This is a genomic window from Parabacteroides sp. AM17-47 (genome assembly GCF_003434625.1).
GTDB classification, from domain to species: domain Bacteria; phylum Bacteroidota; class Bacteroidia; order Bacteroidales; family Tannerellaceae; genus Parabacteroides; species Parabacteroides distasonis.
Genome location: NZ_QTLI01000009.1, coordinates 57,672 through 173,014, shown reverse-complemented (window position 1 = coordinate 173,014; position 115,343 = coordinate 57,672). Strand labels below are relative to the sequence as shown.

At 46.7% G+C, this 115,343-nt stretch carries 90 protein-coding genes, 1 pseudogene and 1 riboswitch (2 of these 92 cut by a window edge); of the genes and pseudogenes, 25 read left to right on the top strand and 66 right to left on the bottom strand.

What is annotated here, in order from left to right:
- The 5 genes from DW205_RS09245 to DW205_RS09225 all read left to right on the top strand — a co-directional run.
- Positions 1–190 carry the end of a S24 family peptidase gene (locus DW205_RS09245; RefSeq protein WP_005862523.1) on the top strand. Its footprint begins 452 nt before the window's first position, so only the last 190 of its 642 coding nucleotides appear in the window; its start codon lies off the left edge, out of view; it ends in the stop codon at positions 188–190.
- A 78-nt stretch (positions 191–268) separates the two neighbouring features.
- Positions 269–793 (top strand): DUF4365 domain-containing protein, encoded by a 525-nt coding sequence (locus DW205_RS09240; RefSeq protein WP_005862525.1) that lies wholly within the window; start codon positions 269–271, stop codon positions 791–793.
- The gene (locus DW205_RS09235; protein ID WP_005862527.1) at positions 790–1,917 is read left to right on the top strand and encodes a hypothetical protein; all 1,128 of its coding nucleotides are present in this window, start codon (positions 790–792) and stop codon (positions 1,915–1,917) included. Before DW205_RS09240 ends, DW205_RS09235 begins: the two co-directional genes overlap by 4 nt.
- A 14-nt stretch (positions 1,918–1,931) precedes the next feature.
- Positions 1,932–2,369 carry a DUF3761 domain-containing protein gene (locus DW205_RS09230; RefSeq protein WP_005862528.1) on the top strand — a complete coding sequence of 146 codons (438 nt, stop codon included), beginning with the start codon at positions 1,932–1,934 and terminating at the stop codon, positions 2,367–2,369.
- Positions 2,370–2,409: 40 nt separating this feature from the next.
- A complete protein-coding gene (locus DW205_RS09225) occupies positions 2,410–2,607 on the top strand; it encodes a hypothetical protein (protein WP_005862530.1) in 198 nt (65 codons plus the stop codon).
- 69 nt (positions 2,608–2,676) lie between these two features.
- On the opposite strand, the gene DW205_RS09220 is transcribed toward DW205_RS09225, so the two are convergent.
- Positions 2,677–3,945 carry a site-specific integrase gene (locus DW205_RS09220; protein WP_005862533.1) on the bottom strand — a complete coding sequence of 423 codons (1,269 nt, stop codon included), beginning with the start codon at positions 3,943–3,945 and terminating at the stop codon, positions 2,677–2,679.
- Positions 3,946–4,430: 485 nt separating this feature from the next.
- On the opposite strand from DW205_RS09220, the gene DW205_RS22115 reads away from it, so the two are divergent.
- From DW205_RS22115 to DW205_RS09205, 3 genes are all read left to right on the top strand, one after another.
- Entirely contained in the window at positions 4,431–4,568 is a 138-nt protein-coding gene (locus DW205_RS22115) for a hypothetical protein (protein WP_008772202.1), read from the top strand.
- Between the two features lie 102 nt (positions 4,569–4,670).
- On the top strand, positions 4,671–7,907 hold the full coding sequence (locus DW205_RS09210; RefSeq protein WP_005862535.1) for an FAD-dependent oxidoreductase: 3,237 nt from the start codon (positions 4,671–4,673) through the stop codon (positions 7,905–7,907).
- 105 nt (positions 7,908–8,012) lie between these two features.
- A complete protein-coding gene (locus DW205_RS09205) occupies positions 8,013–9,101 on the top strand; it encodes a phage integrase SAM-like domain-containing protein (protein ID WP_005862537.1) in 1,089 nt (362 codons plus the stop codon).
- A gap of 69 nt (positions 9,102–9,170) precedes the next feature.
- On the opposite strand, the gene DW205_RS09200 is transcribed toward DW205_RS09205, so the two are convergent.
- The 18 genes from DW205_RS09200 to DW205_RS09115 all read right to left on the bottom strand — a co-directional run bounded on the left by DW205_RS09200 (position 9,171) and on the right by DW205_RS09115 (position 34,074).
- Positions 9,171–10,316 carry a DUF4906 domain-containing protein gene (locus DW205_RS09200; RefSeq protein WP_227793823.1) on the bottom strand — a complete coding sequence of 382 codons (1,146 nt, stop codon included), beginning with the start codon at positions 10,314–10,316 and terminating at the stop codon, positions 9,171–9,173.
- A gap of 73 nt (positions 10,317–10,389) precedes the next feature.
- A complete protein-coding gene (locus DW205_RS09195; protein ID WP_005862541.1) occupies positions 10,390–11,406 on the bottom strand; it encodes a fimbrillin family protein in 1,017 nt (338 codons plus the stop codon).
- 17 nt (positions 11,407–11,423) lie between these two features.
- Positions 11,424–12,377: a fimbrillin family protein gene (locus DW205_RS09190; RefSeq protein ID WP_005862543.1), complete on the bottom strand. Its 954-nt coding sequence runs from the start codon at positions 12,375–12,377 to the stop codon at positions 11,424–11,426.
- A gap of 30 nt (positions 12,378–12,407) precedes the next feature.
- Positions 12,408–13,283, bottom strand: a complete 876-nt coding sequence (locus DW205_RS09185) for a hypothetical protein (protein ID WP_227793824.1) — start codon at positions 13,281–13,283, stop codon at positions 12,408–12,410.
- 30 nt (positions 13,284–13,313) lie between these two features.
- A complete protein-coding gene (locus tag DW205_RS09180; protein ID WP_005862547.1) occupies positions 13,314–14,210 on the bottom strand; it encodes a fimbrillin family protein in 897 nt (298 codons plus the stop codon).
- A 21-nt stretch (positions 14,211–14,231) separates the two neighbouring features.
- Positions 14,232–15,371 carry a hypothetical protein gene (locus DW205_RS09175; protein ID WP_005862549.1) on the bottom strand — a complete coding sequence of 380 codons (1,140 nt, stop codon included), beginning with the start codon at positions 15,369–15,371 and terminating at the stop codon, positions 14,232–14,234.
- Between the two features lie 16 nt (positions 15,372–15,387).
- Positions 15,388–16,491, bottom strand: a complete 1,104-nt coding sequence (locus tag DW205_RS09170; protein WP_005862551.1) for a fimbrillin family protein — start codon at positions 16,489–16,491, stop codon at positions 15,388–15,390.
- Positions 16,492–16,649: 158 nt separating this feature from the next.
- Entirely contained in the window at positions 16,650–17,879 is a 1,230-nt protein-coding gene (locus DW205_RS09165) for a fimbrillin family protein (RefSeq protein ID WP_005862552.1), read from the bottom strand.
- A gap of 49 nt (positions 17,880–17,928) precedes the next feature.
- Positions 17,929–18,987 carry a fimbrillin family protein gene (locus DW205_RS09160; protein WP_005862555.1) on the bottom strand — a complete coding sequence of 353 codons (1,059 nt, stop codon included), beginning with the start codon at positions 18,985–18,987 and terminating at the stop codon, positions 17,929–17,931.
- Between the two features lie 22 nt (positions 18,988–19,009).
- Entirely contained in the window at positions 19,010–20,053 is a 1,044-nt protein-coding gene (locus DW205_RS09155; RefSeq protein ID WP_005862557.1) for a fimbrillin family protein, read from the bottom strand.
- A 52-nt stretch (positions 20,054–20,105) separates the two neighbouring features.
- Positions 20,106–21,794, bottom strand: coding sequence for a fimbrillin family protein (locus DW205_RS09150; protein ID WP_005862559.1), 1,689 nt, complete (start codon positions 21,792–21,794; stop codon positions 20,106–20,108).
- A 147-nt stretch (positions 21,795–21,941) separates the two neighbouring features.
- Complete coding sequence (locus tag DW205_RS09145) at positions 21,942–22,709, bottom strand: DNA-binding domain-containing protein (protein ID WP_005862562.1); 768 nt, start codon at positions 22,707–22,709, stop codon at positions 21,942–21,944.
- Between the two features lie 56 nt (positions 22,710–22,765).
- Positions 22,766–25,165 (bottom strand): DUF4906 domain-containing protein, encoded by a 2,400-nt coding sequence (locus DW205_RS09140; RefSeq protein WP_121963078.1) that lies wholly within the window; start codon positions 25,163–25,165, stop codon positions 22,766–22,768.
- A 592-nt stretch (positions 25,166–25,757) separates the two neighbouring features.
- On the bottom strand, positions 25,758–27,443 hold the full coding sequence (locus tag DW205_RS09135; protein WP_005862565.1) for an AAA family ATPase: 1,686 nt from the start codon (positions 27,441–27,443) through the stop codon (positions 25,758–25,760).
- A gap of 153 nt (positions 27,444–27,596) precedes the next feature.
- A complete protein-coding gene (locus DW205_RS09130) occupies positions 27,597–30,047 on the bottom strand; it encodes a DUF4906 domain-containing protein (RefSeq protein WP_227793826.1) in 2,451 nt (816 codons plus the stop codon).
- 801 nt (positions 30,048–30,848) lie between these two features.
- Positions 30,849–31,862 (bottom strand): ABC transporter ATP-binding protein, encoded by a 1,014-nt coding sequence (locus DW205_RS09125; protein ID WP_005862568.1) that lies wholly within the window; start codon positions 31,860–31,862, stop codon positions 30,849–30,851.
- A gap of 1 nt (position 31,863) precedes the next feature.
- Positions 31,864–32,901 carry an iron ABC transporter permease gene (locus DW205_RS09120; RefSeq protein ID WP_005862569.1) on the bottom strand — a complete coding sequence of 346 codons (1,038 nt, stop codon included), beginning with the start codon at positions 32,899–32,901 and terminating at the stop codon, positions 31,864–31,866.
- Between the two features lie 9 nt (positions 32,902–32,910).
- A complete protein-coding gene (locus DW205_RS09115) occupies positions 32,911–34,074 on the bottom strand; it encodes an ABC transporter substrate-binding protein (RefSeq protein ID WP_005862570.1) in 1,164 nt (387 codons plus the stop codon).
- A 62-nt stretch (positions 34,075–34,136) separates the two neighbouring features.
- A riboswitch (cobalamin riboswitch) is annotated at positions 34,137–34,336 on the bottom strand.
- 66 nt (positions 34,337–34,402) lie between these two features.
- Here DW205_RS09115 and DW205_RS09110 point away from each other — a divergent pair.
- Entirely contained in the window at positions 34,403–35,107 is a 705-nt protein-coding gene (locus DW205_RS09110; protein WP_005862571.1) for a precorrin-2 C(20)-methyltransferase, read from the top strand.
- 48 nt (positions 35,108–35,155) lie between these two features.
- Here DW205_RS09110 and DW205_RS09105 read toward each other — a convergent pair whose 3' ends face one another.
- Complete coding sequence (locus DW205_RS09105; RefSeq protein ID WP_005862572.1) at positions 35,156–35,668, bottom strand: hypothetical protein; 513 nt, start codon at positions 35,666–35,668, stop codon at positions 35,156–35,158.
- A 393-nt stretch (positions 35,669–36,061) separates the two neighbouring features.
- Here DW205_RS09105 and DW205_RS09100 point away from each other — a divergent pair, with 393 nt between their 5' ends.
- Positions 36,062–37,729, top strand: coding sequence for a formate--tetrahydrofolate ligase (locus tag DW205_RS09100; protein WP_005862573.1), 1,668 nt, complete (start codon positions 36,062–36,064; stop codon positions 37,727–37,729).
- Between the two features lie 98 nt (positions 37,730–37,827).
- On the opposite strand, the gene proS is transcribed toward DW205_RS09100, so the two are convergent.
- Entirely contained in the window at positions 37,828–39,309 is a 1,482-nt protein-coding gene (gene proS, locus DW205_RS09095; protein ID WP_005862574.1) for a proline--tRNA ligase, read from the bottom strand.
- Positions 39,310–39,417: 108 nt separating this feature from the next.
- Between proS and DW205_RS09090 the strand changes: the two genes are divergently transcribed.
- On the top strand, positions 39,418–40,521 hold the full coding sequence (locus DW205_RS09090; protein ID WP_005862575.1) for a Gfo/Idh/MocA family protein: 1,104 nt from the start codon (positions 39,418–39,420) through the stop codon (positions 40,519–40,521).
- Between the two features lie 4 nt (positions 40,522–40,525).
- Here the strand turns inward: DW205_RS09090 and DW205_RS09085 are convergent, their stop codons facing one another.
- From DW205_RS09085 to DW205_RS09075, 3 genes and pseudogenes are all read right to left on the bottom strand, one after another.
- Entirely contained in the window at positions 40,526–42,265 is a 1,740-nt protein-coding gene (locus DW205_RS09085) for a thiamine pyrophosphate-dependent enzyme (protein ID WP_005862577.1), read from the bottom strand.
- A gap of 73 nt (positions 42,266–42,338) precedes the next feature.
- A pseudogene (locus DW205_RS09080) lies at positions 42,339–42,461 on the bottom strand (cytochrome-c peroxidase); the annotation flags it as partial.
- Between the two features lie 162 nt (positions 42,462–42,623).
- Positions 42,624–43,028: an HsmA family protein gene (locus tag DW205_RS09075; RefSeq protein ID WP_005862579.1), complete on the bottom strand. Its 405-nt coding sequence runs from the start codon at positions 43,026–43,028 to the stop codon at positions 42,624–42,626.
- A 114-nt stretch (positions 43,029–43,142) separates the two neighbouring features.
- Between DW205_RS09075 and DW205_RS09070 the strand changes: the two genes are divergently transcribed.
- Both DW205_RS09070 and DW205_RS09065 read left to right on the top strand, forming a co-directional pair.
- On the top strand, positions 43,143–44,300 hold the full coding sequence (locus DW205_RS09070) for an MFS transporter (protein WP_005862581.1): 1,158 nt from the start codon (positions 43,143–43,145) through the stop codon (positions 44,298–44,300).
- A gap of 12 nt (positions 44,301–44,312) precedes the next feature.
- Positions 44,313–47,423, top strand: coding sequence for a glycoside hydrolase family 2 TIM barrel-domain containing protein (locus tag DW205_RS09065; protein ID WP_005862583.1), 3,111 nt, complete (start codon positions 44,313–44,315; stop codon positions 47,421–47,423).
- Between the two features lie 90 nt (positions 47,424–47,513).
- On the opposite strand, the gene DW205_RS09060 is transcribed toward DW205_RS09065, so the two are convergent.
- Genes DW205_RS09060 through DW205_RS09050 form a run of 3 tightly spaced genes read right to left on the bottom strand, consistent with a single transcriptional unit; the run spans position 47,514 to position 50,634 of the window.
- On the bottom strand, positions 47,514–48,680 hold the full coding sequence (locus tag DW205_RS09060) for a MalY/PatB family protein (protein WP_005862585.1): 1,167 nt from the start codon (positions 48,678–48,680) through the stop codon (positions 47,514–47,516).
- 5 nt (positions 48,681–48,685) lie between these two features.
- Positions 48,686–49,552, bottom strand: coding sequence for a DUF3737 family protein (locus DW205_RS09055; RefSeq protein ID WP_005862587.1), 867 nt, complete (start codon positions 49,550–49,552; stop codon positions 48,686–48,688).
- An 8-nt stretch (positions 49,553–49,560) separates the two neighbouring features.
- Positions 49,561–50,634, bottom strand: coding sequence for an alpha/beta hydrolase (locus DW205_RS09050; RefSeq protein ID WP_005862589.1), 1,074 nt, complete (start codon positions 50,632–50,634; stop codon positions 49,561–49,563).
- 232 nt (positions 50,635–50,866) lie between these two features.
- On the opposite strand from DW205_RS09050, the gene DW205_RS09045 reads away from it, so the two are divergent.
- Both DW205_RS09045 and DW205_RS09040 read left to right on the top strand, forming a co-directional pair.
- Positions 50,867–51,784, top strand: a complete 918-nt coding sequence (locus DW205_RS09045) for an AraC family transcriptional regulator (RefSeq protein WP_005857168.1) — start codon at positions 50,867–50,869, stop codon at positions 51,782–51,784.
- Positions 51,785–51,799: 15 nt separating this feature from the next.
- Positions 51,800–52,687, top strand: a complete 888-nt coding sequence (locus DW205_RS09040; RefSeq protein WP_005862591.1) for an AraC family transcriptional regulator — start codon at positions 51,800–51,802, stop codon at positions 52,685–52,687.
- Between the two features lie 41 nt (positions 52,688–52,728).
- Here DW205_RS09040 and DW205_RS09035 read toward each other — a convergent pair whose 3' ends face one another.
- Both DW205_RS09035 and DW205_RS09030 read right to left on the bottom strand, forming a co-directional pair.
- Positions 52,729–55,245 (bottom strand): glutaminase domain-containing protein, encoded by a 2,517-nt coding sequence (locus DW205_RS09035; RefSeq protein WP_005862593.1) that lies wholly within the window; start codon positions 55,243–55,245, stop codon positions 52,729–52,731.
- Between the two features lie 4 nt (positions 55,246–55,249).
- Entirely contained in the window at positions 55,250–55,933 is a 684-nt protein-coding gene (locus DW205_RS09030) for an SGNH/GDSL hydrolase family protein (protein ID WP_005862595.1), read from the bottom strand.
- 132 nt (positions 55,934–56,065) lie between these two features.
- Between DW205_RS09030 and DW205_RS09025 the strand changes: the two genes are divergently transcribed.
- Complete coding sequence (locus tag DW205_RS09025; RefSeq protein ID WP_005862597.1) at positions 56,066–57,250, top strand: dicarboxylate/amino acid:cation symporter; 1,185 nt, start codon at positions 56,066–56,068, stop codon at positions 57,248–57,250.
- A 75-nt stretch (positions 57,251–57,325) separates the two neighbouring features.
- On the opposite strand, the gene DW205_RS09020 is transcribed toward DW205_RS09025, so the two are convergent.
- Complete coding sequence (locus tag DW205_RS09020) at positions 57,326–58,159, bottom strand: helix-turn-helix domain-containing protein (protein WP_005862599.1); 834 nt, start codon at positions 58,157–58,159, stop codon at positions 57,326–57,328.
- A 150-nt stretch (positions 58,160–58,309) separates the two neighbouring features.
- Between DW205_RS09020 and DW205_RS09015 the strand changes: the two genes are divergently transcribed.
- From DW205_RS09015 to cysK, 4 genes are all read left to right on the top strand, one after another.
- A complete protein-coding gene (locus DW205_RS09015) occupies positions 58,310–59,419 on the top strand; it encodes an efflux RND transporter periplasmic adaptor subunit (RefSeq protein ID WP_008778380.1) in 1,110 nt (369 codons plus the stop codon).
- Between the two features lie 5 nt (positions 59,420–59,424).
- A complete protein-coding gene (locus DW205_RS09010; protein WP_005862602.1) occupies positions 59,425–62,628 on the top strand; it encodes an efflux RND transporter permease subunit in 3,204 nt (1,067 codons plus the stop codon).
- 31 nt (positions 62,629–62,659) lie between these two features.
- Positions 62,660–64,024 carry an efflux transporter outer membrane subunit gene (locus tag DW205_RS09005; RefSeq protein ID WP_034530513.1) on the top strand — a complete coding sequence of 455 codons (1,365 nt, stop codon included), beginning with the start codon at positions 62,660–62,662 and terminating at the stop codon, positions 64,022–64,024.
- Positions 64,025–64,193: 169 nt separating this feature from the next.
- A complete protein-coding gene (cysK, locus tag DW205_RS09000) occupies positions 64,194–65,141 on the top strand; it encodes a cysteine synthase A (protein WP_005862606.1) in 948 nt (315 codons plus the stop codon).
- A 130-nt stretch (positions 65,142–65,271) separates the two neighbouring features.
- Here the strand turns inward: cysK and hisB are convergent, their stop codons facing one another.
- The 9 genes from hisB to DW205_RS08960 form a co-directional block, all read right to left on the bottom strand.
- Positions 65,272–66,408 (bottom strand): bifunctional histidinol-phosphatase/imidazoleglycerol-phosphate dehydratase HisB, encoded by a 1,137-nt coding sequence (hisB, locus tag DW205_RS08995; RefSeq protein ID WP_005862608.1) that lies wholly within the window; start codon positions 66,406–66,408, stop codon positions 65,272–65,274.
- A complete protein-coding gene (hisC, locus tag DW205_RS08990; RefSeq protein WP_005862610.1) occupies positions 66,405–67,442 on the bottom strand; it encodes a histidinol-phosphate transaminase in 1,038 nt (345 codons plus the stop codon). Before hisC ends, hisB begins: the two co-directional genes overlap by 4 nt.
- Positions 67,439–68,719, bottom strand: a complete 1,281-nt coding sequence (gene hisD, locus DW205_RS08985) for a histidinol dehydrogenase (RefSeq protein ID WP_005862612.1) — start codon at positions 68,717–68,719, stop codon at positions 67,439–67,441. The genes hisC and hisD overlap by 4 nt, the downstream gene beginning before the upstream one ends.
- Position 68,720: 1 nt before the next feature.
- Complete coding sequence (gene hisG, locus DW205_RS08980) at positions 68,721–69,572, bottom strand: ATP phosphoribosyltransferase (RefSeq protein WP_005857196.1); 852 nt, start codon at positions 69,570–69,572, stop codon at positions 68,721–68,723.
- 243 nt (positions 69,573–69,815) lie between these two features.
- Complete coding sequence (locus tag DW205_RS22250) at positions 69,816–69,977, bottom strand: hypothetical protein (RefSeq protein ID WP_005862614.1); 162 nt, start codon at positions 69,975–69,977, stop codon at positions 69,816–69,818.
- Entirely contained in the window at positions 69,967–70,230 is a 264-nt protein-coding gene (locus tag DW205_RS08975; protein ID WP_005862616.1) for a hypothetical protein, read from the bottom strand. The genes DW205_RS22250 and DW205_RS08975 overlap by 11 nt, the downstream gene beginning before the upstream one ends.
- Positions 70,231–70,286: 56 nt before the next feature.
- Positions 70,287–72,815 (bottom strand): M1 family aminopeptidase, encoded by a 2,529-nt coding sequence (locus DW205_RS08970; RefSeq protein ID WP_005862618.1) that lies wholly within the window; start codon positions 72,813–72,815, stop codon positions 70,287–70,289.
- A 9-nt stretch (positions 72,816–72,824) separates the two neighbouring features.
- On the bottom strand, positions 72,825–73,280 hold the full coding sequence (locus tag DW205_RS08965) for a DUF4268 domain-containing protein (protein ID WP_005857205.1): 456 nt from the start codon (positions 73,278–73,280) through the stop codon (positions 72,825–72,827).
- Positions 73,280–76,129, bottom strand: a complete 2,850-nt coding sequence (locus DW205_RS08960; protein ID WP_005862620.1) for a pitrilysin family protein — start codon at positions 76,127–76,129, stop codon at positions 73,280–73,282. The genes DW205_RS08965 and DW205_RS08960 overlap by 1 nt, the downstream gene beginning before the upstream one ends.
- Before the next feature lie 142 nt (positions 76,130–76,271).
- On the opposite strand from DW205_RS08960, the gene DW205_RS08955 reads away from it, so the two are divergent.
- Both DW205_RS08955 and DW205_RS08950 read left to right on the top strand, forming a co-directional pair.
- Entirely contained in the window at positions 76,272–77,441 is a 1,170-nt protein-coding gene (locus tag DW205_RS08955; protein WP_005857209.1) for a mechanosensitive ion channel family protein, read from the top strand.
- A 69-nt stretch (positions 77,442–77,510) separates the two neighbouring features.
- Entirely contained in the window at positions 77,511–78,800 is a 1,290-nt protein-coding gene (locus DW205_RS08950) for a mechanosensitive ion channel family protein (RefSeq protein WP_005862622.1), read from the top strand.
- Between the two features lie 278 nt (positions 78,801–79,078).
- Here the strand turns inward: DW205_RS08950 and DW205_RS08945 are convergent, their stop codons facing one another.
- From DW205_RS08945 to DW205_RS08830, 24 genes are all read right to left on the bottom strand, one after another.
- On the bottom strand, positions 79,079–80,599 hold the full coding sequence (locus DW205_RS08945) for an MBOAT family protein (protein ID WP_005862624.1): 1,521 nt from the start codon (positions 80,597–80,599) through the stop codon (positions 79,079–79,081).
- Positions 80,600–80,608: 9 nt separating this feature from the next.
- Positions 80,609–81,940, bottom strand: a complete 1,332-nt coding sequence (locus tag DW205_RS08940) for a GDSL-type esterase/lipase family protein (protein WP_005862625.1) — start codon at positions 81,938–81,940, stop codon at positions 80,609–80,611.
- Entirely contained in the window at positions 81,912–83,360 is a 1,449-nt protein-coding gene (locus DW205_RS08935) for a hypothetical protein (RefSeq protein ID WP_005862627.1), read from the bottom strand. Before DW205_RS08935 ends, DW205_RS08940 begins: the two co-directional genes overlap by 29 nt.
- A 98-nt stretch (positions 83,361–83,458) precedes the next feature.
- The gene (locus tag DW205_RS08930) at positions 83,459–84,064 is read right to left on the bottom strand and encodes a rhomboid family intramembrane serine protease (RefSeq protein WP_005862629.1); all 606 of its coding nucleotides are present in this window, start codon (positions 84,062–84,064) and stop codon (positions 83,459–83,461) included.
- A gap of 72 nt (positions 84,065–84,136) precedes the next feature.
- Positions 84,137–84,847, bottom strand: coding sequence for a hypothetical protein (locus DW205_RS08925; protein ID WP_233523142.1), 711 nt, complete (start codon positions 84,845–84,847; stop codon positions 84,137–84,139).
- A gap of 173 nt (positions 84,848–85,020) precedes the next feature.
- On the bottom strand, positions 85,021–86,139 hold the full coding sequence (locus DW205_RS08920; protein WP_005862634.1) for a universal stress protein: 1,119 nt from the start codon (positions 86,137–86,139) through the stop codon (positions 85,021–85,023).
- A gap of 114 nt (positions 86,140–86,253) precedes the next feature.
- The gene (locus tag DW205_RS08915; protein ID WP_005862635.1) at positions 86,254–86,526 is read right to left on the bottom strand and encodes a hypothetical protein; all 273 of its coding nucleotides are present in this window, start codon (positions 86,524–86,526) and stop codon (positions 86,254–86,256) included.
- Between the two features lie 139 nt (positions 86,527–86,665).
- Positions 86,666–87,358, bottom strand: coding sequence for a phosphatase PAP2 family protein (locus tag DW205_RS08910; RefSeq protein WP_005862637.1), 693 nt, complete (start codon positions 87,356–87,358; stop codon positions 86,666–86,668).
- Between the two features lie 3 nt (positions 87,359–87,361).
- Positions 87,362–88,129 carry a tetratricopeptide repeat protein gene (locus DW205_RS08905; RefSeq protein WP_005862639.1) on the bottom strand — a complete coding sequence of 256 codons (768 nt, stop codon included), beginning with the start codon at positions 88,127–88,129 and terminating at the stop codon, positions 87,362–87,364.
- A gap of 4 nt (positions 88,130–88,133) precedes the next feature.
- On the bottom strand, positions 88,134–89,945 hold the full coding sequence (locus tag DW205_RS08900; protein ID WP_005862640.1) for a BatD family protein: 1,812 nt from the start codon (positions 89,943–89,945) through the stop codon (positions 88,134–88,136).
- Positions 89,946–89,977: 32 nt separating this feature from the next.
- The gene (locus DW205_RS08895) at positions 89,978–90,718 is read right to left on the bottom strand and encodes a tetratricopeptide repeat protein (protein ID WP_005862642.1); all 741 of its coding nucleotides are present in this window, start codon (positions 90,716–90,718) and stop codon (positions 89,978–89,980) included.
- A 12-nt stretch (positions 90,719–90,730) separates the two neighbouring features.
- Positions 90,731–91,750: a VWA domain-containing protein gene (locus DW205_RS08890; RefSeq protein ID WP_005857235.1), complete on the bottom strand. Its 1,020-nt coding sequence runs from the start codon at positions 91,748–91,750 to the stop codon at positions 90,731–90,733.
- A gap of 13 nt (positions 91,751–91,763) precedes the next feature.
- Positions 91,764–92,750, bottom strand: coding sequence for a VWA domain-containing protein (locus DW205_RS08885; protein WP_005862644.1), 987 nt, complete (start codon positions 92,748–92,750; stop codon positions 91,764–91,766).
- A 3-nt stretch (positions 92,751–92,753) separates the two neighbouring features.
- Entirely contained in the window at positions 92,754–93,728 is a 975-nt protein-coding gene (locus tag DW205_RS08880) for a hypothetical protein (RefSeq protein ID WP_005862646.1), read from the bottom strand.
- Positions 93,729–93,737: 9 nt separating this feature from the next.
- Positions 93,738–94,607, bottom strand: a complete 870-nt coding sequence (locus tag DW205_RS08875; protein WP_005857241.1) for a DUF58 domain-containing protein — start codon at positions 94,605–94,607, stop codon at positions 93,738–93,740.
- On the bottom strand, positions 94,608–95,603 hold the full coding sequence (locus tag DW205_RS08870) for a MoxR family ATPase (RefSeq protein WP_005857243.1): 996 nt from the start codon (positions 95,601–95,603) through the stop codon (positions 94,608–94,610).
- A 168-nt stretch (positions 95,604–95,771) separates the two neighbouring features.
- Positions 95,772–96,851: an HU family DNA-binding protein gene (locus DW205_RS08865; protein WP_005862649.1), complete on the bottom strand. Its 1,080-nt coding sequence runs from the start codon at positions 96,849–96,851 to the stop codon at positions 95,772–95,774.
- Complete coding sequence (locus DW205_RS08860; RefSeq protein WP_008778384.1) at positions 96,844–97,134, bottom strand: HU family DNA-binding protein; 291 nt, start codon at positions 97,132–97,134, stop codon at positions 96,844–96,846. Before DW205_RS08860 ends, DW205_RS08865 begins: the two co-directional genes overlap by 8 nt.
- A 77-nt stretch (positions 97,135–97,211) precedes the next feature.
- Positions 97,212–98,510: a 30S ribosomal protein S12 methylthiotransferase RimO gene (rimO, locus tag DW205_RS08855; RefSeq protein ID WP_005862651.1), complete on the bottom strand. Its 1,299-nt coding sequence runs from the start codon at positions 98,508–98,510 to the stop codon at positions 97,212–97,214.
- Positions 98,507–99,460: a signal recognition particle-docking protein FtsY gene (gene ftsY, locus DW205_RS08850; RefSeq protein WP_005857252.1), complete on the bottom strand. Its 954-nt coding sequence runs from the start codon at positions 99,458–99,460 to the stop codon at positions 98,507–98,509. Before ftsY ends, rimO begins: the two co-directional genes overlap by 4 nt.
- A 23-nt stretch (positions 99,461–99,483) precedes the next feature.
- Positions 99,484–99,825 (bottom strand): type II toxin-antitoxin system RelE/ParE family toxin, encoded by a 342-nt coding sequence (locus DW205_RS08845; RefSeq protein WP_005862653.1) that lies wholly within the window; start codon positions 99,823–99,825, stop codon positions 99,484–99,486.
- Positions 99,815–100,054 (bottom strand): hypothetical protein, encoded by a 240-nt coding sequence (locus DW205_RS08840; RefSeq protein ID WP_005857256.1) that lies wholly within the window; start codon positions 100,052–100,054, stop codon positions 99,815–99,817. Before DW205_RS08840 ends, DW205_RS08845 begins: the two co-directional genes overlap by 11 nt.
- A 20-nt stretch (positions 100,055–100,074) precedes the next feature.
- Positions 100,075–101,214 carry a carboxynorspermidine decarboxylase gene (gene nspC, locus DW205_RS08835; protein ID WP_005862655.1) on the bottom strand — a complete coding sequence of 380 codons (1,140 nt, stop codon included), beginning with the start codon at positions 101,212–101,214 and terminating at the stop codon, positions 100,075–100,077.
- Between the two features lie 413 nt (positions 101,215–101,627).
- Positions 101,628–103,967, bottom strand: a complete 2,340-nt coding sequence (locus DW205_RS08830; RefSeq protein WP_005862657.1) for an ATP-dependent helicase — start codon at positions 103,965–103,967, stop codon at positions 101,628–101,630.
- Positions 103,968–104,088: 121 nt separating this feature from the next.
- Here DW205_RS08830 and DW205_RS08825 point away from each other — a divergent pair, with 121 nt between their 5' ends.
- The gene (locus DW205_RS08825; protein ID WP_005862659.1) at positions 104,089–104,322 is read left to right on the top strand and encodes a hypothetical protein; all 234 of its coding nucleotides are present in this window, start codon (positions 104,089–104,091) and stop codon (positions 104,320–104,322) included.
- Positions 104,323–104,493: 171 nt separating this feature from the next.
- Here the strand turns inward: DW205_RS08825 and DW205_RS08820 are convergent, their stop codons facing one another.
- Positions 104,494–106,707 (bottom strand): outer membrane beta-barrel family protein, encoded by a 2,214-nt coding sequence (locus DW205_RS08820; protein ID WP_005862663.1) that lies wholly within the window; start codon positions 106,705–106,707, stop codon positions 104,494–104,496.
- 231 nt (positions 106,708–106,938) lie between these two features.
- On the opposite strand from DW205_RS08820, the gene DW205_RS08815 reads away from it, so the two are divergent.
- Both DW205_RS08815 and DW205_RS08810 read left to right on the top strand, forming a co-directional pair.
- The gene (locus DW205_RS08815) at positions 106,939–107,856 is read left to right on the top strand and encodes a helix-turn-helix domain-containing protein (protein WP_005862665.1); all 918 of its coding nucleotides are present in this window, start codon (positions 106,939–106,941) and stop codon (positions 107,854–107,856) included.
- 34 nt (positions 107,857–107,890) lie between these two features.
- Positions 107,891–109,204 carry a hypothetical protein gene (locus DW205_RS08810; RefSeq protein WP_227793829.1) on the top strand — a complete coding sequence of 438 codons (1,314 nt, stop codon included), beginning with the start codon at positions 107,891–107,893 and terminating at the stop codon, positions 109,202–109,204.
- Positions 109,205–109,425: 221 nt separating this feature from the next.
- On the opposite strand, the gene DW205_RS08805 is transcribed toward DW205_RS08810, so the two are convergent.
- The gene (locus DW205_RS08805; protein ID WP_005862667.1) at positions 109,426–109,797 is read right to left on the bottom strand and encodes an RNA-binding protein; all 372 of its coding nucleotides are present in this window, start codon (positions 109,795–109,797) and stop codon (positions 109,426–109,428) included.
- Positions 109,798–110,009: 212 nt separating this feature from the next.
- Positions 110,010–115,343 carry the 3' portion of an alpha-2-macroglobulin gene (locus tag DW205_RS08800; RefSeq protein ID WP_005862669.1) on the bottom strand. The gene runs 201 nt beyond the window's last position, so the window shows 5,334 of its 5,535 coding nt (coding positions 202–5,535); its start codon lies off the right edge, out of view; the stop codon is at positions 110,010–110,012.

The window sequence follows — 115,343 nt, the reverse complement described above, 5'->3', positions numbered from 1 at the left end:
ACTTGGAGAGGTATATGCTATCGTCACAACAAACGATATGCGTACTATTAAAAGATTAGGAGCTGGAAAAACAGATGACACTTACACTCTTGTTCCATCAAACAAGTCACCTGAATATTCTACACAACAACTTCCCGCAAGAATGATTAGAACAATATTCCAAGTACTAGGAGCCGTCAAAAGGTTTTAGCTATATTCTCTCTATCACAGGATTCTGTACAAACAAAAAAAGAAACACTATGTATTATTAACCTTATAATGTAAAATTATGCCAAACACACCACAGGAAAGCATGGAAGATGTAAGCATTGCTTACATGCAAGGATTATGTGCTTATAATGGCTATACTTTATCAATAGAAAGACGAGATAACGATGGTGTAGACATTACCATCAAATGCAAAGGGTATCCAAGTACAACGTCTGGATGCTTAAAGTATTCTCCAACTCTTGATATTCAGCTAAAATCCTCTTTCGCTAGATTCAAACAAAAAAGAAATGGAGATATTACTTTTATTTTAGAATCAAAGAATTATAATAATCTTGTAATCGGTGATAGGATGACTCCTATAATATTAGTAGTTTTGCATATGGATAGAGATCGAAAAAAATGGGTAAAACACTCAAGAGTTGCTCTTAAAATAACAAAATGTGCATATTGGGTGAATCTCAAAAACTGCCAGCCTACAAATAATGGCTCCAATATTACAATCGCTATACCAAAAGACAATATTTTATCTTGTGAGAATCTAAAAAAATTAATGATAAAAGTATCAAAGGAGGAAGAATTATGAAAGATTTGCATAAAGCAATAGACCTTATTTCTGCCGAAAGAATTCTTAAGGTTGTTTCCTTCTTGAAATGGGAGGAACTAAGTACTTTGATGAATGGTCGAGTTAGACAGTTCGTTTCTCCAGATGATGAATATACCGCATTGATTCCACTTTCAAATGAATTTTCTGATTATTATAAAGTAATTACAGACACATTACAATCTATAGCTTCATATGAAAACAGAAGCTTAGAATCATTGATAAACAGGATATTAAATCCTTCTTATGACATTCTAAAATGGCGCATAGCAGACAATTATACAAAAGAAGGTAAAATTCCTTTTTTTAAAATGACAGAAGCTATTGATAATATTAAAGATATATTAGCCATATCATGTCTCGACACCTTATCACCTTCTAAATTTCATGCAAAAGTTTATACTAATGATGTAAATGATAATATATCAAACTATTCATTTGGTCAAACAGAAATAGGTAGTTACATTCTTAATATTCTGTGTCCTTTAGGCAATTATCACTATGAGATTTTTGAACCTACTGAAGAAAATATTCCCTTAAACAGAAAAATTAATATAAAGCTGATTTCTTCTATATATAACATACAAGAAGACTTAAATGCAGACAATAAAAACAAGTTTGACGAAGAAGTTGATCAGGGAATATACAGTATCAATTTCTTAGATTCTTTGATGAGTATTTATGAAGATACTAAAGATACTGAAATGAATATTATAGTCGATTGGTGTAAAGATGTAAAATTTATTGATAATTTCTCATTAACAAAAGTAAAATTGGAACCAAAATACATAGAACAGGTATGTGATGTGGTAGAAAAATATCGACCAGCAAAACAAGAAAATACGCAAAAGATTTTTTATGGCAAAATTTCTAGCATCGGAAGTAACCCCAATGTTAATGAAAGAGAGCATGTTGAAGTTCAAGTTGCTGTTATTGGAGATGATAACAAAACAATGAACATAAAAGCGAAACTTAATTATCAACAATATTTTTCCATAGTAAATAGTGCTTTTGAAGAAGGATCAAATATAAGAATCACTGGCATATTCAGTTCTACAGGAAGAGCAAAAAAAATGGAGAATGCATCAATTGAAAAATTGGATTAATGAAATAAATATACATGAATAAACTCATAATTTTTCTAACTCAAATCATCTTGGCATTTACCTTAAATGCACAGGATATAACAAAATATACCACAACGAATCTAAATATGCGCTTTAGAGCTGATTCGTTGTCAAAGGTGCTAACAGTCATACCTAAAGGAACACCAATTACAATCGCTGAAGATTGCGATTGTAATTGGATACCCGTTGTATATAACGGTAAGATTGGATATGTTTCTACAAAATACTTATCCAAAGAAAAACCTTCTCTTAGTGCTCAAAGTGAAATAAAGTACTACACTAACTCAAAAGGAGAAAGAGTGCAATCACCTACTAAGTACAGTTCTGCTCCTGCTGGCGCAACAGCTTTATGCAGAGATGGGACATATAGCTTCAGTAGAAGTAGACGGGGAACATGTTCTCATCATGGAGGCGTTAAGAAATGGTTGTAGCAATTCAACGAATTAAAGAACAAGCTAAATATCTAAAATTATGATTGATTTTTTAACCATCGTGCTTCTTGTATTCGGAGTATTACAAATTGTCTTATTCTTCAAAATATGGGGGATGACAAATGATATTCGAGAGATGAGAAACAAATATCTCAAAGATGAAGATGAAAAAGTACTAGAAGAAGTAACTAACAACCCGTTGCCTAGAATCAGTAATGAGTCAAAAACGACAATGTGAAGCCGGACGATTACTCCCTGGCTAAATCACCAAATTCGCCCTAATTTGAAAATCAAATTAAGCCGGGCATCATTTCCCGGCTTTTTCTTTAAACACATGATCTACTACTTTATTAATAACATTATCCACCCTGCTAAAATCTAGCTTGACATAGGTATCCGTGATATCGTGCCCCGATTCATGGGTAAGGCAAAGCGCGATATCATCCATGCTAATATCGCATTCATTACGAGCGATCGTAGCGAATGAATGACGAGCCGCATAATAAGTCAGATTCGGCAAGGACAACTCTCTCCTTAACACGGAAATGCCTCTTCTCACGGCTTGATGGAATGCCGGCATATTCGAATACATCTTATAGAAGCAAAATCCCCTTATGCCATCCTTATCCCTATATTTCTCTATTATATCTGCGATTATCGGATGCATCATCAACGACAAAAACGGCTTGTCTTTTTTATGGGTACGTGTCTTTTTCCTCGTATACTCTACCCTGTCCCCAAACGGCCCACAATCATAGATATCCGCCAAGTTCATTCCCGCCAAGAAAAACGACATCAAAAAGAGATCCCTTGTCATTTCCGGAACTTCTTTGTCCGAATGATAGTCAAAGATTTTTCGGATAGTCTCTCTCTCAACCGCCCTCTTAGAAGTTGTTTCTATTCTGGGAGGGGAATACACCTTGAAAGGATCATTTTTTATAAGGATGTCTCCCACATTATAGTCGTTGTATTTTTTCTTTGCAGCGTTAAAGATAATAGAGAGAGCCCCCATGTAGGAATTGATACTATTTTCACTTAATCCGCATTTTTCTTTGTCGGCTTTCTTGCTCTTCCGATTAGTTGTCCGCAACCAATCCTCGTAATCCTTTAACAACTTATGGGTAAGCTTGCTTATAGGAAGAGACGGTTTCCCTGTTTTCTCTACCACATAATTCGTTAACGCATTTATTCTCGTGACATTATAAGCTTTCGTGGATTCATTCTTTATCTTATCCTTATACTCATTGGCGAACCGAAGAAAGTCAATCTCACTACCGGCATCCAATATCTTCAAGACATAATCCTTCACCTCCTTTGCCGTATCCATTTCAGAGATGATTTCTTCTTTCTCATTCAGGATAGCACGAATCTTCCTTACTTTATCATTTAGGCTGTCCTCGATAGAGCTATCCGTTACAGATCCAGAAGAGTGCCCTTTTCGGAAACGAACACATTCCGTATTAACCCCAGAAGGAATGTAAGCGGACAGGCTCTTATGTATTATCTGTATCTTGGGGTTGTATGTCCCATCGGATTTCTTATGATGCTTGAAGATTACCCATTGTACCGTAGCCATAATCGTGTAAAGTTTTTTGTAAAGTATTTGTAAAGTTGAATCCTTGTTTTGAGCAAACAAAGTTAGACAGAAACGATGTATAAAACAATACTAATACCCTTAAATACCTTTATCCATGCGGAAACAAATAAAAATCCGCATCCAGCTTCACAGCTACATGCGGACCAAACAAATAACAAACTCTACTTATATGAAAAAACAAATACTACTAACAAATTATTATACGATGACTACTATCAAGGTGACTTCTGAGTCATTTTATAGTATAACAGAAGATTGTTTGAAAAGGTTCACCAGTAATTTCTTTTAGGCTGAGAGTTTTTCTTTTTATCGACTGTTTGAATATAAAACATTTCAAGCTGCAAATTGTTTTACAAACAAAGATAAAAATGATGATTGATCGGTTTGAGGCATGATTAAGAAGTTACTTTCTATATTATTGTTTATGATAATGCTCTTTGCCTTCCGGATGAATGCGGAAGCGGATGAGGAACACTTTTCTAACGGTTCCTATCGTTAGCGCACTAGGATTAACATTAAATGAAAGCGCTTCCGACGCTATGGTTGGTGGAGCGGTTACCCAAAACGACAAATTTCAAGTAAAACACGGCGATTACTCCTAAATATTTAGGGATAATCGCTTTTTTATGAATAGATTTCAAGTAAAATTAGGACATTTATCCAATTATATCCGTAATTTTAGCCCAATTAAATCAATAGCAATTATGGAAAGAATCGTTAATCATCCTATTTTAACAATTCCACAAGAGGGAGAACACACTTTTTTATTCAATGGCAAACCCGTAACGGGAATGAAGGGTTTTACCATCGCCGCCGCCTTACATCAGGCCGGCTATCCAGTACACAGTCATAGCGTAAATGGCCGCAACCGTTCGTTGAATTGCGGTATCGGTAAATGTGGCGCCTGCGAAATGCTGGTAGACGGAGAAGTAAAGCGTATCTGTATTACGAAAGTAGACAATGTAAAGGAAGTATCGGAAATAACAGTACAGAATTATACGACAGATTCCCAAATAGAACCCAGAGAAGAACCGGTAGAGATCTATCGAACCGATGTGGCCATCATTGGTGCCGGCCCCGCTGGATTAGCTTGTAGGGAAACCTTAAAAGAGCTAGGCTTGAACAGCATCGTAATCGATAGCAATGATAAGATTGGCGGTCAATTCTTGATGCAAACCCATGCATTTTTCTTTTTCGAGAAAGAGCGGCGCTTTGGCGGTATGCGTGGTTTCGATATAGCGAAAACTTTAGCCGGAGACGACCACTCTGGTATTTTCTTACATTCTACGGTCTGGGATATCCTACAAAATAAGCGTATCGCCGTAAAAGACATGCTTAACCATAAAAATTTCTATGTAGAAGCTCAAGCCTTGATAGTCGCTACTGGTGCGGTTCCTTTTATGCCGACCTTCGAGAATGATGATGTGCCCGGAGTTTATACAGCGGCAGTCGTACAGAAAATGATGAACGCTGAATTCACGTTACTCGGCAAAAACATATTGACAGTAGGCGCCGGTAATATAGGTTACCTAACGTCTTACCAATTGATGCAAGCCGGAGCGAAAGTCAAGGCTATTTTAGAGGCGATGCCCCATGAAGGTGGATTTCCGGTACAAGCGAATCGAATTCGCCGCCTTGGCATACCTATTTATACCTCTCATATGCTTTTGAAAGCCATTCCAAACCAGGATCGGACAGGTATCACCGGCGCGGTTGTCTGCGAATGCGAGAACTTCAAGCCAATCCCGGGAACAGAGAAAGTGATTGATGGTATTGATGTTATTAATATATGTACAGGATTGATTCCCGACAACCAATTGCTAACCAAAGGCCAATATACATTTGGAAAACGTTGTGCCGGCGTAGGTGATGCCGTACGAATCGGAGAAGGTACTACCGCCGTACTAAGAGGAAAGCAAGCCGCTTATGAGATCGCCCAAGAGCTAGGCGTACGTTTCAACTACAACGATTACTTACAAATATCTAAGGAATACATCGACTCCCAGCAACATCCGATCCGCATCAAGGAAGAGTCCCCAAGGCCCACTCCCGAACGTCAAGCCCAACGCCCTTTCGTTCGTTTGGATTGCCTATACGGTTTCGCTTGTAACCCTTGCTCTTTCGCTTGTCCTCAAAAGGCGATCACCAAAAGCTCCACCAGCGTAACGCCCGAGATCGATTACGAAAAATGTACCGGCTGTATGCAATGCGTATCCCATTGTCCGGGGCTGGCTATTTTCGGCTACGATACCCGGAAGCAAAACTTATTCTTACCGGTAGAATACGAGGTAGAAGAAGGTGCCGAGGTGTGGCTCGTCGATGATAACGGGAAGAAACAAGGCGAAGGTATCATTGAGAAAGTATTAAAGAAGCCGACAAAAACAAACGTGGCCCGTGTGAAAGCGGCAGGAATGGAAAACGATGCCTTATTGAATATCACAGGATTCATCGTAAAAGAAAACTATCCGGAGGAAATCGACTTCAAGCAAGAGCCGGAGTGTGAGTCGGAGACCTATGTTTGCCATTGCGAGGACGTATCTTTGGACGAGCTACTTTCCGCCATTGGGGATCGTAAATATATCTCCGTCGACGAGGTAAAACATATCACCCGCCTAGGAATGGGGCCATGCCGGGGAAAACGCTGCATACCCCGCCTACGCATGAAACTAAGGGAAAAAGGTATCGAACTGGTAGGCGACGCTACCCCCCGTGCTCCCCTATCTACCCGCTTCGTCCTAGGGGAAATGTATCCGCAGCGTCAGATAGCGGATACCTATAAAGTAGATTCCGGAAAGCAGGTTCGTAAGACGGAAGTCTTAATCGCCGGCGGAGGTATAGGTGGTAGCGCATTATTCCGTTATTTTGCGGAAGCCGGTAAAAAGACCGCGCTTATTAATGCGGATCGAGGATCATCATGGCGTAATATCGGTGGTGGTCGTCCAGCGTTCTCGATCCCCGAATTAGCGGAGATCGCCCGTAATAACCAAACGATATTCGAGGAGACACAAAAAGAATACGATATCCATTACCGTGAGATACGCTATATCACGTTCGCCCACGACGAGGCTACCTACAATGATCTGGAACGTTCCTGCGGTTGGTCCAACGCTTATTTGATCGACAAGAAAGACTTCCAGAAAGAGGTGTCTCCCTACTTCAACACGAACCAAAACACCTATTTCGCCGCACAAATCTCCCAGCATTGTTGGCAAGCTACCCCGGGGCGTGTGATAGACTTTATACGAAACAAAGGCAAAGAGCGGCAAGGTGAGGTTTTGGAAGACACACACCTAGTGGAAGTACACAAAAACGGTGGAAAATATCACGTCTTATTATATACGCATGATAAGCGATACATCGAATACGAATGCGATCATTTCGTGAACGCCCTCGGTTATAGCGCCGAGCGTTTCGCCCGCATGCTAGGCCTTTACACCGGCCTCTATCCGGTCAAGCACCAAGCGTTGATTACCCATCGCCTACCGAATCTGGGTAAAGACGGGGATATCCTCGATATGTTGATAGACCGCCGGAAACGTAACGACTTCTCCGCTGTCTACGGTCAGCAATTCGCCGAGACCGGACAGATTATCGCTTGCGCCTCCCCCGCTGTCGACGCTAAAGCGGAGATCAGCAATTTTGATGAGTTGAAGTTTAATACCCGTCGTTTCATGGAGATCATCTCCGAGGTGTTCTGCGATTGGATTCCATCGTTAGCCACAGTACCCGTACAAGCCACATGGTCCGGTTATTATGTAGAGCCTCGCTACATTATCGATCCGGATAACGGACTATTCGTCGGTTTGCAAGGTCACGGCTTCATGCTCGCTCAATACTTGGCTAAACTATACGTAGATAAAGCGTTAGGCCGTACCGTTCCGGATTATATGGAGCGATTGAGGCTCGATGGAGACGGAATTAGTGAGAAAGCTTTCAAATAAACTATAAATAAAACAAAACCTCCTCTACCACAATTGGTAAGGGGAGGTTTTGATAAAACCAATCTTTTCTATTTTTGTTATTCTATATCCATAAATAGTAATCATATGAATATAGAAACAACAGACAACTCCCCTTTGCTACAGGAATGTATAGAAGAATTGATCAGTAGTAAAATCGATGAGGGGAAAGGAAGAACCGCTGGGAATTATCGAAGCGCATGGAATAAATTATCCACCTTTTTAGGTCCGAGAGTAACGGAGTTTACATTTGCCGACTTAACGACCGATTTTCTTCATCACTATCTTTTATGGTTGATGCAAGGGGAAGACGGGAAACAGGCTCCCTTGAAACCGGGTAGTTTGGACTTCTACATTCGTAATCTAAAGACAATGTACAACAAGATCGCTCAAGATAAACAAATGGATGTTCCGAGAGAAAGCCCGTTCTCCGGCCTGCAGATAAAGGTCCCACCCACCCGGAAAAGGGCTTTGCCAAGCCTCGACCTACAAAATCTGGCGACTCTTGAGCGGCCCAAGAACCCACACGCCTGTACGGCCCTTCACTTGGCTCTTTTCTTATTTTACGCTAGAGGTATGTGCTTCGTGGATGTCTTTAATTTGCGACACAGCAATATAAACGATGATTATATCCACTACGTACGTAGCAAGACTGGCGTAGCGATGCAAGTAAAGATCACCCCCGAGATGAAGAACATCATATTCTCTTATCGGCGTTTCAATAACCCGTGGATATTCCCTTTCTTACACGAGAAAATCAGCGGAGAGGGAGAAGTCACGGCCCAGTCCGCGCTTCGGAGAGTGAACCGCCACTTAAAGAAAATGGGAGAGCAATTACACTTCGAACAGCCATTCACTACCTATGTGATGCGGCATAGCTGGGCTTCCATGATGCTGGAGGCGAATTCGGAAATCGGCATTATCAGCCAATCCTTAGGACATATGTCCCTACGGACTACCGAGATCTATCTTGGCCGGATATCAGTATCTAAAATAGACAGGGCCTCCGATAATATGTTGAATAATTTGGTTCGCGGCTCTTCCTCCCGGCAAAGAAGTAAAAATAAGGTGATGGCTTTAAGAGACAATCCTCCTATACAAATAAAAGAGACAATCGGCAAGAAATGCAAGAAGCTCATTTCCTCGATTGCCTCTAAGTTATTCTCATTTATTTAAAATAGTTCATGCAGGAATGCCAAAGGGTAGATTCGTCAAGGCATTCCTGCACAGCCCTTAGAATGGATACTATTTCTCTTCACCAAAATTAACGGTATTCTCGACATTGTCCACATCATCAAAGACAGCCACGTTGCCGTTTGTGATCGTTACACGGAGGTCGGCACTATTAGGGCCGGCGATATTCACCGTCAGCTTATAATGATAATCCCGATAGATATTGTAATCGGTCACCAAGTCACCCCCAAGATAGAATTTATACTCTACATCGATCGGCGAAGAGTATGCTCCTCCACCCAAAGGATACTGATATTGCCCTCTTACCAATAGATAAGTGCATCCTTCCAAAGATCCGCCAGCCCCCGGTCCCATATCCTTCTTATTCTTCTCTTGCGCCGTGGTAGCTAAACCTGTACCCCGGATATTTTCCGCCATATAGAAAACTCCTTCTTTCTCGCCGAGTGTTATTCCTGATACAGGTATCTCCTCCGTATAGAAATTAGTAGATAAAGGACTTGAAATCGTTGGATATGTCGAGTCGTCATCATATAGCCGGGTTACTTTAGGTACATTTGACATAATAACTGGTTTCGTATCAATTAACTTAAAATTACCAGAGGCCACTGAAGAGTTCACGGTCACGGTCACTTTCGCGAACGCCCTGTACATACGGGATAATACGACCAACTTCATGTCAGCCTCTGAGCTAGAGGGATCCTTCGTATAGTCGGTCGGTCCCGAAGATAGTATATTAGTACCTGTTGGAGAGCCATCTGATGAATAAATAATACTTTTCGTTTTAGCCATCAATTCTGTTACAGAAAGGGACGTAGGGATACCACCTTCTTTTACAAATAACTTGGCGGTAACCTCCGTCGCATTCATATCCTCCGCATTTACGATGATATAAAACTCACTAGTCTCGTTCTTGAAACGCATATCATCCTTCATTAATTGAATCAATAACTGGTCATAGGTAGTGCTACTACTTCCCGGCACAGCCGTTATGCTATTCCTATCGGCAAAGACAGCTTTCAACAACTCGGTTCCATCCTTTTTAAACTGTAAAATCCATACGTTATATATATTAGTATCTCCCAATTTAAGAATTGTCGTTTCCGTTCCCGCTTTCGTCTCTACATCAATCGTACCCGGTACCCTTAACAGGAACTGGAAAGCACATTCCTCCCCTCCTTCGGATGTTGATGGTATCATTTCCTCATTACTACATGCCCCTAGCAGCAAGCATAGTATACAAAATAAACTTATTCTCATTTTCAGTTCCTCCTTATTCCCCTCCAACGGGATCCGTCACATTTTTTATTTCCGTGAATTCCAATATGCCCAATGTCAGTTCTGTTTCTTTAAAATCCCCAAAGAACTTCAAGGTAAATTCAAAGCTATAGGACATACCGGGCAAGAAAGTCTTACGAGCGGTAGCATTGAATACAAAATGACCGGGCACAGATCCACCATTTCCATTTTTATCATAATCTACCGTTAAATCAATTACAAACTGTAATTCCGACCCGCTTAAAGGCAATACGATTTTACGTGGATCTGAGGTATGAGGCAGGCCTACAGCTACGGAATTATTGAAAGAGCTAAAATCCACTCCGTTGTTTTCATTCGCAACTCCATCCGAATACCATGCATTATCCCCTAGCCGATAAGTTCTTGAATCAGATAAGTTTTTCATCGTTATAAAGTTTACACGCAAGCCTTTTACAGTAACAGGAGATACACTAGCCGCTTTTACCGACACCGCTACTTGCGAGCAAAGCCGCGTAAATGGATTCGTCAAGGTAACCGACATCGTGTTTTGTCCCGCTTTCTGGGGCTGGACAGTTATATTGTTCATGAACGTATACATAAAATCTTGTTCATTTTGCACGGTCACCAGATTTCCATCACCCAATTCCGGCGCATTCTCCTCATTGTAGGAAGTGAAATAAAGGTTATATACACCCCGATACAAAAATAGGGCCTTGCCCGATTGGGCGGTGACCTTGCCATCCGCACCCACCACATAAGTACCTTCCGCCGAAGGAGTACCGGTCTCACCAGTCTCAGTCTTAGCACCGATCTCACTCTCAGTCTTAGTCTCCACCTTGAAAGCATAAACTTTAATCAACGCTTTATCATTCAAGGCTGAAACGGCCGCAGCCTTGGTTACGTTCGCTTGATAAAGATCGAACTCCAAGGCAACCTTATCACCTTCCCCTTCTTCCCAAAAAGATTCCTTTTGGCAACCCACCAACGTGACCAAAAGCCATAGACTTACAAAACTTAATACATATCTCATATCTCCTCCCTTCTTATTTAAATACCCACACTCGTATTCTGATCCGTACTATTTTGCCAATCGTATACGGTTACGCCCTCGAATGTACCTTCCATCTTATCAATACGTATCTTATAGACATAATGATAACCCGCCAACCATTTCACCCCGCTTTCGGAAGAAATAGAGGCAGTCTCAAACTCACGTTCCACCCCGTCTACATCCACTGTCAAACGGAACGACAATACTTGCTCGGCAGCGTCCATCGGGGCTACGAGACAAGATATGTTCGGTTGCGTCAACGAGGTTTCCAATATTTTCGAACCGGTCAACTCTATCGAGGATGTCCCCGCTAGGCCATTCAGACGCCCTAGTTCCTCCCCTGTCCCGTTCAATCGCATGTCCGCCTTACCGATTTGCAGACGTCCGGTGTTACTACGTATATCTATTTTTTTCAGCGTTAAGATCTCATCGCTGGCATTCGCAGACTTATAGATATAGAAACTCACCTTTGTCAAAGCATGGAACAATTGAAGGCTGATTATCTTTGAGGTTTTGGAAGCCTGAACCGGCTTAGCATAAAGGTAATCGATCTGTTTACCATCGAATGTATCCGCATCCCGGACCGTGACCTCGACAGAGTACACGCCGGAGGAGGCTGTTACGTTAATGGCCTTACCTTCTTCTTCCGTAGGATAATAAGCATACACATCCGTAGCGGTACTACCCAGCAGTGGCGCGGATTCACATCCCCATGTTACTCCGGATTTGGAATACACCGGATTCACCCATGTATCACTGGAGTTCTTCAAATACAATTTCACGTTATCCACAGAGGTAGTCACTGCCTTCGTAACAGCGTCGTCAGCCAAAGAGACCGATCGCAGCTCAAGGGTGGAACCTGCCTCCACCTCCGGTATCCCGTCTGACTGGCAAGCTCCCAACAGGGAACAGAGGGCCAATCCCCAACCTAGATTATATAAATTTCTCATATTCTTCATTCTTTATAGATTTTAAATGGATCAAGTGGCGCTAACAGGATTGTCGGGAACCGTTGTCTCCTTAAACCCCATTACTTCCACGGAAGTCAATATCAATTCATCGGATGACGTGAAGTTATATACATAGTTCTTACTAGCCCCAAATGTGTATGCCGGCTGAGTAAATGTTTGTTGTGTAGCCTCTGGACTTGAAGCACCGTCAAGCGTACGGGAAACGCTTAGCTTGAAACTCATATTCGCTCCCGGTCTTAAGATACAGACGAAAGTATGCTTATCGCTAGCTACGGTATTATCCCCTGTATGCAACATCTCGATCGTTTCAGAAGAAGAGGCACCAGTCCGGATGCCATTGCCTGCCAAGGTAGCCGTCACATTCTTATATTTTGTAGTAGCACCCCCTGATGAGGCATAATTAATTGAGATCGTGATCTTCGCCGCTACCGGCATAAAGGTAAAGTTTACCTTGTTGCTACTCAAGGTAACGTTAGAGCCGCCTTTCGCTTCCAGTTTATTGCTTTGCCAGAAATTCTCATAGGATTTCTGGTCTTGCAGAATAAAGGTGAAAGCTGCCGGATATGAGGCCGAGAATGAAGAAGCCGTAGATGATCCGGAAACCGTCAACGAGCTTCCCGCCGTTTTCGGAATCCACCCGTTCGTGGCATCCTTTCGGTAAGTCACGGTCTGGCTCCCACCATTAATCTGTATCTCATCGTCCGTACTAAAGCTACTCTTATCATAGTTCGTAGCGTCGACGGCACGGGTAGACAGAGAAGAAACGATCTCCGCCGTCACCTCCAAGGGCTGTCCACCTTCCAGATCCACCTCTGAGGTACAGGCGGGGGCGAGCAATAGCAATAAGCCTCCGGACAGGTGGAGCATGGTTTGTCGTATATTCATAGTATAATGTATCATAATGCTATATAGTTGTTAAGTTAAATTTCCTCCAGCCATGATCTCATCCGTCCATTTGCCGATGGTACAACTTTCCGGGATCAGCATGTCGTTATGCAAGGTCAAATTATATGTATAGTGGTAACCGGTCCGCAAGGCACAACCCGTTAAGGTAGCCTTGTAGGTAACACCATCGCAAGTGAGAGAGACCGTTAGATCCGTAGCAGGGGTTCCCGCACTACCACCTACAGCCCTTAGGATACCACACCATTCATATTTCCGGGATGCATCGACCGGGTAAGGCCGATATAGCGTGATCGTCTGGTTCGTAGATACAGCCGTACGTATCCCCGCCGCCGCTACCAATACGGCATCATTGGCGATGGTAGTCTCACGGTTCACGGTAAACTTCAAGGTCAACTTCGAATTGACGTGCGTAAAGGGCTTGCCGCTCGACGTAAAGTCCAGCGTACCGTCGCTGGATGTGGCATCACCCGTTTTCAGCAGGTTACTGGCCAGATAAGCAGTGCTCGTGGTTTGAAACTGGTTGATGGCCGAGTAATCCGCCGGAAACTGCGCCGAATACGTAACGGCAGGCTCCAAGGTCACAGGCGAGGTTCCCACCACGGTCCATGCGGAAGTCCCGTCATACCGATAGCTGGCCGATTGGGGAGCCGCCGTCCCACTTGCCTTTTTTGTCCTTGTCACCTTTATCTGATCGCCGGAAAGGAAGGATGTCCTATCGAAACTATTATCCGAGCTAACCGCCTCGCCGCTTTTGGTAACAGGGCTGATCTCGGCAAGTACCGTCACCGGGATTCCCTCCGGAGCGGAAAGCCCCGTCTCTATCCCGTTCGTGCAACCGGAGAGAGCCAGCGCCATGTTTAAGGCTCCCATCCATGCTAAACTGAGGTTCATGTAATTCATAGTCATATTTTTCTTTTTATGCCGTAATTAATAGCCGCCGGGCTTAACGTCTCCCGTTCCTGCTGAACCGCTCTCCATCCAAGGGACGATATTGGCGTTCACCGTAATCGCTCGGTTGGATAAGGTTATTTGTATTTTGTGGGTATGTCCTCTTTTCCAAGTGATCTGACTTAAGTTGGCGGATAACGTCCGGTCATCCGTAGTGTCATCCCGCTTGCCGACCACTACCGTAAGGGTCATGTCAACCGATGCCAAAGGAGCCACCAACCCATAGCCTACCTCCACCGGAACACCCGCGGCACCGCAAAGTATGGCGGTGGTATTACTCGACACATCGTTTTTAGGGGTAAAAGTGAGTTCGGCTACCTTTGTTCCTCCACCAAGCGCTCCATCCGCGATCTGCATCGTTCCCGTGCCGGTAGTGAACGCATTGGGGGATGTCTTCAACGTTATCTTCTTCACGTAATCATAGGTCGTATTCACGGAACGTCCCGTGGCGGATTGCATCGTGAAGGAAAGGCGGGCCAACGCATGTTGCAGGTAGATTTCCGGCTGATAAGTACCGCTTGAGGGGGAACCGCCGGACGGCGTGGTATTGCTGGCCGTAATAGCGGTAACCTCTCCTACCGTGTTGCTGGCGGAACCGTACATATAATCGGTAGCGTCAGAATCCCATCCCTTGCCGCCATAGAAATTCTGGTGAACGGGAAGGGTGGTCGCTATAGTATGCGCCGTGTTAGTTGATGATTTTGTCAAGATGGCGTTCGCCGGGCTATAGGCATAGATCCGGGCCTTTACACTCGATAAATTCACAGTGGGATCGCCTACCCAATCGTTTCCGCCGCTACCTACCGACTGATAGGTGAAGGTGGAAAGGCCGGCATCCCCCGCCGTACCAACCCCGCCATAGGGAGTATAGCCGTCCTCTGCTTTAGTAACGAAAAGTTTTACCGCGTTAATCCTTCCCTCACCCTCCGTCGTGGAGGTTCCGCTTATGATGGAGCGGGTCTCGACACCGCTCATGTGGAATACGGGTTGTAAGAATGCCCCTGTCGTGTCTTCCGGCAAGGAGTCGTCGGAGGAGCAGCCGGATAAGAGCGCCAGTATCGCCAACAGGCCTACACCGAGGTGTAGCGGACGTGTGTTTTTGTAAATATCCTGTATCATAGGTCGTATAGTTTTTTTAGATAGTCGTACTTGTATTGTCGGATGATTCATTCGTCCACCCTACCACATTGAAGCCGTCCAGCTTAAGGCCGGTACCGTGGATGGAGATGGTGTATGTATATTTATTTCCGGCGGACCATTCGCCACCGTCGGTAATGGTGTCTAGTTTCATTTCCTTGCCATCTACTACGACGGTCAAGGTAGCGGCGGTAACATTTGCAGTGCCGGAGGGGAATGGTACGCCGTAATTGATGAACTCGATTCCGTCTGTGGTAGCGGCAACGGTTACGCCGCCATTTACCGTGTACTCGTACTTTACCGGTGTACCCGCCTTCGCTCCGGTTAGGTTGCCGAGGGCTCCGTCCTTTAGGCTCATGGTGGTGGTACCATTCGTTTGTAGTGTCGGGATGGGGCGACTATAGGTTATTTTTGTCAGGTTGCAAGGACCGGCGTAGTCCGTGTGTTTCTTGAACTTTAGGCTTACCAAGCAAAAGGCATGCTTAAGGCCTAGGTTTATCTTCTCGCCTTTTGAATCGGAGGCTCTGTGGCCGTTATCGGCTATGGGTTGAGTTGTTCCAAAGGTATTCGTGGAAGTGTTATAGGCTACACCATACATATAATCGTTACCGGGAACTGTGAAATCCAAGGAGGAGGCATTCGTTACCGTATTCGAATAGACTATGGCATTAGCCCGTACCGGGATGGTATAGACCGGGGAAGAGGCATTTCCGGCCGCGGTTATCGTGGTGGCATCCGTGACTGGATAGCAAGAGTAGACTATGGCTTGCTGGGTGCTTAGCCAGATCGTTTGATCCTTACCGTTTATCGTAGCGGGTTTTAAGGAACCCTCTTGGAGGGTGTATTGACCGTATGTACCTTGGGGGGATGTGCCGTAATGGTTTTCACTGGTCTCGTTATTTACGGCATATAAGCCGATGGCCTTTATATCGCCGGATGTGGCAGTGGCCTTGGTAAGGGCTACGCTGGCGATCTGCGGGGACAGGGCGACAGGGGTATCCGGATCAACCGGGGGTACGATGGGGTCTTCGCCATCCTCGCCGCCGCAGGCGAAAAGGGAAAGCGATACTGTTGTTAATAATAGGTATCTATACGGTTTCATATTTATCGTTGTTTATATTGTTCGTTTATTTGCCACCCGGTTTTATTATTACCACCCGGTCTGATTGTTACTACACAGATTTCGTGTTTTGTATTTCGTGTTTCGTGTTTTGTTGTAGAGACGGGGCGTGCCCCGTCTCTACAACCCTAGACTGTAAGTTAATTAACTTTCAAATCATCATTGCCGGTTACGGTGCCCCAAGCGGCTACGGTTACGGTGCCTATGGATAATTCCTTACCGCTAAGTTTTACGGTATAGATGTTTTCTTTCCCCTGCTCCCAAGTAACTCCTGTCGCATTATCAGCTAACGCTACCTCATAATCCGCTCCATCAATCGTAAAGATGGCTTTGGTATTATTTAGGGCTTGGTTAGTTATCGGCAAAGCCAAGATGCTGAATCGGTATGAAGCCCCTTTAGCTGCATTATCGTCTGATAAACCAGAGTCTCCTTTCTTTTTCAAGGTATAAGTAGCGCCAGTAGCAAACTCACGGATATAAGATCCCGTTGTCAAGGAACTATTATTAGCCAAGGTTCCCTTATCAATATTCATCGTAGCAAGAGGATTGCTATTACCGCTTACCTTTTGATTAGGTACATCCTTCAACTGTATCTTCGATAGCACACCTTTATTCTTATAAGTTCCATCATTGTAAATGCGGAAACTAACCAAAGTCAAGGCATGCTTCATGGTTAGATCAACAGAGGCATCTATAGAGGTTTCCTTTTTCGTGTTGCTCGCAGTTATCCAATTCGTCTCAGAGCTACCTTGGTCCGCCCACATATAATCGATTTCACCTTTCGCTGAATTAATCTTTGCCTTATTGGTATTTGTCGTTTCAGAGTTGTCTATTAATGTCGAGGGATAATCCCTATGCGCATCATCAGTCGTTCCAGCAAAGACCGTTACTGGGATTGTGGAGTTATCCGTAGCGGTATTATCAGATAATACTAGAGCTGTGGTTGTGGCTAACTCTTGATTTGTTCCGGGCTGATAAGCCGGATAATAAGCGTATATCTTTGCCACTTCGGAGGTCAGATATATTTTCTTATTCTCTCCACTTTTCCAGCCTGCGGTTCCTGTTGTCGAATAAGTATATAATGCGTAATTATTGCTTTTCGCATTCGTATAAGGATCTTCACCCGATACGACTGTCCCCTTTAAGCGTGCGTACACCGCCACGCTTTTCATGACATCATCTTTGCTAGCGTTAGCTTGGGTACCCGAATTTATCACGCTTTTCGTAAGCGTCACCCCCGCCGTAATCCCCAGCTCTACGGCATCCGGCTGGTTGGAAGGGAGGATGGAGGGGATATTGTCCTCGTTGCTACAGGCAGCCAAGAAGAAGGGAGAAAGAAAGAGTAGTTTATAGTTTATCAGTTTTCTCATGATTACTTTTTTTGATTCGTTCTATTAATTGTTCAATTCGTTTAGTCAGTCAGTGGATCAAGTCTAGGTTGCCATCGACATACGAGGGAGTCCATTCGGCTACCTCCACGGAGGAGATACCTAAAGAGGCATCGTAGATATCCAACGTGATCACGTGAGAGAAACCGGGCTTGAAATTATCCTCAGATATTTCATCACCCATCTTTACGGATACGTCGGTAAAGGTACCGATCGAAGTCTCGACCGTTATTTTTACATTGCCCGGATCGGGTGTAGGCGGCAGATACAAGCAGCCCAGATCGATGGGACCGACATTTGATGCCCCTACCGTGGCGTTGCCGGCAGGCTCAAGGATCACTTCCGAGGAACCGGAGAAGACAGCCTCGCCCGTAGCCAGCGGAACATTTACCGCCGTAGGTATGCTTTTCACGATAATCTTGTTCACCTTCACCTCCAGTCCTCCGGCATCATGCTTCTTTGCCTTGAATACCAGCTGGGTAAGCAGGTGGGCGTAATTCAATGAGCGATTCGCCTCGACCCCGGCGACGGTATTGCCCGTAAACCGGTTACCATCCCACTTATTACCCGCCAAGGGACCGGCGTACATCAAGTCCATATGCCCGTCAAGGGTATAGCTTACGGTACCCTCGGCGGCATCGTACGAGTTATCGCCCGCCACGGGAGATACGCCGACCAGATACACGTTCGCTCCCATGCGGGGATAATGGTGCTTACGAGAGGCATCCCATGAGATACTCCCGCCTACCGCCACATCAGCCGTCCGCTCTACCCATTCCTCGTAGAATACGGCATCGGCCCAACTTGTGGTCACGTCGGATACGGGGGTGGAGAAACGATCGGCAAGACTCGTATAGTCGGGAACACCTGTGATGGCGTCGAGACGGGTCACGCAAAAGAGGGTGGTCTTGAACGCCTCCGCCTCTCCCACTTCCGCTTTCGTGCTTATGGACGTGTCCGGGTACGTCGCCCGAAGCTCGATCGGAGGATCGGCGGAAGGTATCTCACCTCCCGTCGATCCATTGTCCGAGCAAGCGGCCAACGATCCCATGACTATCATCGACAATATGTATGTAGAGAGTTGTCTCATGATGGTTGAGGGATATTTGGGATTATTTCAAGTCAACGGTTCCGCCGTTACCCTGTTTCCATTCGTTGACAGTGGCTTTCACTTCCAGTGCCTTCACATTATCTCCTGTAGGTTTGTCTGGCTCGGTAATGTTCAACGTAACCGTATGGGCATAGCCTTCTTGGGCATTCAACTTTTCACCTGCATTCTTTGAGTCCATCACCGGGACATTCAAGAAGGTACGATCCGTACCGCCTACGTTGATCGTTACGTTCAGCTTGATATCGTTAGACGGAGCGACCATTACCGCCGGGCTAATCGTAGAAGCTGTCGTGGAAAGGGTGGTTGTCGTGATATTGGGAACAGAGAAATCGGAGGCAGTAGCCCAATTCACGTCACCATTTGTCAGGTTCACGGATTGGGGCAATTGCGTGCCCAAAACCTTGATGCTCTTGATGGATACGTCCTTTCCGGCCCATTCTCCTTTGTTATCAGCCACACTAGTGTAACTAGCGGCGAAAACCAATTGGGTGGTCTTGTGTGAAAACGTCAACTTACATCCATCCTGATTTGGTGACGCTGCAGTTCCGGCATCTTGATCCGCACCGATCGTCATGACATCCTGCAAGCCGTCCACCTTGCCGAAAACCACTTTTGAGGACTCGATTGTTCCGGAAGGAACGACCGCCGTAATATGGGAGTTTTTAGGACTCGCCTGCGCATTATCATAATACAAGGTGGGAGTCAAGGTAATATCCGTCTCTGTCCCAGCCGTAAATACAGCGCCGGCTACGTTGGCACGAGTTTTCAATTCCTTTGTAGCTCCATCGATCTCATTCTTGTAAACCGGATTAAAGCTACCCCAATCATGCTCGTGTCCGGAAGTCACGTCCACCATCACCACGATACCTTCCACCTGCGATCCGCTCGTGATCGGGGCTTTAGTCGTGATACCTTCCACGCTTTGTGTCAATTTGATCGCTACCGGAGCGTTCGCCGTACCCAAATCGGGAGTGATCACATCCTTGTCGTTCGAGCAGCTTGCCGCTAACAGGGCCACAGCCGCCATTGTCAAAATCTTTTTCATTTGTCTTGTAATTTTAAAGTATTAATAAAAAATATGAATTAAATAATCTTGTCTATAAATCGGCGTTGCCGCCATTGCCCGGTTTCCACGGGGTGACGGTTGCCGTTATCTTTACTTGGTACTCCTCGAAGGGATCCGGCTCCTTGGGTTCCTCGGGAGTATCGGGATCGTCCGGTTCCTCCGGATCAACGGGTATCTCAAGCGAGATCTCAATATCGTAAGCCCCTCCACTCTCGTTGCCCTCGCCACCGAACGAGACGGGGAGATCCTTGAAATCCTGCCCGGAGGCGGGATCACCTTCCGGCGCGAGCGTCATGTCAAGCGTCAAGGAGGCCTTGGGCTGCACCAGCACGAATCCGGGGAGCGTCACTACGCCATCCACCACGGGGATACCATTCCCGTCATCGGAAGAATAGATGATCACCGAGCTGGTCTCCCCGACCGGGACCACCTCTCCATCCGACAAGGACACCTTAGCTACCGAGGCTAGCCCGTTCAGCTTGACGGCATGTACGCTATACCCGTCCGGCGCTCCTTTGACACGTAGGCGGAAGCTGAGTTGCGTCAGCAGGTGCTTATGGATCAAGGACGTTTCCGTAGCGTCGAAACGGCGGGACAGGGAACCGCTCCGCTCATCGGTCAGCATCAAGTCTTCCTGCCCCGTCAGCTCGTACCGTACCTCGCCGTTCACGTGGGGGGCGGCGGGGTGATAGCTGCGGATGAAAAGCGCAGAGCCGTCCGTGGGATAGTAGCGCTCCGGGTCCAAGAGGATATCGCCCTCCGTGGCCGTCCCCGTCCAATGCTCCGTGTAATCGCCGGCGGAAGTGCCTACGGCGATGGATACGGGCGTGGAGTCGAAAACGTCCACGGCGGCACGGGTCTGGATGCCGGTGTAAAGGCGGATCGGGACGGCGGGGCTTACCTTCAAGGAGAGATCCAGCGTATCACGGCCCGAGGACATGGCCTCATGCAGGCTCGCGGTCAGGTTCTCCTTGTAGCTGAAACGCTCGCCGCCGGCGGTCTCGAACGAGAGCGTGCAGACGTTGCTCCGGTCCGAGCCGTCCAGCGTCACCGTACCCAAGATACCCGCCACGGCTTGGTAAACGCCCGCCACGCCCGCAGCCGAGGCACGGAAATCAAGGTCGAGCACACCCACTCCTGTCGCTATCCGGTCAGACAGGCGCACCGACGAGGCTATCCCGTCCAAACGGCCCTCCACCTTCGCCCCGCCGAAGCCTTTCCCCGCGTCGATGGTAAGGCGCAAGATCCGGCGGATATCCTTGGGGGTCGATGAGATCGCGGTCTCATCGCCATCGGTCACTTTAATCCCCGTCACGCTCTCCACGTAAAGAGGGCTATCCAGCGATACCAGCAGGCTGTCGCTTCCCGAGGGAAGGGCGGCGGCATAGGCTTTCCCCAGATTCTCCGTATCGCTCAACCGGACTTCGGCGGGGTTGGCGCCCGCGACCAGCAGTGCGTACTCCCCCACCACGAGCCGCTCGCTCCACGACCACGTAGACGGCGTTCCGGCGGGCTCTTCCTTCCCCGCCACGCTGGAACCATCCGCCTTATAAGCGAAAACGGCCAAGGGAGTATCGCCCGTATGTCGCACGGATACCCGCAACAATCCCTCGCCGGAACCGGGAACGGGTGGTTCCGGATCGTCCTTACCGCAAGCTCCCAAGACGAGGAAGCCGAGTAATAAAAAAGCTGTTTTTTTCGATAAATGTCTTAATCTCATATACTAGTTTATCTATAGTTTTTCCTTTCCCTCTGTACGGGCCGGTTCCCTGCCGTCGGGGAGGGTGTCTCCCTAGCGTTAGGGACAATGCCTCCCTAGTGTTAGGGATGATGTCTCCCCTGTGCTAGGGATGATGCCTCCCCCGGATCAAATCTCATCCGGGCTCTCGGAGTCGCCTCCCCCGGCGCCCACGGTGAGCGGCAGCTTGTACTCGATCGTGCGGGGAGACTTGAGCAAGGTGACGCCTTTCGAGAACTGCGTCACGATGCGCAGCCTGTACTTGCCGTCGGTCAAGGCCGGTACGCGGGCGATGATACGGCTGGGGTCGTTTTGCGTGAGGCGGCGGGTCACGGGCGTAACCTTCTCGCCGTCTTCCGACACGAAAAAGATACCTACCGAGCTGTCCGCCCCGTTAATACGGATACGGTCGCCCTCGATCAGTATGTCCTCGTTCGGGGTGATAGAGCCGTTGGACAATCCCGTGAAGGTATCGGTCACCATGCCGATGCGCCCTACCTCAGACTTGGCTCCGAGAACCTCCACGCCCACCTTGCTCAACGCGTCACGCATCTCGGCGGAGGGCACGATATCGAGCGTCAGCTTATGGATAGCGGGATCGAACTTCGCCGTCTCGCCTCCCCAAGGGCCCGTGATACGGGGCGTGTACTGGCACACCTCGGTGAGTAGGCTGTAGCCCATCATGAGGTGCTCCCGCACGATGCGGTCGCGTTGCTTGATGATAGAGAGCAAGGTGTCGTACTTGATCTCGGAACCTTCCTTGATGATGGCGTTGGCTATATTCTCGTTGTGCAGGGTGTCTTTTTGGGTCAATACCTCCGCGATGTAGTCGTTGTCGTCATCCTTGGTTAACAAATTCGGCCGAAGCCATACTTTCCAGTAATACTCGTTTGCCATGATTGGTTTGTTTTTAATTGTTAGTAATCCGTTTAATTATATGTTATGTCATGATCTTATTCTTGGATACAGCGGATGTTTTGGGCATCACGGTTATCTTTGCCGACGAACTTAAGTCCTCCTCCCCCTTCTACGATCCCACCGCTACGACTGGCGACAAATACGCTACTCATTTTGGCATTGGAGGCTGTAATAGCCAAGAAAGTCGTGTATCCCACATTATTTAATGTGGTCAAATCCGCCGGATAACCGGAGAATCGCAGGTACGTGCCGTTTGCCGTATTATCGTATTTCAAAAGGACTCCACCATTTTTTTCAGAATTAGATAGTATCGTATTCCAGTCAGAGGAATTACGGCTTATTAGTACTTGAAGTTCATTCTGTGTCGGAACCCGCCAACCGGCAGGACATGGATCATGCACGGTTTTGCTGTCACTCCAAGTGGGCCTGCCGTTCGCATCCGAACTGGGATTGGATGACCATTCCTGATTTTGGGGCTGCCCAAAAGCCTCGGGATGCTGATAGGCATGATGAACCGAGCTGAAATTAAGACCTGTCGGCATCACCCATGTGATTCCGTCCGCCTTATACCTGTTCAGGCAATGCTTGGGAGGTAGGGCGGCATTGATGGTGAATTTATATTGATTCGCTATTTTTTCCGCCGTATAGCTTCCGGGGAAAGGGTCTTTACGTGCCCTCTGGTAATGAAAACCGTTGGCACGCGACATATCGAGGATATCGGAGGGGACGGACACATAGCCATCGTAGGCGCCTAGGCAACGATCCATGATGGGCTTATATGAGGTCGCCCCGTTCTGCAATTTCAAGATGCGCTGGTTGTCCGGCAAGAGAATGGTAGCGTCGGTTGTTGCCGAGGGACTATAATCCGTTACCCACACATGCCAGCTCCAAAGGATATTGCCCGTTCCGTTCTCGCCATCGTAGGCGGCGATAAGGCCACTGCCTCCCGTGGTGTTCGGAGCGACACGGCAGTAGATACGGGCATCCGTGAGGCTGTCGCCGTTCTTTAGCTCCACGATGTTCGTGTGATCATCTTCGGCCGGTACCTGCGGGGCGTATTTGTTAACGACTCCCAGTGCGGGGTCGCCCAAGTCGCCATCCTCCAGCGTCTGCCACAATACTTTCACAGATTTTATCGGGGTGGAGAAGGTAGTGCCCGAAAGGCCGCACCAGTCTCGCAATATCGTATTGCCTCCGGCTACTCCCTTTATAGTGTAGTTGTATGGGTTGAAGCAGAACGCTCCACCCGGTTTTACCATAAAGCAGTTCGCTGTGGGGACTATGTTGTTGTTGTTCTGCGAGGCAGGGATTGGGTCGATGATGGTTATGCGACGGTCGTCAACTGGAAGCGTATTGTGCGACATCTCTACATTATATATATAGTTCGTGTTATCGTATAAGTCGAACTCCTTGCTGGTGCTGCCACCCAGATAGATGCGGTAGTTCAGTTTCTTCCGGCTATCCGTTTCGTTGCCGCCGTCGCTCTTGTGGCGAGAGATGAAGGTAGCGTAGGCGCTGCCCTTCGGGGCGTTCGCCTTCGTGCGGTAATAAGCGGAGGAGGCGTAGGCGCTCTCCCCGCGTACGACGGAGGGAATCCAGCAGGTATAGCTTCCCTCGTCCGAGACGCTTGCCACCTGTATGGTGGTATATTGATCCAACAGGGACGGGTAGGTATCGTCATTGACGGGTTTCAACAACCTGTAGTCTACGGGGATGGATTGCAGCAGGACTTGCTCTAGAGTATAGCCGGTTTTCTCCGATTCGTTTTTCCAAGACAGCGTCAGGCGGGTAGCCAAGCGGCGCAGGAGGATGCGGACATCCGTACCGTCAGGGCTTTGGATCTCGCCTGCCGAGGTTACGTTCACCTTAGGCAGGTGAAGGATATAGGGCATGGCCTTTATATCCCCCTCATTCTTGATCCCCTCGATCATGGATGCCGTGGCTGTCGTGCTTTGCACGGCGGAAAGGCTTTTCCCGCTAAGGGAACCCACCGTGTAGGCGGAACCGTTATATCCCCGGGCGATTATCACCAGCTGGCAATTGTCCAAAGCCTCCAGCGTGACCGTGAAGGAGGAACCAATCTCAACGGCGCTCGTATAACTCACTCCTTTGCCGGTTTTAAAATTACCGCCCGCATCGTATTGCCAGATCTCCAAGCCGTAAAGCTTATCCGGCTTGGCGGTGGCCAACGGGTCTTCTACGGCAGCCTTGGTCTTGGCAGAGGATTGCAGCCGCACATTGAGACCGGAGCCGGAACCAACGCCCTCCCCCGCTTTCGTACCGGACGTGCCGCCGGCAAGCGATGCGGCATCCACCTCGTCGGCGATACCCACGCAGAGCGATACCTCCACCGCCTTGCCCTCACCCGTAGATGGGCAGGGTGAATCGAGACGATTCTCACAACTTGACATTCCTAACATCGATACTATTGACATCATGATCAATACTGCTTTTTGTAATTTTACACCTATTTCCTCCATACCTGCACGTGCTTTTTCACTACTACATTTTACATTTTTTTACTTGAATCACGCTGTCTCTTTCTTACGCAGAAAGAGACAACAGGAGAATAAACGCTCCTATCCGCTGTTTTTCAAGCCCTTGGAAATGTTAATAGGACAAGGCATGTCACGCTTGACGGCTCGCTATTGTTTGTCTTTTTTAATTTTGACAAAAGATTTAAGCACTCACCTTGCCTTTATCAGCAATTTGAGCTACTTTTACGTCCGAAAACGGATATTTATCCGTCATTCTGAAAGTTGTCTCTTTCTGCGTAAGAAAGAGACAACTTTTTTTCTTTCATCTCTTCATTCTCAATATCTTCCATTTTATTTCCTTTTTTACATTTTCATGCATTTCGCTTTTTGTCTCTTTACAAATCACTACTCATTTAACATTTCGGACTTACTGTCCGGAAAGGCACGCACGAAACCGCACGATACCCGACGGGGGTACCGTGTAACTTCACGCATGCGACAACAATTATATCATCGCATGACGGGATTAATAAGGATAAGGAGTGTTATTTTACTCGGTGGTCTTCACCCACACACGTTTGCCATCGAACGTGATCGCCATTTTGAGAATGTCTCGCACCCCAGCCGCATGGAGCGTGGCGGCGTATTGCTTCTTCTCGATCTGCGCCAAGGCGGAATCAAGCACCTTGTCCACAGACTCGTCAAACATAGGGTCGTACACTTTCAACTCCATGATAAAACCCCTGCCACCAAGGTCACGGGGACGAAGAAGGATGTCGTAACGGCCCAAACCCGACTCACGGTTACTGCTCACCTCGTACGCGCCGTTGCTAACCAGCATTCCCAACAAGAACGCCTGATAGACCTTTTCCGGCTCACGGCCGTTCGTGTCGTAATAGGAGAGCGTATTCACGACGAAGTCATTCAATAGCCGCTGGAAGATATTCATCTCGTTCTCGTCCAAAGCCTGCAGCATCATCTCCAAGCGGTCGTTCTTCACGGGGCCGTCGTTGATCCAGCCCCGGATGATCGTAGAAAAAACCGTGGAAACCTCCGTGTTCGGCACCCCCAAGGTGTACGACATCAAGTGATCCGGGGTCATTCTCCCCTCCGACGCTTTCAGATAGCCGCTGAACAGCATGAAAGACCAGATGTTGGACGCGCTAGACAACAAGTCCGGGAAAGCCAGCTTGTCGTTGATCACGCTACACAGGCTACCGCCTTGGACAAGCGTCTCGATCCCCTTCCGTACTTGGGAGGGGCCCTCCGCTATCAAATGACGAAGCAACACGTCTGAGCCCGTGTTCACCCAGTAAGGGGCAAAGACACCACCTTTATTTATATAGTTCAATACAGACCATGGATTATAGACCACCTCATTCCCGAACAGGTAACCGTTATACCAGTGCTTGACCTCTGACTTCTGATCACCCAACGAGTATGAGTCGAGCAGCGTGTCGACATCCACTTGCGTGAAGCCAAACGCCGTACACATCGGACGATCCAGCAAGGTATCCACGTCGATATTGTTCAGCCCGCTAAAGATCGACTCCTTGCTTACACGGAGGATACCCGTGATTACACCGCGGAAGATAGACGTATTGTCCTTGAAAACCATCGACATAAAATTGCGCATGAAGACGATCATCCGATCATAAAAGCCCTTGTCGAAAGCCACATGAATGGGGGTGTCATACTCATCGAGCAATACCAGAGGGGGCATACCCCAATGAAGCGTCAACAGTTCGGATAGCAAGCTAATGGAACCCTCTAATTGCCCCCGGGAAGCCTTGCCCTCATAAAGTGCCATAAAGTCATCCAAGTAATTAGGCCGCATCTTGGGAGAATCGAGCAAGTAAGCATGGCGAGTAAACTCGTTTTTCAACTCATAGCCTATCCTGACCAACGTGTCCTCGAACGTATCCGCCTTGCAGTCCTTCAACGTCAACATGATCACAGGGTATTGACCTTGATGCTTATCGAAATCCTTCCACTCCCGGATACGCTTGCCGTCGAACAACGGGCGGAACACGTTACCATCCGTCTTCTCGAAGAAGTACCGCAGCATCGAAAGGTTCAGCGTCTTGCCGAAGCGACGCGGACGGGGCAACAACGTGATCAAAGCGCCTTCTTCTATTATCTGACGGATAAAATCGGTCTTATCCACATAGTAATAGCCCTCATCTATCATTTTCTTGTAATCGCTGATGCCGATCGGTAGTCTTCTCGTTTCCATAAGTATCCCTATTTTGAGTTGTGAATACAAATATAACAATTTATATGACAACAGCGATTATCACTTTTCCTTATTAATCTCATCATGTCAAAGAACGTTTCCCCAAGCGTTTACGGCAAGGCACGAGGGGGGGAGCCTTTATGGTTCGTCGTATCAATTCGCCCGTTCCTGGATGCAACGAAGAGGTATGGCCTCACGTAAATGTCCGGAAGTGGGCAAGGTTCCATATTTAGCAGTCAGATTATAATCCCTTCTGAAATGTTTAGCGCCAGCTTTGCTTGCAACGTCGTTTCGGCACCAAAGCAGCGTGTTCTCACCAATCCCAAGATACTGATCGCTTAAATACCAATAACCGGTATATCGGATATAGGTCGTCCTCCTCTGCTCTTTATCAAAATAGACAACGATACCCCCATCTGTCTTTTCGCCATTGTTTTGCATATTCATCAAATACAGGCTAGGACCTGTAGCGCTATGGTTGACATCATTGAATAAGGGATAATAGTTCTCCACTTTTGTCACCCGCCAGCCGGCCGGGCATGGGTCGTGAACGGTCTTCACCGAACTACCACCCCAAGCTTGTTTTACATCATTTAGATTCGTGATCCAGGAAAGATTATCAGCGTTATTGCCACTTGGCTTATAAATAGATGACGGGTCTTTATAGGCTTCCCTAAAAGTCGTGGCAGAAGGTACTATCTTACGTGAATAATAAGTAACACCATCCGGCCTATATAAATTCAATATATTTTTCACGGGTTTAGTCAAATCTATACGCTCTATTTTGGACACGTACTTTGTAGTATAACTACTGGGGAAAGGGTCCTTTCTACCCCATTGATAATGGAAACCATGTGCCTTCGACCTATCCTCCTCTTCCGCGGGTATCGTGGTATATCCGGCTAAAGCGCCCAGATTACGATCCATGATAGGATATTGATTCGGATGATTCCCATACGTATATTTTTGCTTACGTTTTGTCTCCGGCTCGTCTACCGAGGCATCCCCGGTAGCGTCCGGATGATAATCTGTCACCCATACGTGCCAACTCCAGAGAATATCGCCTTTGTCGTTTCTCGCCGCTATCAAGCCGCTACCTCCGGTCGTGTTAGGGGCGACACGGCAATAGATCCGTCCTTGCCCCTGGCCAGACAAGGGGTTCTTCGTTATATCCTGACCGTCGTCTCTCTTTATGTCCACAATATTCGTATGATCCTCTTCGGTATTTACGATACCCATTACCGGATCTCCCAAATCTCCGCTTTCCAAGGTCTGCCATAAAAGTTCCACGGAAGTGATACCCCCCTCCGTGTCAGCCCACCCTTTCAGTGTGGAATTCTCTTGATCCGCCGTCCCATCGACCGTATATTTATAGGGATCGAAACAAAAGGCGCCTCCCGGAACAATCATGAAACAGTTGGCCGTGGGAACCAAGTTATTGTTATTCTCGGAAGCCCCGATCGGATTCACGATGGTAATACGTTTGTCATCCACCGGAAGCTCCGAGTGTGACATCTTAATCCCGTAAACATAGTTCGTATTGTCGTACAGATTGAAATCATGACTTGAACTTCCTCCCAAATAGACACGGTAACTCAATTTTTTCTTGATATTCACAGGATCTTGTGATACCAGCGTAATGTAAACACTACCTTTCGGAGCGTTCACTTTCGTGCGATAATAGAGGGACGTGGCATTCGGGCTTTCGCCTCGTAGCACACTGGGGATCCAGCAAGTATAGCTGCCCGACTCCTCTACATCGGGAACCTGCAAGGTAGAGTATTGATCCAGTAAAGAGGGATATGTCGCCTTGTCCTCCGGATGACGCAATAATCGGTAATTGGCAGGTATGGATTGAAGCATAACTTGTTTCAAGACATATCCCGTGTTTTTCGAGACGTTTTCCCATGTGATCGTCAGCCGGGAAGCCAAACGGCGTAATAAGACGCGGATATCCTGTCCCTCCGGGTTCTGTATCCTATACGTCTCGCCCTCCTTCACTATACAGACATGAGGGAGAAGCAAGAGATAGGGCATCACTTTTATTTGATCCTTTGTCGTTATCGAGTTTATTACCGAAGAATCCAGCATCATGTCCTGAATATCCGACAGCCTCTTGCCCTTAAGGGACTCAATCGTGTTTTTCGAGCCATTATATCCACGGGCGACGATCAGCAATTGGCATTCGGTCTCGGGGGTTGACAGTGTCGCAAGATCTACCAAAGGCACGGTGAAGGATTCCCCTATGGATTTATTACCCAGGTTTTGCGTGCTGTTATTGATGCAATTTCCCGCCCGGTCGTATTGCCAGATCTCCAAACCATATAACTTATCGGGTTTGGCCGTAGCCAAGGGATCTTCAGGAACCGTTATAGCCTTCGTGCCCATGTTTTGACCGGAGAACAGACGCACATCAAAGCCAAAGCCTTCATTAGCCTCCGTGTGGATAGATCTCGTACTCAATGCCGCCGCATCTTCCCAGTCTGCCAATCCCACGCATAGCGATACCTCCACCGTCTTGCCCTCACCCGTAGACGGGCAGGGTGAATCGAGACGATCCTCACAACTTGACATTCCTAACACCCATACTATTGACATCATCATCAATACTGCTTTTTGTAATTTTACACCCATTTCCTCCATACCTGCACGTGCTTTTTCACTACTACATTTCACATTTTTTTGCTTGAATCACGTTGTCTCTTTCTTACGCAGAAAGAGACAACAGGAGGATAAACGCTCCTATCCGCTGTTTTTCAATCCCTTGGAAATGTTAATAGGACAAGGCACGTCACGCTTGACGGCTCGCTATTGTTTGTCTTTTTTAATTTTGATAAAAGATTTAAGCACTCTCCTTGCCTTTATCAGCAATTTGAGCTACTTTTACACCCGAAAACGGATATTTACCCGTCATTCTGAAAGTTGTCTCTTTCTGCGTAAGAAAGAGACATTTTTTTTCTCCCTACTTCTTTATTCTCAATCACTTCTATTTTTCGATTCATTTTACATTATCGTTTTTTTTACCGTTTGTCTCTTTACATCTCACTACTCATTTAACATTTAGGACTTACTGTCCGGAAAGGCACGCACGAGCTAGCACGATTCCCGACGGAAGAACCGTGTAAAGATCCATACATGCAAACTTCATATTGTTACATGACGTTGAATTAAATGTCTAATTGTTTCGATTTTGTCTATATTCATTAGGTGTAACCCCAACCATTTTCTTGAACCAACACCTGTACGTAGAAGTGACAGGAATGGTGGAATTAAAGTTGTATGTATCTTTCAAGCAATTACAGGAAAGCCGACGAAGCTAGCTTACTTTAAAACAATGGATTTGAATGGAAAAAATTCATAACTATGAATGAAGAAAAACATAGTTATGAATTGAAAATTTCATAGTTATGATTTTTCAGTATCAAAATAGGCAAGTAATTCTTCTATCGTTTGGGTGATATAGGTACTGCCGGAAGTCTCATGGATGATAAAGTAGGTGGTCTTTAAATCGCCAGTCTCAATCCAGATATTCGATTCCACTTCCCGATTCGCCAAAATTCCGTTTCGCTGGAGCGCTTTACGCACCATAGCGTATTTCTGGCCATGTCCAACGAGGCGGATCTGTCGGGAGAATTGATTATCTATACGGAATAACCCGGTATCCTTATCGAAAACAATCCCTTTCCGGGCGAAGAAATTGCTTAAATGACCACTCAATGCCAAATCCTCGGGGGTACCGGTAGAGATACCATTTGCTTTGTCCATTAACCATATCTTATCCGATATCTGGAGAGCCAGCTCCAAATCGTGAGTGGACATAAATATCGTCTTATTCGTTTTCCGGGTTAGATGATGGAGTAATTGCATAATCTCTACCTTGCTGGGAAAATCAAGGAATGCGGTAGGTTCATCCAAGTAAATAACCGGAGTCTCCTGAGCGAGCGCCTTAGCGATCATCACTTTCTGGCGTTCTCCATCCGATAAGGTATGGACCATGCGGGATGCTAGTTCCTCAATGCGGACAAGGGCGATGGATTCTTCCACGATCCGCTTATCATCCTTGCTCAACTTGCCCCAGAAGCCGGTATACGGGCTACGTCCCATCCCGACCAATTCCCGTACCAACATATTCCGGATCTCACATTTATCGGTCAGCACGACACCGATCGTGGTGCTCAATTCCTTATCGGAATAAGCATCTATATCTTTTCCTAGGACCAATATTTCCCCATCTAATTTAGGTTGGAAAGCCGATAACGTGCGCAATAAAGTAGACTTCCCCACCCCGTTAGCACCCAGCAAACAGGTTAATTCACCACTATAGATCGTAGAGTGTATACCTTTAGCTACCAGCTTTGTACTACTCTTAGAATGGTAACCGATCGAAAGTCCGTTAATATGAATCGTATCTTGTTTCATCTTACTCGTTCAATTCATTCTTTCGTTTTCTAAATAATACCGAGGCCACTACAGGAGCACCGACTAAAGCGGTTACCGAGTTGACAGGTAACGCTCCCTCGAACCCCGGCATACGGGCGATCAAATTACAGATCAACGCCAACGCCGCACCGGCGAATAAGACCGCAGGCATTAAAATCCGATGGTCGGAAGTTTGAAATATGGCCCGGCATAAATGCGGAACGGCTAGCCCCAAGAAGATAATAGGTCCGCAATAAGCCGTGACAATCGCCGTAAGGACCCCGGCCGAGGTGATAACCAACAAACGGGCCCGCTTGATATTAAGTCCCAAATTGCGTGCGTAGCTATCCCCAAGAAGCATCAAGTTCATGGTCTTGATAAGCAGGAACGAGAGAGGGATCAAGATTGTCATAAGAATCGCGAACAACGTCATCTGATTACCGGAAACACGGGCGAAACTACCCAATCCCCAAATCACGTATGCACGGATATCCTCCTCGACGCTAAAGAATTTAAGTACACCGATCACGGCGTTTGCCACGTAACCGATCATCACACCGATAATCAACAACGTGACATTTCCTTTTACCTTTTGGGAAACATACACGATCAGCGCCATCACGGATAAGGAACCGATCACGGCCGCTATCGATAAGGCGATCTCCCCCATAAAACCAAGTTTACTCAAGGCAACGCCCCCTAAACTACCGCTTAACAACACCACGAAAGCGACACCCATGCTCGCTCCCGAACTGATACCTAAGACCGAAGGTCCGGCCAATGGATTACGGAAAACGGTTTGCATCTGTAAGCCGCTGATGGATAAGCCAGCTCCCGCTACCAACGCTGTCAATGCCTGTGGTAGTCGAGATTTCCAGATAATATTCTGCCATGTAATAGGCTCATTTCCTGAATTCCAGATAATATGCCAAACCGATTGAAGAGGAATAGAGACTGACCCCAACACCAAATTCAAAAAGATTAGAACAAAAATAGCCGTGACAATCGCCAGCATCCATAGGGTATTTGAATGTCTCATCAGTGTTCCTTATTTAAGTCGAGAATAATAGACCGGCTCATGATCCGGTAATAAATCCGGATGAAAGATATGAAGCAAATCCGCTAGGACGATCTCCGGTTCTGTCGGCATACTCTCATAAAACGGCGTGTTCTTCATATTACAATAGATAATCCCTTTCTCCCGGAACGCACGGAAATCCGCATAACGAGGATCTTGCTCTTTCAATGCCTCATAGCTAAACGTTCCCGGGAAACTATTCACGATACGCCAGTAATCAGCATCGTCCGCTTGGTTATAGACCGTCTCGAAGTCTAATGTAACACCACCGGATCGCTCATCGTCTTTCAAGAAATAATCAGCGCCGGCATCCTTGAAAAGCTGTGCCAAGAAACTCTTTCCTCCTACGGCATACCAGTTTCCACCCCGTAACTCGCCACTAAAAACTATCGGACGTTTTTTAACATTGCCATCCGCCGTAAGTTCCTTTAATTCATTATACCTCTTCTCAATGGCGGCAAAACGCTCATTGCCCTCTTTCTCTACCCCTAACAACAAGCCTATGAACTTGATCCATTCAGCTTGTCCCAATGGCGTAGTCTCCTTATAACCCAAATGGGGAATCAAGGGGATACCCACGTCTTTCAGCGTCTCATAGCCTCCCCGCTTGAATGGCGATACAAGGATCAAATCAGGATTCATACTCATGATAACCTCGTTATCGAAATTTCCCTCTATACCGATCTTTGCGGTTTTACCTTCTTTCAGGCGTTCGTTCATCTCTTTATTGAACAAATGCCGTGTACTGGTAATCCCAACGACCTTATCCAAGGCACCCAATTTAATAAAATTCGATAATTGCAGGGAAGTCATACAGATAACGCTTCGGATAGGAAGCTCTATCACCGTATAATCAACAGGAATCCCCGTGGGTTTCGAACCTCTTTTTACGAACGCATAATGAAACGTGGTGCTTTCCTCGTTTTGAGGATCTTGGATATCAGCCAAGACATATTGATCCGCATAGGTAAGCTTGAATCCTTGGGCGTATAAAGGCTTAACCTGCTCTTGCGAGAATGCGGATTGCTCTACGGAAGCCGTCTTCCCTATTTCTCCTTTTTCACGGATACCTGAAGTACATGATAAAGTCAATACCGATAAAAGCAAGCATCCACTCGCTATAAACTTATTCATAATCCTTGTTTAATTGACAGTTGATCATTGACAGTTACTCTCGTCCTGCTCCACGGGACAGCAACATTTATTTATGAACCGGCAGGTCTTCTGACTTACTTCCATTCTGGACGCCTTCCCGATTACGAAACCAGTGGCCAAGGTATTGTCCGAATGTTTAGAAGTTCACAGCAGCGTGGTCTGTCCGGGATTCTCACCCGGTTCCCTTTTAATCCGCCTCCCAGAAAAAGAGATAAGCGGAGCCTATTACAGCGACAAAAGTAGTAAGAATATTTGTATACATCCGCAATTTTAAGGACTTTTGCGTTTCAAATAAAAACAAATACACATGAATCATCCTATTCACTTCGTCTCATTAGGTCCCGGTGATCCGGAATTAATTACGCTGAAAGGGCTTAATACATTACAAAAGGCTGATATTATCTATTGTCCTGCTACACAAGGCAAGCATGGAATCATATCTCGGGCGACGGATATATTGAAAGCTATTGAGGTAGACGAATCCTTGATCCATCCGTTTATTTTGCCAATGAGTAAGGAACGGACAGATGCGTTAAACGCTTATAACGAATTGTTTCTGGATGCCCAAGCTGAATATTTGAAAGGAAAACAAATCGTGATCGTCGCCGAGGGAGACGCTGGTTTTTATTCATCTATACAATATGTATACGATAAATTCGAGGAAGCAGGAATCCCGGTAGATCGAATCGCAGGAATTCCGGCATTTATAGCGGCAGGTGCTTTGGCCGGGATACATATCGTAAAACAAGAGGAGCAAATTAATGTAATCCCCGGGACTGCGTCGTTCGATGAACTTTCGGCAAAAATAGAAAATGGAATGATCATCGTCATCATGAAATTACCGGGTTGCCAAGAGGCTATTCATACTTGTATCCGGCAGTATGCGGATAAGGCGGTTTTTCATTATTTCGAGAATGTTGGAACAGGAAAAGAATATTATACTACTGATATCACCATTATACATTCCAAGGATTTCCCCTATTTCTCCCTACTGATTGTCCAACCTCGCTAAAAGAAGAAGGCTGCCCGGAGAGTAACCAAACCCGGACAGCCCATCTTATTACGCTACATGCAATATATGCTTAAGCTGATCGATATGGAAACGAAGTGTATCCATATAAGGTTTCACTGAATTATGGTACATGATCGCTTTTGCGTGCATATCTTCCAACTCGCTTACTTTACGGTTCGCCTCACGCATTTTACAAGCGTTGTAGCGAATACCCGATACATGTCCTTTGATATCCTCGATCGCTTGGTTTCCCCGGTTGAAGATAGACTCTGCTTCTTCCGGAGCGTATACCGTATAGGCTTGGGCAACGTCATCCAGTAATGCCTGTTGATAAGAGCCGGCTATCGGGAGCAATTGATGGATCGCATGATGACATAAAGAATGAACCTCGTTTTGAAGCTTCTTCAATTCTACTTCCCACTTTGATTCACATACTTCATCCAATTGTTTGACTTCCGCTACGACACAGCCGCTAAACAATTCCACTACCATCTTTTCCCATGCTTCTGCTACCCACGATTTAGTAGCAAATGTAACCTGACTAAATCTTACTGTTGACATAACCTTAAATTTACATATTATATTGCTAATGTTATTAATCTCTTATCTATTTCAATTTATCACACTCAAATCATTTTATCTTTCTTTTTATCGTTGCGACACCACAAAATTAATCAAATTATCATAGATGGATAATTTTAAAGACTATTTTATAATTCTTTAAGAGTGCGACAAGCAAAACGTATGATTTTTGCAAAGTTCACTTTACAAAAAGTTTAATTTCAAGCCTAACAGCTATCACAAAAAGCAAGATCATCGCCATCTTCGCACAAAAATATCAAAATAACACAATCTTATTATTCCATAAAGGGGGAAAACCTTGTTCCGTATCATTTTGTTATTATAATAAATTAGATTTACTTTGTTCAAACTATATAAACTTACATAAAGCACATGAAATCGGACATTGAGATAGCAAGAGAAACAGACTTGCGTAAAATTAAGGAAGTTGCGACAACGTTAGGTATCCCTCGTGAGGAAGTACAAAATTATGGCAGGTATATTGCCAAGGTTCCTATCCATTTGATCGATAAAAAGCAAATGGACCAGCATAATTTAATTTTAGTGACCGCTATCACTCCCACTAAAGCGGGAATCGGAAAGACTACGGTTTCGATCGGTCTGGCTTTAGGTCTGAATAAAATAGGGAAGAAAGCGGTGGTCGCTTTACGTGAGCCGTCTCTTGGCCCGTGTTTCGGCATGAAAGGTGGTGCTGCCGGAGGTGGATATGCCCAAGTGCTTCCTATGGAAAACATCAACTTGCATTTTACAGGGGATTTTCATGCGGTTACTTCCGCCCACAATATGATTACCGCTTTATTGGATAACTATATTTATCAGACTCGCAACACCTGCGAGGGATTGAAGGAGATCAAATGGAAACGGGTTCTTGACGTAAACGACCGTAGCTTACGTAACATCGTATCGGGTCTAGGAGGCTCGGCGAACGGTGTCCCTACCGAGACCGGATTTGACATCACTCCCGCTTCAGAGATCATGGCGATCCTTTGCTTGGCTACGGATATAGAGGATTTGAAACGACGTGTCGGAAATATTTTATTGGGTTATACAAACGAAGATAAGCCTTTCACGGTAAATGATCTTGGCATAGCCGGAGCTATTACCGTATTGCTAAAAGACGCATTACTGCCGAACCTAGTACAAACAACGGAGAATACTCCCGCATTTGTACATGGAGGTCCTTTCGCTAATATCGCCCATGGATGTAATTCCATATTGGCCACCCAAATGGCTCTTACTTATGGAGATTATGTGATTACGGAGGCTGGTTTCGGCGCTGATCTGGGCGCGGAGAAATTCTTTAATATCAAATGTAGAAAAGCGGGGCTTTCACCGAAACTGACAGTCATCGTAGCGACTGCCCAGAGCTTGAAACTTCATGGTGGCGTTCCTGAAAAAGAAATCAAGGAACCGAATATCGAAGGATTAAAGAACGGATTCGCTAACTTAGATAAACACATTGAGAATATGAAGAGCTTCGGACAGCAAGTAATCGTGACTTTCAACCGTTTCGCTACCGATACGGACGAGGAGATCGCTTTAGTGGCTGAGCATTGCAAGGAAAAAGGGGTTGGATTCGCCATGAATAACGTTTTCTCTGAAGGAGGTGAAGGGGGTACGGAACTTGCCCGCTTAGTGGTTGATACGATCGAAAATCATCCTTCCGCTCCTTTACAATATACATATGATCTGAATGATCCGATCCGTACGAAGGTACAAAAAGTGGCCCAGAAGATATACGGAGCCTCTTCGATTGTTTATACGACTTTGGCCGATAAAAAATTGCGTCAGATCGAAAGCTTGGGTATTTCCCATTATCCGATCTGTATCGCCAAGACTCAATATTCATTCTCTTCCGATCCGAAAGCTTATGGGGTCGCCAAGGATTTCGAACTAAAAGTACGAGATGTAATCATCAATAACGGAGCCGAGATGATCGTTGTCGTCATGGGCGAGATCATGCGTATGCCGGGGCTCCCTAAAGAGCCGCAAGCCCGAAAGATCGATATCGTGGATGGCATGATTGAGGGATTGAGTTAATAGACAGTAAAACAATTTAAATAAAAAAAGGTACGCCTCACACATTCAGTAAGGCGTACCTTTTTTATAACCACTCTCGCCCCGAAACCGGGGGGCGATCAATAAGCTCTGGCGAACAGTACCCGGCAAGCCGACGGTTTACCTGTCACCATACACTTACCCGGAGTCTTATCACCAGCTAAAGGAATACAGCGGATCGTAGCTTTCGTCTCGTTCTTGATCAATTCTTCTGTTTCCGGGGTTCCATCCCAGTGGGCCATGATGAAGACGCCATCCTCGATCTTCTCCTTAAATTCCTCATACGTATCTACGTTTATGATGTTAGCCTCACGGTGATCGTACGCTTTCTTGAAGATATTCGCTTGGATTTCCTCCAACAGATTCTTCACGTATTCCTCAATGCCATCACAAGTGATCGTCTCCTTCTCCAAAGTATCACGGCGCATTACTTCGATTGTATTATTCTCCAAATCACGACCACCCATAGCCAAACGCACGGGAACACCTTTTAACTCGTACTCAGCGAACTTCCAGCCCGGCTTCTTGTTATCAGCGTCATCATATTTCACGGAAATGCCTAACGCTTTCAATTTAGCCACGATACCAGCGACCTTCTCGCTGATCTGCGTCAATTGCTCAGCGCTACGGTAGATCGGTACGATCACAACCTGTATCGGAGCCAAATGTGGAGGCAATACCAAACCGTTATCATCAGAGTGAGACATAATCAACGCTCCGATCAAACGTGTGGAAACACCCCAAGAAGTAGCCCAAGCATAGTCGCTCTTACCGTTCTTGTCGATGAAAGTAACGTCGAAAGCCTTACCGAAGTTCTGCCCCAAGAAATGGGAAGTTCCCGCCTGCAAAGCTTTTCCATCCTGCATCATCGCCTCGATCGTATAGGTATCCAAAGCACCGGCGAAACGCTCGCTCTCAGACTTCACGCCCTTTATTACCGGCATTGCCATATAATTCTCTGCGAAGTTCGCATAAACGTCTTGCATCTTCTTAGCTTCTATCTCCGCTTCTTCACGAGTAGCGTGAGCGGTATGGCCTTCCTGCCACAAGAACTCAGCCGTACGAAGGAACAAGCGAGTACGCATCTCCCAGCGCATCACGTTCGCCCATTGGTTGCACAAGATAGGCAGGTCACGGTAAGACTGAATCCAGTTACGGTATGTATTCCATATAATGGTCTCCGAAGTCGGGCGAATGATCAATTCCTCTTCCAGTTTAGCTGCCGGATCTACGACAACCCCCGTACCGTCATGATTTGTCTTCAAACGATAGTGAGTAACCACGGCGCACTCCTTGGCGAACCCTTCTACGTGCTCAGCTTCTTTGCTTAAGAAAGACTTCGGGATCAGCAAGGGGAAATAAGCGTTCACATGACCGGTTTCCTTGAACATATCGTCTAGGATACGTTGCATCTTCTCCCAGATAGCGTATCCGTAAGGCTTGATCACCATACAACCACGCACGGCGGAATTCTCCGCCAAATCTGCCTTAATTACCAAATCTTGGTACCACTGCGAATAGTTTACACTTCTCGGTGTAAGTTCTTTCAGCTCTTTTGCCATTTCTTTATATTTCTAAATTATACTGTTTTCCTTAATCTGAATAAGTAATGGGTTGCAAAGGTAAGAAATAATCGTATATCTTTGTAAAAACTATATATAGATAATATCATGAATATACACAAGATCACACGTTACTTACTTATGTTATGTACATTTACGTTCTTAACTCTCACGGCGAAAGGGCAAGATGGAGAGCCTTTGCGACTGGCCGTGGCAGGGGTATCCCACGGACATCTATGGGAGGTGATAAGCCGTTTGGATAGAGGCGATTTCAAGATTGTAGGAGTCGCCGAGAAAGATGATTACTTACGGGAACATAACGGTCTGCGGGATAAGCTAGATCCAAACCTGTTCTATGCGGACCTTGGCGAGATGCTGGACAAGACCCATCCGGAGGCGGTCATCGTATACGAGCCGATCTACGACCATCTTCGTGTGGTAGAGGCTTGCGCGCCGAGAGGCATACATGTTATGGTAGAAAAACCATTGGCCGTAAATAACGAACATGCTACCCGAATGGCATCGCTCGCCCGTGAGAAAAATATCTTGTTGCTTACCAACTACGAGACTACGTGGTATAATACCAACCATGAGGCATTCCGCCTTATTGACAGCGGTGCTATCGGGAAGATCGATCGTATCAACGTATACGACGGGCATCAAGGTCCCTTCGAGATCAACTGCGGAAAAGAGTTCACGGACTGGTTAACCGACCCCGTGCTGAATGGCGGCGGGGCGGTTATCGATTTTGGATGTTACGGAGCCAACTTAGCCACCCGTCTCATGAAAGATGAAAAGCCCCTTAGCGTATACGCTGTACTACGGCAGAATAAACCGAATCTTTATCCCAAGGTAGACGATGACGCAACTATTATCGTGGAATATCCTTCCGCAACCGTCCAGATCATGGGATCATGGTGTTGGCCGATGGGTAGAAAAGATATGCATATCTATGGCGACAAAGGATATATTTACCAAGATACACCTAAGGAAATGCGAATTTATACCAACGGAAAGGAGCGCCAAGAAATAGCACCTTCCTTGAACGCTCCTTATAATGATTCCTTTTATTTCTTGAAAGCCGCCGTCCGTAAAGAGATTGACGTACCTCCCACGGACCTTTCCTCGTTGGAGAATAACCTAATGGTAGTACGGATATTGGACGCTGCCATTCAAAGCGCAAAATCTAAAGCGGTTATCCAGCTCTTTTGAGAGTTTAAAACACCTCTTTCCAATGTTTTAGATTCGTATCGATGGTATCCAAGACCTCCTTGCTTCGCCCCTCCATCATTAACTTATACATGGTTTGGGCAAAACCAAGCATTTGGGAGAACTCAATCTTGGGAGGCATCGCTAATGCGTTCGGATCGGTCATGATGTTAACCAAGGCCGGTCCGTCAGCGTTAAACACTTTCTGCAAGGTGGGGAATACATCGTCGGGGTTGATCACGTTGTAGCCCGCCATTCCCATTGAAAGGGCGACCCGGGCGAAATCCGGGTTCAGCATCGTGGTCTGCCAATCCGGCAGTCCGGCTACCTCCATCTCAAGTTTTACCATTCCTAGGGAACGGTTATTAAACACGATTAATTTAATCGGCAAATGGTATTGCACGATCGTAGCAAGGTCGCCCAACAACATTGAGATACCTCCATCACCACACAACGCCACGACTTGCCTGCCGGGATAAGCCAATGCCGCCCCTATCGCTTGCGGCATGGCGTTCGCCATCGAGCCATGATTGAATGATCCCAACATCTTCCGCATACCCGTAGCTTGCAAATAGCGGGCACCCCATACACAAGTCATACCCGTATCCACGGTAAATATGGCGTCGTCCGAGCTAAGCTCGTCTACGACCGAGATCACGTATTCTGGCTGTATCTTCTCTTCTTTCCCCCGGACAGTGGCGGCAGAACGGAGATTTTCCCGAACTTTCTCATATTTAGCCAACTGTTCCCGCAAGAAACTATCATCTTCTTTCTGGTGAATCAACGGAATCAACTCATCCAAAGTATCCTTCACATCGCCACAAAGCCCCATTTGTATCTTGGCACGACGCCCCAGACGATTCGGATTGATATCCACCTGTACGATCGTGTTGCTCTCTGGCATGAATGCCTCGTATGGAAAATCGGTTCCCAACAACACCAACACCTCTGCCTCGTGCATACTATAATAGCCGGAAGGCATGCCCAATAGACCGGTCATCCCCACCTCGTTCGGATTATCGTATTGGATCTCCATCTTACCCTTGAAAGAATAGGCTACCGGAGCATTCAGTAATTTAGCCAACTGCACCAATTCCGAATGGGCATCTTTCGCCCCTATTCCACAATAAAGTGTCACTTTCTTCGCATTATTCAACAAATCCGCTAATTCCCGGATTTCCTGTTCGGCGGGACAAACCCGTTGTCGCGTAGGAAAAGAAAAGGTAGAGGACAAACCCGCTGTAGCATTCTCTGCCGCCAAGTCACCGGGAAGTCCGATCACCCCGACCCCACGTGATGAGATCGCCGCTTGCATAGCGCCTTGAAGCATCCGGGGAAATTGTTCCGGTGTAGTGGCTACCTGATTATAATAGCTACAATCATCGAACAATTTGATCGTATTTGTCTCTTGGAAATATTCTGTACCAAACTCCCGGGAAGGGATCGTGGAAGCGATCGCCAAGACCGGGGCTCCGGATCGTTGGGCATCATACAGCCCATTAATTAAATGTACATGCCCGGGGCCACTACTACCTGCACAACAAGCCAACTCGCCTGTCAATTGAGCCTCCGCCGCAGCGGCATAAGCTCCCGTCTCCTCATGACGGACATGAATCCACCGCAATCTGCCGTTTTTCCGAACAGCCTCGTTTACCTCATTCAGGCTATCGCCTGTCACGGCGTATATACGTCGTACGCCTGCTTTTTCCAGCGTATCCACTAACTGGTCCGCAACTTTCTTCGCCATAGTTTAAACTCTTCTTTTTATTTTATTAAGAAAACTATCAAGGGCTGGAGAAAGTTTTTGGAAAGACTGATTTTTATTTGATGCAATCCGTCAATGTTCGTAAAAAAGCGACAATCGCAGTCTCCTCTTCCTGAGATAAACCTAAGTTCCCCAGTTCATCCTTATTTACGGTCTCGGGATATTCCGCCGGGGGAAATCCTCTACATCCCTTACATTATGAAGCTAAATAGACACTTCACGACCCCTTCCGAGGTGATACGGGCGTATTTATCGGCAAAACCTTTTTCCGGGATATGGCATATAGTAAACATATCACCAAATGTACGATTTATTTCTCAAAATATATGAGCGATGGCCTCTATTTATGGAGAGACATCCCCATGTAGATACCGATGCAATAAGGAATTAACCAGATGAACCACACAACAATGCTAAATCTATTGAAATGCTGCTTGGCTTTTAACGAACCTTTAAAGTAAGTCCAAATCGCCCAGATCGCATGGATTAGCATCAAGCAAATAGCGATAATTCCCGTTACGGTATGCGCCGTATCATGCAGATGGGTCAGCTGGGCGATATGCTCCATCAAACCCGTTCCAATAGCGTCCGCATAAAGTCCTAATACAAAAAAACAAAGATGCCACGCTTTTAACTGTCCTTGAAAACGCTCGCCCCAGACTCCGATCGTATAGCATATCAAGGCGGATGATATCACACAAATGGCCGTAATCAGTAAATGAATATCAAGTTGATTGAATACCATATTTTTCCTTTTTCAAAAAGAACAGAAGCTTCCTGAAAAAGTTTAGGCTATTGGCAAAGAATTCATACATTCGCGTGTCTAAATAAAAACGACAGGGCAATCCCGTTGAAAAATATGAAACAAAATATACTCGCTCTCTATCTGATCAAGTTATCCAAATGGTTCTCGCTCGTAATGCCTATCATTGTCCTTTTCTATGAGGATCATGGGTTAGGATTGCAAGACGTATTTATTTTGAAGAGTGTCTACTCGGTCGCCGCTGTCACTTTGGAGATTCCCTCGGGCTATCTGGCGGACGTATGGGGGCGTAAGAAATGCTTGATTCTAGGTTGTATACTTTTCTTTGGAGGGTACCTATGTTATTCTTTCACCTCCACTTTCACGGCATTTCTCTTCGCCGAGATTTTGTTGGGAACCGGGCAAACCTTGGTAAACGGAGCGGATTCGGCGCTGCTCTACGATACAACCGTACGATATAAAAAAGAAGAACTTTATTTGCGGTATGAGGGACGTATCACGATGATCGGTAATTTCGCCGAGGCCATCGCCGGGATATTCGGTGGATTGCTGGCCGCCTATTCCTTGCGATTGCCGTTTTACGCCCAAGCGTTTGTCGCCTTTATCGGCATTCCGGCAGCGTTCGCCTTGCAGGAATTCAATACTAAGAGTAAGGTGCAGAACCCGGTTTCCGAGATTCTCCGCATTTTGAAATATTCCTTGGTTACGAACCGTAGGCTATGCTATAACATCATGTTCTCCGGTATCATCGGAGCCGCTACATTAACGATGGCATGGTTCGTGCAGCCCGTATTGATGAAGTTGGAAACCCCGACCTCCTATTACGGTGTCATTTGGACCGTGCTCAATCTGACGGTGGGATTGTCCGCCCTCTATTCTGATCGGGTAGAGCGGTATTTCGGGATGCGTAAATCAAACACGTTTATACTACTTGTAATCATCGGTGGATATATATCGCTCGCTTATAACCTTACTTATTGGGGATTAGCGATCTTGTTCATTTTCTATATAGTCCGGGGCTTCGCCACACCGATTTTGAAAGGTTACATTAATCAAATGACCTTCTCGGAGATGCGGGCTACGGTCTTGTCGATCCGTAACTTTGTGATCCGCTTGATATTCGCTGCCATCGCCCCATTTATAGGTTGGCTAAATGATTTCTATTCTTTGCATGTCGCCCTGTTAGTTTCCGCCGGAATTATTGCCATACCCGGAATTTTATTCTTAGTTTTGCAATTCCGTAAAGCAGATTAAAAATATAATAGCATGAAAAGACAACTTATGACCGGACTGTTTGCCGCTTTGGCTTTCACAGCGGTAGCCCAGTCGAATGAGTGGCGAAATCCCGAGGTCAACGCCGTAAACCGTGCCCCGATGCACGCCAATTTCTTCGCCTACGAGACCGCCGAGGTGGCGGCGAAGGACGCCAAGGAACAATCCCAGAACTTCATGACCTTGAACGGTCCTTGGAAATTCTTTTGGGTAAAGAACGCTGACGCTCGTCCTACCGATTTCTGGCGGACCGATTACAACGACAAAGGATGGAACAATATGCCTGTGCCCGGTGTATGGGAACTGAACGGATATGGAGATCCTCTCTACGTAAACGTTGGTTACGCTTGGCGCGAGCAATTTAAGAACAACCCACCCGAGGTCCCTACCGTTAATAACCATGTGGGTTCCTACCGCCGTGAGATCATGGTTCCTGCCGGCTGGAACGGAAAAGAGATCATCGCCCATTTCGGCTCCGTTACCTCCAATATGTATTTGTGGGTAAACGGGAAGTACGTAGGCTATAGCGAAGATAGCAAGCTGGAAGCGGAGTTTAACTTAACTCCTTACTTGAAACCCGGACAAAAAAACCTGATCGCTTTCCAAGTATTCCGCTGGTGTGATGGCACTTATCTGGAAGACCAAGATTTCTTCCGTTACAGCGGTGTCGGACGTGATTGTTATTTATACGCCCGTAACCCAAAGCAACAGATCGCCGATATACGTGTGACTCCGGATCTGGACGCTCAATACCAAAATGGCTCGTTGGCTGTCAACCTGACCATGAAGGGTAAAGGTACGGTAGAGCTTGAACTATTGGATGCCCAGAATAAAGCTGTCGCTACCCAATCCTTGAACGCTTCCGGAAAGGTCAGCACGACGATAGAAGTCTCCTCTCCCCACAAATGGACCGCGGAGACTCCTTATCTATATACTTTACGGGCTACTTTAAAAGAGGGAGGCAAAACAATCGAAGTAATCCCTGTAAAAGTAGGTTTCCGTAAGATCGAATTAAAGAACGCCCAGATACTCGTGAATGGGCAACCAGTTCTTTTCAAGGGTGCCGACCGTCACGAGATGGATCCCGATGGCGGTTATGTCGTTTCACGCGAGCGCATGATACAGGACATACAGATCATGAAGAAATTCAACTTGAACGCCGTTCGTACCTGCCACTACCCGGATGATAACTTCTGGTACGATCTTTGCGATAAATACGGTATCTATGTCGTAGCCGAGGCCAATGTAGAGTCTCACGGAATGGGATACGGCGAGGAAACGTTAGCCAAGAACCCATCTTATAAGAAAGCGCATCTGGAACGTAACCAACGTAACGTCCAACGTGGTTTCAACCATCCGAGTATAATCTTCTGGTCCTTGGGTAACGAGGCGGGATACGGTCCTAACTTCGAGGCCGCTTACGATTGGATCAAAAACGAGGATCCCAGCCGTGCCGTACAATACGAGCAGGCCGGAAAGACCGGAAAGACAGATATCTTCTGCCCGATGTATTACAACTACGAGGATTGCGCTAAATACTGCGAGGACAACTCCATGCAAAAGCCTTTGATACAATGTGAGTACGCCCATGCCATGGGTAACTCTCAAGGTGGTTTCAAGGAATATTGGGATTTGATCCGTAAATACCCGAAATATCAAGGAGGCTTCATCTGGGACTTCGTGGATCAATCCGTACGCTGGACCGGCAAGAACGGGAAAATGATCTATGCTTATGGCGGCGATTTCAATAAGTTCGACGCTAGCGATAATAACTTCTGCGATAACGGCTTGATCAGCCCGGATCGTGTTCCGAACCCGCATATGTACGAGGTGGGGTATTATTACCAAGATATCTGGACAACCCCCGGCGATCTGTCGAAAGGTGAGATCAAGGTGTACAACGAGAATTTCTTCCGTGACCTTTCCGCTTATTATCTGGAATGGGAAATGCTGAAAGGTGGCAAGGTTGTTCGTAGCGGACGTGTCGATGACCTGAAAGTAGCTCCCCAGCAAACATCAACAATCCGATTGGATCTAGGCGAGACTTGCCAATGCACGGAATGGTTGCTGAATGTATCTTATAAACTGAAGAACCGTGAGGGTTTATTACCCGCCGGACATACCGTAGCCAAGGATCAGCTGACGTTGAATCCATACAAGGCTCCATCTATGGAATTGAAAAACGTGGAGACAACCAATATCGAAACCAAGGCTCCAGTCGTACAAGATAGCGATGCGAATTACCTGATCGTGGAAGGTTGTGGTTTCCGTACCGAGTTCAATCGAGAGAATGGTTATCTGATCAAATACGAGGTAAACGGCCAAGACATGATCAAGGAAGGAGAGGCTTTGACTCCTAACTTCTGGCGCGCGCCGACAGACAATGATTTCGGAGCTGGCCTACAGAAAAAGTACGCCGCATGGAAGAATCCGGAGATGAAGCTGACTTCTCTTAACCAACGGATGGAGAACAAGCAAGTGATCGTAGAGGCCGCTTACGATATGCCGACCGTATCCGCCAAGTTGAACTTGACGTACGTGATCAATAACAAGGGTGCGATCAAGGTTACCCAGAAAATGACAGCAGACAAGAATGCCAAGGTATCCCCCATGTTCCGCTTCGGTATGCAAATGCCGATGCCGAGATCATTCGAGAATATCGAATACTACGGCCGTGGTCCCGTGGAGAATTATATCGACCGCAAGGGTAACGCCGACTTGGCTATTTACCGCCAGACCGTAGATGAGCAATTCTATTCGTATATCCGTCCGCAAGAGAATGGAACGAAATCGGATATCCGCTGGTGGAAAATGCTGAACGAGGCTGGCAACGGTATCGAGGTTGTAGCCTCTGCCCCATTCTCCGCTTCCGCTTTACATTATACGATCGAGTCTTTGGATGACGGTGCCCGGAAGGATCAAAGACACTCTCCCGAAGTAGAGGAAGCTGACTTGACAAACCTTTGTCTCGATAAGGTGCAGATGGGATTGGGCTGTGTAAATAGCTGGGGAACTATCGCACTCCCGGAATATCAAATTCCTTACGGCGACTATGAGTTCACGTTCATTCTTACTCCGGTAAAACATAGCATCGAGATCGAGTAAAACGAATCTTTTATCTAGCGAGAGATATATGAAAGAAGGGGAAAGCAATTGTTGTTTTCCCCTTCTCTCGTTTTCTATCATCACTATTCTTTAACAGCCACTACCTACAAAATTCCTAAACCGTTCCAGTCCCTTTATCAGCGAGGAACGTGGACAAGCGATATTCCAACGCATGAAACCTTCGCCTTCTGCTCCATACATCGTTCCGGCATTGAGCCATAGCTTCGCTTTCTCGATCAGCAAGTGCTCCAATTCTTCCGATGATTTACCTAACTTACGGCAATCCATCCATACGAGATAAGTGCCTTCCAACAAGGTTATCGGGAAGTCCGGCAGATATTTCCCGCAAAAATCTTTCATGTATAAGTAATTCTGCCATAAATAATCGATCAGTTGCGACAGCCATTCCTCTCCCTCATTATAGGCCGCTATGGTAGCTATTACACCAAAAGGATTCACATCGCATACCTCGTTGATATTGATTGCCCGGTCTATCTTCCGACGTAGGTTCTCATCGGAACACACGATATTGGCGATCTGTAATCCAGCTATATTGAAAGCCTTGCTAGGTGACAGGCATGTCACGGAATGCCGTAGGAATTCTTCCGAGATAGATGCGAACGGCGTAAAAGTATATTCCGGAAATACGAGTTCGCAATGTATATCATCCGATACGACTGTTAAACCATTACGGATACATATCTCGCCGATATGACTTAATTCCTCACGTGTCCATACCCTTCCAGCGGGATTATGAGGATTACACAACAACATGACCTTTACCCTCGGATCAGCGGCTTTTCTCTCCAAATCCTCATAATCAATCGTGAATGTATCATGGGCATAAGACAAAGGGTTGCGGATAATCTCACATCCGTTATTGCGGATGGATGAGAAAAAACAGTTATAAACCGGAGTCTGCACCAGTACTTTATCACCCGGCTCGGTCAACACTTTGATAACGGCGGAAATAGCCGGAACAACACCGGAGGTATAAATCATCCATTCTTTCCGTATTTGCCATCCATGCCGACGTTCAAACCAACCTGTCACCGCTTCGTAATATGCATCCGGCACTTGGGTATAACCGAAAATACCATGTTCTACACGTTGCCGTAAAGCTTCGATAATAACGGGTGCCGTACGGAAATCCATATCGGCCACCCACATCGGTAGTACATCCGTGCCCACGGCACTATCCCATTTATAAGAGTTCGTACCGGTACGAGGCACTATTTCATCGAAGTTATATCTCATATTCTTTATGCGGAAAAGCAAGTACGTTCATTCCATAGCCTCAGTTGGCAATTACCCGGAGCCTTGATGTTCTCGTCGAGGATTACCTCACCATAACTTTCGGCGGTGATACTTCCCGTACGGGGATTCTTCACGCTACGGATCGAGCTGTTGATAGTCGCCTGCACGGAACTGTATTCAAAGGCTAGATCGCAATCATCTGCCATCGTACAGTTCTCCATCATAAGATCGTGGGCGTAACAAAGCGGCTGCGTACCCGAGATCTTGCAATTTACCAAACGCAGGTTCTTCGAGTGCCACCCCAAGTACTCGCCGTTAATCTCGGAATCGTATACGGTAACATTCTCCGTATTCCAGAAAGCGTCTTTCGAATTGATGACCGCATTACGGATTTCCACGTTCTTACAATACTGGAACGAGTAGTTTCCATTTTGAGCGTAGTTCCGGATTTTAATGTTCTCGCCGTGCATAAATAAATAATCAGCATGATCTATTTGCACATTTATCAATTCCACGTTCCGGCAATGCCAAAGGGTTTCTTGAGCATTGGGTAGTTGTACGTTTTCCAGTCTGATACCGTCCATCTCCCGAAACATCTTTGGGGCTTCCACCCGTGTATCCGTCATCACTAGATTTTGGGAGTACCATAACGCGGCACGTCCACCTTCGGTAAACAGGCTATTCTTGATGGTGAAGCCATCCACGTGCCAAAACGGATATTTACCCTCAAAACGACAGCCTACGGCTATGATATTGCTACACTCTTTCAATGCCGACTCCCCGGCATGAATAACGACATTGTCTAATTGTAAATCGTGAGAGGCGAACAAAGGGCGCTCACCACTAAATTCCATATTCTTTATCTGTTGCATAATGGATCTTATTTGAAGTTTTCTACAAAGAACCGTTCAATCTTATCGAAGGGAATGACATTCATCTGATCGTACAAATCCACATGATTCGCTCCGGGTATAATTAGCAATTCCTTGTTATCACCTTTCAGTTTCTTGAAAGCATCCTCGCTGAAGTAACGTGAATGCGCTTTCTCGCCATGAATAATCAATACGGCGCTACGAATCTCGTCACTATACGAGAGTATAGGCATATTGATGAAAGATAAAGCCGAGGTCTTGTTCCATCCGCCATTCGAGTTGAGCGAACGCTTGTGGTAACCACGCTTCGTCTTGTAATAAGCGTAGTAGTCTTTCAAGAATTGGGGCGCATCGTCGGGTAACGTATCGGGTAAGCCTCCCGCAAGGGCATATGAGCCGTACTTTGCGTCAGCGGTACGCTGTTCATTGAGTTGCTTGCGCAATTCATAACGTGCGTCGGTATCCATCGCATCAAAATAGCCATTAGCGTTCACACGGCTCATATCGTACATCGTAGAGGTAACGGTCGCTTTGATACGAGTATCGATAGCCGCCGCATTAAGAGCCATGCCTCCCCATCCGCAGATACCGAGGATACCGATATGTTCCGCATCCACATCATCACGTGTCGAAAGGAAATCGACGGCCGCACAGAAATCTTCCGTATTGATGTCGGGAGAAGCTACATAACGAGGCTCTCCGCCACTCTCGCCTGTATATGACGGATCGAAAGCGATCGTCAGAAATCCACGTTCCGCCAATTCCTGCGCATATAAACCCGAGGATTGTTCCTTCACGGCACCGAACGGACCGCTAATAGCGATAGCAGGCAATTTTCCATCCGCATGCTTGGGTTTGTACATATCGGCGGCAAGCGTAATGCCATAGCGATTACGAAAAGTAACTTTACTATGGCTCACCTTGTCACTCTGTGGGAATACTTTATCCCACTCCTTAGTTAGATTCAAATTCTTGTCCATTGTATGACCGGTATTAAATTGATTGTCTGTAGCGAACAGATTTCCCGTAGCGCAAAAGCATATGGCTATTGCCGTACATAATTCTCTTAATGACTTCTTCATGTCGTTCCTTGTTTATTTTTACGATGGCAAAGATAGAAGCTCAAATAGCATCCCTTTGTAGATAAATTACGGATGTCATGACCTCAATTACAGGTTTTGCGGAATCAGCCAGAAAACCTGTAAATACACATAATCCGTAACAATGGTTATATAATCCGTAATTAGGGTTATAACTATATATGAATTATCCTCTATTTTCGCATACAAAATTATTGATTAAATACGTACGGCTATGGATAAGATACTTAACTTAGATAGTGTAGACCTATATAACAAACTATATGGCCTCGAAACCCTAAATCCGCTTGTCAGTGTCATAGATTTGAATAAAGCGACGAGTAGTGTAGATCTCATCCGCTTCAATTACGGCATCTATGCGCTGTATCTAAAACTAGAGAAAGCCTGCGATATCAAATACGGACGCCAGACATACGATTACCAAGAAGGCACGATCGTTTGCTTCGCCCCCGGGCAAACAGCGGAAACAAACCCGACCACCGATAAAGTCCAAGTAAACGCACATGGTATTCTTTTTCATCCCGATTTACTGCGTGGAACGTCACTCGGAAAGAATATAAAGAAATATACGTTCTTTTCTTACGAGGTAAACGAGGCGTTGCATCTCTCGGAAGAAGAAAGATCTATCGTGATGGATTGCCTGAAGATCATCCGTATGGAACTGGAACATGGCGTGGATAAACATAGTAAAACCTTACTTGTAAACCATATCGAACTGCTGCTTAATTATTGTATGCGTTTTTATGAAAGGCAGTTCATCACCCGAGGCAAGACAAACCGGGATGTGCTGACACGTTTCGAAAACCTGTTGGATGAGTATTTCGAAAGTACACTCGCCGAACAGGACGGATTGCCTACGGTGAAATACTTTGCCGACAAGCTTTGCCTCTCATCGAACTATTTCGGTGACATGTTCAAGAAGGAAACCGGCAAATCACCGCAGGAATACATCCAAGAGAAAGTAATCGAGCTAGCCAAAGAACGTATCTCCGGCACGGCGGACACAGTCAGCCAAATCGCATATTCCCTCGGTTTCCAATATCCGCAGCACTTCTGTCGGCTATTCAAGAAACGGGTAGGGTACACGCCAAGTGAATACCGTGCGCAGATCGGTCTATCAACGAATCTATAGAAGGCGTTCAAGAAGATGTTAGATATTAAGACTGTATATGAATGTAACCGGTGCTTGGGATGCAAGACGCTGCACCCACAAGTAAACCTCATCAATCTAGAGAGCCCGAACCTAGAGCAAGAGGCCGTAAAGTTCGAGTTCTACGCGATCCTCTTGATAGAAGACTGTCCGGACGGTTGCTATTGTTGCGGACGTAAGTATTACGATTATTCCAACGCTACGATGGTGTTTCTTACACCCGGTGAGATTTTCCGCATGAGCGAGAATAATACGCTACCCAACAAAGGGTACCTTTTAGCGTTCCATCCCGACCTATTGTTCCACACGTCATTGGACAACCCTATTAAGAACTATACCTTCTTCGCTTATCACAAAGAAGAGGCTCTGCATCTCTCTCAACGTGAGACAGCCAAAGTTACGTGTTGTCTGGAAAACATCGAGGACGAGCTTCACCATGCCATCGATACGCACAGTGGTACCATTCTATCCCGCCACATTGAATTATTATTGGATTATTGTACACGCTATTATGAGCGACAGTTCATTACCCGGGAAAATAAGAACAAGGCTATCTTGGAGAAATTGGAAAGGCTCCTCGACGAGTATATCATTTCCGGTAAATTAGAGAACGGCCAGCTACCCACCGCCGAATATTGTACGGCAGAACTGGACCTTTCTGTCGCTTACTTCAACGACCTGTTAAGATTCGAGACCGGCAAAACACTGGAGGAATATTTTCAGTTCAAACGATTGAGCGTGGCTAAGACAATGCTACTGAAAAACGGTAATACTCCCGCTTTGGTAGCACGACAATTAGGTTATCCGAACGTACAGTATTTCAGCCTTATATTTAAGAAGATCACAGGCATCGCTCCCTGTGAATATCCATATGCGCAAAACTAAGAAACGGAAGGAATGACCTCCTTCCGTTTCTTAGAATGACATTATTTTCCTAGCTTCTTTTCCAGCATCTTCATAAAATATCCCCCGACAACCGAACGGGCTTGAAAACCTCGTTGCGTACCATCGGAAGTAAAATGCCAATCGCTTAGAGGAACACGTGAAGTCGTCTCGTTGGCGTAGTTCCAGACCGGAACCATCAGCGCATTGAAATCCTCCATCGATCCGGTCAAACAAGCGGACCATAAAATCCAGTCGGACTTCGTATAATCCTCCCGGTTATCCAACGGCAAACCATATTTATTTTGTTTTGTCTTGTAATAAGCCATTTCCGTAGCGGCAACCTCTTTTGGGAAGATATTCAAGCCCAGCAAGCGATCCCAGACCAGATTATATTTTTGGCTCCAAGTGCCCGGCTTATCGAAAGTCAGGCGGTAATGATCACCATCGTTCGCCATCTTCACCCACTTAGCGGCCATCTCACGGGCGGCTTCCGTATATTGCCTAGCGATATCCGTCTTGCCTAACATCTCCGCCAATTTCCCGTAGCCGGCAACTCCCATAATTGCCTTGATGGACAAATTCGTGTTATGGGCGAAATGCCCGGCGAAATCATCCGTACAAAGTTGGTTCTTCGGATCAAGGCCTTCCTTCAACAAGTAATTCGCCCATGTAGTCAAAACCTCCCAATGTTGGGCGGCATAATCGGCATTACCATCCACTACCGCTATGGCAGTCGCTAGCACAAGCATATTACCACTTTCTTCCACGGGCATATCGCCACCGTAGGTCTGACCGTTCGCAACGGGATATGTACCCACGTCGTGAGCCGGGAAAGGTTTCTTCCACAGTCCGCTCTCGCTATAATAGAAAATAGGGTTCATCATTCCTTTCAACAAATCCGTATTGTACACTAAGAATAAAGGAGCGGAAGGATACGTTATATCCACCGTTCCGATAGAACCGTTGCTGAAATTTTCTTTAGAGAGGAATAAGAGAGTCCCTTCTTTATCAGTCACCAATTTATGGGCGGCGATCGCCTGCCGATATGCGATAGCGCATAACTCGGCGTACTTCTTCCCTCCTACGGCGCTCGTCTTGCTCATCAAAGAAGAATCAAAGGAACCGCAACGTCTCATCAGATCCTCATAAGCAGCCTCCCCTTTCTCGAACGCCTGATGAATATCCACCTTTCCGTCGTGCTTCCAATAAGGCATCCGGTTGTCTTGGAAATACTGGATCGAATATAAATCATCGTAACCGATCATCAAATGTCCGGAGACGGTTTCCTTGGAGACCTTGCCGATCGGGTCCGTATAAGCGAGAACCGTCATTTGCTCGCGCATATCCGAAGAGATACTTTGCGATCCAGCCGGTAAATTACCAGTAGTCATGAAAGCTTTCTTCGTAGCATAATACTCGTCGATCGTTGCGGAGACTCCCGGTTTCTTTGGGATAGCCAAATAGAAATATCCCCAGTCAATCCGTACATCATCCCCGGTTTTCGCCAGAACCTCTTGATCGATTGTTCCTGTCTTTAGGTAAATTAAATTAGGGGTTTCCGTTTTCTCAAAAGTCACCTCTTGATCGATCGTATTCACGGCCCATTGCGGCGTGGCTTCCATATATAATTGCACGTCGTGATCTTTACCGTCGATGGAGCGGACTTGATAGGTTATATAATTAAACGGAGAAGTCATAGCCTCCAGATCATTCAGCAAGAAGGGAGCCGTGAAAATCAAGTCCAGACTTACATCACCGCACTCAAAGGTGTAGAATGTTTGCGTAGGCATCACGTTCACGGATTTCTGGATCGCTTTCTCATCGAACGTATCTCCTCGTTTCACCTTCCGCATGATTCCCATATCCACATAAGCGCCTCCCCCATTGTTCCGGCAATGAGCGGCCAACACGTTACCCGTAGGCTTCAAGCTTTCCGCCACCGCTTCCGGTATCTCTTTCAGCAAATCATAGTCCAGACCATTCCCTGCCACAGCGATTTGCTTTCCATTTAGATACACCTCGATATTATCATCGTGCGAATATTGGAGGTAGAGGGCATCCTTTCGCTCATCCGAAGGCCAGTCAAACGTACGACGTACCCAGATATCTCCTGTAGACCAAGGCGTGGAACAATTGGGATTATCTTCCGTTCCAAAAGCGGCTTTTCCCTGCTTCCAACCTTTCGGATCATAAGCCTCGGCGAACCAATCTCCGGCAGGCTGAGACATCGTATAATCGGCCTCCCATAGGCCATCCGAGGCCGTACCGATCACCGAGGTCACCTGTATATCGTCCATTCCCATGAAACGGAATGATTTACCATCTACCCGTATACTGCCCAGAAGCGGATAATCACGGCCGGTCCAATGCCGTACCGACTCATCATTCAATTGATCGGCAAACGACCATGCGCTTGTATAGGGATCGATCGTGACCAAAGGAACGGCAGGAGCACGTAAAGAGTTCTCTGCCGCCGCCGTATATACCTCGGAAACTTTCACTTGCGTACAACAAGATAAAGCCGTACAACAAGATAAAGCCAATAAATAGTTTCTCATCCGCTTACTTTACGGTTTTATGAATGGCCTCCAATACGATCTTCTCCATGATCTTATAACCTTCCAAGGTCGGATGCACACCATCTTTCGACAGGTTAGCAGGCAATCCGTTTCGCTCATCTTTCATGGCGGAATGATAATCCACGTATGTCAAACCATTCTTATCCGCATACTCCTTGATCCATTTATTGAGCTGGATAACCTTATCGGCCGGTTGCATGCCCGGTCTCCAAGGAAAGTCATAAGCCGGCAATACGGAGCAGAAAATCACCTTGATATGATTCGCCTTCGCCAATTCCGCCATGGAGACCAAGTTCCCAAACACGTTTTCCAAGGCGATCACACCATTATTGTGAGCGATATCATTGATTCCCGCCAAGATTACCACGGCTTTCGGCTTCAAATTAATAACGTCTTGGCGAAAACGCACTAACATCTCCGAGGTTGTCTGTCCGCTGATCCCACGGTCTACGAAGTTATTCCGGATAAAGAAAGTCGAATCCGCCGGCCACCATCCGTCTGTAATGGAGTTCCCCATAAATACCACGTTCGAAGGAACTTTCACGGTCTTGTTAGCCTTCGCATAACGACCAAACTGAGCCCAATCCCCTTTCTCGGTCTGGGCAAATAACGTAGTGGTAGCCAATAAACAGCCCGCTACTAGTAAAGCTTGTTTCATGTTTTTCATATTACTTGATTATAAAATACAAACCAACGATCTTGTTTTCATCAAACAAAAGTAATCAAAATTGTCCACCCACCCATTCACACAAGAAAATATCTTATATTTGCTGTCATTGAAAAATAAAAACATCCGAATATGCTGAAAAAGATTCTTTCCAACACGATCGTACGGTTGATACTGGCCGTCTTGATCGGACTTCTGGTTGGGCTTGTCGTAAACGAGCCTGTGTTAAAAGCGGTCATGATCATAAAACAAATTACGGGACAGATTATTTTCTTCTTGGTTCCGTTGATCATTCTAGGATTCGTGGCACCATCCATCGCCCGCTTAAAAAGCAACGCATCCAAAGTCTTATTATTCGCTTTTAGTATCGCATACCTGTCATCGGTTGGCGCCGCTACCTTTGGCGCCGTTGTCGGTTACGAGTTAATACCGCATTTGCATATTCAAACCGCCTCGGAAGATCTAAAAGACATCCCTCCCATGTTGTTTAATCTAGAGATTCCGCCAGTGATGAGCGTTATGTCGGCATTGGTATTGGCCGTGATGCTGGGACTTTCTACCGCATGGGTTAAATCCGAGGAGATGGAGAGGTTGCTGGAAGCATTCCAGAACATGGTGCTTAAATTGGTAGAACGGGTCTTGATGCCGGTGTTGCCGCTTTTCATCGCCGCGAATTTCTGTGTCCTCAGTTATGAGGGGGCGATTACGAAGCAGTTGCCTATCTTTTTATCCGTCCTGTTGATTGTCATCATTTGCCATTACATCTGGTTGACCTTACTGTATGTAGTCGCATCGATTTACTCCCGGAAAAATAGCTGGGGCGTATTGAAATACTACGGACCCGCTTATTTGACAGCCTTAGGCACCATGTCATCCGCCGCCACCTTGGGCACGGCCTTGACCTGCGCCAAGAAAAGCAAGATTTTGCGAGAGGAAGTAATTGACGTGACTGTCCCCCTGTTCGCGAACATCCATCTATGCGGCTCTATCTTGACGGAAGTGTTTTTCGTATTGACCGTCTCACAAATATTATATGGAAGTATGCCGGACTTCACGACGATGCTCGTATTTATCATCTTGCTTGGTTTCTTCGCGATCGGCGCTCCCGGCGTACCGGGCGGTACGGTGCTCGCCTCATTGGGCTTGATCATCGCTATTCTAGGTTTCGACGAGGCAGGAACGGCATTATTGCTTACGATATTCGCTTTGCAAGACAGCTTCGGTACGGCTTGCAACGTGACGGGAGATGGTGCCCTTACCCTAATTACTGATACGTTCGATCAAAGGCAAACGGAAAAGGCTTCCACGGCTTTATAAGAACAAACTTCCATGGTGTCTTTTTGTAGATATGGTTGATTCTTTAAGAGTCAACCATATCTACAAAAAGACATATCACTTCCTTTTCATTCGATACTCTATGGGTGACTCCCCGGTATGCTTCTTGAAATACCGTCCCAGATAGGATTGGCTGGGAAAGTTCAAGTGATTCGTTATCTCCTGCACGGTCATTTCCGTGGTACGCAACAACACCTTTGTCTCCAATATGATATGCCGGTCTATAATGGTCTTCGCCGACTCGCCCGTCACTTGCCGGGTGATAGTGGAGAGATAACGGGGAGAGATACAAAGCTCGTTCGCATAGAAAGAGACCTCTTTCTGGTCGAGATAATGGGCATGGATGCAATTGATGAACTTATGGAACAACTCCTCCCCACGGTTGCACCCATTTTGCTGGCGGCTCGAGAAGGAGTACCTTGTCTTATCATACATATTAAGGAAGAAGCATTGCAACTGGTTTTTCACGATCATATCACGGTACACGTTATCCCGATCCATGTAAATCAGCCAAAACAGCCGGATGATCACATTTATGGTCTCCTCCTGATCGGCGGGATGCGTATAGCAAGGATTATCTTTTATGAAGCGGAAAAAGGGCGGATCCAGCCGGAATACGGCCTCGTCGAACAAGACCTTCGAAAAGGATATATATTGTACCTTGAAATCCTCGCTACTCGCGTTCAACGTCAGGATCGTATCCGGTATCAATACGATCACCGTGTTGCGCCGGATATCCCATCGGCTCAAATCGACGGATATATTCGCCGTTCCTTTATAGCAAAATAAGATCATGCCATATCCGCTCTTGTAAGGACGATCCAATAACTCCCTCAAATCGGAATCGCCTATTATGAACGACTCTCCTCTCTCTATCTCAAATGGATTCATATGTCTACTATTTTGCCCGCGAATATAAGAGATCATTAGCATATAACGGATCATTCCATCTCAAAATGAACAATCATCGCCTCATTGTGGAAACAATGGTTCGCCGATAAGCGAGTAGCTTTGCATCCGAAAATATAGGTATTAGTTAAGATGAAAAAGCAAAATCGATTGATGAAGACTGCGATCGCCTTATGGTGTATCGTAGCTGTTGGGTGTAAACAAAGCCCTGTAATCCAACAAAGTTCAGGGTATGCGACAATGACCGTATCCACTTCGGAGAAAACTTTATCCAATAATTACTCGGCGAGTATACGAGGAAAACAGGATATTGATATTTATCCGCAAGTATCCGGTTTTATTACAAAGCTTTGCGTAGCAGAAGGCGAGAGCGTAAAAAAAGGACAAGTCTTATTTATTATTGATCAAGTTCCTTATCAAGCGGCCTTAAACACCGCCATTGCGAACGTAGAGGCCGCTAAGGCATCTGTAGCGACAGCGCAACTGACCTACGAGAGTAAACAAGAATTGTATAAGAACAAAGTAGTTTCCGAGTTCGACCTAAAGACCGCCTACAACACACTACTCTCGGCAAAAGCCCAATTAGCCCAAGCGGAGGCACAAGAGGTGAACGCCCGTAACAACCTTTCTTACACGGAAGTGAAAAGCCCCTCGAACGGCGTCATCGGAACCCTGCCTTATCGTGTAGGCGCATTAGTAAGCGCAAGCCTACCCAAACCGCTCACCACGGTATCGGACAATTCCGAAATGTATGTGTATTTCTCCATGACCGAGAACCAGCTACTGGCCTTGACCCGTCAATACGGCTCGAAAGACAAAGCCTTGGAGAATATGCCCGAGATCGAGCTTCAGTTGAACGATAAATCGCTTTATCCCCAAACGGGAAAGATCGAGACGATCAGCGGCGTTATCGATCAAAACACCGGAACGGTCAGCTTGCGTGCCGCATTCCCGAACGAGGAGCAATCATTGAATAGCGGAGGCTCCGGGAATGTGATCATTCCGGTTACATACGATAACTGCGTAGTAATTCCCCAAGCCGCCACGTTCGAAATCCAAGACCGGGTATTTGTCTTCAAGGTAGTAGACGGAAAGACGCAATCCGCTCCTGTAGAAGTTACCCGTGTGAACGGAGGACAAGAGTATATCGTAAACGCCGGATTGAATAGCGGCGACGTGATCGTAGCCGAAGGCGTAGGTTTATTGCGTGAAGGAACACCGATTGAAGTAAAACAAAATTAAGAACAATGAAAGTTAGCACATTTATAGAACGCCCCGTACTGTCCGCCGTGATTTCCATCACGATTATGGTAGCGGGTATCATCGGGCTTTTCACCTTGCCCGTAGAACAATATCCGGATATCGCCCCTCCTACCGTTATGGTCAGTACGACTTACTTCGGGGCGAATGCCGAGACCATGCAGAAGAGTGTCGTAGCCCCTTTGGAAGAGGCGATCAACGGCGTGGAAGATATGACCTACATGACCTCCACGGCTACCAACTCCGGTACCGCCACGATCACGATCTATTTCCAACAAGGAACCGATCCGGACATGGCCGCCGTAAACGTACAGAACCGTGTATCGAAAGCGACCGGGCAATTGCCGGCCGAGGTTACCCAAGTGGGTGTCACGACTTCCAAGCGCCAGACCAGTATGTTACAGATCTTCTCGCTCTATAGCCCGGACGGTTCTTATGACGAGAACTTCCTCAGTAATTACATCAGCATCAACCTAAAACCAGAGATACTCCGTATCTCCGGAGTCGGCGAGTTGATGGTTATGGGTGGCGATTACAGTATGCGTATCTGGATGAAGCCCGACGTTATGGCCCAATACAAATTGATCCCCTCGGACGTGACCTCCGTGTTGGCCGAGCAAAATATTGAGTCCGCCACGGGTTCTTTAGGCGAGAACTCGGACGAGACGTATCAGTACACCATGAAATATAGCGGACGCCTGCTTACTCCGGAGGAATTCGGCGATATCGTGATCCGCTCCACCGAGGATGGAGAGGTATTGAAGCTAAAAGAGATAGCGGACATTGAGTTAGGAAAGGAGAGTTATGCCTATATCGGACAAACAAACGGTAAGCCGGGTATCTCCTGTATGGTTTTCCAGACAGCCGGATCGAATGCCACGGAGGTGAATAATAAGATCGACGCTTTTCTTGAGGAAGCCTCGAAAGACTTCCCGAAAGGTATCGAGGTCGTAAAATTGATGAGTACGAATGATTTCTTGTACGCCTCGATCCATGAGGTTGTAAAAACCTTGATAGAGGCCATTATCCTCGTTATCCTTGTGGTATATGTCTTCTTGCAGGATATCCGTTCTACGCTGATTCCGTTGGTAGCGATCGTGGTTTCCTTGATCGGTACGTTCGCCTTTATGACGGTCGCCGGATTTAGCATTAACTTGATCACTTTATTCGCTTTGGTATTGGTGATCGGTACGGTGGTGGACGACGCGATCGTTGTCGTCGAGGCAGTCCAAGCTCGGTTCGACGTTGGATATAAGTCCTCTTATATGGCTAGTATGGATGCGATGAAAGGATTGACATCCGCCATCGTCTCTACTTCATTGGTATTTATGGGCGTGTTTATCCCGGTATCGTTTATGAGCGGTACATCCGGTACATTCTATACGCAGTTCGGTTTGACGATGGCAGCGGCCGTAGGTATCTCTACCGTTAATGCGTTAACGTTAAGCCCGGCGCTTTGCGCTATCTTATTGAAGCCTTACATCAACGAGGACGGCACCCAAAAGAATAACTTCGCCGCACGTTTCCGTAAGGCGTTCAACGCCGCATTCGATTCGGTCATCAAGAAATATAAGCACGGGGTGTTGTTCTTTATCAAGCGGAAATGGCTGGCTTGGTCTTTATTGGCATGCTCCATCGTATTACTTATCGTCTTGATGAACACGACAAAATCCAGCTTGGTGCCCGATGAGGATCAAGGTACGGTCTTTGTCAACGTAAGTACGGCCTCCGGAAGCTCCTTGGCTACGACTAACAAGATCATGACGAATATCGAGCAACGGATCAACCAGATTCCACAGCTTCAATCTTATTCCAAGGTTTCCGGTTATGGTTTGCTGGCCGGACAAGGTAGCTCTTTCGGTATGTTCATCTTGAAACTAAAACATTGGGATGAGCGCCCGGACAAGGAAGATAACGTACAAGCCGTGATCGGACAGGTATATGGCCGTACGGCAGATATCAAGGACGCTACGATTTTCGCCATCGCCCCGGCCATGATCCCCGGATATGGTATGGGTAACGCATTGGAAATGCATACGCAAGACAAGGCCGGTGGAGACTTAACGACCTTCTTTAACACGACCCAGCAATATCTCGCCGCCTTGCGTGAACGGCCCGAGATCGCTACGGCTTACTCTACCTTCGATATCAAGTACCCGCAATGGCGCGTGGATGTGGACGCGGCGAAATGCAAACGGGCCGGAATCACTCCGGATGCTGTTCTATCAACCCTTTCCGGTTATTACGGAGGGCAATATGTGTCGAATATCAACCGTTTCTCGAAGGTGTATAAGGTGATGATACAGTCCGATCCTAAATATCGTCTGGATGAGGCCTCCTTGAATAATACGTTCGTACGCATGTCGAACGGCGAGATGGCACCGCTTAGTCAGTTTATCACCTTGACCAAGGTATACGGTGCCGAATCTCTAGCCCGTTTCAACATGTATAATTCGATCGCCGTCAATGCCGTACCGGCCAATGGATATAGCTCCGGGGATGCTATCAAGGCGGTAAAAGAGACAGCGGCCACTTCGCTCCCGAAAGGGTATGGCTACGACTTCGGTAGTATCACCCGTGAGGAGAACCAGCAGAGTAATACGACCATTATCATCTTCGGTATCTGTATCTTGATGATTTATTTGATCCTAAGTGCCTTGTACGAGAGTTTCCTTGTTCCTTTCGCCGTGATTCTTTCCGTACCGATGGGTTTGATGGGTAGTTTCTTGTTCGCTAAGTTCATGGGATTGGAGAATAACATTTATCTGCAAACCGGTTTGATCATGTTGATCGGATTGTTGGCGAAGACCGCCATCTTATTGACAGAGTACGCTACCCAACGCCGCCTGTCCGGTATGAGCCTGACTTCAGCCGCTCTTAGCGCGGCAAAGGTTCGTCTGCGCCCGATCTTGATGACCGCTCTTACGATGATATTCGGTTTGCTGCCATTGATCGTTTCCAACGGCGTAGGCGCTAATGGAAACCGCTCGTTGGGAACCGGTGCCGTTGGCGGTATGTTGATCGGTACATTGGCTTTGTTATTTATCGTGCCTTGCTTATTCATCACGTTCCAATACCTGCAAGAGAAACTACGCCCGATCCAATTCGAGCGTTCCCTTGATTGGCAGGTGCAAGAAGAGGTAAAAGAGGCCGCCGAGGAAAGAAAAGAATATTTAGATAGCAAGAAATAATCTATCCAGATTGTGTATATATATAATGTATATGAAGAATAACATCATACTCCTTGCCGTAGCGACGCTAGCGTTGAATAGCTGCGGCATTTACAAGAAATACGAGCCTGTCGCCACCCTCCCGGAGAATCTATACCGGGAGGAGATAGCCCCGGCAGATACCTTCTCCATCGGGAATATCAGTTGGCGGGACCTGTTCACCGATCCGGCCTTGCAATCCTTGATCGAACGGGGATTAGCCAATAATACAGACCTACGGATCGCCCATCTAAAGGTACAAGAAGCTGAGGCGGCGTTAATGACCTCCCGCCTCTCCTACCTCCCGTCGCTCTCCCTAGATCCACAGGGCACGACAAGTAGCTTTGATAAGGCGAAAGCGTCGTGGACATACAACGTCCCGGTATCGGCCAGTTGGGAGGTCGATATCTTCGACCGGCTGACAAACGCCAAACGACAAGCGAAAGCCGCCTTGTCGCAAAGCCAAGCGTATAGCCAAGCCGTACAAACGCAACTGATCGCCAATATCGCCAACCTGTATTACACCTTATTGATGCTGGACCGGCAATACGAGATCACGACAGAAACCGCCGTGAAATGGCTAGAAAGCCTTCGTACCACCCAAGCATTAATGGCAGCCGGCATGACTACCGAGGCGGCCGTATCGCAAACCGAGGCTACTTGCTACTCCATCGAGACCTCTGTTAAAGATCTGGAACAGACCATCCGGGAGACCGAGAATACGCTTGCCGTCTTATTGGGAGAGACACCTCAGGATATTGAGCGAGGAAGGTTGGAAGACCAATCCTTAACCCCGGATCTGGCTATCGGTATCCCGGTACAGATGCTCTCGAACCGTCCAGATGTACGTAGCGCCGAGTACGCTTTGGCGCAAGCGTTCTACGGGACAGCCTCCGCACGCTCCAATTTTTATCCCTCGCTACGTCTTAGCGGCAGCGCGGGATGGACAAACAGCGCAGGTAGTTACATCGTAAATCCGGGTAAACTATTACTATCGGCGGTCGGCTCCCTCACGCAACCGCTATTTAACAAAGGAGCGAATATCGCCCAATTGAAAATAGCGAAAGCGCAGCAAGAAGAGGCCAAGCTCACTTTCCAACAAACCGTGCTCAACGCCGGAAAAGAGGTGAACGACGCACTTACCCAAGCCCAGACCGCAAAGGGAAAGATCGACTTGCGTACACACCAAATCGAATCGCTTGAAGATGCCGTCCGTAGCACCCAATTGCTGATGACGCATGGAAACACCACTTATTTGGAAGTGCTCACGGCACAGCAAACCCTGCTCAGCGCCCAGCTCTCCCAAGTAACGGATCGTTTTGACGAGCTTCAAGCCACCGTAAACCTCTACCAAGCCTTAGGAGGAGGCAGACATTAAAGATAGTCCTTTCAGACTTGTATATAATTATGATTGTAACCTCCTTTTGTGCGTGACGCATAGAAGGAGGTAAAAAAATACCCGGTTTATGGTATATGCCGTAAACAATCCATCCACTATCTTTGTCATATAAATAAAAGAATCCAGAAACAACAAAATTCATTTGTATATGGCAAGAATAGCAAGACAACTGACCGACCTTGTCGGCAACACTCCCCTGTTGGAGTTCTCTAATTTCAACGCGAGCAAGGGCCTTAAAGCCCAAGTAATCGGCAAGCTGGAATATTTCAACCCGGCTGGTAGCGTAAAAGACCGCATCGCCTTGGCGATGATCGAGGACGCCGAGGCTAAAGGCTTGTTGAAACCCGGCGCTACCATTATCGAACCGACCAGCGGTAATACCGGAGTCGGACTTGCTTTTGTCTCCGCCTCGAAAGGCTACAAATTAATCCTGACCATGCCGGATACCATGAGTGCCGAGCGTCGTAATTTATTGAAAGCGTTAGGTGCCCGGCTCGTCCTCACCCCCGGGGCGGAAGGCATGAAAGGAGCCATCGCCAAAGCGGAGGAACTGCGTGACGCGACTCCCGGTTCCATCATCCTACAACAATTCGAGAATCCCGCTAACCCGGCCGTACATATCCGTACGACCGCCGAAGAGATCTGGCGTGATACGGATGGTAAAGTCGATCTGTTTGTAGCCGGCGTAGGAACCGGAGGCACGGTCAGCGGTGTCGGTGCCGGATTGAAAGCTCACAACCCGAACGTACAAATCGTAGCGGTAGAGCCTAGCGATTCACCGGTACTTTCCGGAGGCAAGCCCGGCCCGCACAAGATACAGGGCATCGGAGCCGGCTTTATCCCCAAGACCTACAACGGGGAGGTAGTTGACAAGATCCTGCAAGTAACGAACGATGACGCTATCCGTACCAGCCGGGAACTGGCCGGGAAGGAAGGGTTGCTGGTAGGAATATCTTCCGGCGCCGCTGTATACGCCGCCGTGGAACTAGCTAAACTTCCGGAGAATGAGGGAAAAACGATCGTGGCGTTGCTTCCGGACACAGGAGAAAGGTATCTCTCCACGGTTCTATATGCTTTCGAGGAATATCCTCTATAGGCTTTTATCGGTTTATCTGATGTCATAGAATCTGAGTCGAAAACACTATAGTGTTTGTGGATAAACACAATAGTATTCAGACTAAAACACTACTGTATTCGTGCACAAATACAGTAGTGTTTTTTACAGATTACAAGAGCCCTTTCGTACTCGGTAGCTCAAACCGATAAATATCTCGTCGGATCGCCATCTTGATCGAGCGGGCCAAAGCCTTGAAGATACCTTCTATCTTATGATGCTCGTTCGTACCCTCGGCACGGATATTCAAATTCATGCGGGCAGCGTCGCTCAAGCTCTTGAAGAAATGGAGGAACATCTCCGTAGGCATATCCCCTACTTTCTCACGGTGGAACTCAGCGTCCCAAACCAACCAAGGACGGCCACCGAAATCCAGCGCCACGCTACACAAGCAATCGTCCATCGGAAGGCAATACCCATAACGCTCGATCCCTCGCTTATCACCCAGCGCTTTCAGCATCGCCTCGCCAAGGGCGATCGCCGTATCCTCTATCGTATGATGCTCGTCGACTTCCAGGTCGCCTTTTACCCGTACTGTCAGGTCCGTACCAGAATGCTTACCGATCTGGTCCAACATATGATCGAAGAAACCAAGCCCGGTAGAGATCGATGTCTTTCCGGTTCCATCCAGATTCCAGTCCACATAAATATCCGTCTCCTTCGTGGCACGCCGTACGACCGCACGACGCTCGCCGGCAAACAGATACTCGGTGATCTTATCCCAATCATCCGTGATATAGGCGGAAGACAATGAGGTAGCATAAGCCGCCAACTCACTCTCCGCTCCCTCCTCCGGGCGCAACCAGATACCTTTAGCGCCCAGATTATGGGCCAACTCCATATCCGTAAGGCGATCCCCGATCACGAAACTATTCTCCAGATCGTATTCACCTGTCATATATTTCGTAAGCATTCCTGTACGAGGCTTACGATTCGGGGAATTATCCTCGGGAAAGGAAGGATCGATCAATATATCATCAAACACGATCCCCTCGCCTTCCAGTGTTTTTAGGATCAAGTTATGGGCAGGCCAGAAAGTCTCCTCCGGGAAAGAGGGCGTACCCAGCCCGTCTTGGTTGGAGACCATCACGAACTCGAAATCCAACCGCTCGCGAATGAAATAGAGGTTACGCATCACCTTCGGGACAAACTCTAGTTTCTCCAAGCTATCCAATTGATAATCTACGGGCGGCTCTTTTACAAGCGTGCCGTCTCGATCGATAAACAACGCTCTTTTCCTCGTGCTCATAATTTCATGTTTTTCATCGCGTTCAATAAGCTATCATTCTCTTTCGGCGTACCGATCGTAATACGAAGGCAACCCCGGCATTTCTGCACGTTGCTACGGTTACGCACTACGATCCCTTTCTTCACGAGCCCATTATACATGGCATCCGCCTTGGCGACATTCACCAACAAGAAATTAGCGTCCGAAGGATATACTTGATAGGAGAAAGGAGGCTCGGACAGGATCTTCTCCAACCGGTTACGCTCCGTGAGGATCTCGTTCACTTGGTGCTTCATGGTCGCCTCGTCGCTCAAGAGCTCCAAAGCTTTCTCCTGCGTAAGCTGGTTGACGTTATACGGATATTTGATCTTATTCAAGACACCGATAATCTCCGGAGAGGCAAATGCCATACCCAAACGAATACCCGCCGCTCCCCACGCTTTCGACAAGGTTTGAAGAACGATCAGATTCGGGAACCCGGATAATTCCTTCAAGAAAGAGGGATAAGCGGAGAAGTCGATATAAGCCTCATCGATCACCACGATTCCTTCATAATTCTTCAATATCTTATAGATCGAGCCACGATCCAGGCTGTTGCCACTGGGGTTATTCGGGGAACATAGGAAGATCACTTTAGTCCACTCGTCCGCCGATTCCAACACTCGGTCAGCGTCCAAGTCGAAATTCTCGTCCAAAGAGACCTTGCGACATTCCACGTTATTTACATTCGCAGCCACCTCATACATACCATACGACGGCGAGATCGTCACCACACTATCCAACCCCGGCTCGCAAAAGGCACGGATCACCAGATCGATGGCCTCGTCGCTGCCATTGCCCAAGAAGATCGAGTTACGATCCACGCCTTTCAATACGGCCAGACGATCCTTCAATTTCCACTGCAAGGGATCGGGATAACGGTTATACGGCACATTCCACGGATTCTCATTCGCGTCCAGAAAAACGGAGGCATCCCCATGAAACTCATCACGTGCGGATGAATACGGTTTCAAATTCCAGACATTCGGTCTTACTAAATCTTTCAGGTCTTTCATATCGTGTTCAATCTAATTGTTACTGCGTTGCGGTGAGCATCCAGATGCTCGTTGGCCGCCATGGTTTGGATCGTGCTACCCAAGGCACGGATACCATCGGAAGAGATCTCTTGGAAAGTGATCTTCTTGATGAAGCTATCCAAGTTTACGCCGCTATATGCCTTGGCATAACCGTTGGTCGGCAAGGTATGATTCGTGCCGGAAGCATAATCGCCTGCGCTTTCCGGAGTATATGGACCCATAAAGACACTGCCAGCGTTCTCGATTCGCTCCGCGATAGCGGTGTAATCCGATGTTTGGATAATCAAGTGCTCGGGAGCGTATTGATTCGTGAAGTCCACGACTTCCCGCGAATCTTTCAATACGATGATACGGCTGTGCGCTAATGATTTCTCGGTAATCTCCTTTCGAGGCAAACGATCGAGTTGCTCTTGGATGGCACGGGCCACGGGTTCCACGATCATTTCCGAAGCGGTTACGAGGATCGCTTGGCTATCCACTCCATGCTCGGCCTGCGAGAGGAAATCGGCGGCGATAAAATCGGGATTCGCTGTCTCGTCCGCGATCACCTCTACCTCGGATGGTCCGGCGGGCATATCGATGGCGACTTCTTTTAGGCTTACTAATTGCTTCGCCGCCGTCACGTATTGATTACCGGGGCCAAAGATCTTATACACCTTGGGGACCGATTCCGTCCCATAGGCCATCGCCGCTATCGCTTGGATTCCTCCAGCCTTGAATATCTTACTTACACCCGCGACCTCCGCGGCAAACAGGATAGCGGGATGTACTTTCCCTTCCCGGTTCGGTGGCGTACATAATACGATCTCCTTGCATCCGGCGATACGTGCGGGCACTGCCAACATCAATACCGTGGAAAACAAAGGCGCCGTTCCGCCCGGAATATATAAACCGACTTTCTCGATCGCTACCGCTTTCTGCCAACAAGTGACTCCCGGGGTAGTCTCCACTTTCTTTCCCTCGAAACGTTGTGAGGCGTGGAACTTCTCGATATTCGCCTTTGCCGTACGAATCGCCTGTTTCAAGTCCTCAGCGACCAAGGCATCCGCTTCCCGCATCTCCTCTTCCGAGACTTGAAGGGAAGAAAGGAGCACTTTATCAAACTTTTCCTCATACGCTTTTACGGCAGTGTCACCCTGCTCGCGTACCTCGTCCAATACCGTACGGACCGTATCGAACAAGGTGGTTACATCTAATGCGGGACGTTTGATTAGTGAGCTCCATTCCTCACGTCCGGGATATTTTATAATCTCCATATTATACAATCATTTTCTCGATCGGAAGCACTAAGATACCTTCAGCCCCCAATGATTTTAGTTTACCAATAATTTCCCAGAAATGCTTCTCGGCGATCACGGATTGAACAGAGACCCATTCATCGTTTGCCAAAGGCGTTATGGTCGGGCTCTTCATACCGGGAAGCACCTCGATAATCTCATCCAGCTTTTCTTTCGGAGCGTTCAGCAACACGTACTTCTTGCCCTCGGCGACTTGAATCGCCTCGAAGCGGAATAGAAGCTCATCCAATATCTCCAGTTTCTCTTTGGATAGATTATTGTTAGCGATCAATAAAGCCTCACAAGGAAGGACTACCTCCACTTCTCTCAATTGATTGCTTACCAAAGTGCTACCGGAGCTTACGATATCAAAGATAGCGTCCGCCAAACCAATGCCCGGGGCGATTTCCACAGAGCCGCTGATTACATGAATATCCGCCTTCACGCCTCTCTCCTCTAAGAAAGACCGTAGGATCACGGGATAGGAAGTAGCGATCGTTTTTCCCTCAAACCATTCAGCTCCCTTATATTCCTCATCTTTGGGGATAGCTAAGGATAGACGGCACTTACTAAAGCCCAGACGCTTGATCAATTTCGCCTCTTGCCCTTTCTCCACGTACTCGTTCTCTCCGACAATACCAATATCCGCCACACCGTTAGCTACAGACTGAGGAATATCATCATCACGAAGGAATAATACCTCTACCGGAAAACCTTTTGCCGATAATAACAGAATGCGTTTGCCCCTGTTTAGTTTAATACCCGCTTCTTCAAGCAACATCATGGTCTCGTCGTACAGACGGCCCTTCGATTGTACCGCGATTCTCAACATAACTATATCTTATTTTTATATTATAAATATCAACAAAAAAGGCTTACCGCAAAACGGCAAGCCTTTATCTTTTTATCATGAGTACATACATACCATTCAGCCCACCGAACTATCGCCCGCTGTAATGATGATGGTGATGTAATGTAGTCGTTATTTTCATTTCTTTTGTTATTTACGTCGCAAAGTTACAATAATAATTGAAAGAACAAATATTTCTGACAAAATATTATCCCAATATCTATATTACTTCAATCCGTTCTTACGGAGCAACTCTTCTATCTCTTTCAAGCTTATAGATTCACGTTCTGCTTTGTTTTCATAATCATCAATGAAAGAGGCATAATGCTTCCGCAAACGTTTCGCTTCCTTCTTAAAGGAGGCTAAGACTTCTATTCTATATTCCATCTCTCATTTCTTTTAAGAAATCTCTCGCTGATTGTTTCCTCCCGGCAATCATGTCTTTCAGCCCGGCATCAATCCCTGCCAAGATTTCTTCCTTGCTAATATATTCCGTTTCTTCCTCTTCGGCTTTTGTCCTAATTTTATTGTTCAGCTTTTTCAGATAGTTCTTCACACGGTTGAGCGTGTCTTTATCATCGATGCTTAACAATTCTTCGACCAAATCCATCTTTAGGCATTTTAGTTCCATTGCCGTCATACAAATACTCCTTTCTTATTAATTCGTTCTCTCAAGGACAAAGATAATGATTTACTTTAATACAAATGACTCGCTTGCTGCTTAATCTTATTGGAAAGCATCAAGGGGAAGTCCGGATGCGCGGTAAAAAACGCATCAACTTCTTCCCGAGCTTCCTTCGATGTATGGGCGGAAAGCAAGGAGCGAACCCAAGCGGTGGGGAAAAAGATATCGCCAGTCCGCTGTACTTCCGGCATCGCTTCCAAGGCCGGACGGATATAAGCGACCGACTCTTGTTCTCGTAGGCGATGGTTCAAATTAGCGAGAGCGGAAGAGGCCCATGGCTCCACCCTACGATTCCCGGCGATCAACAAGGAAGCGAAGACACTGTCACGTTCCGCCTTGCGGGGCGATACGGATGGGGAGATAAATTGATACTCCTTCTTCCGGTCCGGATTCTGTATGCGGGATAATTGCGTAGCGATAATCTTATCCGCTTTTTCCGGCAAATGCATCGCCAGCATATAGGATAAGCCAATATAATCACTCTCGCTCAACGTACAATCTTTCGGAGCTTTCCGTTCCTGCCATAACGTATACAGACGTTGTACCGCCTCCTCTGAATCCGCTATCGAACGATACAAACGAAACGCCTGCAAGCGATGTTGGGATACGGGATTCGTTGTCACGATCTTCCACAAAGCCTCTTCCAACGGACAAGAATCCGACGGGAATATCCGCTGGCAATCTCCTAAATAGCTTAAAGCCATCGAGAACAATAAAGAATTAGACTCATTCGGTAAATACGCTAACATCTCTTCACGGAACCCTTGCGGAGAAATCGTTTTCCAACGAAGATTCTCATAAAGGGTAATCAGCAAAGATCCCTTCAACACCTCATCTTCCGATGAGCGAAGCACAGACCATAGACCGGAAGACTCCCCCTCTGTTATTTTAAAGAAGCCATAACCACGCCCATTTATATTCGGAAGAATGACACAATTTCCATTCGGAAGAAAACTTAATTTCATTCGGAAGGAATCAGAGTTTCCTTCGAGAGAAACCGGGATTTCTTCCGAATCCGTTCCACAGATCACCCGATAGGTTAATTCTTGCGGCCATTTTAAACCCCGGCCCAACGGATCACGCTGCTCTACGACCAACTCGCCGTCCTTAACCGAAGCCGTAATCTCCGGCATACCCTTCTGATTCACCCACACCTCACTCCAAGCGGCCAGATCCTCTTCCGTATATTTATTCAAGATACGGATCAAGCCCTCCCACGTAGCGTTCCCATACGCATAAGTAGTCAAGTACTCACGGATTCCCTGCTGGAAAGCCTCTTCTCCCAGAACACGTACCAACATTTCCATAACCACGGGAGATTTATCATAGATGATATTACCATATACCAAACCGGCGTTCCGCAAATTATCCAAATCTTGCTTGATCGGATTCGCACCTGACGTACGGTCTTCCGAATAAGATGCGGGAATATAATCCCGAATAAAATTCAACCGGTGATTCACGTCCGGATATAAAGGTTCTACGATACGGGAAGCAAAATAATTAGCGAAAACCTCTTTTGTCCATACATCATCAAACCATTTCATCGTTACATAATCGCCAAACCACATATGAGAGGTTTCATGCGCGATCAAGGAACTCCGACTCAATCGCTCATTTAAGGTAGGATGCTCATCCAGAAACATCCGGCGATCCGTATATAAGGTAGCACCCGTATGTTCCATACCTCCATATTGGAAACCGGGTAAGATAATCACGTCATATTTAGCAAAAGGATAAGGAATACCAGTAAAGTCTTCCTGCCATTCCAACGCGTCGAACACCTCATCGGCAATGGCTGGGCATTGAGCGATTTTCTTCGGATCTGTCTCCCGATGATAAATAGAGATATCCCGTCCGTTCCGGGAATAAACCTCCCGAGTCAGTTCACCGGCCACGAATGAGAACAGGTAGGTACTAAGCGGTTCCGTCTCCTTGAAAGAAATACGATTCCGACCGGAGACGCCCGTACTATCCGTTTGCGTGATAGCGCCATTCGCCACGGCCTGCCAAGTGGAAGGAACTTCCAAGGTCAAGGTAAAAAGCGACTTCATATCCGGCTGGTCAAAACAAGGGAATACCGTACGTGCCCGGTCCGGAACCAATAACGTATACAGGAACTCATCCCGCCGGTTCAAGGATTGATCCGCCGGAGTAAAAGCGATCGCTACCCGGTTCTCTCCCACCGCTACCCAATCTGAGGCTATCACGATATGCTCATCTTTCACCTCGTAGGGAATATCGCCTCCGTTCAAGGTTACGGATGTCACTTGCTCCGGTTCTCCGCGGAAATCAATAATAAGCGGCTGCTTCTCGTCTAATCGCAACGATAGTTCCACCTTTCCCCGGATCGCCTCGCCACGAGATTCCGGGATCGAGAAGAAAAGATTATAACGGACATCGGAGAAATGCTCCTTCCGGAATCGCGCCAGCTCAAGGCCCACACCGGGCCGGGACAAACCGGCCTCATCTTGTTTAACAGAGCTACAAGCAACCAGACCGGACAGTACGCAAGCTCCGATAAATACCTTTAGGTTCATATCTCGTAATTATTCTCTTAAGTATTCTGCTATACCCATAAAATTTCGTTCCAACAAATACATCTGGCTAGCCATAAACGTGAAAAAATCTCCCCAATGCGCTCGCCGATGCAAATCCAATCCTTCCTTTGCCACATAGATACGGGCCACTTGTCGGCCATTCTCACGGACAAAGCAAATATCCCAGATCAAGCCTTCGGGAAAATCCTGTTCCAAGGTCTCTTTATACCAAGTCAGGCGCTCAAACATTTCCAGACGTAAATCCTCGCTACGGTGGTTTACCTCAAGAATAACGTAAGCCCCTTGGCGGTTCGCGTCGAATTTCAACTCAACGCCCTTTACCTTCGTATCATATAATGTCCAAATTTTCTTACGCCCCCGCAAATAGGGTTGCACCTCACAAAAAGCGGCGAAGCTTTCCCAAAACTCCAATTTGAGATTCTTCAGTTCCTCCTTACTATACATTATTTATAAATGTCTTTCCTTGTTACCTTAACGATCTGTCCGAATTTGGAGAGTTTCTCCATATCCATACTCTTTGAATTACCGACTATCGCATATATCATTAAATGATCTTGTATATTCTCCTTATAAAAACGAAGGATATCCTCCATAGTCATCCGATCGATGACCTCCAGATAATCCTTGTTCGGATCGCTCTCGTACCCTTCACGCCGGAAACCGGCGATCTTCAAGGAAAGAGAGCGACTAGTAGGATATTCATTATTCACCCAATTACGAATCGTCTGCTTCACCGACTCCACCCGTTCCGGACGTTCCGGCATATCATGCACCAGATTTTCCAGCACTTCCATCGCATCGATCATCTTATCCGTCTGTGTAGCCAGTTTCATCACGAAACTAGCGGGCTTCTCCGATCGATTCAAAGGAGGATGTTTCAAACGGGCATTTACTTGATAAGCGAACGAACGAAACTCACGGATCTCCTGAAACATCAAAGATGACATATCCCCTCCGAAATAAGCGCTAAACAACCGGGAAATAGGACGATCCTCCTTAGCCTTCAACGGATCGATATACATATAGGCATAGATTATGCTTTGCGTGACATCCTCCATGTCCATGAAAAAGACAGTCGGCTTATCATACGTCATAAGATCACGAATATAGGGAGAGTTCGATGGAATACTTACCTCCTCCAAGGGTAAATGCAGCTTGATCTGCCGAGCGGCCTCCTCCGTAGACAATGTACCACAATAATGCAGGTTACAAGCGACCGAACGTACCTTACTGAAGGTGTCCAGCAACATCTTTCCTTTTAGTTTTTTGATTTCAGCGAACGATAATTTGGTCAAATAACGGGATTGCTCCCCAAATTTGACTTTCTCTAACAGCATATCGGCTACGTTCTCGCTGGAATTGAACAACGATTTCTCCGTTACCTTCGCCTCGTCCACAATCTGCCGTAACTTCTTGTCATCTGGCTTGGCGTGCCGCAAGAAATCGCCGACCAAAGCCATTGTTTGGGTAAAATGCCCATCAAAACCATTCACCACCACCAGAAACTCAGAATCCGTGGAATCAAAAGTCAATGTACTACCAAGTTCCTGCAATTTACCCCGAAAGACCTCAAAAGACATCGATTCCGTCGCTACGAAAGGTAGATAAGCGGACAATTTATCAAGATCACGAAGCTCCAACTGCCCCACTCCATAAGATAGTGTCAGCGAGAATATATCATTTACGGAATTATGAGTCTTATACAACGTGACAAGCGGACGCAAGGATACGACCTCGGCGTCTTTCTCAAAATCGAGAAAATGCGGTTTCAATTCTTGTACGGGTATCTTTTCCAGACGTTCCACATAAGCGGAGGAAGCATCGGAGTTCTTCGGTATAATCGGTGAATAATCCGGCTTGGGTAAGATCGTTTTTGGATAGCGTCCGGTCTTCTTCGTGACGTACATATAATTCTCCGTAAAATATTTCTTGGCGACCTCAATCACGTCTTCTCTCGACAAGGCATCGATACGGGTAACCTCATCCAAATAATCCTGCCAGCTTTTCCCTTGAGAGAAAATACGCATCATCACCTCGGCCCTTGAGTTTATGTCTTCCAATTTGGAGGCATATTCACGTTTCTGTTCCAATTTCAAGCTTTGGAACATCTCATCGCTAAAATCCCCCTCCTTAATACGGTTGATTTGTTTCCATACTAATTTCTCGGCTGCCGCATAGGTCTGGAAAAAGAACTTCGGAAATACCAACAAACCTAATATTCCAGCCTCATTCATACTTTGGTTAACCGCCATCGCACCCATCACCTTATGATCTACCGTCAGCTTATCCAAAAATCCCGTACCATTGGAGTTATTCAATAAAGATACGGCGATATTGAGCGCAACTTGATCCGGATGATTCGCGGGAACTCCCCGGAATCCCAATGCCATAATTTTCACGAAAGGCATAGGAATACGTACGCTCACTTTCTCCCGCCCCTCGAATGGTGGAAGCGCAACGATATCCCGGTGGGGCGGCTTCCCTTTTCGTATCCGTGAAAAAGTAGATTCCAAGATTGGCAAGACCTCCTCCGTATCGAAATCCCCGCTTAAGATCAATCCCATATTGGAAGCGACATAGTATTTCTCGAAGAACCGGCGCATCTCCGAAAGACGGGGATTCTTCAAGTTCTCCGCACTTCCGATAATCGGATACGCATACGGATGCGGATAGAAATAACGCTCTGTCAATTTCTCGATGGCGACGCTAGCCATCGTGTCCCCATACATGTTCTTTTCCTCATAGACCGTCTCCAGCTCACTCTGGAAAAGACGAAATACGGGATTTACCAAACGCTCACTATTGATCTCGGCCCATTGGGAGATATATTGCGGAGAGAATGTATTGAAATATAATGTATAGTCGTAAGAAGTCCCGGCATTCAACTTCGTACCACCGAAACGAGAGATCAACCGGTCGAACTCGTTCGGTATTACATACTCAGCGGCACGTACGCTCAGGTCGTTAATGATTTGCTGCAAATGGGCACGCATCTTGGGATCCTCGGTATCCGCCAAAGCGTCATATTTCTCGGCGATAATGTCCAGCAAGACTTTCTCGGACTCATAATCGATTGTCCCGATCTTATCCGTTCCTTTAAACATCATATGCTCGAAATAATGCGCGATACCTGTGTTAGGGGAATCTTTAGCTCCGGCTTTTACAACTACGGCTCCGAATATCTTAGGTTGGCTATGGTCCTCATTCAACCATACCGTCAAATCATTACTTAATTTATGCTCTCGTACCTGTAGAAAATCTGAGGTTGACAACAGAGATCTCATGGAATCCATTTAAGTTTATATTATTTCACAAAGATACATTTTTCAATTGGATTAATACGCTTACATTTACAAGCAATCTTAACAAAAGGGCAAATTTAACGTAGGATTGAACCTATTTTTAAGAGTAGTGTTATATCAAAAAACGATTATTATGATAAATTTAGGTAGTTGGATGAACAAAGTCCTCACCGGATGGGGTGTAGACGAGAAAATAGCGAACACATTTGACGAGGCGATCATCGCCATCTTACTAGTGGCGGTCGCTATCGGATTAGATTATTTATGCCAAGCTATTTTTGTCGGAGGGGTACGTAGTATCGTTAAGCATACGCATTATAAATGGGATACGTTATTAATTAAACGTAAGGTCGTACATTATCTCGTACATACGATTCCCGGCATTTTAGTATATGCTTTGCTCCCGATGGCTTTTATCCGAGGAAAGGAATTATTATTCATTTCCCAGAAGATTTGCGCGGTCTATATCATATTTTCCCTGCTGTTAGCGCTCAACGGTCTTCTCTTAATGATGTTGGATTTGTTTAACCAACAGGAGAAAATGAAAAACAGGCCGATGAAAGGTTTTATACAAGTATTACAAGTGCTTGTTTTCTTCGTTGGCGGCATTGTCATTATAGCGATTCTCGTCAATAAATCCCCGGCTACCCTTTTCGCCGGATTAGGTGCGTCGGCAGCTATTCTTATGTTGGTATTTAAAGATAGCATATTAGGTTTCGTGGCGGGTATACAGCTTTCGGCGAATGATATGTTGCGCCCCGGCGACTGGATCACGATGCCTTCTGCCAACGCAAACGGTATTGTTCAAGAAATAACCCTAAACACCGTGAAAGTTCAGAACTTCGATAATACGATCTCGACAATCCCGCCTTATAATCTAGTGAATAGTTCTTTCCAAAACTGGCGCGGGATGGTTGAGTCTGGAGGACGCAGGGTTATGAAGTCCATTTATCTCGATTTGAATACGATCAAGTTCTGTACACCGGAGATGCTAGATACATTCCGCAAGGAAATTCCTTTATTAGCGGATTACCAACCGGATAAGGATGTAGTACCTACAAACTCCCAAGTATTCCGTGTATATGTAGAGCGTTATCTGACAAGTCTTCCTGTCGTAAATCAAGATTTGGATTTAATTATCAGTCAACTTCAATCCACGGAATATGGTGTTCCTGTCCAGATTTATTTCTTTTCCCGAAATAAAATATGGAAAGAATATGAACGGATCCAGTCGGATATATTCGATCATTTCTTCGCTATGATTCCTAAATTTGAATTGAAAGTATATCAATATTCAGACTAAAGTACGTGTTCGAATTATTTTTCCTATCTTCGTCTCCGGATTGTCTACTTAAAGTTTAAAATCGTATTTATGAGCAAGATACAAGAATGGGTATATAATTTATTAGTTCAAATTGGGTTGATAAGCGAAAATTCCAGTTACCTAGACAATATAGTGATCTTATTACTTATTATAGCCGTCACCGTTGGGATCGATTATAGTTGCCGGTATATTTTCCTAGGTATGTTCAAACGATTAGCGAGGAAGACGAAAAATCAACTGGACGATTTAATCGTGGATCGTAAGATCATCAATAAGATGATGCATATGATCCCGGCCATATTGATTTATATATTGTTACCATTCGCCTTCTCAGCCGAAGAGACACCGAAGATTTTAATATTGCTCCAAAAACTTTGTCAGATTTATATCATAGCGGTTTCTTTAAGGTTTATAAACGCTTCCTTAAATCTGATCCACGAGATCTATAATAAAAAAGATTCCTTTAAGAACAAGCCGTTAAAAGGCTTCATACAGATCTTGCAGGTTACGGTTTTCTTTATTGGAGTGATATTGATTATCAGTATTCTTATCAATAAATCCCCAGTTTCTTTACTGGCCGGATTGGGTGCGTCTGCCGCTATCTTGATGTTGGTCTTTAAGGATACGATCTTAGGTTTCGTTGCCGGCATCCAATTATCCGCCAATGATATGCTCCGGGCCGGGGACTGGATCACGATGAGTAAATATGGTGCGGACGGCACGGTTATCGAGGTGACATTGAACGCCGTGAAAGTAAGAAACTTTGACAATACTATTACGACCATCCCTCCTTACGCCTTAGTAAGCGACGCTTTCCAAAACTGGAGAGGTATGAGCGAATCCCCGGGCCGCCGTATCAAGCGCTCTATCAATATCGATATGAACAGCGTACATTTTTGTACCCCGGAAATGCTAGAGAAATTTCGTAAGATCTCTCTTATCACGGATTACATCGACGGAAAAGAACAGGAATTATATGAATACAATGAAGAACATCATATCGATAGCTCCATTTGGGTGAACGGACGTAGACAAACAAATCTGGGTGTCTTCCGTGCTTATCTCGTACGTTACCTGAGAAGCCTCCCGGAAGTAAGTAAGGAATTAGTCTGCATGGTAAGGCATCTACAACCGACTGATACAGGTATTCCCATCGAACTTTATTGCTTCTCATCCAATAAGGTATGGGTCGAATACGAAGGAATCCAAGCGGATATATTCGACCATGTTCTTGCGGTAATACCGGAGTTCGGACTAAGCGTATTCCAAAATGTATCCGGGGCGGATTTGAAGAATATCATCATCAAACTTCCCGCCGGCTCACAACCCTCAGAGTAAATGAATTCATTTAAGTCTTACGGCTCACTCAAGACTTAAATGTCACAACCGTTTGATAAATCTGGCGGGATTCCCCCCCTACAACGGTATTAGATAGGAACACACTAAGATGTCAAAAAAATATCTTAGGTGCATCGGCCGACGATCCTAAGTTACTTCAGTAATGAACCTAAGATACTTTGCCTATGAAATCAGTATCGGCGTAGCCTTACGGCACTAGTAGTGTAGGGTTGTGCCTATACTGGCGTGAGGCTATGCCGATATATGTGTTTGTCCCCTTAGAATTGGAAATAAATAAACGGCTGCACTCCCGCACTCTTAAACTGAACAACAATGAAAATCGCTATCGCCAATATAGCGGCCTGTATCAATAATGGGGTACGGGTCACGACTCCTCTCAAGGCATCCTCAGAGCGTTTAGGCATAAAATGCAGCACATAACCGATCACCATCAACGCAAACACCCCTTTATATCCTAAGACGAATTGCATGAACACCTCCGGATGAAAATTCGTAAAGATCTGGCGAAACATCTCTCCCACGGCCTTCATCGAGGTAGCCCGGAACAAGATCCATCCGAAACAAACCACATGGAAAGTAATCAGGACACCTAATACCCGTCGCCAAGGCTTCATCTCGCATCCTAAGGCCTTAAAGCTACTGAAATGCCCCATGATAAACTTATGCGCAGCCAAAGCTATACCATGTAAGGCTCCCCATAAGATGAAACTAATGGAAGCCCCATGCCATAACCCGCCTAGCAGCATCGTTATCATCAGATTCATATAGGTACGAATCTTCCCCTTCCGGTTCCCCCCTAAGGATATATACAGATAATCTTTTAACCAAGAGGAAAGAGAGATATGCCAACGACGCCAAAACTCGGTAATCGTAGCCGACTGATAGGGAGAGTCGAAGTTTATATTAAAGCGGAATCCCAACAACAGAGCGATACCGATCGCCATATCCGAATAACCCGAAAAGTCACAATAAATCTGTAGCGCATACCCATAGACACCCAATAAATTCTCCACACCCGTATAAAGCAACGGAGCGTCAAAAATACGATCCACGAAATTCATACTGATATAATCCGAGATAACCGTTTTCTTGAAAAGACCACATAAGATAAGGAACAATCCCTCACCAAACTCAGATCGCGTCACCGTAGGATTCTTATACATTTGAGGGATAAAATCCCGGGCACGAACGATTGGCCCGGCAACCAGTTGAGGAAAGAACGATACATAGAAAACATAATCGATCCAACGGCCGAGAGGTTGGATTCGTCCCCGATAAACATCTATCACATAGCTTATACTCTGGAAGGTAAAGAAAGAGATTCCTACCGGAAGGAAGATGTTCATCTTAAGCCATTCTCCCCCGGCGGCCATAGTAAACAGTTCGCCTAGGAAATTGAAATACTTGAAATACCCCAGCATACCTAGGTTTATGCAGAGACTAAGCGTAACGAATAATTTACGTTTTAATACCGATGTCGTATGCGAGATACATTGCGCTATCAAGAAATCGGAAGTAGCCGTAAATACCAGCAGCCCGAACCAAAGTCCACTACTTTTATAATAGAAATAAAGGGAAAACAGTGTCACGTAAATAATGCGAGCCAACGTATGTTTCCTTAGCGACATATAAATCATCAGGAAACCGATAAACAAGAAGAAGAACAACCCGCTACTAAACAAGATCGGGGCATTATGATGATATGTCAGGATATCTCCCAGTTTCTCCCACGTGAATTGATGATTACTAAGCCAATCTCTAAGTATATTATATTCCATATAAGATTCTTATCGGTTATTATATGATTCCATGAACGCCCTAAACAAAAGCGTTCCTTGTTCTTGATACCCTTCTTTCGTAAAGTGAATCCGATCCCGTCCCATCAAACGAGAACTATGCCATTTGCGGCACGAGTTTTTCCCTCCTGTCGTAGTGAATAAATCCCAGCAAGCGACCTCTTCTTTCTTCGCTACATTCCGGATAGCACGGGCAGCCCGCTCGGTATTATCATTACGCACATACGTTCGCTGTTTTCCCGACCGGACTCTCCTATAACATTCCGGAGGAGTCGTCAGTAAGATTGCCGTATTAGGCAACTCCTTCTTGACTAACGCCAAGAAAGCCTCTATCTGACCGGAAAACTCATCGGTATTAAAACGTCTGCCAAACGTCTCGTTGGTTCCCATAGAGATGATTAATAAGGACGGTTTTAATAAAGCCAACTGACGTATATAAGCCTCGTCCGTATAATTCACATACATCGCCCCATTCACTCCGATGGAATGGTATAAGATACCCCTGCTTCCATTCTTCAGTGTCAGGCCATAATATAAATTCGTAAAGGATGAGGCCGGTCGCAATGTATTCGTGCCCTCTTTCCGTCTCGTACTCTGCAATTGTAGAGTATCGGTCAAGCAGGAGATCCGGAAAGTGTCGGCTAATACACCGGGAACACATACGGTATCCGCACGAAATGTTTGGACCGAGTCTTTCAAAGCCCCGGCAGGAAGCATGGGCATCGACTTCTCCCCTCTATATAAGATCGCCTCATTAAACTCGTATCCGGCACCATTATTCGGAGTTATCACGACATCAAAATTAATCGAGGGGGAAACAGACTTAATCCCGATCCCACCGATCCCTATCGGGGTTTTCCGGACATGCTGAATACAACGTCCGGCAATCCAATCCTTAGCGACGGATTTGATAAAGTAATCATCCGGCTCGTTGGTCTTGCTCAACTTAAAAGGAGCGATCCAGCCTCGTCCGGCATTCCCGAACGCCTGTTGGAAAAGGCGCATGACACGACCGCTTAAATGTCCGGCTTGGATATGCGAATCCCCCAACTGGACGATCGTGATAGCCGTATCTTTCCCTGCACGCAACGAATCCAGTTCATTGAAAAAATTATTCCACTCCTTACTAGAATCCGGTAAGATCAACGTATCTTTTCCCACTTTCATAGAATAAGATAAAGGAGGCAACGCTACAGTATCCCGAACCGCCAAACTATCAAGAGATACATCCCCGTTTATTCCGGCTTTAGGTTTCGGAACAGAGAAGCCCATGATCACTCCTAAAACAACCAGACTAATTAACCACTTTCTCCGCTTCATCATAAAAATCTTTTTCTGATAATAACGCTTTCAGCAAGGCATCGGCAATCTCCCGTCCACCCCTAAAGCTTAAATGCGTATAATCCTTACTAGCCCAGTTTAATTCTACGAAACGGACCATACTGTTCTCTCCTCCCATAGCACCGAATACATTCCAGAAAGGAACCCCTGCCTTTTTAGCGGCTTGCCTTTGCGCATGCAGCAAGGCTAACACGGCCGGCATCGTCTCGAATTCCCCATCGTCTTGACGGCTTCTGTCCGACACCCCCAACATCAATATATCAGCTTCCGGAAAACAAAGTTGTATATGGTTAATGACCTTTACCATCCGGCTACTATACCATCCATAATTCATCACGTTGTCGCTCACGACATTCAACCCATACTGCAAGACAATCAAGTCATACGGACGGATCTTATTCAATGCTTGGCAACGGGAGACATCCAAGCGCTCCAATATCATACCCGAGTTTCCCCGAAGAGAGAAATTATCGACCACGACACCTAAATGATCCTCCATAGCGACCCCTAATGCCCGGAACTCAGGAGTATTCTTAAAAGTGAAATCCGCTTCGGTGAACATCCCTTCCAACTCGTATTGGGTTACGATCGATGTGGCGGGAAGCATCTCTTGTAGGGTATCGGCGGAAGCGTTGCAAACCAAGCGCATCTCCGTATTCTTATTCTGCTCATAAATCAGTTTCAAAGAAGAGAACGTCTGAAGCTCCGGATAACGCTTAGTCGTCTTCACATGGATGGAGGCGTTTTCCTCGTTTGCCTCGAACATCATCCCAGATAAAGTATATCCATGCTCATGATCTGTCAGCATAGACCAAGTAGTCCATCCGGAGGCACGTTGCTCCACGGTTGGACGGAACTGTGCCGCTACGGATGTGACCGGTACAAAACCAACACCCCGCCCCCCAAATTCCTTCTGCATCCCGGAACGGAAATCGGCCACCATAATATCTCCTTCGATAAAAGAATCTCCAAGGAAGGCCACACGTACCGGACGATTCAATTCCCGCCTGTTTTTTAAGGCGGCGAAGAATCGTTGCAAACCGATATGTCCAAGAGAATAGTCCTCGATATGAGCCCCCAGCGAATCCGCCCCTTGAACAGCATAGACCGCTTTGTATAACGAATCACGAAGGGCCAAAGCCGCTGAATCTATTCCGGCGGAACGCATGATAGAATCCCTTAATGCTACCGAATCTACTTGAAGGGTGTCCGCTTGTTCCAATTGTTGTTTCAAAGAATCCAAGGAGAGCTTTTCCTCTTTCACCTTGAAATCCGATAAAAGATCTACCTTTTTGATCTTATACCCGAACAATGTATCCGGAAGGCTATATAAACCAAAGCTCATCAACAACGTCAGCGACAGTAACGCTAACACTCTACCCAAATTATTATCTTTGTTCATCTAACTTTTGCTTATAAGGGGACAAAGATAGACAAGTTTACCTACCCGGAAATAATCTTCGGACAAAAAATAACCTTAAATTATCCGTTCAGGGTGGATCATCCCTTAAACGTAAGTTGAGACAAAAAGAGATGCAATAACGAAGGCTCCAGCAGCATTGGGAAAATCAATCCATAAATAGCCCCGTAGAAATGGGCATTATGATTTATGTTATCTCCTGTTTGTTTCGCCATATACTGGCAATAGGCCAGATATAGCAAGCCGAATACGATTCCGGGGACAGGCAGCACGGCGAAAAACAAGATCTTTCCCCAAGGATCAAGGAATATAGAGGTAAATAGAACCGCCGATACCGCTCCAGACGCACCGATAGAGACATAATACGGATCATTACGTCGTTTTATCAAATCATAAAGCGAAGCCACGATCATTCCCCCGAAATAAAGAGCCAGATAAGCCCCACTGCCGAATCCCATATATCGAAACGTTCGTTCAATATAGAGACCAAATGACCAGAACGTGAACATATTCACTAGTAAATGTGTCATATCCGCATGGATAAATCCATGTGTCACGATACGATAATATTCATGATTCCGGATCGTACGATATGGGATAAACGCTAATTTCATAAATAACTCCCTATTACTAAAACAGATAAAAGAGAGAATCACTGTTATTCCAATAATTAAATAAGTAATCATATATTCTATTATTTTTCTGATGAGCCACAAAGCAAAGCATAAATTCCGGTTTATACAAATATCAGGTATATATTATCTAAGCCAAAGGAAAAACAAGAATCCCCAAAGAAAAACAGATAACAGTAAAACCAAAGGCTTCAAAACTTTATCGCAAAAATAGCTCCTTACTTTCTTTCGATCAGGAATATTTTCCACTGCGATAACACGATTCACCTTATTCGTCCTATCAAAATAGGAAGAATATAGAATCAATATATAAAAACCGAATATTTGCAAAAGAAATAGGATGGAGACTAATGGCTTTTCATATCTTTTCTGTTTCTCTTCTATTTTGAATTGCTTTAAATCAATCTCTTTTATAACCCGAATCAATGTTTTCTTTTCTTCCAATATTAAAGAATCTAGATTCTCTGAAAAAGAAGAATCTAGACTTTTTAAATTCTCATAGTACCGGACCATACTATCAATTCTATTTCTTTCTGTATTCAAAGAACTCAATTTCATACTTTCAGCAGTCATATCTATATATGATATAGAAAAAGGGAAAAGTAAGAAAGCTAAAGACAACACATTACCACTAATAACAACAAATGTTTTATTCAAGCCTCTGTTTAGTTCCTTCCAAAAAATATTTGTCAAAAAAAACACACTAAGCTGTATAATACAAGCAATACATAAAGTACGTATGGTATACCCCACTAATTGCAGCCAATTCTCCATCGCTTCTACATCTACAGTAATACCAAAGAGGGTCACCGCATAAATCAATGTTATAACCATCATTTATCTATGTTCTTTCTTTAATCCAAGTACCAGATCAAACATTCTTTCCCACATACTATCCTTATATTTTTTCGCCAAAGATACAAAGATTGCTTTAAGCACATGGTATATAATAAAAAAGTGGATAAGCCTTTTCTCATATCCACTTTTTTATTTGTTACTTGAATAAGAAGCTACTTCTTGCTATCGATTACCAATAACGGAGTATCGGTGTGGAATAACATTTTTCTCGCGATCGAAGGATTGAACATTCGGGCTAGGATATTACGGCGATATGTGCTTAGGGCTATAACATCAATTTGTTTATCACGAACAAATTTCTCGATGGCTAACAGCAAGTCACCATCGGCTAGAACCGTATGGGAAATATGGGCATGTGGATATTGTTTCTTGAAATATTCACGGACGCCTGTCAAACGAATCTCATTCCATTCATCTTTGCTGGTAGAGATATTGAATAGATGAATATTAAAATCAAAGCCTTTGATGATTTCCATAAACTCGTCAAACGCTACCAAATCTCTCTGGTTAAACGATGTTGCGAAAGCGATATTCTTAGCGTCTCTCAAATCCGTGAAAGGAACATTCTCCGGTATCGCCAATACAGGAACCCGGTTCACCTCGATAACCTCTCCGGTCACGCTACCGATCAGATCCATATCTTTTTGGCTCTTACCTCTCGTTCCCATCACGATCAATGTCGGATGATACTCCTTGCTATAAGCGATGATCTCCTCTTCCGGCAAGCCTTCACGTAATACATAATCGTATTTTACCTTGGGTAATTCGCCAGAGGACATCTTCCGGTTGATATGCGTACAAATATTCTCCATATCGATACGGACACGTTGTAAGATATGCTGTACGGATTCCTCCTCGTTTACTTGGTAAGCTAATGTATCTCCCATCGGGATAGCAGATGGAAAATAGGGGCTGAAATAGGCGTGCATGATCATCACCTCCGCACCTACCGCATGAGCGTAATTAATTCCCAACTCACAAGCCTTGGCGGAATAATCCGAGAAATCAATCGGGATCAGAACTTTCTTGACCGCATTAACCTTCGCCTCTTCCTCCTTTGGTTCCTCAAACCACTTATTGTCTTCAATAATGCGTAAAGCATGCGGTAAATCACTCTCCTTAATACGCACACGCACTCCTGCCGAAACGACGGGCTGGATCTGGTTTACATTATGTATATAGACCTCTATGCCTTCTGTTTCGAGGATTGTCTTGAGAATCTGGGCTTTCTCAAACGTGTGGATAGCCAATGTCACTAATTTATCTTCCATACTCAATACATTTTTATAGATGAAACAATCGGGATTTATGAATTGTTGAATATAAAAAAATCCCAAAGCGTTCTTTCATTTAGCTATGGGATTTTTTATACGAATGAATTTCTCTTACGCTTTCTGTGCTTCGGCATCCTGACTCTCGGCCAGTATCTGCAAAGCACGCTCGAAAATAGTCGTATCATCTAAAACAACCAACCCTCCGTCTGGACCGGGCTCGATATGGAAACCACAACTCCGTCCATCTTGAAAATTATGTCCACCGAAATAGTTGCGAACTGTCTCAACCTTTAATCCCAACTCATCAGCGATGCGTTGTATACTTCCGTCAGGTAACGAGTCTTTAATTCTTCTCAGTTCGTTAAATGTAATCGTCTTTGTCATGGCTTTCTTATTTTGAAGGTTAATACTTTTGTTTAATATTATGGCACTAACTTAGTCATTTAATAGCATTGAAACAAATTATTATTGAGAAAATGAATCGAAAACAAATATGCTTTACGACATACTCAACCAAACTCTCTTATCTAAAGCATGATACCAATTGCTCATTAAATAGAGCTATTAAAAGGATGGTCAACCAAATCGCATAGGTGATCAAACGTTTCCGAGTATCCGAGTAAATGGCCTCCGGACGTACCCAAGAATCTACCGGAATCAATTTAGGCCTTATATAGAGGTATAACAGATATACAACATACCCGAATAGCAAACCGGATAAAGCTCCCGGAATAATATCCGTGATAAAATGCACTCCTAAATAAATACGAGTATAGGAAGTCAAAATCGCCCAAAAGAAAATAGTCCATCCAAATAGCTTATTCCGGAAGATCAGCGCCATCAAGGTAGCGAAACCGAAAGCGTTCGCCGCATGGCTGGAGATAAATCCATACATACCTCCCCGATAACCGAACACCACCTTTACCTGATCCATAAAATCAGGGTGATGAGTCGGACGGAAACGGGTGAAGATGGGTTTACAAACATGCGAAGCGAACTGGTCGCATAGCGTGATCGTCAAGACTATGGCCAATAAGATCAACAACCACTCCTTCCAGTTCTTCTTATAGCACAATACCACCAATATAAAAAAGGCTAACGGTAGCCAAACCGCCTTGCCTGAATAGATCCACATAAAGCGATCTAAAAAAGCGGAGTCGCTACCGTTAAGCATAAAGAACGTATCACGTTCCCAAACCAATAATTGTTCTAGCATGTATCAGATTTTTTCTATGTCTTTACTAGGCATCCATCCTACGTTCCCATCCTCAAGCTCGATCTCGCTCCATTCGCCAAGCGTACTCTTCACGGTCACGTTCGTTCCCTCATGTAATACGAAAAGATCCGTACCACTAGCGTCGGGCGAGCTTTTCACCGTAACGGTCGGGGCGAATACGATGGCATGTTTACGGTTTATCATCTCATCCTTCTGGTCGCTGGCGAATATATTGGCAAAAACAACCATGATAATAAATAGGATACCCAAATAGAAACCGATCTTCTTCAAGCGTACCCAACGGGAGAAAAAGAACAAGATCAAGCAACCGATAAACAACAGGAAGCACACGATACCTGTCTTCGCCCAAGAGTCTGCGGAACCGAGATTCTCCACGCTCTTAAACCATTTGACCAAGAAGAAATCACCAACCGGCTCAATCTTATCGATCGTCTTCTGACGGGCCATCTGTAAATTGAAGCGAGCATCGCTATCACCCGGATCCAGCAGAAGACAACGTTCGTAGTTCAATATAGCCGGAGCGATCTTACCCGCCTTATAATAGGCATTTCCCAAATTATAATAAACGGCGGCAGACTCGCCATTGCTCTTCAAGATTCCCTCATATAGCTCGATCGCCTTTGCATAATCTTCTTTCGTGTAAGCGACCTCGGCCTCCTTCAAGGCGGTATCTTGCGCATAAGCAGATCCTATCAGACATAGAGTCAATAAGAAAAACAATACCTTTCTTAAATTTATAGTCATCTTCATCTTCTTACTTTTTAATTGTATTCTCCATTTTACCAATAGCGTCTACCGTCAGCTCATACAGCTTATCCATAGCGTCTGACGCTTGGGACGGAGCGTAACGAGCGAACTCACAAGTATTCAAGATATCCATGAACTCATTCGTCAAGGATTCGTCTACACCGTATTTAGCCAATTCTGTCTCTACGTTATCCTTGGTCAGATCGGATTGCGGGATACTCAGCTTATCGCTCAAATAGCCCCACAACGCACGCAGTACCTCGTCGTAGAATTCTTCCTTCTTGTTCTCTTTCATCAGCTTGCCGGCGTTCTTCAGACGTCTAACCGCCATCTTGTTCGCCTTCTTGGTACGAACCAAGGCGATGTCGGCGTTTTCCTTCACCTGCTTACGATAGATAAAGAAGAATACGATAAACAAGATAGCCGGTACGATATAGCAAAGATAATACATAAAGGAACCGAAGAATATACCATCACCTCCCTCGATAAAGGAGAAACCTTTCGTCTTTAGGTAACGGATATCCTTGCCTAAGTATTTCACGCTCTCTTTATTACTGAAGTTCGATACGACCGGGGAAGAACCGCTACCGCCCTTGCCTTGCTCCACATGCAACTTATAAGGCTCGGACTTGATGGTCTTATAGGAACCGGACTTGATATCGAAATAGGAGAAAGCGATCGCCGGGATCTCGAAATCACCCGCGTAACGGGGTATCGCCATATATTCGATCGTCTTGCTTCCACTGACACCGGCAGTCGTGGTCTTGATGTCCATCTCTACTTTTGGGTCGTAGACATCGAAATCGTTCGGGAAAACCACTTCCGGGTTCTTCACCAACTTCACGTTTCCGTTACCCGTGATTTTCACCTTTATGGTTACAGCCTCGTCTGTCTTGACGTTGTTCGAGCTGATATCAGCCGTCATGGAGAACGTACCTACGGCACCGGAGAAAGAAGCGGGCTTACCGGAGGGCAAAGGCTTCACGTCGATAGTAACCGGAGAGGTGGTCAACACCTTGCTCACATCCCGATACGAGTCGAAGAAGCTATCGAAGATACTACCGCCACCCGCTTGTTGCATACGGACCTTCACCACGGCGTCGAACTTGCCACTACTGATCGTAATCTTTCCAGAGCGTTGCGGATACAGGATCACTTGACGCATCACGGCCGACTGGTAGTTACGTCCGTTGTAGTTTTCCAAGGTCAGTTGTTTCTCTTGCGGAAGCTCGATCTCTTGCACAAGAAAACCCTCAAACTCAGGATACTTCAAGCCAGTAATTGCGAAGTTCTCTAAGGAATAGACCTTGAAAGTCACCAAGAAACCTTCTTGCTCGAACACGCTTCGTTTGGATACGTCCATCTTCACGAACAGCCGATCGTTAGAGATCGCCCCGCTCGCCGTCGTTGTCTCCGCCTCTTGCTTACCCGCCTTATCCGCCGGAAGCACCTTGATGGCCAAGCCATTCGATGTATAATTAGAGCCGTTCACCTTGATCGTTGCCGGAGCGATATTAAACGTACCTTCCTTCTTCGGCATCAAGACATACGTATACGTAACGGTTGTCTCGCTGGTACTCTTCCCGTTCACCCAGCTACTGCTATAGGAGGTGGATTGGGAGGGACCCATTAATACGTCAAAGTCTGGCATCTCCTGCACTCTCAAATCCTTGCCTTCAGCATTGACGGTGAAAGTCAAGCGAAACTGCTCTCCCATTACCACCGCTTGGGGCGCCGAGGCCTTGAAGGTCACATCCGCGGCCTTTGTCGCCACCCCTACCGTTAACATCAGGATGAATAAGAAAATTAATTTCCTCATTGTGTATCTCATTTTTTCGTTAATTATCCAGTTTACCACTCCTTCTCGGTCTTCCGGCGTTGTTGCTGTTGCATCTGCGCCTTCTTCACTTTCTCTTGAGTGTCTTTCTCGTCTTGCAGGAAGGCATCCAACATCTGCTGGGCATTGTCCTTGCTCATTTGCTCGTTGGATTGCTGTTGCTCTTGGGTCTTATCCTGTTTCTGGTCGTCTTGCGGCTGTTGTTGTTGCTGTTGCTGCTGATCGTCCTTCTGATCCTTGTTCTCCTGCTTGTCGTCGTTCTGTTGATCTTGGCTCTGATCCTGATTCTGCTGATCCGACAGCAGTTTTTGGGCCAAGGCCAAGTTATAACGGGTCTCGTCATCTTTCGGGTTCAAGCGAAGCGATTGCTTATACACCTCCACGGCCTTGCCGTAATCCTTGTTCTGCATGAAGATATTTCCCATATTATGATACACCTCCGACAAGCGTGCCTTCCCTTCCGGCGTAGCCACCATCTTCTCCCCTTGCCCGGCGATCAATTGATATTGCTCGGCGGCCTCGGGGAACTTGCCTTGCTTGTATAGGGAATTCCCAAGATTATAGGTTCCTTCCGTAGAGCGGGGATTCACCTCCAAGCTCTTGCGATAAGCGATCTCAGACTCGGTGTATTTCTCGCTCTCATAAAGTTTATTCCCCTCACGCACGTTCTTCCGTTCCGCTTTCTGGGCAGAGACCGCCCCGGCACTGAGCGCCAAGACCGATACCCATATCATAGATTTATATATACGTCTCATCACTTCGTCGAATTAAGAGAATAATTTTACTTTCCTAAATATACGGTTCTTACGATCCAAGGTCATGAAATCGGCGATCAAGAGAAACAAGGCGATCCAAGCGAAAATCTGGAACTGCTCGTCATACTCGGAATAAACCTTGCTATCCAGCTCCGTCTTATTCATTTTCTCGATTTCCTTCTGAAGGGCTTTCAAGGCAGAGTTCGTATTGTCCGCACGCACATACATACCGTTTCCGGCGGCGGCGATCTCTTGCCCCATCTGCTCGTTCAGCTTCGTGATCACCACGTTTCCATCCTTATCCTTCATATAATTATTGCTTCCTTGGATGGGGATCGGAGAACCTTTCGGATCACCCATTCCCACGATGTTCACGTGGATGCCCTTCTCGGCGGCGGCTTTGGCGGCACCGATAGCGTCGTCCTCATGGTTCTCGCCGTCGGTGATCAAGATGATCGCCTTATCGGTCGTCTCGTCCGGGGTAAAGGAACGGGCGGCCAAGTTGATGGCGGCACCGATCGCCGTACCTTGCGTAGAGACCATCGACGGGTTGATAGAGGACAAGAACATCTTGGCGGAGATATAATCCGAGGTGATCGGCAACTGCGTGAAAGCGTCGCCGGCGAACACGATCAAACCTACCTTATCATTCGTAAAGCCGTCCGTCAATCGGGATAGCATCTGTTTGGCTTTATCCAAACGGTTGGGCGACACGTCCTCGGCCAACATGGAGTTGGATACGTCCAGACACACCATGATCTCTACTCCCTGACGCTTCACCGTCTCCAGTTTCGAGCCGAATTGAGGCCCCGCTATAATAAAGATAACCATGGTAATGGCTCCGAACAACAGCCAAAACTTCAGATGCTGGCGCTTGGTCGATACCTCGGGCATCAACTCGGCCAACAACGTAGGGTTACCGTATTTCTTTATCGCTTTCTTCTTCACGATCATGGCGTACACGTAGAACGCCACCAATGCGGGAAGGAGAAAAAGCAAATATAAAAAGTCCGGATGCGCAAATCGAAACATAAGCCTTTTATCTTTATGGTATATTTCTCAACAATGTATTTCTCAATAAGATCTCCACCAGCAACAAGGCGAACACCAGCAAGGCCCAGTTCTTATACTCCTCCTGCTTCTTGCTGTACTCCTGTACGCTGATCTTGGTCTTCTCCATCTGGTCGATCTCGGAATAGATCTCCTTCAGGCTGGCGTTGTCCGTAGCACGGAAATATTGCCCGCCCGTGGTAGAGGCGATCTGCTTCAACGTAGCCTCGTCGATCTCTACCGGTATATTCTGGTACTGCACGCCGAAAGCGGTCTGGAACGGATACGGCGCCATGCCTTTCGTTCCGACTCCGATCGTATAGACACGCACGCCGAACGTCTTGGCGATCTCGGCGGCGGTAACCGGAGCGATCTCGCCGGCGTTGTTCGAACCATCGGTCAGAAGGATGATCACCTTCGACTTAGCGTGGCTGTCCTTGATACGGCTCACGGCATTCGCCAAGCCCAACCCGATAGCCGTTCCGTCTTGGATCATACCGCTTTGGATATCCTTGAAGAGATTCAGCAAGACCGTATGATCGGTTGTCAACGGGCATTGCGTAAAGCTCTCGGCAGAAAAGACCACGAGACCGATGTTATCGTTCGGACGGCCGTTGATGAACGACGCGGCCACATCCTTCGCCGCCTCCAAGCGGTTCGGTTTCAAGTCTTGCGCCAGCATACTACCCGAGATATCCATCGCCAACATGATATCGATACCTTCCGTGGAAGAATTGGACCAACTATTCGTGGATTGTGGACGGGCCAAGATCACGATCAGCAGCGCTACCGCTACCATACGCAACACGAAAGGCACGTGACGCAAGTACACGATCCATGATGTCGCTCCCGGCGCCTCGAACGCCTCCGACGAGGAGACCTGCAAGCTGGCCTGACTCTTGCTCAGCTTGTAGACGTACCATCCGATCATCGGGATGAGCAACAACAATAAATATAAATAATTAGGATTCGCAAATACCATCTCTTAATCCTTTAAATTAGTTGTATCGTTCGTAGATTCAGGCTCTTGCATCTCCTCCACCTTCGTCTGGTTCACGAACAAATACGCGTTCATCATACTCAAATCATTCTCATCCGGCAGCGGGTTCATCTTGGCGAATTTCACGAAGTCGGCCAATTGCAGAATCTGCCTCAAGTTATCGTACACGCTCTGCGCCTCAGAGTTCTTGCGGATCAGCTCCAAGATCTCACCGGAAGTCATCTCCATGGCATTGATACCGAAACGTTCCTCGATATACTTACGCAGCGTATCCGTGATCAAGGTGTAATACTCCTTGCTTCGTCCTTGCTGCCAGAGTTTCTGTTGCTTGATCTCGTCCAGTTCCTTGATAGCCTGCTCGTGAGGCGGAAGTTTCGGCTCCTCTTTCTTGAATGGGATCAACGACTTCTTCGCACGGATCCGTTTCACGATATAGGCGATCACGCAAATCAAGAACAGGGCCAGCAAGATCCCGTAAATGATCGGATAATAATCGGCCCATACGAAAGGCGGCTTCCATACGGTCTTGATGTCGTTGAACTCCTCCGGCTTGTCCGCGTTCACGGGAATCGTGGAGACCTTCAAGGCGACTTGGTTGGAATATACGGTATCCACCCCGTCTATCACCTTCAACGGAGGTAATAGATAGAGTGACGAATCAAACGAGGTAATCAATACATCCTGCTTGATAACGAGCCGGTCGTTCTCGATCTCCGTGGAGTCCGCCTTGGAGAGATTCAACACCTCCACACCCGTCATCAAGGTATCGTTCGGGATCACGATCTGCACAGGGCGATCCTTATCCGCCGTTACCGTAAGGTGCAAGGTAGTCTGCTCTCCGATCAATATGGCGGCCGAGTCGATAGCGACATCGATCAACGGCCTTTGCGCATATGCCCTTCCCCCCGCGAGGGAAGCGGCGGCGACCAGAAACAGGATACTTTTCTTTATCAATTTCATCTGCTTGCTTTAATTACGTTTGTCAAAAAGAGCAATCAATGCTTTCACATAATCATCCTCGGTACGGACAGAGACGGAGTCTACACGGCATTTCTTGAACGTATCGCTCATCTTCGCCTGCCGTTTCTCCCACCATTCCTTATAGGCCGCACGCACACGGGCGGAGGAACTGTCTATCCATTGCTCCTTCCCGGTCTCGGCGTCCTTGATCTTCATAAGGCCTACGGCGGGAAGCTCGGTCTCACGACGGTCGTACACCTGAATGGCTACCATGTCATGCTTGCGGTTGGCCACCGTCAAGGCGTCCTTGAAACCCTCCTTGTCAATAAAATCGGAGATGAGGAAAGCCGTACAACGCTTCTTGATGGCGTTGGTCAAGTACTTCAACACTTGGCTGATATCCGTCCTCGTCTCCTCCGGATGGAAATCGATCAGCTCCCGGATGATATATAAGATATGTTTCTTTCCTTTCTGGGGCGGGATAAACTTCTCGATCTTGTCCGAGAAGAACACCACGCCGATCTTATCGTTGTTCTGTATCGCCGAGAAAGCCAAGGTAGCGGCGATCTCGGTGATCACCTCCTTCTTCATGACGTTGACGGAGCCAAAGTCACGGCTACCGGACACGTCGATCAGCAGCATCACCGTCAGCTCACGCTCCTCCTCGAACACCTTGACGTAGGGGCGGACGTAGCGGGCGGTCACGTTCCAGTCGATATCCCGGATATCATCGCCGTATTGATATTCCCTTACCTCGCTGAACGCCATACCACGGCCCTTGAAAGCCGAATGGTACTGGCCGGCGAAGATGTTACGGGAAAGACCACGGGTCTTTATCTCGATACGGCGGACCTTTTTTAATAATTCACTTGTCTCCATTTAAGGAACTTCTACTTTATTCAAGATCTCGCTGATTACCTCCTCTGAAGTCAAGTTGTTCGCCTCGGCCTCATAACTCAAGCCGATACGATGGCGCATCACGTCGTGGCATACCGCACGGATATCCTCCGGGATCACATAGCCCCTACGCTTGATGAAAGCGTACGCACGGGCGGCCAACGCCAAGTTGATAGACGCACGAGGGGAAGCGCCGAAAGAGATCATGCTCGCCAAGTTCGGCAAACCAGCCTCAGCCGGGAAACGGGTAGCGAAGACGATATCCACGATGTAACGCTCGATCTTCTCGTCCAAATAAACCTCACGAACCACGTTACGGGCGTCGAGGATCTCCTCTTTCGTCAAGATCGGCTTGATCTCCGGACGTTCTCCGGATATATTCTGGCGTATGATTAATTTCTCTTCCTCCTTCTTCGGGTAATTGATGATCACCTTCAACATGAAACGGTCTACCTGCGCCTCAGGTAACGGGTACGTACCCTCCTGCTCGATCGGGTTCTGGGTAGCCATTACCAAGAAAGGCTTCGGCAACTTGTAGGTATGCTCGCTGATCGTGACCTGACGCTCTTGCATGGCCTCCAACAAGGCACTCTGTACTTTCGCCGGGGCACGGTTGATCTCGTCCGCTAACACAAAATTAGCGAAGATCGGGCCTTGCTTTACCTGGAACTCTTCGCTTTTCTGACTGTAAATCATCGTACCGATCACATCGGCCGGAAGTAAGTCCGGGGTGAACTGGATTCGGCTGTATTTAGCGTCGATCAACGACGACAATGTTTTAATGGCAAGTGTCTTAGCCAAACCCGGCACACCTTCCAACAGGATATGTCCGTCCGAAAGCAAACCGATCAACAAAGATTCAACCAAATGCTTTTGTCCGACGATTACTTTGTCCATACCCATCGTAATCATGTTCACAAACGAGCTTTTACTTTCAATTCGCTCATTCAACTCACGAATGTCTACTGTCTGACTCATAAGATTTATTCTATTATATTGTTATTATATTGTCCCAATTTTACGTTGATTTTTTAGGATGCACAAAATTAGAAATGTTAAATTCGTATCCTTCACTTTTGCAGTTAAATAATACTAACCAACACTTCCTTGTTTTGTTTTATTTTACTTAAAAAAGGGGGATTTCTCTTACTCCCCGGCAAGTATCTCTGTTTGTAGGGCGGCGGCTTTCTCCCGCGACTCACGGCTCTTGGCATCGATGCCATACGATTCCGGAGCGGGTATCTCGATCACGGTACCGATCGGGACGTTGTTCGGGTCTTTTATAACAGCCTTATTATGTTGGTAAATATATACCCAGAATAATTTATTGCCATAATATTCCAAGGCGATCACGGTGAGGCGGTCGCCATGCTTGATCTTCACCTGCCCCAATGGTTTGGGCGCCGGTTCCACATAAGGCTCCGGTTCCGTATGCGGGGTCTTCTCCGCTACCGAGTCCGGATGAAGCATCCAAGCTGATTCTTGAACCGTGTCCTTGGCTTCCGTTACCACCTCCTCTCGGACAGGCGCCGGTTTCCAATTATTCCTTCCCAAATAGAAGAATACAGAGATTACGATTATCAAAAAGGCAACGATCATTAATACCCCCTTCTCCTCCGGTTTCTTAAGGGCTCGCTCTTCCGGTCTCTTTGGTATGGGAGATGGCTCCGCGGCCGGTTCGGGTTCCAATTCAGGTTCCGGTTCAGATACCGATGGCCGTTCCGGATCAAACGCTTGCTCTGGCTCAAGCAATGGTTCAGGTTCAGGTTCTAGTATCGGTTCGGGCTTCTCTTTGGACTGGGTATTTGCCAAAGGGATTTCCTTATCCGGCATCACCTCCTCCACGGACTCGTCTTCCGTTTCCTTCTCCTCCACGGACTCATCCATGTCCGAGAAATCCACGTTCTCGTTGATCTCTGTCGTCTCAAAGATAGAGAAAGGCTTGTTTACCTGTTCCCGCAGGTCTTTATCCGGCAGGAAAGAGAATTTATAATGTTCGGGGATCAAGAAACGTTCACCGGTATTCACGTGGATACTCTCCCGCTTCTCCACAGAGATAATCTTGAAAGTACCCAAGCCCTTTACTTTTACGATCTTATCCGTATAGACCCCTTCGGATACCACCGAGATAAAATCTCTCAAGAAACGCTCTACCTCTCCTCTGTCCTTGCCGGTACGCTCCGATAATAAACCGGCTAAATCTTGTATATTCAGCCGGTTATTCATGATCTCCCAATTCCTTTAAACGATTCTTCACGGTCGTTCCGGGTTTGAATACGGGAACTAATTTAGGGGGAACCAGATATCGCTTCCCGTTCGCGGGATTCACGGAAATACGTTCCGCCTTCTTTTTCACCTCGAACTGGCCGAAGCCTTGCAGATAGATCGTATCGTTATCCACTAATTTCGAACTTACGACGGAACTGAGCGCAGAAAGCATGTCGGATACCTCCTTCGAGGTCCAATCCATGCGATTCGCCAATTCCGTTATAAGTTCCTTGTTTTTCATATCTAATTCCATAACAGTTCGTGCTGCTATATTAGTTATTTTTTCGTTAACCGACAAATATATTGACAGTTTTTACATCAATTCAACACTTTACCATACAGATCAAACGCTTGTGCGTCAATCACCTTTACTTGGTAAAAGCTACCCGGACTCAAGGGAGTATCCTTGGAGATCAATATTTCCGGATCTACCTCGGGCGAGTCGTATTGCGTACGTCCCACGTAAAAATCCTCCTCCTCCCGGTCTACGATCACTCGGAAGGTCTGCCCTACTTTCGAGGCGTTCACGTCGGCGGAGATGCCTTCTTGCACACGCATCAAGTAATCCAGTCGGTCTTGCTTCACCTCCTGCGGGATCTCGTCTTTATAATGCTGATAAGCATAGGTACCCTCCTCATGGCTATAAGCGAAAGCGCCCATACGCTCGAAGCGGATATCTTTCACGAAGCGGATCAACTCCTCGAAATCCTGTTCCGTCTCGCCGGGATGACCCACCATCAAGGTGGTGCGTAGATGGATGCCCGGCACTTCCCGGCGCATACGCTCCAACAGCTCATAGGTCTCGGCCTTCGTGATATTGCGGCGCATCATCTTCAACATCGGGTCGCTGATATGCTGGAGGGCGATGTCCATATACTTGCAAACGTTATCACGCTCACGCATCACCGGCAACAGGTCATAGGGGAAATGAGACGGATACCCGTAATGCAAACGAATCCACTCCACGCCCGGGATGTCGGATACCCGCTCCACCAGTTCCGGCAAGGCCATTCGCTTATAGCGATCGAGGCCATAAAACGTAAGATCTTGGGCGATCATCTGGAATTCTTTCACGCCTTGCGCGACCAAGCCACGCACCTCGTCTACGATCTCGTCCATCGGACGGGATTGATAAGCCCCGGTTATGATCGGGATCGAACAGTAAGAACAAGTACGGTTGCATCCCTCCCCGATCTTCACGTAAGCGTAGTGCCTCGGGGTGGTGAGCACACGCTCGGTAGCCAGCTCTTGATGGTACGACTTGCCCAGATCGGAGATCAACTCCTTCCAATTGAATTTCCCGTAGAAACGATCTACCTCGGGAAGTTCCTTCTCCAGATCTTTCAAGAAACGCTCCGACAAGCACCCCATCACGAAGAGCTTCCCGATCCGTCCTTTCTGCTTTTGCTCGCCCAGCTCGAGGATCATATTGATCGATTCCTCTTGGGCGTCGCCGATGAAACCGCAGGTATTCACCACCACGATCTCGCCATTGATCTTATGGGGATCATGCTCTACCGTATAGCCATTGGCAACGAATTGGCGCATAAGTTGCTCCGAGTCCACTAGGTTTTTCGAACACCCCAGCGTAATAATATCTACTTTATTTTTTCTCATTCTCCAAATAACGAATTGACAAACTCACGTTTGCGGAATACTTGCAAATCCTCCATCCCCTCGCCGAGTCCGATATATTTCACGGGGATACGGAAATGGTCGGAGATACCGATCACGACACCCCCCTTGGCGGTACCGTCCAACTTGGTCACGGCCAAGGCGTTCACCTCGGTGGCGGCGGTAAATTGTTTCGCTTGCTCGAAAGCGTTCTGCCCGGTAGAGCCGTCCAATACCAACAATATCTCGTGGGGGGCGTCCGGGATCACCTTCTTCATCACGTTCTTGATCTTGGTAAGCTCGTTCATCAAGTTGATCTTGTTATGCAGACGTCCGGCAGTATCGATAATCACCACGTCGGCATCGTTCGCCTTGGCGGAGCTCAGCGTATCGAAAGCCACGGAAGCGGGGTCCGAGCCCATGTTCTGCTTCACGATAGGTACGCCTACCCGCTCGCTCCAGATCACTAGTTGCTCCACGGCGGCGGCACGGAACGTATCGGCGGCGCCCAGATAGACCTTCTTGCCGGCTTTCTTGAACTGGTAAGCCAGCTTACCGATCGTGGTCGTCTTACCCACCCCGTTCACGCCTACAACCATGATCACGTAGGGTTTCTTGCCCTCCGGAAGTGCGAATCCCTCGGCATCCTCCGTATTGTTCTCTGTCAGCAAGCTAGCGATCTCGTCACGCAGCAGGGTGGTCAATTCTTGGGTGGTGACATACTTGTCACGGGCCACACGCTTCTCGATACGGTCGATGATTTTCAACGTGGTATCTACACCGACATCCGAGGTAATCAGTACTTCCTCCAAATTATCCAACACATCGTCGTCCACCTTACTCTTACCGGCGATCGCCTTGGTAATCTTGGAAAAAACACTCTCCTTCGTCTTCGACAGACCTTTATCCAAGGTTTCCTTCTTGTCCTTACTGAAAAAGCTAAAAATACCCATATTTATTTTGTTTCTGTTTTTATTTACTTCAAATCACACTTATCAAGTAGTTTCCGGATCTCCTTAACGGACATAGACTCAATCTCGCTCTTATCATACATCGTCACAAGAAAAATTGTTCCTTCATCAACGCTGACAAGTACCGTAAAAGTTATCACCCGAGCTCCCCCTCTCTTGCCCTGTGATTTCGAGTGGATGGACATCCGGACCTTACGGAGGCCACCTCCCAAATCCGTTCCCGACAAAGGGTTCTCCAGCAGTTCGTCCCTCAACCTTAGGATATCTTCTTTCAACGACTTATATCGTTTCGCCAAATATTTCACCTCCTTAGCGAAGGGCGGTAATGCCTCAATCTTATAACTCATTCAATAGATCCTCCAATGGGCGAGAAGTTATTTTTCCCGCCTTCAAGTCTTTTACGCTCTGGAAAGCCTCTTCCAGCACCTCCCGCTCGCTTCGCTTGGCAGGCGAGAAGGTCTTCTCTTTTAAGTTCCGCAAGAGCGATAAAGCCTTACGCATAAGCTCCTCATTATCCAAGATACTCATGGCTTCCTCCATGTATGTATATTTCAACTCATTCGCTGTCATGGTCATATTCCTCCCTTTGCTTGTTTTTAATCCATCCTGTTCTTATAATCCTCATAGCCGAACGTACGGTACATCACCAGCTGGTTGTCCTTGTTCCAAAGGGCCAAGGAAGGGTGCGGTATGCCGTTGAACATATTCGTCTTCACGATCGTGTAGTGGATCATATCCTCGAAAATCAGCTTGTCGCCGATCGCCAAAGGCTTATCGAACGACCAATCTCCCATATAATCACCGCTCAAACAGCTATTTCCCCCGATCCGGTAGGTAGGTTTCCCCTCCACGGCATCCGTAGCGAAACGAATCGCCGGTTTGTAGGGCATCTCCAAGCAATCCGGCATATGGCAGGTGAACGAGGCGTCGATAATCGCCGTCTTGATACCGTGGTTCTCCACGATATCCACCACGGTTGTCAGCAAGAACCCGGTCTGCCAAGCGAAGGCGCTACCCGGCTCCATGATCAACTCCAAGTTCGGATATCTCTCCTTAAAGCCTTTCAGTAAAGCGATTAAATGCTCCACGTCGTAATCCTTACGGGTCATCAAATGACCACCTCCCATATTCAGCCACTTGACGTGAGGCAGGAAACGGCCAAAACGCCTCTCCACCTCGGCCAGCGTCCGCTCCAGATCATAGGAAGTGGACTCGCACAAGGTATGGAAGTGCAGCCCCTCGATACCCTCCGGCAACGTGTCTCCCAGCAAGTCGCCGGTCACCCCCATCCGGGAACCCGGGGCACAAGGATTATACAAGTCCGTCTCCACGTCCGAGTATTCCGGATTGATCCGCAATCCACAAGACACCCGGTTACCATCCGCTCGCACCATCGGGTAAAAACGATGGAACTGAGAGAGCGAGTTGAACGTAACGTGACTACTGTATCTCAAGATCAACGGGAAATCAGCCTCCGTATAAGCCGGGGAATAGGTATGCGCCGGACTTCCCATTTCCTCGAAGGCCAACTGGGCCTCAAATTTAGAACTTGCTGTCGAAAAAGGAATGTACTCACGTACGATCGGGAACGCTTTCCATAAAGCGAAAGCCTTAAAAGCCAATATGATATTCACTCCCGCACGTTCTTTTACGCTCTTGATCAAGGACAGGTTGTTTCTCAGTAATTTCTCCTCCATCACATAGCAAGGCGAGGGTATCTTGTTGATGTCTATCATGCTGTATCTCAATATTTCATATTAACATGCAAATATAAGAAAAACATTCTGATATTACAACTATTATCGGGGTAATTCATTGAATATGTCGCAGAAAAAAGACAGTTGTGTTAACTTGCGAATACTACTGTGTTCGTAGACAAATACTATAGTACTTGGGCACAAGCACTATAGTATTTCTGGGTTCTTTTCATTCTCTTTTTAATCGAAAAAAAAGAAAGGAGGCATCTTGCCTCTATTCTTTATATTTTTATTATAATATCTATTTATATCTTATATGATGCGAAAGTGAGTTCGAAAGCCCATTCGAAAATAAACCTTTCCTTTTCTGCCAATCATTAAAATCCAACGACTTAGCTTCAAAAAGCAGTGTTCGATTCGGCATTCGAAAATGAATTCGAGCAAAAACGCACTTAGCCTAACACGCTGAGTTTGGCAAACTTAAGCAAAAGTCGCCTTTCTCCGAAATTCTTGAAGGCGACCGTCACTTTCGCATCACCTCCCTCACCTTCCATCGAGACGATCTCGCCATCGCCGAAACGGTCGTGATTGACCTTCTGGCCCACCCTCAAAACAGAGGCATCCGTGGCCGGAGCCGCCGAAAAGGACGATTCCATCGTGTTTTTTAACTTCGTAAGATGCCCTTGACGCTGTGCCGCTTGCTTCACCGGCGACACGAAATCATCCTCAACCGCCCTTGGTTGCCGGAATGGAGAGGCAAAAGCCGGGCGCCCGTAGCGTTCACGGGCCGAGGCGAATGCATCTGAAGCGCCGGCATCCGAAGGCATATCCAGATACTTAGCGTCTATATCCTTCAAGAAACGGCTGGGCGTACACATATCCGTCTTCCCGTTACGATAGCGGCTCTTCGCATAGCTCAATACGCAATTTTGCTCCGCACGGGTAATCGCCACGTAGAACAAACGACGCTCCTCCTCTACCGCTCTCGGGTTATCTTTCGATAGGGACGAGGGGAATAGGTCTTCCTCCAAGCCTACCACGAAAACATTCGTGAATTCCAATCCCTTGGCGGCATGTACGGTCATCATCGTGACCTTATCGGAGTTTTCCTCTTTATCGTTATCTTGATCGGTGAGCAAGGATACCTCCGCCAAAAAGTCGGACATGGCGACTTGCTCCATGCCCTCCTCACGCCGGATCTCGCAAAACTCGGCGATACCTTTCAGCAACTCCTGCAAGTTCTCTTGCTTGCTCACGCCCTCTACGGAACGGTCTTGAAACAGGTCGGAAACGATGCCGCTACGCTTCACCACCAAGGTAGCCAATTCCTCTGCGGAGAGTTTTTTATTCTCTTCAATGAAAACTTCAATCAAACTACGGAAATCGCTCAGTTTCTTAGCTGTACCGTTATTTATCGGTAGCGAATATTCTAAGGGGGCTTGAAGCACGGTCCATAGACTTACCCCGTATTCGGTAGCGGCACCGACAAGCTTACCTACCGTCGTATCCCCGATTCCCCGGGTGGGATAATTGATGATTCGCTTCAAGGCCTCCTCGTCGTGCGGGTTCACGATCAGGCGGAAGTAAGAGATCACGTCCTTGATCTCTTTCCGCTGGTAAAAAGACAAACCGCCGTAAATCTTGTAAGGGATGCCCCGCTTTCGCAACGCCTCTTCCAAGATACGGGACTGGGCGTTGGTACGATACAGGATAGCGAAATCGGCATACGAGAATTTCCCTAATATCCCGTGCATCTCGTTGATTCGGGCGGCTACGGTGTAGCCCTCCTCATAATCGGAGTACGAGGTGAAAACACTCACCTTGTTGCCCGCCTCCTTCTCGGAATAGACCGTTTTGGGTATCTGACGTGTATTCTTGTCGATCAAGCTATTGGCGGCGTTCACGATATTCTGGGTGGAACGGTAATTCCGTTCCAGCTTGAAGATACGGCAACCGGTATAAAGATTCTTGAATTGCAGGATATTATCTATATTAGCGCCTCGGAAAGAATAGATGCTCTGGGCGTCATCCCCTACCACGCAGATATGGCCGTGTCTCTCGCAAAGCCGTTGCACGATCAAGTGTTGGGCGAAGTTCGTATCTTGATACTCATCCACCAATACATACCGGAAGAAGTTCCGGTATTTCTCCAAGACGGCCGGATGATCCCGGAACAGGATATTGGTTTGCAGCAACAAGTCGTCGAAATCCATGGCTCCCGCTTGCAGGCAACGGCTCTGGTAACGTTTGTAGATTTCCCGGAGCAAGGGGACCTTGGCATTCATATCGCTTTCCACGAGCTCTTTATTTTGCTCGTAGGCCGTATAAGTTATCAAGGAGTTCTTCGCGTTGGAGATCCGGCTCTGCACCATTCCTAGGCGGTACACCTTATCGTCCAATTGCATTTCCTTGATGATGGATTTCAGTAAGCTCTTGGAATCAGTGGCGTCATAAATCGTGAAATTGGAAGGATAACCGATATGCTCCGCCTCGTTCCGTAAAATACGGGAGAAGATGGAATGGAACGTTCCCATCCATAGCCGACGGGCCGTTTGGTCACCGGTGATGGCCGCAATACGCTCTTTCATCTCCCGGGCCGCCTTATTGGTAAAGGTCAGCGCCAAGATACTATAGGGAGGCAATCCCAATTGCAATAAATAAGCGATCTTATAGGTCAGTACCCTTGTCTTACCGGAGCCAGCCCCGGCCACGACCAAGGATGGCCCCTCATTGTAAACCACCGCTTCCCGCTGGCTCTCATTCAGTTGATTCAAATACTCTTCCACATTCATCCGTTTTAGGGATACAAAATTAGGGAAAATAAGCGATTCCACATAAAAAAGTTGGGCAGGTCGCCGATAATATATACATTTGCCTACATATAATCAGTAGTATTAACCAAAACAAGGGACTATGGGAAATTGGGAGAGACAACAGACAATGAGGAAAGAACGGGACAAGGTCCGAAGGGAGACTTTAGGGAAGTTCTTTTTTGACTTGGCTAAATTAATGTTTACGACGATGGTATTAGGAGAAATGCTCCTATTAGCAAAAGACATCGGCGACATTAATAATTGGGGTATGTTAAATATAGGGATTTTAGGTACTTACCTATTAGCCCGAGTTGGAAATAGAATATTAAAATAATATGATTATGATAAAAGATTTAAATGGATTGACAGTGTTGATGCTCGTTGTTACCATTTTAGCCGCTATCTTCTTAGCTTGGCTTTACACAAAGCCCGGCAAGAAATGGTTGGATGAGTTATGATACCGTAGGTGGTGTGCCTTATTGTGGATCATGGCACACCATCTTCTTTATTTAGCGTCCAACAGATCATCATTCCTTATGCTCCTCCCCGCCTTCTTCACGCTCGCTTTTAAATCACCGATCCGGTAGCTAATGGCGATGCCGAAACCACGGCTAAACATACGCTCGGTCTGCCGGATATGAAAGTCCGGATATCGCTCGTTAATCTGTATCGTCTTATGATCTCCCAGAAAATCTTGCGCCCGCAGCGTACAAGTCAATTTATCCTTCAAGAAGCTCTTTACCACACTCAAGCCGTAAAAATAAAAGCCGTACGAGTCCATCCCCACATTCGGCTCGGAACGCACGTATCCACCCGACAGGACAAAACGCCACCCGTACTTAAACTTCTGCGAGAAATCGACAAAAGCAGAGCCACAAAAGCCGGAATTACGCACATCCGTATCGTAAACCTCATTCCCCTCCTGCGCCCGTAAATCCAGATAATGCAACATGCTGTTCAGCGACACGCTTGTCCGGGGCGAAGGATTATAGCTTAGATAAAGGTTTCCTCCCGCTGCTTTCACGTCCACGAGATTATCATACGTACTATTCACCACATTCGCCGAATCAATGAACAGATACTCATCAATCACCCCTTTTCCCAAGGTGCAGAGCACGGAAGCCTGCACATTCAATTTCGTTCCGTAATAACTGTATGACGCCGAAAGACGATGATGTTTCTCCGATACCAATCCCGGATTTCCATACGAGATAGAGGTCCCAGACACGAACACCGTAGGATTCAAATAGCTGATATTCGGGCGACGTAAACGTAAGTTGTAAGCCAAGCGAAACAAATTCCGGTCGTCCAAGCGGAAAGCGGAGGTCCAAGAAGGAACCCAATCCGTTACACGATAATTAAAATCCTTGCCTTCGCCTTGTTTATAAGTCACGTCCTGCCAAGTATGTTCCATACGAATGCCCGGGTTCAAGCTCCATTTACCATACTTAAATCCATATCCCGCATAGGCGGAGCCTATATTCTGCACATGCCGATATTCCACCAAAGGTTGTAAATCAGCGGGTAACCAGACACCCTCACCCAACTCCTTTACCTCCGAAGTAGCGTGGCTCGTACTGTTACGCCGAATCAGCTTCAAACCGCCCTCGATGGAATGCGTACTTGTAAAAGGATTCACGTAATCAAGCTGGGCCGTATGCTCATGGGTGCGGGCATGACTGATTTGCCGGGTATAATCGGCCTCCAGTTGGGGTAACGAGACATTGCCCATCTTGTCCTTATCATGAAACACGCTATAAATATCGTTCGGGATATAATCGTACTGATAGGAAAGCGTTAGCATCTCTTCCTTATTTCGTTTGAATAAACGCTGATAATCCGCTTTTAAGGAGGCACTACCCCATTCGTTCTTCTTACTCATATCCTCGTTATAAGCATAGATTTCTTCCCCCTCTTTATCAAACCTGCTATAATGGCTATTCCAAATAGAGTTGCTGTTTCCGATATTCAAGTTTCCGGACAAGGAGATCAAATTCAATGTATCGATCTCGAAACTGCCTTCCAGACTTCCATAATGGGCCGGATATTTCACGTCTACGTCCGAGAGCATCCGGAGCTTCGCACCGTCTCCCGACTGAGTACGGAGATAATCCGACTCGCTCTCGGACGATTGTTGGCTAAACGTATAATTTCCGGAAAGCGATAATCGGCCATATTTCAGCGTAGCGAAACCACCGACACTCTTAAATAAGTTCATCACCGTAGTGTTTATACTCGCGTTATATCCCTCGAACTCCGCTCCTTTCGTCACGATATTCAAGATTCCGCTGACACCCTCCGCATCGTAACGGGCACCGGGATCTGTTATCACCTCCACTTTCTTGATCATGCTGGCGGGGATACTACGCAAGACCTCCTTGGGATTATTGGAGAACATATTCGAGGGACGCCCGTTCATATAAATCTTAAAACTGGATTGTCCGTTTACCTTCACGTTATCCTCGCCATCCACGGTCACTAGAGGGACTTTTCGCAACATCTCCAGCAAAGTATAGGTTCGGGAATCCGGGTCCTCGGCGATACTGTAAGTAGTCTTATCCGCCTCTGCCTTTATCAAGGGTTTCACGGCGACAATGTTTATCTCGGGCAAGTCCTCGTTCAAATACAATGAATCGGGAGAGACGAGTTGGGCAGTCAACGTCGAGTTCCAGTTTCCCACAAGCCCTATCAAGGCCATCATCATCAGAAATCTTTTCATATCCGTATCTTATTTGATTTGTTTTCGGGCAAAAGTAGAGGCAACAGACAACAACAACGTAAATAATCGCCGGATAAGTAGCTGACATTTCCATGACATTTCCATGACATCCGGTCATTTAGCAGGATTTAGGTCTATTTCATCCCGAATCCTATCGAAAAGGATACTTTCCTTCTATAATATTTAGTACCTTCGAGCGTTCTTTTTATGTTAATTCTAATCTAGCGAATAATGAATACACGACTATCGGCCAATCTATCCGTTTTGGGTACCTCCTTAATGCTGATCCTCTCGTTCAGCTTCGGTTTCCATAGTTATACGGAAGCCAAGAAAACGATCGTGACAGACTTGAATCAAGCGTTGCAACAAACGATCCTGCAAAACTCCCACCTATGGATGAGCCAAGATTCCATACGCACCTATGCCAATCTATCCAAGCTTTTCGGCAATCCGGTATCCATAGAAAGTTATAACAAGGACTTTTCCGACGCATTGAGTTATACGCCCGACAAGAAGAAAACGGGAATCGTGATCCACGTACTCAATAAAGATCCTCAAACCGAAAACGCTCCCGCTAATACCAACAAGAAACTCAACGAATATTATATCGCCAGCGATACGATTATCTGGGCATCATCCATAGCGAACAGCCCCAATACTGCCACGGATCATATCGGGATCTCATTCCAAGGGTACGCCAATTGCTCCACCCTTGCGGTTATCGGGCTATCGGACAAATCTTTGCCCGGCCTATTCCTCGGGCTTGCCTTTTTATCCGCTATCCTGCCCCTATTGCTCAAACGCTATAGAAAGGAACTGATAATGCCTCAGCCTATCCATCCGGAAAAGACCATCTCTTTCGGTAATTTGAACCTTTCTTGCGAGACCGCCTCCTTCTATAAGGAGAATGAGGAGAAACTAAAACTCACCCCTCAGCAATATGCCTTGATGGAGATGTTTTTCCTATCGCCTACGCATATCTTGAACCGCTCGGATATCTGCGAGAGCTTATGGCCGGGAAAGATCAACGCCGACGAGACCTTGAACACCTTGATCCGAAGGCTACGGCCTTTAGTGGAGGAAAACAGTAACCTAAAGATCACGACAGACAGAGGACGAGCTTATGCGCTTGAAATAAAAGAGGAATAAATTTTGTACTCCATTTTTAGAATTTAGCAAAATTATGAAATCACAAAGAATAACAACCCCCAAAATGCTACGCACCATCGAGATAGCAGTAAAGAAGCCGCTTCATACTACACCGTCTATCATCCAATTTTTGCAGCAAAGCAAATCCCAAGTTATGCAGCGTGAGAAAGAATCAGACGTTGTATTACAACGAATGAGGATTGGTTCAGAAATCCCTTTGATAACACTATCAGATGGCGTTGCTATTCGATGGTGGGTCCAAGAAGGGGTTCCGGGAAAATATTCATATAAACCATGGTATTCTAATGTATTTCGTTTCGCTTACACACTTGGCGAACAATACATGAAAGAAGGGAAAGAGTTTAAGGATCCAGCGGATGCCATAAATCATGTTTATATTCAGTTTTTATCTCAAAGAGAAAATGCTTCCCTCGTGTTTCCCGATAAAAAAGAGGCTAGGAAACCGGAGTTAGAACTACGTACATTGTTCATTAAGCAGAAAATGGATAGCCAAGGGTATGTTGTTCTAGATGTAAAAGAACTACAACAGAATGACGGAAAAAACAATCAGGGAGCATTTATTGTCACAGCACTCAATAAAGATGCTATAGCATCCGATAAGCCTGAATGTTTCTTTGTAAAAGTGGTCAGGGAATTAAATAATTTTAAAGATTTGATAAAGAGACAGGAAGGAGTGGAAGCTGCTGATCCCAAAAAGTCAGTACCTCGTATGACTGCTGATCAGTTAAATACTTTTACTTCCTTAAAAGATCATTTTGATGTGGGTGGCAGGGCTATTGGTATCTTTCCGGCTGTCCATGGCATCACCTTGCTGGATCTGCATCGTAACTGGTTATGTGGTAGAGCTTCTGATGATGCATTGATAAGCGCTTGGCATAATGTAGGAAATGTTTTGTCTCGCTTCCATAACCCTAACTTACAGACATTGCCTTCTTCTACCAGATGCGGAGGTAAGATTTTGGGTGGTAAGGGACTTTATACCCACGGAGATCTAAATCCATCAAATATAATGATAGATGCCGAGCAAGGTTCTGCTATGTTAATTGATATTGATGGAGGTCATAATGATTCAGAATATTCCGGCTTAGGAATAGAACTTACTAATCTATTTGAGGCATTTGATGTAGGTATAAAAAGAACAAAAGGGTATGGGGTGGATGGATGTATAAAGGAGGCTGGGAATATTGCAGAAATGTATAAATTACTGTTAGACAGGTTTGAAAGTGCATATTTGGAACGTATTATAAACAACGAAGTTTTTAAGAGATTTGTGAGAGATGAAATTCAACGTAAAAAAGAAGGGATAGAACGTCTGATTGTGCATTGATAATGCGCTTAGCAAACTGGAAGAAATGTCTTGTCTCACCTCCATATATAGTTATATGTCCTATTTAAGGACAAATCTCCTGTTAAGTTCACACAAGATAAACAAGGAGCCGTATTAAAACTTAAGGAGGCACTTACGAATATCGATCATGTTGTAAGGATTGATTTCTAACAAAAAGAGCGACCATCTCTGATCGCTCTTTCCTTTTTATCTAGATAGAATTAATATCTTCCACCATCCCGGTTAGAACCATAACCGCCACCTCTGTTAGAGCCATAGCCACCGCCTCTGTTGGAACCGTAGCCGCCACCTCTGTTGTTATTGAAACGACCACCTCTGTCGCCTCTATCCTCTCTAGGTCTGGCTTCTGTTATATTGATGACTTTGCCGTCATAACTTGCTTGGTTTAACTCCTCGATAGCCTTTTTAGCTAGCTCATCATCGCTCAGCTCAACGAAACCGAAGCCTCTTGAACGGCCGGTTTCTCTATCCATAATAACTTTTGCTGAAGTAATCTCACCGTAATCAGCAAATAACTGTCTTAAGTCCTCATCAGAGATGTTGTAACTTAGATTTGAAATGTAAAGATTCATTTTGTAAACTTTAATTAAATGGTTAATTGAGCTGAGTATGTCGACTAAAAAAGTTTACCTAACAAATCAAGTTGTGAGCCAATACTTTCTAATACTAACTTAAATCAATCTCAAATATGCTGCGAATGTAATGGTTTTATTCGAGCATACAACTATAAATCCAATAAATTTCGAAAAAATATAAGGGCGGGGTCTGCCCGCCCCCCACGAAATTAGAATACGGTAACTTCTTGTCCCGCGGTATTCGCACGGATTAAATAATCGTACATCGCCTCGCAATACACCGGAGGCAGGTAGAAGCGGCCCGGGTAGACTGCGCAAAGATTGATCTTCACGGTCACTTGACTGCCTGCCGGCAGACGGTCTATATAACTATAAACACGGTCGTCACGAATATCCTGATAATTCACTCCGGCGCTCAAGCTGTCCGTAGCGGACTCATTCAAGAAACGGGTATTCAGTATTTCCCATCCGGCAGGGAAGATCTCCGATAATACCAAATTATTATATCCCCGGGCCGAAGGGTTCTTTACCGTAACCACGGCGGAGAAATTCGTACCTTGCTCCAATTGGGCGACATTGACCGGACGTCCGTTCAAGTCCACATAGCTAACCGCCAACGAGACACCGTTCGCATACGCTTTTTCCTCTCCCTGCTCCGGTATTCCCTCGGTTATAATACGGGCGAAGAGCGTAGATTTACCCGTGTTCTTCAACTCGACGCTCGCCGAGGTCCCCGCCTTATCCAATAAGGTCTCGGACCATATATTCTTATCCGTTTTCACCTGTCCATCCTTTCCGCCACAAGCGTACGTGAAATCCATGACCCCGTCTACCCGATATTTAGCTAGGTAGTCCGACAAGGCAACTAAAGCGAATGCCGTAGATTGTGTGCTCAACCAATCATCCGAAGAAAGCTGTTTGGACAACTCTTCCACCAAAGTAGCGGCCTCCTTGCCTTTATCCAACAAGCAAAGCGTCATTAACTGGATGGATTGATCCCGGACATCACTGCCGAACGTCTCGTCATACTCGGAATAACCGGAAGGAAGAGCCGTCGTCTTACTGATCAGGTCTTGAGCGACATCCTCACGGCCGACCAAGGCATAGGCGGAAGCTAGCGACCAGCGACTCATGGAGGCCAAGTCTTTCATCTCTTTCAAGCGGTTCATGGCACCCATCTCCGGCGACCCGGCCAAAGCCAATACATACAGGCGATAGGCTTGGGTAGTCTCTTCCGAATCCATATAATAAGAGGTAGCCGGCTTCCAATTACGGGCTACCCGGCGTAGATTATTCAATACGCTTTGTTTCATGGCCTCGGGAACCAAGTAGCCTTTCTTCGAGGCTTCCAGCAAGAAATGAGTAGCGTAAACCGTACCCCAGCCATTGCTGCTCGTTCCACCCGGCCAATAGGCGAAAGCCCCATCTACGGTCTGGTAAGAGCGCAGACGGCGGATCACCTCTTTCACGGCCTCCTCCGTGGATTTCGCCTGTTGAGGGGTCAAATCCGTAAACGAGGAGATATAAAGCTGCGGGAATCCTTTCGAGGTGATCTGTTCCAGACATCCGTGAGGATAACCCAACAAATAAGATAGACGTGAGGATAAGTTCACGGGGGCGATATCCGACACTTCCAAAGTCAACTGGTTCGTACCCGTGGCACCCGGCATCGCAACCGTCTCTTTCCAAGACTTGCCGGCCTCCAAGGTAGCGGCGGTAACTTTCACTTGCGGGCGGCGTACCGTACGGATCTCCAGTTCCGTCTCATAAACGGATTTATCCCCTTTACCCGTAGCGGTTATCGTTACCTTCCCGATACCCGGGTTCTTCTTCACCCGGATACGGAACGAGGCTTGCTGATCCCCTTTCCGCTCGAAGCTCAAGCTCCTCGTCGCCTCGCCGACCACTTCCATATTCGAGCTGCAAGCGATAGATACATTCACGGCCCCTACGCCATCCTCGGTAGCGAATACCGTAGCGGGTACTACCATCTCCTCGCCCACGCCGATCACCCGGGGCAAGGTTCCTAGCAGCATTACGGGCTTACGTACCATCACGCTCTTATCGGCATGTCCATAAGCCTCCCCGTTTCCGGCTACCACCATGATCTTGACACGCCCGTTATAATTCGGCATCTGATAGGTATGCCGGGCGGTCTTCCCCTTCTTCAGCAAGAACGGGCCGTCAAATCGCACCACGGGCTTGAAGCGGTTCACGATCGCTTTCGGGCCTTTGTTCAGCGCATCGTCGCCGCCGATACTGAACAATTGCTCGATACGGCCGCCGTAAGCGCCAACCACGTAGTTATACAAATCCCATGTATTCACGCCCAACGCTTCCCGGGCGTTAAACGCCTTCCAAGGCTCCGGCGTACGGAAACGGGTCAGGTCCAGCAAGCCCTCATCCACGATCGCCAGCGTATAAGCCATCTCCTTTCCATTCTTCTCGGAGACGGAGACGGTATAAGAGGCATCCGGTTTCAGCTCAGCGGGAGATTGGATGACCGGGGTCAGATGGCTCTCCGGAGAAGTTACCGTGAACGGGACCACGCCATACAAGCGGATCGGCAAATCGTTCTTCGTGATGCCATGAGGCTGCAAAAGGGTGATATAGACGTAAGCGTTCGGCTGCATATCTTTCGTCACATCCAGTCTCACGGTCGTTTGTTTATCCTCGCACGTATGTTCCGTCAAGGAAAGGACACGCACGCCGTTCTCTATACTGATAATCGCACGGCTTCCTTTCGTGGAAGGGAAGGTGACTACCATCTTTTCTCCGGGCGTATAACTATCCTTATCGGTCTTGAAACTAAGCATCGTGGCGGACTCGCTGCCATCGGTGTTACGTCGGCCCTCGTTATAAGGCCAGTCGAAATAACTCATCACTCCCGTAGAGTGCTTACTCTCCTTATCTTTCACGGAGATGAAATACGTTCCCCACTCCTTATCCGGAAAAGAGAGCTGGAACGTACCCCGGCCGTCCCCATCCGTACGGACGGTAAATGTCTTTACCGGCTTATTGTAGGAATCCGATACGTAATTGGCCAGACCGCTACTGTTGGAGTCCCACCACCAATACCAATAGACCTTATATACTTTCACGTCTAATTCCGTATTCGCTTGCGGTTTCCCTAAATAATCAACAGAAGCGACCTCGTAGGTATAATTGGCTCCGGTATTTAGTTGTTCCTTATCTTTCTGCGGAGATTTGATACCGGCATACCGGCGATAAGGCGAGTAAAGCATCCGGTCCGCGTCGATACTGAAATCACCGGATTCCTCATAGACCCGGGTCACTAGGTTTGCCAGCAACATTCCGGGAGCGGTAGAACCCAGCTCGAAGCGGGCTTGTACCGTGGCATCGCCCCGCTCATTGGTAACGCCGGAGATCAACTTGCTCTCTTCCGTATTAAATACACGGGAAGGATCGTCGAAATAGAACCCCTTATAGCCCTCGAAGGTAGTCGGGGTAGCGATAAAGGTACCTTGTATATCATATTTCAAGTTACGGGCGATAGCTCCTTGCAGCCATTCCACATGCAGGCGGGCATCCATAGGCTCACCACGCAACAAGGTCTTCTCCGGCATGGATAAGGCGATCTTCAGGCGGTTTGGCTTGATGGACTCGATGCGTAAGCGCTTCGAGAAAGAGACACCACCCACTTGTACCTTCACGTTCCAAGCGCCTGTAGGAGCGTCCGCCTCGGTAACGAAATCGAAGACATAAAGCCCCAGCTCGCCACGGGTCTGCGTCTTACGGGCATACATTTGCCCTAACGGGTTGTACAGCTCCATCACCACCGGATGCTCTGCCGGCAATTGCTTCGCCCGGTCGTTCAGCATAAAACCCAGATGCAACGTATCACCCGGACGCCATACGCCCCGCTCACCATAGATAAAGCCCTTGATCCCTTTCTGGACTACCTCGCCCGATACATCGAACGAACTGAGCGAGAGAGCCGATCCGTTATCCACCCGCAGATAGGAACGTTGGGTTCCCTGTGAGGCGATCAGGTAGAACGGACGTCCCGAGGAGAGATCCAGCCGTACCTGCCCCTTGTCATCGGTCGTGCCCGAGGCCAACGCTTGGTGTTGGTAATTATAGGCGGTAACCGTAACTCCTCGCTCCGGCTCCGTATTCTGTATATTATGCACCAACACGGTCATATCATTATCCTGCCCCATCAAGGCGACCAGTCCCAAATTGGTAGCCAAGATATTCTTTCCCTCTACCTTATTAAAGTAATAACTATCCGAGCAAGGATCGTTCCATTCTTTCCAATTATAACTAGACCAATCGTATTGACGGTAATAATACGCTCCCTCGTCAAAACGGGCGGACTCTTCCTTGAAACGGATCTCGTCCGAGGCCAAGATCTGCTCCTTCGAGATCTTCAACGTATCATTCCCGCAAGGATAGGCCGACAAAGGCCGGTCAAACGAAAGCTCCAGACGGTAGATAGCGCCCGGTTCCGGCTCGATCAACCGCTTTAAATCGACCGCGAACGTATTCCACCGGGACAGGTCAAGACCCTCCTCATCCAAGAAGATCGTCTTACGGGCGATCAAGCGCCCGACACGCATTAACTCCCCGGACTCATCCAAGTTGTTCGATTGCAGGAACTGACCGATATTCTGCTCCAATATCTTGATAACGCTCACCGTAACCCCTCGCAAATAAATCGCTTGGAAAGGAACGGATAATTGCGTGGATTGCGGGATGATCACTCCTTTCCCGATAAAACGGACGCCGGGTTTCTGCTCATCTAGGATTATTTGACGCACGACAGCCTCTTTCAGGTTCAAGCCGCTCTTGCTGCGGATGCCTTGGTTCAGGTGGATATTCATCACGCCCTTTTGCCACAAATCGGCATCCGGATATAGGCGTAGCTTGTTTCCGTCCACGGTTACGGTCTCCGACGTATTCTCGGCGATAAAGGCCAAGCCTCTCATATCTTGGCCCACATCCAATAACTTCGTGAAAGCGACCTCCACGTAACGCTCCGGCTCGGACACATACGTCACGTCGTACACCGAGAAATCATTCTGATCCGGAACGCTCACTGTCACGACATCGGCCTTTTCCACGCCTAGTTTATTAGAAGATACGGAAAGCTTGAGTGTCCGTTCCCCCTCCATCCCGGCGGAGACATTGAATAAGGTCACCTCATGTTTCTTTCCATCCGGGCTGTGTTGCCAAGTAGCGTCTACCTTCTCCGAGAAATCCACCAACGACTCCACGGTCTCCGGAGATTCCTTATCCGGCGTGAAAAGCACGGCGGTCAGATCGTACCCATTCTCGTTTTTCTTGTTGATATCCATCGATTCCAGATTCCCCCGAAGGGCTAAAGGGAGCGTGGTAAAACCAAAAGCGAACCACTTATCCTTACCTTCCGCCTCAAACCATTCGGACAAATCGGCGTTCACCTGATAAGAGGTGTTTCGCTCAAAGCCTTTCTCCGGCTTGAATACCAACGTCCGGTTATTCTCGAAAGCCCATTTCCCCGGCACATCGGGCTTGAGGCGCACGAGTTTCCCCAATCG

Excerpts from the sequence above, each read along its gene's own strand:
- DW205_RS09040 (WP_005862591.1), top strand. The coding sequence starts at position 51,800 with ATGTTAGATATTAAGACTGTATATGAATGTAACCGGTGCTTGGGATGC.
- DW205_RS09155 (WP_005862557.1), bottom strand. The coding sequence starts at position 20,053 with ATGAAAAAGATTTTGACAATGGCGGCTGTGGCCCTGTTAGCGGCAAGC.
- DW205_RS09010 (WP_005862602.1), top strand. The coding sequence starts at position 59,425 with ATGAAAGTTAGCACATTTATAGAACGCCCCGTACTGTCCGCCGTGATT.
- DW205_RS09020 (WP_005862599.1), bottom strand. The coding sequence starts at position 58,159 with ATGAATCCATTTGAGATAGAGAGAGGAGAGTCGTTCATAATAGGCGAT.
- ftsY (WP_005857252.1), bottom strand. The coding sequence starts at position 99,460 with ATGGGTATTTTTAGCTTTTTCAGTAAGGACAAGAAGGAAACCTTGGAT.
- DW205_RS09100 (WP_005862573.1), top strand. The coding sequence starts at position 36,062 with ATGAAATCGGACATTGAGATAGCAAGAGAAACAGACTTGCGTAAAATT.
- DW205_RS09070 (WP_005862581.1), top strand. The coding sequence starts at position 43,143 with ATGAAACAAAATATACTCGCTCTCTATCTGATCAAGTTATCCAAATGG.
- rimO (WP_005862651.1), bottom strand. The coding sequence starts at position 98,510 with ATGAGAAAAAATAAAGTAGATATTATTACGCTGGGGTGTTCGAAAAAC.
- DW205_RS08845 (WP_005862653.1), bottom strand. The coding sequence starts at position 99,825 with ATGAGTTATAAGATTGAGGCATTACCGCCCTTCGCTAAGGAGGTGAAA.
- DW205_RS08910 (WP_005862637.1), bottom strand. The coding sequence starts at position 87,358 with ATGCTAGAACAATTATTGGTTTGGGAACGTGATACGTTCTTTATGCTT.
- DW205_RS09115 (WP_005862570.1), bottom strand. The coding sequence starts at position 34,074 with ATGAATAAGTTTATAGCGAGTGGATGCTTGCTTTTATCGGTATTGACT.
- hisG (WP_005857196.1), bottom strand. The coding sequence starts at position 69,572 with ATGTTGAGAATCGCGGTACAATCGAAGGGCCGTCTGTACGACGAGACC.
- DW205_RS08960 (WP_005862620.1), bottom strand. The coding sequence starts at position 76,129 with ATGGATTCCATGAGATCTCTGTTGTCAACCTCAGATTTTCTACAGGTA.
- DW205_RS09090 (WP_005862575.1), top strand. The coding sequence starts at position 39,418 with ATGAATATACACAAGATCACACGTTACTTACTTATGTTATGTACATTT.
- DW205_RS09175 (WP_005862549.1), bottom strand. The coding sequence starts at position 15,371 with ATGATACAGGATATTTACAAAAACACACGTCCGCTACACCTCGGTGTA.
- DW205_RS08925 (WP_233523142.1), bottom strand. The coding sequence starts at position 84,847 with ATGATGGTTATAACATTGATTTATGCGGTGACCCTCTTTGGTATTACT.
- DW205_RS09220 (WP_005862533.1), bottom strand. The coding sequence starts at position 3,945 with ATGGCTACGGTACAATGGGTAATCTTCAAGCATCATAAGAAATCCGAT.
- DW205_RS08895 (WP_005862642.1), bottom strand. The coding sequence starts at position 90,718 with ATGAGACGTATATATAAATCTATGATATGGGTATCGGTCTTGGCGCTC.
- DW205_RS09060 (WP_005862585.1), bottom strand. The coding sequence starts at position 48,680 with ATGAGATATAACTTCGATGAAATAGTGCCTCGTACCGGTACGAACTCT.
- DW205_RS08900 (WP_005862640.1), bottom strand. The coding sequence starts at position 89,945 with ATGAGGAAATTAATTTTCTTATTCATCCTGATGTTAACGGTAGGGGTG.
- DW205_RS09065 (WP_005862583.1), top strand. The coding sequence starts at position 44,313 with ATGAAAAGACAACTTATGACCGGACTGTTTGCCGCTTTGGCTTTCACA.
- DW205_RS08830 (WP_005862657.1), bottom strand. The coding sequence starts at position 103,967 with ATGAATGTGGAAGAGTATTTGAATCAACTGAATGAGAGCCAGCGGGAA.
- DW205_RS08880 (WP_005862646.1), bottom strand. The coding sequence starts at position 93,728 with ATGAAATTGATAAAGAAAAGTATCCTGTTTCTGGTCGCCGCCGCTTCC.
- hisB (WP_005862608.1), bottom strand. The coding sequence starts at position 66,408 with ATGAGCACGAGGAAAAGAGCGTTGTTTATCGATCGAGACGGCACGCTT.
- DW205_RS08975 (WP_005862616.1), bottom strand. The coding sequence starts at position 70,230 with ATGACGGCAATGGAACTAAAATGCCTAAAGATGGATTTGGTCGAAGAA.
- DW205_RS08965 (WP_005857205.1), bottom strand. The coding sequence starts at position 73,280 with ATGTATAGTAAGGAGGAACTGAAGAATCTCAAATTGGAGTTTTGGGAA.
- DW205_RS09190 (WP_005862543.1), bottom strand. The coding sequence starts at position 12,377 with ATGAGAAATTTATATAATCTAGGTTGGGGATTGGCCCTCTGTTCCCTG.
- DW205_RS09015 (WP_008778380.1), top strand. The coding sequence starts at position 58,310 with ATGAAAAAGCAAAATCGATTGATGAAGACTGCGATCGCCTTATGGTGT.
- DW205_RS09195 (WP_005862541.1), bottom strand. The coding sequence starts at position 11,406 with ATGAGATATGTATTAAGTTTTGTAAGTCTATGGCTTTTGGTCACGTTG.
- DW205_RS09005 (WP_034530513.1), top strand. The coding sequence starts at position 62,660 with ATGAAGAATAACATCATACTCCTTGCCGTAGCGACGCTAGCGTTGAAT.
- DW205_RS08815 (WP_005862665.1), top strand. The coding sequence starts at position 106,939 with ATGAATACACGACTATCGGCCAATCTATCCGTTTTGGGTACCTCCTTA.
- DW205_RS08950 (WP_005862622.1), top strand. The coding sequence starts at position 77,511 with ATGAGCAAGATACAAGAATGGGTATATAATTTATTAGTTCAAATTGGG.
- DW205_RS09230 (WP_005862528.1), top strand. The coding sequence starts at position 1,932 with ATGAATAAACTCATAATTTTTCTAACTCAAATCATCTTGGCATTTACC.
- DW205_RS09235 (WP_005862527.1), top strand. The coding sequence starts at position 790 with ATGAAAGATTTGCATAAAGCAATAGACCTTATTTCTGCCGAAAGAATT.
- cysK (WP_005862606.1), top strand. The coding sequence starts at position 64,194 with ATGGCAAGAATAGCAAGACAACTGACCGACCTTGTCGGCAACACTCCC.
- DW205_RS08935 (WP_005862627.1), bottom strand. The coding sequence starts at position 83,360 with ATGAACAAAGATAATAATTTGGGTAGAGTGTTAGCGTTACTGTCGCTG.
- DW205_RS09125 (WP_005862568.1), bottom strand. The coding sequence starts at position 31,862 with ATGAAACAAGATACGATTCATATTAACGGACTTTCGATCGGTTACCAT.
- DW205_RS09030 (WP_005862595.1), bottom strand. The coding sequence starts at position 55,933 with ATGAAAAACATGAAACAAGCTTTACTAGTAGCGGGCTGTTTATTGGCT.
- proS (WP_005862574.1), bottom strand. The coding sequence starts at position 39,309 with ATGGCAAAAGAGCTGAAAGAACTTACACCGAGAAGTGTAAACTATTCG.
- DW205_RS09150 (WP_005862559.1), bottom strand. The coding sequence starts at position 21,794 with ATGAGATTAAGACATTTATCGAAAAAAACAGCTTTTTTATTACTCGGC.
- DW205_RS09210 (WP_005862535.1), top strand. The coding sequence starts at position 4,671 with ATGGAAAGAATCGTTAATCATCCTATTTTAACAATTCCACAAGAGGGA.
- DW205_RS09225 (WP_005862530.1), top strand. The coding sequence starts at position 2,410 with ATGATTGATTTTTTAACCATCGTGCTTCTTGTATTCGGAGTATTACAA.
- DW205_RS08940 (WP_005862625.1), bottom strand. The coding sequence starts at position 81,940 with ATGATGAAGCGGAGAAAGTGGTTAATTAGTCTGGTTGTTTTAGGAGTG.
- DW205_RS08945 (WP_005862624.1), bottom strand. The coding sequence starts at position 80,599 with ATGGAATATAATATACTTAGAGATTGGCTTAGTAATCATCAATTCACG.
- DW205_RS09135 (WP_005862565.1), bottom strand. The coding sequence starts at position 27,443 with ATGGAAACGAGAAGACTACCGATCGGCATCAGCGATTACAAGAAAATG.
- DW205_RS22115 (WP_008772202.1), top strand. The coding sequence starts at position 4,431 with ATGAGGAACACTTTTCTAACGGTTCCTATCGTTAGCGCACTAGGATTA.
- DW205_RS08865 (WP_005862649.1), bottom strand. The coding sequence starts at position 96,851 with ATGAATAACCGGCTGAATATACAAGATTTAGCCGGTTTATTATCGGAG.
- DW205_RS09025 (WP_005862597.1), top strand. The coding sequence starts at position 56,066 with ATGCTGAAAAAGATTCTTTCCAACACGATCGTACGGTTGATACTGGCC.
- DW205_RS09160 (WP_005862555.1), bottom strand. The coding sequence starts at position 18,987 with ATGAGACAACTCTCTACATACATATTGTCGATGATAGTCATGGGATCG.
- hisC (WP_005862610.1), bottom strand. The coding sequence starts at position 67,442 with ATGAAAGACCTGAAAGATTTAGTAAGACCGAATGTCTGGAATTTGAAA.
- DW205_RS09130 (WP_227793826.1), bottom strand. The coding sequence starts at position 30,047 with ATGATGATGTCAATAGTATGGGTGTTAGGAATGTCAAGTTGTGAGGAT.
- DW205_RS08825 (WP_005862659.1), top strand. The coding sequence starts at position 104,089 with ATGGGAAATTGGGAGAGACAACAGACAATGAGGAAAGAACGGGACAAG.
- DW205_RS08905 (WP_005862639.1), bottom strand. The coding sequence starts at position 88,129 with ATGAAGATGACTATAAATTTAAGAAAGGTATTGTTTTTCTTATTGACT.
- DW205_RS08875 (WP_005857241.1), bottom strand. The coding sequence starts at position 94,607 with ATGGAGACAAGTGAATTATTAAAAAAGGTCCGCCGTATCGAGATAAAG.
- DW205_RS08890 (WP_005857235.1), bottom strand. The coding sequence starts at position 91,750 with ATGTTTCGATTTGCGCATCCGGACTTTTTATATTTGCTTTTTCTCCTT.
- DW205_RS08915 (WP_005862635.1), bottom strand. The coding sequence starts at position 86,526 with ATGACAAAGACGATTACATTTAACGAACTGAGAAGAATTAAAGACTCG.
- DW205_RS08860 (WP_008778384.1), bottom strand. The coding sequence starts at position 97,134 with ATGAAAAACAAGGAACTTATAACGGAATTGGCGAATCGCATGGATTGG.
- DW205_RS09205 (WP_005862537.1), top strand. The coding sequence starts at position 8,013 with ATGAATATAGAAACAACAGACAACTCCCCTTTGCTACAGGAATGTATA.
- DW205_RS09085 (WP_005862577.1), bottom strand. The coding sequence starts at position 42,265 with ATGGCGAAGAAAGTTGCGGACCAGTTAGTGGATACGCTGGAAAAAGCA.
- DW205_RS08810 (WP_227793829.1), top strand. The coding sequence starts at position 107,891 with ATGAAATCACAAAGAATAACAACCCCCAAAATGCTACGCACCATCGAG.
- DW205_RS22250 (WP_005862614.1), bottom strand. The coding sequence starts at position 69,977 with ATGGAATATAGAATAGAAGTCTTAGCCTCCTTTAAGAAGGAAGCGAAA.
- DW205_RS09055 (WP_005862587.1), bottom strand. The coding sequence starts at position 49,552 with ATGCAACAGATAAAGAATATGGAATTTAGTGGTGAGCGCCCTTTGTTC.
- DW205_RS08820 (WP_005862663.1), bottom strand. The coding sequence starts at position 106,707 with ATGAAAAGATTTCTGATGATGATGGCCTTGATAGGGCTTGTGGGAAAC.
- DW205_RS09035 (WP_005862593.1), bottom strand. The coding sequence starts at position 55,245 with ATGAGAAACTATTTATTGGCTTTATCTTGTTGTACGGCTTTATCTTGT.
- DW205_RS09105 (WP_005862572.1), bottom strand. The coding sequence starts at position 35,668 with ATGTCAACAGTAAGATTTAGTCAGGTTACATTTGCTACTAAATCGTGG.
- DW205_RS09050 (WP_005862589.1), bottom strand. The coding sequence starts at position 50,634 with ATGAAGAAGTCATTAAGAGAATTATGTACGGCAATAGCCATATGCTTT.
- DW205_RS09185 (WP_227793824.1), bottom strand. The coding sequence starts at position 13,283 with ATGAATATACGACAAACCATGCTCCACCTGTCCGGAGGCTTATTGCTA.
- DW205_RS09045 (WP_005857168.1), top strand. The coding sequence starts at position 50,867 with ATGGATAAGATACTTAACTTAGATAGTGTAGACCTATATAACAAACTA.
- DW205_RS08955 (WP_005857209.1), top strand. The coding sequence starts at position 76,272 with ATGATAAATTTAGGTAGTTGGATGAACAAAGTCCTCACCGGATGGGGT.
- DW205_RS09200 (WP_227793823.1), bottom strand. The coding sequence starts at position 10,316 with ATGATACCATCAACATCCGAAGGAGGGGAGGAATGTGCTTTCCAGTTC.
- DW205_RS08920 (WP_005862634.1), bottom strand. The coding sequence starts at position 86,139 with ATGGAAGATAAATTAGTGACATTGGCTATCCACACGTTTGAGAAAGCC.
- DW205_RS08840 (WP_005857256.1), bottom strand. The coding sequence starts at position 100,054 with ATGACCATGACAGCGAATGAGTTGAAATATACATACATGGAGGAAGCC.
- DW205_RS09075 (WP_005862579.1), bottom strand. The coding sequence starts at position 43,028 with ATGGTATTCAATCAACTTGATATTCATTTACTGATTACGGCCATTTGT.
- DW205_RS09110 (WP_005862571.1), top strand. The coding sequence starts at position 34,403 with ATGAATCATCCTATTCACTTCGTCTCATTAGGTCCCGGTGATCCGGAA.
- DW205_RS08805 (WP_005862667.1), bottom strand. The coding sequence starts at position 109,797 with ATGAATCTTTACATTTCAAATCTAAGTTACAACATCTCTGATGAGGAC.
- DW205_RS09240 (WP_005862525.1), top strand. The coding sequence starts at position 269 with ATGCCAAACACACCACAGGAAAGCATGGAAGATGTAAGCATTGCTTAC.
- nspC (WP_005862655.1), bottom strand. The coding sequence starts at position 101,214 with ATGATAGACATCAACAAGATACCCTCGCCTTGCTATGTGATGGAGGAG.
- DW205_RS09140 (WP_121963078.1), bottom strand. The coding sequence starts at position 25,165 with ATGTCAATAGTATCGATGTTAGGAATGTCAAGTTGTGAGAATCGTCTC.
- DW205_RS09145 (WP_005862562.1), bottom strand. The coding sequence starts at position 22,709 with ATGGCAAACGAGTATTACTGGAAAGTATGGCTTCGGCCGAATTTGTTA.
- DW205_RS09165 (WP_005862552.1), bottom strand. The coding sequence starts at position 17,879 with ATGAGAAAACTGATAAACTATAAACTACTCTTTCTTTCTCCCTTCTTC.
- DW205_RS08930 (WP_005862629.1), bottom strand. The coding sequence starts at position 84,064 with ATGATTACTTATTTAATTATTGGAATAACAGTGATTCTCTCTTTTATC.
- DW205_RS09120 (WP_005862569.1), bottom strand. The coding sequence starts at position 32,901 with ATGAGACATTCAAATACCCTATGGATGCTGGCGATTGTCACGGCTATT.
- DW205_RS09170 (WP_005862551.1), bottom strand. The coding sequence starts at position 16,491 with ATGAAACCGTATAGATACCTATTATTAACAACAGTATCGCTTTCCCTT.
- hisD (WP_005862612.1), bottom strand. The coding sequence starts at position 68,719 with ATGGAGATTATAAAATATCCCGGACGTGAGGAATGGAGCTCACTAATC.
- DW205_RS08970 (WP_005862618.1), bottom strand. The coding sequence starts at position 72,815 with ATGAACCTAAAGGTATTTATCGGAGCTTGCGTACTGTCCGGTCTGGTT.
- DW205_RS08885 (WP_005862644.1), bottom strand. The coding sequence starts at position 92,750 with ATGGTATTTGCGAATCCTAATTATTTATATTTATTGTTGTTGCTCATC.
- DW205_RS08870 (WP_005857243.1), bottom strand. The coding sequence starts at position 95,603 with ATGAGTCAGACAGTAGACATTCGTGAGTTGAATGAGCGAATTGAAAGT.
- DW205_RS09180 (WP_005862547.1), bottom strand. The coding sequence starts at position 14,210 with ATGACTATGAATTACATGAACCTCAGTTTAGCATGGATGGGAGCCTTA.